We start from the raw sequence: 90,751 nt of genomic DNA, 5'->3' as shown, positions 1-90,751 counted from the left end.
GCTTTTTCTGCTGCTGTTTCAACATCAGATTTCGCTTTGTCCTTCTCTTCTTTCGTCAAGTCGGTACGCTTATCAATCTCAGCTTTCTTAGTCTCAGCCGCTTTGTCGATAGTCCCTTTAGAAGCATCTGTGACTTTGTATTTGGCTGGGACATTTTCTGTACTACCATCTTCATATGTCACTGTAAGTTCAATATCATGGAAACCATCTGTTGTAGGATAACTTGTTCCATCTTTCAGATTAACAGTCTGTTTGTGTTCAGCATTTACAGCGTCTAACAAATCATTATCTGTAACATTTTGTTTGTATGGTTTGACTAGTGTATTTGTGGTCACACTGTGTTCTGGTACTGTGTATTGGGTGCTTGAAGCGTCACTTAGGTACTTGTCGCTTCCTGCTGTGGCACTTGCTTGGATAGCTTGACTTCTGTCGATGTCTTTGTATCCTAGTACCACTTTGCCATCCTGTAGTAAACCTGCTTCTCCTTCTGTTACACTCCAGTTTTGGCCTTCTTTTGATAGTTTGACCGTCTGTTGTGCTCCAACTTTGTCCGTATACGTGATGGTTACTTTGTCCGCATTTGTTGGCGGTGTTAAGACTGCATCTCCATTTTGCTTGTGGCTTGCCACCACTTGGTCTGGTGTAGCTGTCTTAGAGTTAACCGTTACATCTACTTCTTCTGTTGATCCATCCGCATAAGTTACTACTGCTTTGACTGTCGCGCTTGTTCCTGCATCTACTGGTGTTAAGTTTCCTTTGGCTACTGCATTTTGTTTCTTAGTAGCTGTTATTGCCGCATTGATTTGCTCTGCTGTTGGCGTTGCTCCTGCCCCCACTGTGATTTCTGCTACAGTTGGTTTTTGATGCTCTGGTACAGTTGTAGTGAAGTCGCGTTGTGTACTTTCTCCTATTCCTGTTCCTGCCTTGGCCGTCGCTGTAATCGTACGGTTGCCTGAAATCTTATCGCTTGGTACAGTTACTTTGCTTGCGCTATTGTCTTGTGGATTTGTAATCGTGATACCTGAGTCTTGTGGCGCTGTCCAGTTGCCGTCTGCTCCTTTTGTAAGCGTTACTGTCTTAATTTCTGTATCGCTTACTGGATAGTTGATGGTTGCGCTGTCCGCATTTTGTGGAATGGTAAGTTCTACGTCTCCGTTGTCGCGTACATGTTCACTAAACTCATTTGGTTGCGGTGCTTTTGCAGTCGCTTCTTTTTCTTCACTTAGTTTCGTTGCGCTTTCGGCATCTCCTGTAACTTTTGTTCCGTCTTTGACTTTGTCTGCTGGTACGGTTACGGTTACTTGACCTGTCGCATCGTCTTTGTGAAGTTCTAGTCCTGAGTCTTGTGGTAGTGCCCAGTTGCCGTCTGCTTGTTTTGTAATCTCTACCGTCTTAGGTGATGTTTCTCCTTCTGGCGTGTAGGTTACTGTTGCTTTGTCGGCTTCTTGTGGAACTGTTACGTCTACTGATCCATCATCTTTTGTTGTCGCATTTACGCCGTTTAAGCGGTCTTTAGCTACAAGACTTCCCTCTTCACTAAACTCTGAGTTGTCTTTCTTCTGTTTAGCGTATACGGTTGTTCCTACTTTGGCTGTTCCACTTGTCATGTGCACTGTCGCTGTTCCATCTACGTTGTTTGTGATTTGAACGGTTGATTGTGCATTGGCGTCATCTTTATCCCATTGTCCGTTGGCTCCTTTTGTGAAGCTTACTGTGCGTTCTTGATCTGCTGCGTCTGTAAAGCGAATTTCTGCTTTTGTTGCGTCCTCTTTACCTACTACTGCTGTAATCTCTAAACTTGTTCGGTCTTGGGCTAAAGCTGGTTGCGATGGTTTTTGTGATAGAACTGTAATCTCTACTGTAGTTTCTACACTCTGACCTTGAAGGTCTGCTGGTACGTCTGTACCTGTTCCAAACCTTGTCACTACTGTGTAAGTTGATTTTCCTACTGTAGCTGATGTCGGTGCATTGCCATCTTTCCATGTGTAGGTTGTTCCATTTGGTAACGCACTTGTGTTTGCTACTGGTACGACATAGTCACTTGCCTGTGGATTGAAGGTGTCTCCTACCGTTACAGTCGTTTTCGCATCTGCTTTTGCTTCTAAGCTGTATACACTTGGAGTGATGTATTGATCTGTTATGTCTGTCAATGCTACTCCATTTTGTGGATACGTTACTTTGATACGTGGTAAGCTTTGTCCTACTTTGACTTCTGCTGGATCATTTTCCCAACTTAGTGTGCCATTGCCTTCTGCTGTTACGTAGTGTGATAGATTGTCATTTGTGATGTTGGCATCTTTTGCTTTCAAGACTGCTTTTGCACTTGGTTGGGCTAGAGTTGTCACCGTTACTTGTACTTCTTGGTTTTCTGTCTGACCTTTTAGTTTAACTAGTAAGGTTTCTACTCGTGTTCCTGCAACGCCTTTTTCTAATGCTGTTTTGTCTTTCCACTGAGCCGTTGCTCCCGTAAAGTCTACTCCTGCATTGCCTTGACGTAAGAGTTTGCCCAAGGTTTGCGCATCTAAAGTGTCTGTGCCTGCTATGTTGCCTGAGCCTGCTAGTGTTTGGATGCTTCCTTTTGCACTTAGCTCGTTTAACTTAGCTGTCACATCATCTGATTTGTCAGATTCTACTTTCTCTGCTTGGTTATCTGGCATGTAGATTGTTTTGACGTAGACTTTTCCTTTTGGTAAGTCTTTTGTCGGTGTAATGGTTGTAGTCGTTGCTGTCGCATAGTCTGTGCCTTTTGGTACGTCTGTATGTCCTAGCTCGTTTCCTTGCTCATCATACAAGACTACTCGTGTGCCGCTTGTGACATTGCCTACTTCTACTACTGATCTTGTGCCTGATTTCCATTCCAAGTCGGTTGTAATGCTTGGTTTGGCTGGTTTTTTGATGAAGGTGATTTCTTGTGTCTCTTCTGCTAGAGCTTCTGATTTCTCATTGCCTCCATCTGCGTTTGGATAGTAAACCTTAACCTTGTTGGTCTTCTTACCAATCCAGTCGCCATTTACTCCGCCCCATGTATCTGAACCGTATTCTTGGTTGGCTGTGCCATCTGTCTTCCATGCGTATTCTATACCTTGTGGCGCTGTTGGACTTGTTGTCACATAGTTCTTCGCGTTTGTGTCGAAGTTTTCTCCTACTGTTAGAGTGTACTCTGTAGCCTTAGCTACCGAGTGGTAGGTTGGAAGGGATACTTCCAATTCTCTCACAACTGTATCCGTCGCAGAGCCATTTCCTGGGTAGACAACTTCTATCTTAGCCTTACGGTCTGCAGACACGCTAGATACATCTGGGGTACCATCTTTCCAACGAACTGTTACGTTATTTGGCTTACTGTCTGTACCTTCAAATGAAACATAGTTAGAAGCTTCTGTGCCGTTTGACAAGCTACCCAACTTGTTCGTGTAGCTTGATTTCTTCAAGCTAGCAGTTGGATATACATGGACAGGTACTTCTACTTCTGTACTTCCTTGTCCTGGTATTGTCACTACCGCTGTGTAGTTTCTTGTTCCAACCGCGTTGTAGTCTGGTGCTTGGTTATCTTTCCATTCTACTGTTGCGTTGTCTGGTAGATTTGTTCTAAGCGCTTCGTCTGTATTGTCGTTGTAACGAATACGTCCTTTAGCTTCGCCTGTGTAAGCCTCACCCTTAATCGCATGGATGCTATTTACGGCTAGTCCTTCTCTAACTGTTAGGCTTTCTCCTAAGTCTGATTCTGTTCGCTCGTCTTGTGATGTTGGTTTGTAGATCACTTTCGCTGCGATTTTTTGATCTTTTGTTAGAGTTGTGACTGTTACGTCTACTCCATTTTCTTTGGCGTCTCCCGTTGTTCCTGTGATGTCTTTGCGTCCTAATTCTCTTGGATTTGTTGGATTGCTTACATCATACAAGACTACGGTTGTTCCTGGAGTGACTCCGTTTACAGTTACACTAGTTGCTCCTGCTTTTCCTATACTTGTTTGAACACTTGGTGCGTCTGGTTTGATTGTGTACGGAATTTCTACATCTTCTGTACTTTGATCATCATAGGTTACCGTCGCTGCAATCTTGTTCTTACCGATACTTTCTGGTAAGGCTCCTTTTTTCACTACACTTGCTTTGTTGTCTACAGTAACCGCATCTTTGATGGCTGTTGCTGATAGAGCTTCGCTTTGTGCTCTTGTGATTGGAGTGATTGTCACACTGTGTTCTGGTACTGTGTATTGGGTGCTTGAAGCGTCACTTAGGTACTTGTCGCTTCCTGCTGTGGCACTTGCTTGGATAGCTTGACTTCTGTCGATGTCTTTGTATCCTAGTACCACTTTGCCATCCTGTAGTAAACCTGCTTCTCCTTCTGTTACACTCCAGTTTTGGCCTTCTTTTGATAGTTTGACCGTCTGTTGTGCTCCAACTTTGTCCGTATACGTGATGGTTACTTTGTCCGCATTTGTTGGCGGTGTTAAGACTGCATCTCCATTTTGCTTGTGGCTTGCCACCACTTGGTCTGGTGTAGCTGCTTTTACAGTTACTTCTACTTCAATTTCTTGAGCAACCGCATCTGCTTTATTTGCTTCAAATACTTTGGCAATATAGGTTCTAGTTCCGACTTCTGTGATATTTGGTGTTTCCTTCCAACTTGCAGAAAAGTCGCTTGGAAAATCTTTTGGAACATTTCTTTCTGTGTACTTAATTCCTAATCTAGGATCATTCTTCAGATTAGTAAGTTCTTGATCTCCTGCTTTACCTACTATTGCTTTTCCTGCAAAGTTACGGTCTTTTGCAACATATACTTTCTTAGCGTCACTAACTGCATCAAATACTGTTTGTGTTACAGATAATGGTACAGTTGAAGAACCTGGTAGAGTTGATTGTTCTGTTTGACGGAGGTAACGTCCTGGTGGAAGAGTATAAGTCCATTTACCATTACGAGGTGTAACATCTGCATGTCCTTGTTCACCTCGTCCATCTTGGAAGTTAATCGTAACTTTTGTCGCATTCTGAAGCGCTGTACCAGAAATTGTTCTATCCGCATCCGATACCTTATCATCGTGTGTAAGAGTAATTGTCGGAGCTTCTGGTTTGGCTACAACCGCATGCGAAATATCAATAGTAGATCCATCTGGGAAGCCAAGCACAGCTACCTTGGTCTTATCATCTGTATTACCAGCTGTATAGGTTGTTGTAGCTGGAAGTACCGTACGATTTAGCTCTTGGATCTTATCTTTAAAGCTTGTTTTAGCTGCTGTTGTAAAATTACCATTCGTGATTGCTGTATCATTATAGGTTACTTTTTCAGCATCTGTTGGGTACTTAACAGTGTCACGATAATAGTCCGCATGACTTTTAATCACAACATTTTTTTCTAGTGTAGTAGACTCTTCTCCTGCTGCATCTATTGTTGATAAGACAAGAGTATAGGTACCTGGAGCGATTCGACCATTTGCTTGAGCACCGACAGAAGTTCCCTCGATATTGCGAGCAGTATCTCGACCAGTGAATACACGAACACGTAATTTCCCTCGTGAAGAAGCTCCGTATCCTACTGTCTTGCCTGCATCATCCTCAACGTCATGACCCGCAAAGTAATCTTTCAACTCATCGACCGTTGGCGATGGAATGGTTTGACCTTCCTGAACCTCTTTTCCAGACTGCCATTCTACTGTTGGAAGTGTATTGGTTACCGAGCTTCCAACCCATCCGCTAGCAGGTCTACCCCAAATATTATCACCTATCGGTACATGAACACGTGTCTCTATCTTGTTATCACCTTTTTGAAGCCTAAAGCTAGGTGTACTTGCTGGATCGGTGTTTTTCAACCTAAGTGTTAGATTTATGCGACTCGGATCCTGATTCGCACTACCTTGAACAATCTCTATAGCATCACGATCTCTAGCATCCACAATTCTCCAGTTTCCTGTAGCATCTCGAGTAATTCCGATATCACTTCCTCTACCTGCCACTTTTACTGCTACTGTGTACGCATCGTGTGGAATGCTCAAATCAATATCACGACCAGCCGCTACCGCTCCTACCACATTGGCATTTCCTAGATAAACATCTATCTCTTTTTCAGCAGAAGAAATATTGTCTACCGTTTGCGAAACTTTAACACGAGTTGCATTAACCCCTAGAGTATCTGTTCTATTGTTATTAAAACCATTAGGTGTATAAGATAACACTTCTCTATCTGCTAGAGTATAACTCCATGCACCGTTTTCATCCGCTTGCGCAGTACGGTGTGTTCCATCTTGCAAGGTGATTGTTACAGTTGCCCTTGGAGTTGCTGTCCCTGAAATGCTACGCGCTGTAGATTCCAAAGCTTCATCAACAAGATTTTCTCGACTCTTAGTTACTGTTGGAGTATTTGGTCTTGATTTAACCGTTATATCTACATCTTCTGTTGACCCATCTTGGTAAGTCAAGGTAGTTGCAACAACTTTAGTCGTTCCTGCAGCAATAGCAGTTTGTGTCTCTTTTGCTACAACGGATTGTTTGGTTGCGACTGTTACACCTGTAGCTAATTGCTCATTTGTAGGCGTCGCACCTGCAGCGATAACAACGTTTTGGGTTGTTGGAGCTGTGTGTTTTGGGATAGAATGATTCCCATTATTTGCTTGTGACTTGACATCACCTTGTCCTCTAGTAGAGGCTGTTGTGATATTTGTATCCCTATTTACCTTCGTATAGTCAAGCGTAACCTTACCATTTGCTAGGCTGATACCATCTGGTAAGTTTGTTGAAGGACTCCAAGTATTTCCTTGTTTAGCCAGTGTTACTGTGATATTGGTGTTTTGTCTATTCTTATAAGTTAGGGTCACATTGTCTGCATCTGTCGGTAAGGTAACTTCTACATCACCATTTTGACGTGTAGCACTAGTCGTTGCGCTCGGTTGTTCAAACTTGGCTTTACTTTCTACTGTAGTAGTTGTTCTATCGTTATTTGATGCGATGACCGAAACTGTTGAACCATCCACCACATTAGCTTTCGGAATAATAATCTTACGATCAAGTGAATAGGTATCTATTCCATTATGTGACGTCCAGGTTGTTCCCGTTTTAGTATATTCCAATGTCTTAGGTGCTGTTTGACCCTGTGGTGTATAGGTCAAAGTCATACGAGTTGCAGTTTCTGGAATACGAATCTCCACAGAACCATCAGCTTGAGCTGTATTTGTCAAGCCATTTAAGCGTCCCAAAGCCCTGGTAGTTCCCGGGGCACTAATAGCCGATTTATCTGTCTTCTGTACAACTGTTACAGTTGATCCTGCTCTGGCTGTATCTGGTTGGATTTGGATTTCTCCTCTTCCGTTTGTACCATTTATAATGGACACTGTAGTGTCGGCGTTGGCATTATCCTTATCCCAGTAACCTCCATTTTTCGTAAAGCCTACTGTTCTGGTATCACCATTAGCATTGACATAGGTCAAAGTCGCTTTCGTAGCGCCATCTTGTCCCACTTCTGATTTAACAACCAAGTCTTCTGGACTTTGAGACACTGTAGGTGCCTGTGGTGCTTGGGTCGTGCTTGTCACACTAGCACTAAAGTCAGAAGCTACGTTTTGGTCAGGATTAGTTGGTTGGTAAATGGTTTTAACGCGAAGATTTGTCGTGTATGGCAACACTCCGTTTACTGTTATGTTAGCCGTCTTCGTCGATGTATCCGTTTCATTTCCAGTTTTTGGTACATCTACAGAACCAATTTTCGTATCGCCGTTGTAGAGCTCAACAGTTGTTCCTGGTGTCACATTGTTAATCGTTACGGTTTGATTGTTCTTTTCTGCTTTTCCGCTAACCGATGCTTCATCTATAGACGGAGTCTTAGGTTTCACAATAAAGGTAACAGCTAGTTCTTGTACTCGATCGTCGTTATAGTCCTGCACTCCATCTGCATTTGGGAAATAAACATGAATCTTATCCACTACTTTTCCTAAAGTCGTAGCAGCGCCATTTCTAGATGCATTATGGTAATTACTTGCTGATTCCCAGAAAGCTTTAACTACCCTATTGCCTGGGACTGGATAATCATGGGTAAAATTGTCATAAGTACTAGAATTATTAAACGTGGTCCCTACCGTCGTTTCTTTTGTAAAGATTGTCTGAGTTGCGCTATAAGTCGGTAGACTCACTTGCAAGTTCCGTTTAATCGGATTTGCAGCGTCATCTGTAGCATAAGAAACTTCAATATTGCCTTTTAGATTTGGATTTGCTTGACTGACATCTGGCACTCGGCCTCCTTGCCATGCAACTGTCACTCCCGGAGTTACTCCAGTTACATAGTTTGCTGCATTGTCTCCATTTGCTAATTTCCCCTTGGCATTGGTATGTGTTGATGCCTTGAGAGTCACCTTGTCATAAACTTTAACTGGAACTGTCAAGGTCGTATCTGCCTGGTTAGGAACACGGACGGTTACTTGATAATTTTGTTCGCCGGCTGTCGTTGTCGCAACTGAACGAACCCATGTTACGGTTGTTCCTTGCGGTAGAGCCGTTTTTGTGCCATTTTTATCCCAATAAACATAATCTGAAGCTGTAAAGTTCGCCGCATCATCTTTGACAGTATAGAGCTTCTTGGTAGCCAGTTTATAGGTTGCAGCTTGAGCGCTACTTTCAGGAGAGGTTAAGGCTATATCTTTAGCTCTTCCTTCTGTGTAGGAATAAGTGTTATTTGTTACTTTTGTGCTTGCCTTGATGGTTCCAGCTGGCAATTCTCCTCTAACCGTAACTTCTGCTAGGCTTCCAACACGTCTCACAGTGGTATTTGGAATCGTTGTGCCATTAGCCGTTAGCTTGACTTCTACCGTGCCGTCTTCTGGGACGTTGGACACTGTGATTGTTTGGTTTGTCAATCCTGCTTTGTCGTGCAAATCACTTGTAATAGTCGGAGCGCTTGGTGTCACACTGGTAACAAGCCCTAGGTTTTGGGTCTGACCATTATCGTAAGTGACTTTAATCTCTTTATTGAGACTTCCAGCCTTGGCAGTTGATGGAGCTGTCGCAGTTGTTCGACTTGTAGGAACAAACTCTTCACGTTGGATATGCGTTTTTTGACCCGTTTCTGCTCGTGTATAGCTTGAAGCCTCAGAGTCGTTTCCTGTTGTCAACTTGCCATCTTGATTAGCAGTGAAGACATTCTTTACTAGGACTGTATTCACTGTTGTATAGTTTGTAGTGACTTCTCTAGTAATAGGCTGACCGTTTCTATCCACCCCTGGATAGGTCACAACCGCTGTTGCTGTATGCGTTTGACCTGAAGCTGCATTTTTATTTGGCTCTGAGTCAACTTTCCACGCGATGGTCTTACCATCGGTATTGTTATAGAAGTCTGATGCTACTGCCGCAGTCGTGGTGTTTGGCTTGACAAAGTCTTTCCCTTTGACCGTATACATGCTGTTCTTAGGGGTTACAGGTGCGACTACATCATAGGTCACCTGCAGTGTTACAGTACCTCGTCCAGGATAAGATGCTAAAACATCCACAGTTTTTCCAGTACCTACTGTTAAATCAGGATTTTTCGGTGCAGTAGTATTAAAAGTCTGAGGATACTCTTTCCATAGGAAAGTTCTATCTGCCCCGATAGCAGAGCCATCTCCATAGGTGAAGTAGGTCTTAGGATCTCCCCATGTAGGTGTTTCCCCTTGGATAAAGGTTAAGCGTCCTGGTTTTTGGACATAGTCCGTTCGAGGAGCGGTTGCCTTGATCGTGCTCTCACTCAGACTAGAGTTGAGATTTTCAAATACCTGATCAGTTCCGCTTTTTACCAAGGCTGTTACCAGTCTCAAATTATCTGTTCCGATAGTTTCCTGTCTATAGTCACCCTCTTTAAAGATCGCTTTCCCGTTAGCTTGAATATTGGTAGCGGCTACTACCGTATAATTTTGAGCTTCCCGAACATAAGAGTTAGGGTTGTTTTGACCTCCTTTTACCAAGTAAGCTTTCCACTCGTAACCTGGCAAAGTTGCTGGGTTGGTTAAGAATCCTGTTGCCGTCACTTGTGGTTTGCTATTGGATTTTTCACGTAAGTCATCACTCGTCGTCTCAAAACTTCCTGCTGTCGGCGGAATAAAGAGATGGGTTTTATAGGTAGAGATTGAGTTGTCTTCTGCAGTTGCAGTTACAGTCAACTCATAAACTCCACGTTTATTGCCATCAAAACCATTTGGTTTCTCTATTCTAATAGTCGCTTCTTGGCTATTTAGTCCCTCCGTACGCCATTCGTTTGCGGCTACGATATTTTCTGCACCTGTAACAACTAATTTCTTAATATTCTTAGAACTTCTAGCAATAAACTTAACACTGTTGTTTGTAACAATGTCATTAGCTGGATACGGGATAACCTTCTCATCTTTTAGGTTGGGTTTCTGTGTACCCGGTATGTTTTCTGTGCTGATCCCCATTTCAAATTTAAGAGTATCTCTCTCATTTGATGGGTCTGATTCTACAGTATCATGTTTTTCGCCATTATTGCGTTCATCTAACCAGTGTCCATCCACAACTGTCTTAACAAGATAGGTCCCCAAGGCTGGTAGGGTTACATTTGTAAAGGTTGCAACTCCTGATGCATTTGCAGTCGCACTCGTCACCTCTTCCAAGTTGCCATTAGATAGTTTTCGATAGAGAACCATTTTAGAGTTGCCTGCTCCACCACTAGCCTTGATTGTGACAGGGTTGACCGTCCCTAGCTTGCTCAAGTCTGTATCTAAGGTTGGAGTCTTCGGCTTGGTCACAAAGTAGAAAACGTCAGAGTCACTAGAACCATCGGTAAAGGTTCTGACATACTTATAGGCATGAACACCCGGAGTCAAAATAGCATCTCGGGTCAAGTCTTCCTTACTTATTTCCGTATTTTCACCAACTCTGTACAAGTGCCACGTTTGACCTTGTCTAGTAGCTTCAGCTTTCCCTTCTCGCTCTTTTTCTAACTTAACACCATTTTCATTGAAATAATCTCCATATGAAGTAATGTCAAAATTTTTGTACCCGTCAATGGTCTGTCCGGCACGACTTTCTGCAGAGATTACCCCGTCAATTTGTGGGTTATAGGGTTCGTTAGACTCATCATATCTATTTTTATAGATGATACCATTCTTAGTCACTTGATAAGCATTGTATTCTGGTAAAAACTTGGAGTTGACTGTATTTTGATTAACAGGGTAATAGTGATTCCCTGTCAAGTCAAATTTAAACTTATCCGTAGAATCTACTTCGCCTGGTGTGCGAGCATACCATTGTTGGACTAATAGTCTACGTGGGTTACCTCCACTGTTTACATCCACCCCCTTGAGACCAGACAGATAGCTTAAGTTGGTTATCTTATCGCTACCTTCCGTTCTAAAGGTAATTCTATAAGCAGCACTTGGGTCTGCAGAGTAAACGCCATTTTCTATAACTCCTAGTTGACCATAATAGACCGTCTGCGTATCTTTCTCAATTTGGTCAAACTTCTTGTCTCCAAGTTTTACTTCATCTGAGGATTCATGGTTCCTCTGAAAAAAAACACCTTGTTTAGCCAAACCAGAAAGGGTTGATACTTCATAGTCATAAACAGAACCCTTGAATTTAGTTGGCGCTGGAGCAGTTGTTCGTTCCGTGGTTCCTTTCCTTACATCCGTCAGACCTGCAGCTTTTAAGCTGGCAGTTATCTCATCATCATTTCCGTTTCCAGAAGATGAAAACGAATGCCTCTCAGTAGCCGTTTCCCTAGTAATGGTAAAGCTATTTCTAACCAAAGTTTGCCCTTTAGGAAGGGTAAAGAAGAAACTCATATTTTGGAGATTTTGATGATTAGGATTAACTGTGATTTCCCAGTCAATTCCTTTTTTAACACCTCTAGCTGGGGTCGCCTTTACTTTGGTGACTTTTTCATTCAAATACTTCAAGATATCTACCACAGGGTCATCTTTACCTGCAGAAGTTTGTCTCTTAACATTATAGTAAACATAAGTGTACTTATCGTAAGGAGATGTTGAGTCATCACCTTTATCAAAGTAACTCGTATACTTATCAATAAAGTAACTTCCTGGCCCTACACGACCCTCCCCTGCACGTTCCTCAATTGAACGAGCCGCACGTGCATTACGTGTTCGTACAGTACCTGCTGGCATAGAGCGGAAACCTGACCATCCTGTAGCGTTGGTACGCGGTTGAATGGTTACATTGTTTTCACTTGGAGTTGCAGACTCTGCTGGATTTGCGGTTCCTGTTACCTTTCCTGCATTAGCCTCTTTTTCAGAGAGGACTCCTTCGATCAGTTCACGTGATTTTTTCAGGTCTGCTAAGGCCGCATCAAAATCTGATTGACTGATGGTGTCGCCTTTAGAGAAGGCTTCATTGAACTTATCAGCAGCTGCCTTGGCTGCTTGGATTTTATCTGCCGATGCTCCGTTATCTCGGAGTTGCTCAGTGATGAACTCTAATTCATCTTTTAATCCATAAACGCCATTCTTACCTTCTGTGTTGGTGTAGGTTGGGAGTTCTCGTGAAGTAGCTTGAGAGCCAGCTCCCGAACCTGTTGAGTCCCCTCCAGCAGATGGATTGGCTTGGTTTTCATCTGATGTAGGCTCGCTCAAAGCTCTTCTACGACCTTTTCCTCCACTTGTTTGCGCAGTCGTAGCTCCCTCTGGAGTAGCAAGTCCAGTAGATGTGAGACCTGTAGATGTTAGACCCGCATTTTCCAAGATTGTTGGAGTTTCTAGGCTAGGTGTCAAGGCTTGATTAACACGGCTCGTAAGCTCTGCCATCAGTCTTGCTTGCTCATCAACCTGCGCTTGCGTCGCTTTTGGATCTTCCAAAACTGCCTTAGCTGCTGCTAGGCGCGCTTCCACTTCAGCATGGAGTTCCTGCATTGAGCTAAGCGTTAGTTTTTCCAACAAAGCTTGCAGATTCCCTTGAGTCGATTTGGCTGCTGTCGTATCAGCGACGGTCGGCTGCTCTTTTACTTCTCCTGCTTGAGAAGGTTCTTGGTTAGCTGAATTTGTCTCGGACTGAGCAGAGTTAGACTCAGCTCCTGCTTGCCCTTGATTGGTTCCCTCAGCTGGAGCTTCTTGCGTTTTCACCTCATCAGCTGCTTTGAGTTCAGCTGGCTGGTCAGTTAGAACCTTGTTCGAGTCTCCCTCATCCGAGCTTCCTAAATCACCATCTGCATTGCCATCAGAACCTGCCGTAACGACATCACTTGCCGTGGCTGGAGTAATTGTCTCTCTCGCCGCCACAGCCCCATTCGCAAAAAACATCAAGGCTGCAACAGCAACGCTGGCAGCACCAAAGTGATATTTTCGAATGGAGTAACGGAAAATCTTTTCCCCGTTATCATCACGATATGATTTTTTCATGATTGAATTACCTCTCATTTTTCCTTTCTGGAGGTACTAAAAAATACCCCCCTTAAATATTTTAGGTATTTAAGAAAGGATATGTTTCTTTTTATTCCGACACTTGTCAAAAGACAAATTTCGAGACAGTATTATTATATCCTATTTTTACAAATTTGAAAAGCAAAATGCGAACTTTTTTAGCCATATTATCACTTATTTTTATAGGTGGTTTTTGAGATTCTATTTCAGAAAAAAACTGATTAAGAAGTCTTCAAGAAAACAGCAAAATACCCTCTATCAGTGCTCTCCCTCCTGGTATCGTAACTCTTATAGCAGATTGAAATAAGATGTGAACAAATTGAGTAGGAAAGTTAAAGTAATCTCTAACAATGTTTTGGCAGTAGTTGTTTGGCGTGTGTACTATTCTAGTTTCAATCTACTATACTAAAAACGGCTTGAAAGGTTTATCACATGAAAAAGGACAGCAAAAAAGCCAACTGAACAAAATCAAGTGACTCAAGCCTAAAAATTATATCAAAAATAAGAACTAGATAAAGCGATTGTAACAAACACATTCATTTCTAGCAATGTTTTAGTAATAGTGGTATGGTGTGGCGTGTGTACGGTTCTAGTCTCAATCTATTGTGTTTTAAAAAAACGAAGCAAAAAAGCTTCCCTGACCCGGCGAATCAGGTCTTCCATGAGTTTGACTTGCTCATCAACCTGTGCTTGCATCGCTTTTGGATTCTCTAAGACCGCCTTAGCCTTTGCGAGATCTTCTTCGACTTCAGCGCGGAGAGCCTTCATGGAGTCTAGGGTCAGATTTGCCAACAAAGCTTCTAGGGTGCTTTGTGTCGATTTGGCTGCACTTGTGTCAGCTACTGGCGCTGATACTTCCTGATCTTTTTCCTTCGCCACTTGAGGAGCTTCTGCGTTCTCATCTATCTTAGTCTCAGCCTGAGGACTTTTAACTTCAGCTTCTGATTCTTCTTGACTTCCTTCTTCAGTTTTAGCTTCTGGAGCGCTAGATTCTCCTGCTGATTTGAGCTCAACTGGCTGTTCAACTACTGCCGTTTTCTCAGGACTCTCCTCATCTGAGTCCTGTGGATCCCCATCTGAATTTCCAGAAGGTCCAGCAACTACATCACTAGCTGTTACTGGAGACACTGCAGGGGCCTGCGCTTGCACCCCATTCGCAAAGAACATCAGAGCCGCCACCGCAACACTAGCAGCTCCAAAATGATATTTCCTTATTGAGTAACGGTAAATTTTTTCACCATTGTCACTATGTTTTTTTCCAAACATGAGCATAGCATCCTTTCATTGTATCACAGGCCAACTTTCCTCAAAAGAGTACACAAAAACCCGTAACACATAATATGTCAACTTTATAGTAATACTTTTACGGAAAGAAATCAAGTATAAACCTAGATGAAGATAAGATTAAAAAAGTAGCAAAAAAGCCGATATAACAGCATTTTCTCGTAATTATATATATATACAAACCCTTATCTATCAACCTTATTATGGATAATATTTTAAATTTAATATAAATAAAAAACAGACCTTATCTATAGAAAGATAAAATCCGCCATTTTTTCTATATAAAATCAGCAGAACCATTCTGCTGAAAATCGTGAAATATGATGTAAGTTTCCTAGCACTCTGATAAGATTTTAAGAGAAAAGCTAGATACATCCCCTAACTTACAAAAGCGCCTCAAACTCAGCGACGGTCATGCCAAACTGTTGACTGGCAACTTCAGAAGGCAAAAGACCTTGGCGAACGAGATTTAGTAGCATAGACAAACTTCCTTCAACTTTCCCACGTTCAAATCCTTGTTCGATACCTTCCGCCCTAGCTGTTTCCAAGGCATAGTCCTGTGCCAACAAGGCTTGTTCTTCTCGCATACGTAGTTGACTAAACATCTTCCTGTCCTCCTCGGACCAGCTCTTGTAGTCCAGCAGTTGGTCTGCCTGGCTGATAGCTCGCTCGAATTCTTGGGTAAAGGGTTTATTCCCGAAAAATTCCAACCACGGCTTGCGAACCTCGTCTTTGCTGGTTTCTCTGTATTTATTAGATCTTATTTATGATGATCTTTCAATAGTGACTCAAATTCAGCGACAGTCATACCCAACTGCTTACTGGCAATCTCGGAAGTTAGAATACCTTGACGGACTAGATTTAGTAGCATGGACAAACTTCCTTCAACTTTCCCACGTTCAAGTCCTTGTTCTAAACCTTTTTCGATGCCTTGTTCAATCCCCTCTGCACGACCACGCTCCAAGCCCTTTTCTTCAGCTTGTTCCAAGGCATAGTCCTGGGCCAATAAGGCTTGTTCTTCACGCATACGTAGTTGACTAAACATCTTCCTGTCCTCCTCGGACCAGCTCTTATAGTCCAGTAGTTGATCTGCCTGGCTGATGGCTCGCTCGGGTTGCTGGGTAAAGGGCTTATTACCAAAAAACTCCAACCACGGCTTGCGAACGCTATCCTTGCTGGTTTCTCTGTATTTTTTAGTTCTTATTTATGATGCTCTTTCAATAGTGCCTCAAACTCAGCCACGGTCATGCCTGATTGCTCACTCGCAACCTCAGGTGTTAGAAGACCTTGACGAACCATATCCAGAAAGGCAAAAAGTTTTCCTTCTTCCCTTCCTTCAACTTTCCCGCGCTCCAATCCCTGTTCAACTCCCTCAGCTCGTCCACGTTCTAAACCCTCTGCACGACCACGTTCCAACCCTTTTTCCTCAGCTTGTTCCAAGGCATAGTCATGCGCTAACAAGGCTTGTTCTTCGCGTCTGCGTTGTTCACTAAACATTCTCCTGTCCTCCTCGGACCAGCTCTTGTAGTCCAGCAGTTGGTCTGCCTGGCTGATGGCTCGCTCGGGGTGCTGGGTAAAGGGTTTATTCCCGAAAAACTCCAACCACGGCTTGCGAATGCTATCTTTGCTGGTTTCTCTGTATTTTTTTAGTTCTTATTTATGATGGTCTTTTAATAATTCTTCAAACTCAGAGACAGTCATTCCCAACTGCTGGCTGGCAATCTCAGGTGTCAGAAGACCTTGACGAACCAGATTTAGTAGCATAGACAAACTTCCTTCAACTTTCCCACGTTCAAGTCCTTGTTCTAAACCTTTTTCGATACCTTGTTCAATCCCCTCAGCTCGACCACGCTCTAAACCCTCTGCCCGACCACGTTCAAGACCACGTTCTAAGCCCTTTTCCTCCGCTTGTTCCAAGGCATAGTCCTGCGCTAACAAGGCTTGTTCTTCACGCATACGTAGTTGGCTAAACATTTTCCTGTCCTCCTCGGACCAGCTTTTGTAGTCCAGCAGTTGGTCTGCTTGGCTGATGGCTCGCTCGGGTGCTTGGGTAAAGGGTTTGTTACCGAAAAACTCCAACCACGGTTTGCGAATGCTATCTTTGCTGGTTTCTCTGTATTTTTTTAATTCCAAGAACGCCATCTTAACCAGATGGTTTTCTTGACCGTTATTGGTGATGGTTAAAACCTCACCTGTAGTGTCCTCTCGCATGCTAAAGCTATGAAAAGCCAGGTCATCTGAGAAATAATTGCTATCTACAATTGCGATAGCGTATACTGGTGCGATGTGTTTATAGCTCTGGTGAGTATCACCTTCACGTTGGCGAATTTTTTCTAGGTTTTGATTGACCTGACTGCAAAGGTAAGCCCACAGGCGATTGATGAAAAAATTCTGATGATGTACCTGAATTTCAATGATTACTTGGGTTCCATTATCCAACTCCGCCAAGACGTCTATACTGGTATAAAAATCCTGCGCTGAGTAAGGCAGGGAGGGCAAGACATGAATATTACTTCCCTCCAAAATCGTCACATTTTTTGCTGGCAAGTCCAGCATATCGCGAATAAATTGACAAGTGATTTCTGGATTACTAAAGATTTTCTTAGCAACCAAATCGTTGGTTGGGCTGATGCCCGGATGTCTTAGAATCATCCTTTTCCTCCTTCTATTATAGCACATTTTTTAATCTAGGTTTGCTAGATTCACTGCTACTATCTATTTATTCGGAAAAGAAAGGAGAAAGTTAAAAATTTTTAGACTTCACAGGTTGAAATTTACATAAAAAAGCAGCTGATTCTTTTTTTGATTCTACCATATTTCTAGCGATTACTCCTATAAATAGGATACATCCCAGTTTCTAGTAGAAAAGGACTCTGAAAAGCAAACAAAACCCAGTATTAGGAAGAGTTAAATCTTATCTGAAAATGACTAGCTCTCAAGCTATAGTTTTGTGTCTAGATATAAGTATCACTAGGAAAAACCCCATAAGTAAACACACCAAAATTGGATGTTCCTACTATGCGAAAAACTCTTCAAACTACGTCAACTTTGCCTTACCTACAGCTTCAAAAGGACGTTTTGAGTCATCTGCTGGTAGATTTATTCATTGATTTTCAATCTTCTAATACTAAACAAAAATCAAACAACTATAGTGAAATAACATAAAATTTACATAAATAGATTAGGGGAATCAAAGCAACTTCTAGGCATGTTTTAGCAGTCACAGTGTACTTTCCCAGCCTCAATCCACTATAACTCTGCACATAAAAATGGAGAAGATGGCAATCCTCTTCTCCAAATATTAACTTCTTTACAAACCAACTATAGTTGACAAAGAACCTAAAATCAATTGATAACACAGAGTTAGGTCGGTCAACTCCTTCAACTGTAGCCCTGTCAATTCTTCCCACTTATCAATCTTGTATTGGAGAGAATTGCGGTGCAGATAGAGTTTCTGGGCTGTTTTAGTGAGAACAGCACTATTTTCCCAAAGAGAGAGGATGATTTCCTGAATCTGATCTTGATCCAAAATCATCTGATGTAGACATTCCTTGATTACTCTCAAGTCCACGAGTCTTTCTCCCATACTCCAAAGATAGAGCTGAGAAAAAGTATGAACACCTTGATGACCCTGACGCCACCAAGTCTTAAATAAATCCCGCTCCGCTTTAATCAAGTCTGATAGGGCTTGATGCCCCGTCTGAGACCAAACCTGTCCTAACATGATAGATAGACGCAGTCCAAAGTCATACTCAACCGCTTCAATAGTATCAGATAAGATTGAACGTACAGAGGTGTACTTATCTTGTTGAAGCACGAAAACATAATCCTGAGTTCCGACCTGAATCACCGTCTGACAGTTGGGAAAAAGAGTCCGCATCATATCTAGCCAAGAAGCTAGATTTTCCTGTTGGAAATAGGAAAGATGACAATAAACCAACTGAATCTTTTTGAAAGCTTGCGGTGCCTGCCCCTTCCCCTCAATCAGATAGGAATACCAAGGATTGAGCGAACGAGCTTGCTCCTGCTGGGTCAAAAGGGAAATCAACTGCTTTTCACGCTCACTGAGCCCAGTTTCCTCCAGCAAAATCCACTGCTGAGAAGTTAAAGGAAGAGTTAAGTAACCCTCTTTCTCTACTGGCTGGTCTGAAATCTGAGCTTCAGGAAACCAGTCTTGTAGTTCTTTTGCCATCATGTCCTAACCCTCCACTTTTTGGATGCACCACGAAATCAAGCTCTCAAGACGTTCCAGATTTTCAGTCATATGGAGATAGCCCATCACAGCTTCAAAACCTGTGGACATACGGTAAGTCACCACATCAGCATTTTTAGCCTTAGTGTGACTATTGGTATTACGACCACGTTTATAGATTTCTTCTTCTTTTTCCGTCAGGACTTGCTCCTCTAACATAAGGGAAATCAGGCGCGCCTGAGCTTTGGCTGAGACATACTTGGTCGCTTCTTGGTGGAGTTTATTGGGTTTGGTCATGCCTTTGAGGATGAGGTGACGACGAATATACATAGAATACACCGCGTCCCCCTCAAAAGCTAACGCAATCCCGTTAATGAGATTGACATCAATCACGTGTCCACCTCACTCCATCCTTGGTGTCAAGGAGCTTAATTCCTTGAGCAGCCAAGTGGTCACGGATCTGGTCCGCTGTCGCAAAGTCACGATTGGCACGCGCTTCTTGGCGTTTTTGAATCAAGGATTCGATCTCAGCGTCCAAAACTTCCTCAACAAAGACAATTCCAAAAACTTCCAACATATCCGCAAGAGCTTGCTTGACACTTGCATCATAGTTGCCGGAATTGATCCACTTGGCCATTTCAAAGACGACTGTGATGCCATTGGCAGAGTTGAAATCCTCATCCATTGCTGCTACAAACTTATCTTTAAAGGCCTGTAACTCTTGAGCATCTACAGTTCCAGTAAACGGTTTCTCGTAAGTATTTTTAAGATACTTGAGATTGGTCTCAGCATCACGCACTGCTTTTTCCGTAAAGTTGATAGGCTTGCGGTAATGCTGAGTCGCAAAGAAGAAACGAAGCACTTGCCCATTAAGAGTTTTAAGGGCATCGTGTACGGTGATAAAGTTGCCCAAAGATTTAGACATCTTGACATTATCGATATTGACAAAGCCATTGTGCATCCAGTAGTTAGCAAAAGTCTTGCCTGTTTTAGCTTCAGATTGGGCAATTTCATTGGTGTGGTGAGGAAACTCTAGGTCAGCTCCACCACCGTGAATATCAATAGTATCGCCCAAAATCTCTGTTGACATAACCGAACACTCGATATGCCAGCCCGGACGACCAGGTCCCCAAGGACTGTCCCAAGAAATCTCGCCTGGTTTGGCAGATTTCCATAGGGCAAAGTCTACAGGATTTTCCTTGCGAGCCGTTTCTTCATCGGTACGACCTGAAGCACCCAGCTCCAAGTCTTCCAAGGTTTTATTGGCCAACTTAGCATAGTTGTGAGATTTTTCCACACGGAAATAGACATCTCCTTGACTCTCGTAGGCAAAGCCTTTTCCAATCAAATCTTCCACAAAGCGGATGATGTCAGCCATAAACTCCACCACACGCGGATGGCGGGTCGCAGGTTTGACGCCCAAGGCTGTCACATCCTCACGAAAGGCAGCGATGTACTTGTCCGCAACTTCCTGAGACGTGATGCCCTCTTCCTTGGCACGGTTGATAATCTTATCATCCACATCCGTAAAATTGGAAATATAGGCAACCTCATAACCACGGTACTCAAAGTAACGTCGAATGGTATCAAAAGCTACCGTCGAACGGGCATTCCCCACGTGGATATAGTTGTACACCGTTGGCCCACAAACATACATCTTGACCTTACCGTCCTCAATCGGGACAAATTCTCGCAAATCACGAGACATGGTGTCATAGATTTTAATCATAAATCATAATCAGGAAAGCTGAAATCCAAGAACAGTTCATTAGAACACTGACAGTTTAATTGAATTTCAGTCCGAATATCTCTACACTTCGGAATCCCTTGCTCCTTTCTCATTCAGATAAACCACCTGAGTCTGTTTGACAAAGCCAATTTTTTCATACAAACGTTTGGCACCTACGTTGCTATCCTCTACTGCAATTTGGAACTCCTTATCATTTTGCTCAATTAGTTGGTTGACAAGGAATTTTGCTAAGTAGCTTCCATAGCCTTTCCCACGTTCAGGTTCAGATATTGCTAAACCGTAGAAGTAATTCGTATTAGTTGATAAATCTACCGTGCAAGTTCCAATAACCTGACCGTCTTTTAACAAAAGATATAGGCGACTTTCTGGATCCTTCAAAGCTTCAGCGACATATCTATCCACAATCTCTCTAGACTCATGTTCCTCTGAGAAAGCCTGAAATTTTAACTGACTAATTTGATCCTGATAAGAACGATCTGCTAACAAAACTTCAAGATTGGAAAGCTTTTCTAACGGATAAGATCTTCTATCCTTACCTAACCAGGTTTCTGTCTCTTCATCCTCGACTAATCCCCAGTTGCTAACAAAATCAAGATGGCGCTCTAGAAAAACACGCTCTGTCTGAAAAGTGACTGAATGAATCGGAAAAGAAGCCGTCTCTCTCTCAAAACTAGTAAACAATGCACGCGCAATTCCCTGACGGCGATGATCTGGATGAACCAGTATCGTCACTTCTACATCTTGATCATCTGCATAGACAGTTAATAAACCAACAAGTTCGCTTTTTTCATAATAAAGGAAAAAGGCGGGCATGTTTGGGTCAAAATTAAGCATGTTAGAAAGATAGGGATCACGATAGGTACCGTCATAGTTTTGGCAACAGTTAATTAGTTTTTTCGCCTCAGATAACTCCTCTTGGCTTAACTTGTTTCTTGCTTGAATCATATAGCTATCCTCTACAACCCAGACGATCTGTGACTGGCATCTTTAGCCTGCTCGAGCTTATTGACGTAGTACTCTCGTTTTTCTTCGACTTCGTGAATGACCGGCTCATCCTTCTTACCATGAACACGGACAATCTTAGCCGGAATACCGACAACCGTCACATCACTAGGTACGTCTGCCACAACAACTGCTGCTGCACCGACCTTGGCGTTTTCACCGATTTCAACGGGTCCAATGACTTGGGCATGAGCGGATATAAGCGCTCCTTTGCGAACGGTAGGATGGCGTTTGCCAACATCCTTACCAGTCCCACCAAGAGTCACTCCATGATAAAGAAGAACGCCTTTTTCAACAATCGCTGTTTCCCCAATCACCAGACCAGAACCGTGGTCGATAAAGACACCTGAATCGATCTGGGCACCTGGATGAATCTCAATCTGAGTCCAAAAGCGCCAGAACTGACTGTGCATACGAGCCAGGAGTTTAAAGCCATGCTTCCAGAGAAAATGCGAAAGACGGTGGGCAGCCAAAGCCTTGACACCTGGATAAGTCAGCAAAACCTCCAAAGTGGTGCGGGCCGCTGGATCATTTTCTTTTACGATATCAATGGTTTCGCGCCACCATCCCATACATTTCTCCTTTTCTTATTCTGAATCTTTTGGTGTTTCTGTAAATTCTTTCTTAGGTTTGTGGTCCTTGTGATGACGTGGGCGGTGAGGTCTCTCAGACTTTTCACCTTTTTCATCACGTTCAGGTTTTGGAGGACGAGGAAGAAGGGCTTTCATAGAAGCATCCACACGTCCTTTTTCATCAATCTTGATAACCTTAACATCAACTTCATCCCCGATTGCTACCAAGTCTTCGACATTATTGGTACGAGTCCAAGCCATTTCAGAAATGTGAACGAGGGCATCTGTCTTATCAAAGAGGTTAACAAAGGCACCAAATTTCTCGATACGAACGACTTTAGCACGGTAAACTTCATCCACTTTGGCTTCACGAACCAAACCAGCAATAATTTCTTTAGCACGATTGATGGCATCTTGGTCGCTAGAGTAGATAGATACATTTCCTTCTTCGTCGATATCAATCTTAACGCCTGTTTCAGCGATAATCTTGTCGATGGTTTCTCCACCCTTACCGATGACAATCTTGATCTTGTCCACATCGATCTTGATAGTATCAATTTTCGGAGCAGTTGGAGCCAATTCTGGACGAACTTCTGGAATGGTTGCTTCAATCACATCAAGGATTTCAAAACGCGCTTTCTTGGCTTGGGCAAGAGCTTCAGTCAAGATTTCTGCAGTAATCCCTTGAATCTTGATATCCATTTGAAGGGCTGTAATCCCGTCACGAGTACCTGCAACCTTAAAGTCCATATCTCCAAAGTGGTCTTCCAAACCTTGGATATCGGTCAATACTGTATAGTTGTTTCCATCTGAGATGAGACCCATGGCAATACCAGCTACTGGCGCCTTGATTGGCACACCACCAGCCATAAGGGCAAGCGTTCCCGCACAGATAGAAGCTTGAGAAGAAGAACCATTTGATTCCAAGACTTCTGCTACTAGACGGATAGCGTATGGGAATTCTTCCAAGCTTGGCAAAACTTGAGCAAGAGCACGCTCACCAAGAGCCCCGTGACCGATTTCACGACGACCTGGCGCACCGTAACGACCTGTTTCCCCTACAGAGTATTGTGGGAAGTTATAGTGGTGCATAAAGCGTTTCTTGTACTCTGGATCCAAACCATCAATGATTTGAGTTTCACCCATTGGGGCCAAGGTCAAAACTGAAAGAGCCTGAGTTTGTCCACGAGTGAAGAGACCAGAACCGTGTACACGAGGAAGGAAGTCAACAACCGCATCCAAAGGACGGATTTCATCAACCTTACGACCATCAGGACGTACCTTATCTTCTGTGATCAAACGGCGCACTTCAGCGTGTTCCATTTGTTCCAAGATTTCAGTCACATCACGCATGATACGGTCAAATTCTTCATGGTCTGCATATTTTTCTTCGTAAACAGCAGTTACTTGGTCCTTAACTGCTTGAGTCGCAGCTTCACGAGCCAATTTTTCTTCTACTTGGACAGCTTTTTGGAGGTCACTGTTGTAGGCTGCGATGATTTCAGCCTGCAATTCAGCATCTACATGAAGCAATTCCACTTCTGCTTTTTCCTTACCGACAGCAGCAACGATTTCTTCTTGGAAGGCAATCAATTCTTTGACTGCTTCGTGCCCTTTCAGAAGAGCTTCCAACATAATTTCTTCTGACAATTCTTTGGCACCAGACTCTACCATGTTGATGGCGTGCTTGGTACCAGCTACTGTCAATTCAAGGAGAGATTGCTCTGCTTGTTCTTGGCTTGGGTTAATGATGATTTGACCATCCACATAGCCCACTTGGACACCAGCGATTGGACCGTCAAATGGAATATCTGAGATAGAAAGAGCCAAGGATGAACCAAACATAGCTGCCATTGGTGCAGAAGCATTTTCGTCATAAGAAAGCACAGTGTTGATGACTTGCACTTCGTTACGGAAACCTTCCGCAAACATGGGACGGATTGGACGGTCAATCAAACGTGCTGTTAAAGTCGCATCCGTTGAAGGACGTCCTTCACGTTTCATAAAGCCACCAGGAAACTTCCCAGCTGCATACATTTTTTCTTCGTAGTTGACTTGAAGTGGGAAGAAATCTCCAGTTGCCATTTTCTTAGACATAACGGCTGCAGTCAAGACAGTTGACTCACCGTAACGTACAACAACAGAGCCATTTGCCTGCTTAGCAACCTGACCAGTCTCTACAATTAACTCACGACCTGCAAAAGTCGTTTGAAACACTTGTTTTGTCATTTTAATCCCCTTTGGATTGATGAAATTATACGCCTTGCCTACAAAGATCAAGATACCAAGGACGTGAAGAATCCCGTATGAAAATAGGAGATTGACGCAGTGTACCATGTACACCAGGAAATCTATCTTTTTCACTAGGGATTTAGCCCGTGTTCAATTACTCAAGATACTAAGCCGTTAAGCAACTCAAAGGAAAATAGGAAATCGAACGACGGAGCGAATGCTCCTAGGTAGATTTATCTTTTTCCACAGAGTTGTAGGCGTGTTCAGTTACACAAGATATTTTGGACGGTTCGGCTTGCCGAACATTTCTGTAGAAAAATAGGAAGGTGACGCCGCACTCGATGAGTGCTAGGAAGCTTATCTTTTTTCCTAAGAAATGAGGCCAAAATTCAATTAAGTATCTTTTTGATATTTCCCTGAAATAGTGCGGACGGGAGATAAAATTATCCAATGGATGATTTTAGAAATCCAATGGAATTTCAATGGTAATTTTTAATTACTTCGCCTTTTCATTTCTATGCTCAGGCTAAAATAGTTTCCCGAACTATTTTACTCTCAAAAATCCCGTCTTAAATAATAACCTTGTTATCATCTAGGATACCACTATAGCGTGAAATATCTTTTAATACTCACTCCGTTCGTATTTTTTGAGACACACATTATCAGATTTTGCTTAAAAAATAATCAACTTTAAACAAACTTCTACAACCTATATACCCTCATCTTTGTATCAAGTACGTACAGAGTCTATTTTATCATATTTTTCTTAAAAAGTGCGGTCTTTACCATGAAAAAGGAACCATTCCCCTCACTTGAGAAGAATGGTTTGCTTTTTATTATCCTAGAGACTGATGATTAAACAAGGCATGGGTCGCTTGGTGGATGTATTTTGCTGTATCCGCATTGTTCATGGTGTAGAGATGCACACCAGCCACATCCTGAGTTACCAAGTCCACGATTTGGTCCACTGCATAGGCAAGTCCTGCTGCTCTGAGCGACTCAGGGTCATGCTCATACTTGTCTAAGATGGCTTTAAATTTGCGTGGAAGGTGGATATTCTCACAAGTCTTCAAGAGGCGGAGAGCCTGATTTCGATTCAGAATTGGCATAATCCCTGCATGAATAGGAACATCAATCCCAGCCAAGATGCACTTGTCTTGGAAATCATAGAAGCGCTCATTGTCAAAGAAAAGCTGAGTTACAAGGCTCGAACAGCCTGCATCCACTTTCTTCTTAAGATTTTGAATATCTGAAATCTGATTTGATGAATCTGGATGGCCTTCTGGATAACAAGCACCAACAATATCAAAGTGAGGGGCTTGTTCCTTGATGAACTCGATCAAGTCAGTTGCGTAGCGGAAATCCTTTTGTGGTTCCACATCAGGAATAATATCCCCACGAAGAGCCAAGATTTTCTGCACCCCAACCTTGTCCAAGTCTGCAATAGTTTCAGCAACTTTATCCTTGGTCAAATAGATGGCTGGCAAGTGAGCAATAGTAGGAATCACCAAGTCATTTTGGATAAAGTCAGCCAAACGAACCGTCGTTTCCTTGATATTAAATTTATTATTGCTGGCAGTTACACTGATAAAGTGAGGAGCCAACTCCTGCATATCTTGAAGAGCAGAAATAATGTTATCATTACCCACGGCTGGGTTTGGAGGGAACACTTCAAATGAGAGTGACGGTGTTTGGCGTGACATAGTCATTATCCTTTTCTAGTTGATTTTTTCGTTAGCTGGACTCTTAGAATCCAAATGAAACAGGCAGATTGACCAAACAGTGCTTCTAGAGAAATCCTTATCTTACAATTTCTCACGCGCAGCTTTAGCTGCTTCAACAAGGCGGATCAAGCTTTCTTTTGTTTCTGGAATACCACGTGTTTTCAAACCACAGTCAGGGTTGATCCAAACTTTCTTGCTTGGCACTTTAGCAAGGATGGCTTCGATTGTATGGTCGATTTCGCCTTCATTTGGCACACGAGGTGAGTGGATATCGTAAACCCCAGGTCCCACTTCTGTTTGGAAGTTTTTCGCTTTGAGTTCGTCCAAGATTTCAAGGTTTGAACGGCTTGCCTCAAATGAGATAACGTCCGCATCCATGTTGTCGATAGCTGGGATGATATCTGTAAATTCTGAGTAACACATGTGAGTGTGGATTTGAGTATCTGGCGCTACTGTTGAGTGTACCAAGCGGAAGGCAGGAATTGCCCAGTCAAGGTAGTCTTCGTACCAGTCGCTACGACGGAGTGGCAATTTTTCACGAAGAGCAGCCTCGTCGATTTGGATGATTTTCACACCAGCAGCTTCAAGGTCAAGCACTTCATCCTTGATAGCAAGGGCGATTTGAAGAGTAGAATCCTTGATAGAGATGTCTTCACGTGGGAATGACCAGTTGAGGATGGTAACAGGTCCAGTCAACATACCTTTAACAGGTTTGTTTGTACGGCTTTGTGCATAGCTAGACCATTTAACAGTGATAGGGTTAAGACGAGTGACATCACCCCAGATGATTGGTGGTTTAACCCCGCGCATACCGTATGATTGTACCCAACCATTTTTAGAGAAGAGGTAACCTGACAAGTTTTGACCGAAGTACTCAACCATGTCATTACGCTCAAATTCACCGTGAACAAGGACATCAAAGTCGATATCTTCTTGCCATTTGATCCATTCATCGATCGTTTCAGCAAGGAAAGCGTCGTACTCTTCTTGAGACAATTCACCTTTACGGTAAGCCAAACGTTTAGCACGAACTTCTTTTGTTTGAGGGAATGAACCGATAGTTGTTGTTGGAAGAGCTGGAAGTTTGAAAGCTTCTTCTTGGATAGCTTCACGTTCTGCAAAGGCTGGCAAACGAGTGTAGTCTGCGTCTGTCAAGCCAGCGATACGCGCACGAAGCTCCGCATTTTCACCCACACGCTCAGTCGCAAAGAGTTCTTTGTTGGCTGCAAGAGCTTCTTCACCTTGACCATTGCGGATAGCATCCAAGTCACGAATCTCATCCAATTTTTCAACTGCAAAGGCAAAGTGGTTCAAGATAGCTGGTTCAAATTCCTCATTAGCTGTTGTAAATGGCACATGAAGCAGTGAGCATGAGCTTGTCAAGACAATGTTTTTAGCTGGAATTTGCTCAAGAATAGCCAAGCTCTTTTCGTAGTTGTTACGCCAGATGTTCTTACCATTGACAATACCTGCATAAAGAGTCTTGTCAGCTGGGAAACCACCTTTAACAAGTTCAAGAGTTTTCTTACCTTCAACGAAGTCCAAACCGATAGCATCAACTGGCAAGTTTACAAGATCAGCGTAAACGTCACGAACGTCTCCGAAGTAAGTTTGAAGCAAGACTTCAAGACCTTTTTTGTCAGCCAAAAGCTTGTTGTAGAGGTTCAAGAAGAGGGCTTTTTCTTCAGATGTCAAATCTTTGACAAGAGCAGCTTCATCCAATTGGATACGAGTCGCACCAAGTTCTGCCAATTTAGCAAAAACTTCTTGGTAAGCAGCCACTAAGCTGTCTACGAAGTCTTCTGCTTTCACGCCTTCTTCAAAGTCTGACAATTGAAGGAAAGTGAATGGACCTACAAGAACTGGACGAGTGTTCAATCCAAGTTCTTTAGCTTCTTGGAACTCATCAAAGATTTTGTGACCTGCAAGTTTGACTTGAGTGTCTTTTTCAAATTTAGGAACGATGTAGTGGTAGTTGGTGTTGAACCATTTCTTCATTGGAAGGGCGCGAACGTCTCCTTTTTCTCCTTGGTAACCACGACCCAAAGCGAAGTAGCGCTCAAGGTCAGACAAGTCCAAGTTTTGAACGGATGCAGGTACCACGTTGAAAAGGAAAGCTGCATCTAGGAAGTTGTCATAGTGAGAAAAGTCATTTGATGGAATTTCAGTGATGCCTTTTTCTTTGACAATGTTCCAGTGTTTCGCACGCAAGTCTTTTGCTGCTGCTAAAAGTTCTTCTTCTGAGATTTCTTTTCTAAAGTATTTTTCAGTTGTAAATTTTAATTCGCGGAATTCGCCCAAACGAGGGAAACCGATGATTGTAGTTGACATGATGTGTCCTCCAAAATTTGTTGTTGAAACTATCTTAACAGAAAAGAAATCATCTGTATAATTGTAAAAAATTAGGCTTTGGTATAGTTTAAAACTATATCACTTTTTTAGACAAAAGAAAAAGACCTGGGACAAATGTCTCAAATCCTTTATGTAGCTTGTTTTATAGCTCTATTTCAGTTAGACTGGCCAAACGCGTTATTAGTAATTCTTATAAGTGACTATGGCTTGTTATTAGAAAAGACTATAATACTCTTCGAAAATCAAATTCAAACCGCGTCAACGTCGCCTTGCCGTACTCAAGTACAGCCTGCGGCTAGTTTCCTAGTTTGCTCTTTGATTTTCATTGAGTATGAGTCTACTATAATCAACTCTTTTCCTGTTCGAGAGGGACGACTGCTAGTGTCTTTCCTAAACTGGCTAAAACTTTCAATACCGTATCCAACTGGGGGCTAGTCTTACCTGTTTCCATCCTAGCTATGACAGGCTAGCTCACTCCACTAAGTTCTTCTAGCTTTTTCTGACTGATACCTTGCTCGTGTCTAGCTTCTATCAACTCACTCATAATAGCCACTCGCATATCACTTTCAAGAATTTCCTCCTTGCTAAAGAGTTGAGGTCGGACATCCTTCCAATTACTCCCAATAGCGCTATTCTTCATCACTTAACCCTCTTTCTTTTAGATCTATGTATTTTTTGAAAAAATGAGCGGAATATGATTTGATAGATTGACCAGCGGGTTTAAAATTGGTGCTAGCTTGTTTCTTAACAGATTTTTCTTTTCTAGGATAAAGCAGATCCTGTTTGCTTAACCCCAATTTTCCATGATGAATCCAATAGTAAATGGTTGAAATTTCCACGTTAACCCCTTTAGCCATCCCCATCATTTCAGTCGAAAATTTTTGGTTATGATAGTGGAGAATCTTTTCCTTTAGTTCCTTGGTCAAGCTTGATTTCTTGACCGAGCGCTTGCGATTGTGTTCATAAGACTGTTGAACATAGTCAGCAGAATAAACCTCTTTGAAGTGCCCTTCTCCAAGTAGAGAGGCAATTTCTCTATTTGATTTCCCTTCTTTTTTCCATCGTTCGATTAAGCAACGACTATCGATTGTCAAATGTTTACCTTTTGTAGTATAATTGTCTTGCATTTCTGTGCCTTTTAATCATTTCAATCTTAAATTGGACTTTTTTTACTTGGGTTGTACTTAATCTATGAGGAAGACAAGAAAAAGAATATCAATCAAGTAAAGTCACATTAGCTCCGAACAACCATTGCAAATCGAGGTACTCATACAATGATTAAAATATTTCTCTCTGGCTTTTCTGTCATTCTCTTCGCTATCCCTATCATAGCTTATTCTTTTTTCCCATCTTCTAATCTTAACATTTGGCTATCTACCCAACCTATCTTGGCACAGGTTTATGCCTTCCCCTTAGCTACTGCAACTATGGCTTCTATTTTAAGTTTCGTATTTTTTTCCCTATCTTTTTACAAGAAAAATAAACAAATACGGTTTTACTCTGGCATCTTGCTCTTACTATCGTTCATATTACTATTATTCGGAACAGATAAAACTCTTTCTTCCGCATCCAATAAAACTAAAACCTTAAAGTTAGTAACTTGGAACGTCGCTAATCAAATAGAATCACAACATATTGAGCGAATTTTTAGCCATTTTGATGCCGATATGGCTATATTCCCTGAACTAGCTACCAATATCAGAGGTGAGCAAGAAAACCAGAGAATCAAACTATTGTTTCATCAAGTTGGACTTTCTATGGCCAACTATGATATTTTCACTTCTCCACCTACTGACAGTGGAATAGCTCCTGTGACTGTGATTGTCAAGAAAAGTTACGATTTCTATGCAAAAGCTGAAACTTTTCATACAACACGATTCGGGACAATTGTATTACATTCGAGAAAACAAAATATACCAGATATCATTGCTTTGCATACTGCTCCTCCTCTGCCAGGTTTAATGGAAATCTGGAAGCAAGACTTAAACATCATTCATAATCAACTGGCTTCAAAATATCCAAAGGCTATTATTGCAGGTGACTTTAATGCAACTATGCGTCATGGAGCACTTGCAAAAATAAGCTCTCATAGGGACGCATTAAATGCACTTCCACCTTTTGAAAGAGGAACTTGGAATAGCCAAAGTCCAAAACTTTTTAATGCAACAATAGATCATATTTTATTGCCTAAAAACCACTACTATGTTAAAGATTTAGACATTGTAAGTTTTCAAAACTCTGATCATAGATGTATTTTTACAGAAATCACATTTTAATTATTTTATACTCTTCGACAATCTCTTCAAACCACGTCAGCGTCGACTTACAGTACTCAAGTACAGTTTACGGTAGCTTCCTAGTTTGCTTTTTGATTTTCATTGAGTATTATATAAAATCACCCCTCTAGTGTTCATAAACTAGAGGGGGAATTTGTATCCTACTATCGTTTAACGCACTTCTGCATTCACTTTTTCTTCAAGTGATGCTTGGATTTTTTCCATGTAGCGTGCGACTTCTTCGTCCGTCAAGCTATCTTCCGGATTTTGGAAGGTCAAGCTATAAGCCATTGACTTCATACCAAGTCCCAATTTTTCTCCTGAGAAGACGTCAAAGAGTTTGATATCTGTCAAACGTTTCACGCCGGCAGCTTGGATAGCATCCACAACTTCTTGGTGAGTCACTTCTGCCTTAAGGAGAAGGGCAACGTCACGGCTAACTGCTGGGAATTTGGTGATTTCCACAAATGGAGCAGCTGGTTGAAGAGCAGCTTCGATGGCTGAAAGGTTGAGCTCAGCCACATACGTTTCTGGAATATCGTAAGCCTTAGCAGTGACTGGATGCACTTGGCCAAGGAAACCAAGAACTTGGTCACCGAGTGAAATGACTGCTGTACGACCTGGGTGAAGGCTAGCAATCTCAGCTGTAGCTGTATAGGTAACTTCTAATCCCAAGCGAGAAAAGAGGGCTTCTAGGATTCCCTTAGCATAGAAGAAATCAACTGGAACTGCTGCTGTTTGGAAATCTTTTTCAGCAACCAAGCCTGTCAAGGCAAAGGCAAAGCTGTTGATCTCATTTGGAAGTTCTTCTTTTGGATTGCCTGTTTGTTCAAAGACTTTTCCAATCTCGTAAAGAGCCAAGTTTTTGTTCTTACGAGCCACGTTGTAGGCAACTGTATCAAGGATACCAGAAATCATATTTTGACGGAGGACAGAACGGTCCACTGTCATTGGCCACATAAGTTCTGTAAGGTTACTTGGTTGAGCTGTAAACTCTACTGCTTTTTCAGGAGTTGTCAGAGCATAGGTAATGATTTCTGTCAGTCCTGCTCCTTCAGCGATGGTACGAACTTGACGACGGAGTTTCTGTGTCACAGTCAATTCACCAGCTGTACCGTCATCTTTTGGAAGGCTAGTTGGCAAGCGGTCATAACCATAGATACGAGCGATTTCTTCAAAGAGGTCTGCCTCGATAGTGATATCCCAACGACGACGTGGGACTCTGACTGTAAAGCTATCTGCATTTCCAGAAAGGCCAAATCCAAGACGACGGAAGACATCTTCTACATCCGCGTAAGAAAGTTCTGTACCAAGGACACGGTTAACATCAGCAAGCGTTGAAGAAACTTCCACATCAGAGGTATCAAGTTCACCTGCTGAAACGATGCCTTTACGCACCGTCGCACCTGCAAGTTCGGCAATCATGCTAGCTGCCGCATCAAGGGCTTCATTGACTGTTGCCACATTGATACCTTTTTCAAAGCGAGAAGAGGACTCAGAACGAAGGTTGAGGCGACCGCTAGTCTTACGAATTGATTTACCATTGAAGACTGCAGCTTCAAGGACAACACGACTAGATTTTTCAGAGATTTCTGTTGCTTGACCTCCCATGACACCTGCAAGGGCTACTGGCTTGTCTGCGACAGTGATAACTAAGTCATTCACGTCCAAGTCACGTTCTTCACCATCTAAAGTCACCAATTTTTCACCAGCACGCGCTTCACGTACACGGATGTCATTGCCTTCAAAGGTGTCCAAGTCAAAAGCATGCATAGGTTGACCAAAGTAGAGCAGGATATAGTTTGTCACGTCCACTACGTTATTGATTGGACGGATACCTTCATTCATAAGAAGATTTTGCAACCATTGTGGACTTGATGCAATAGTCACATTGTCCAAGATACGAGCTGCATAATAAGGCGCCTTGTCTGTCTCAATACCTACAGAAAGAGTATCTGCTGCAGCTTGGTCAGTTTCTGAAAGAGTAAATTCTTTAAAGTTGACTGCCTTATCATAGATAGCTGCTACTTCGTGAGCCACCCCACGCATAGAAAGGGCATCTGCACGGTTGGGTGTGATAGAAAGTTCGATGATTTCATCATCCAAGTCTAGGTATGAGAAGACTTCCTCACCTGGAACGGCATTTTCTGGCAAGATTTGGATGCCATCTGCGAATTCCTTAGGTACAACTGAGTCAGAAATTCCTAATTCACCAAGTGAACAGATCATCCCAAGTGACTCAAAACCGCGGATTTTCCCTTTTTTGATCTTGTAATTGTCAGCAATGCGAGCTCCCGGAAGTGCCACCATGACCTTGATGCCTGCACGCACATTTGGGGCACCACAGACGATTTGACGGGCTTCTTCTTCGCCAACGTTAACCTGACAAACATGGAGGTGAGTTTCTGGCACATCTTCGCAAGACAAGACCTCACCGACGACAATTTTTGAGAGATCGGCAGCAGGTGATTCCACACCTTCGACCTCGATCCCTGTAGTTGACATTTTTTCAGCCAACTCTTGTGATGGAACATCAATATCCACCAATTCTTTTAACCATTTATAAGATACAAGCATAATTTAGTTCTCCAGAATGACCGTTGCCACTCTGGTTCTTTTCCTTTCCTATCATTTCAATAGAAGAATCCTCTTCTTACCTTAATTTCTTTCTCAGTAACCAATCCGTATCTACTTTTTGACCAACCATAAAATGATGTTGACCAAATTTTTCAAAACCATATCGATTATAAAAGGCTTGAGCTTTTGTATTATGCTCCCAAACACCTAGCCAAGCCCAAGAAAAACTATTTTTTGTAGCAAGTTCAAGAGCGAATTCAAACAGTTACTTACCGAATCCAAATCCTTGGAATTTTTGTAGCACATAGAGACGTTGAATTTCAAAAGCGTCCTCTAATTCTCTCTCAGTCTGAGCACTTCCCCAGTTGACTTTGAGAAAACCAGCTATCTCCTCTTCATGCATAATGAAATAGGTTTCGGATTCTGGATTTTCCAACTCAGTTGACAAAACTCTCAGACTATAAGCCTCTTCAAAGTATTCCTGTAACTGCTCTTCTGTATTATCATGAGCAAATGTTTCACGAAAGGTTTGTTTGGCAATTTTAGCCAATACCCCAACATCTGCTATTTCTACTTTTCTAATCATTATTTAAACTGTTCTGAGAAGCGGACATCCCCTTGGTAGAATCCACGGATATCGTTGATTCCGTAACGGAGCATAGCTACACGCTCTTGTCCAAGACCAAAAGCAAATCCGGAGTAAACAGTCGCATCGATACCACTCATTTCAAGGACACGTGGGTGAACCATACCGGCCCCCATAATCTCGATCCAACCTGTTTTCTTACATACGTTACAGCCTTCTCCACCACACTTGAAGCAAGAAACATCCACCTCAACAGATGGCTCTGTGAATGGGAAGTAAGATGGACGCAGACGGATCTGACGCTCTTCACCGAACATTTTTTGCACAATCAATTGAAGGGTTCCTTGAAGGTCTGCCATAGAAATGTTCTTCCCAACAACCAAGCCTTCAATTTGGTGGAACTGGTGACTGTGGGTCGCATCATCCGTATCACGACGGAAGACACGCCCTGGCGAGATCATTTTCAAAGGCCCTTTAGAGAAATCATGAGCATCCATGGCACGCGCTTGCACAGGAGATGTATGAGTACGGAGCAAGATCTCTTCTGTGATATAGAAAGTGTCCTGCATATCACGAGCTGGGTGGTCTTTGGGAAGGTTCATACGTTCAAAGTTATAGTAGTCTTGCTCCACTTCAAAACCATCCACGACTTGGTAACCCATCCCAATGAAAATATCTTCGATTTCCTCACTGGTTTGTGTCAAAACGTGACGGTGACCAGTCGCAACTGGACGACCTGGAAGGGTCACATCGATACTCTCGCTTGCTAATTGAGCTGCGACTTTCTTTTCTTCCAAGAGCTTAGCTGTTTCTTCAAAGGCAGCTGTCAAGACATCACGAGCTTCATTGACGTGTTTCCCAATGATTGGACGCATCTCAGCAGAAACATCTTTCATCCCTTTGAGGATTTCAGTGAGCGAACCCTTTTTACCAAGGACAGAGACACGCAAATCTTGCATCTCTTTTTCATTTCCAGCAGTAATCTGCTTCAAGCTAGCCAGCGTTTCTTCGCGAAGCGCTTTTAATTGTTCTTCAATAGTTGACATATTTCCTCCATCAGTCTCTCGTAGATAAAAAGAAAACCACATGCCAAAAACTCCACTCGGAGCGTTGACACGCGGTACCATCCGTTTTCATCTGACAAGTCAGACCTTCATTTCTAAATCCATGCGCAAGTGAATTCACCCAGCTTTCATATAGAGAGCTTGCAGTCACGGCTCTCCTCCCTGATATACTTCCCTTGGGCTACTAGTCTTTCAGATTCCTATTCAATTACTACTTAGTTTATCAGATTTTTACCATTCTTGCAAGACCTATCTTACTTCTGCTTGTTAGCTTATTCTTATCTAACTTTATAGCGGATTGAAATAAGATGAGAACAAATCGATTGGGAAAGTAAAATTAATTTCTATAAATGTTTTAGCAATTGTTTCGTACTATTTTAGATTCAGTCTACTATATATAACCAATCTATCCTAAGTTAACTATTTATAATCGGCTCTCTGTAACAAAATTAAATTAATTAATCCCCCTATAAAATAAAGAGGTTTAGAATTTGATGTCTTTCAAACCTCTTTATTTCATATTTAATGAGATGCTGCCTTAACCGTGATAATATCTAATAATCAATAAACAAACTATTTGAATAAGGATTCTCCATTTGATTCAATCACTCCTTTATACCAAGTAAAGGACATTTTCTTATATCGATTGAATGTGCCATTTCCATCATCATTTCGATCAACATAAATGAGACCGTACCTCTTAGAAAGCTGTGCAGTGGACATAGAAACGCAGTCAATACATCCCCAAGACGTATAGCCCATAATTTCCACACCATCTTGTAGAGCTTCAGCTACTTGCAATAAATGTTCTTTCATATACTGAATTCTATAATCATCTTGGACGGTTAAGTTATTAAATTCATCTTTTATTAGTTGATCTTTAGCACCTAATCCGTTTTCCACTATAAATAATGGAATTTGATAACGGTCATAATATCTATTTAAAATTATACGTAGTCCAATTGGATCAATTTGCCATCCCCACTCAGAAGACTCTAAATAAGGATTTACTAAGCCACCAATAATATTCCCTTCTCCTGAATTATACTGTGTTGGAAGAGCAGATTGAGTCACACTCATGTAATAGCTAAAGGATAAAAAATCTACAGTATAATTTTTTAATAACTCTGCATCTTCAGCTGCAAACTCTATGTTAATGTCATGTTCCTTAAAATATCTTTTTGCATAATTCGGATAATAACCTCTAACATGCACATCTGAAAATAGATAATTTAGATTCTCATACTCATGAGTCGCCCATACATCTTTTGGATTTGGAGTCATTGGATAAGCTGGCATAGCTAATACCATACACCCCACCTTAAACTCTGAATTAATCTCACGAGCAATTTTTGTAACCAAACTCGAGGCGACTAATTCATGATGTATAGCTTGATATAATTCTTGTTTCGAAAGATTCTCCTTAGGTATATCTATTCCTCCACTAGTAAACGGTAATTCCAAAACAGAGTTTACTTCGTTAAATGTAAGCCAATATTTAACTTTATCTTTATACCTTTCTAAAACTGTTCGAGCAAATTTTTCATAAAAATGAATCATTCTCCTATCAATCCATCCATGATATTTTCTTGCTAAATATAATGGAGTCTCATAGTGTGAAAGAGTTACAAGTGGTTCTATCCCGTGAGCATGTAGTTCATCAAATAATTCATCATAATATTTCAAACCAGCTTCGTTAGGTTCTTCCTCATCTCCTTTTGGAAAAATTCTACTCCATGCAATAGAAGTACGAAAAACATTAAAGCCCATTTCAGAAAACAAGGATATATCTTCCTTATATTTATGATAAAAATCAATACCTAACAATTTTAAGTTATCTTCTGTAGAATTTTCTGTTGCTTCTCCTAATCCACCCTTGGGTAACACATCCTGAACTGATAATCCCTTACCATCTTCATTATATGCTCCCTCTACTTGATTAGCTGCAACAGCTCCACCCCAAAGAAAATCATCTGGAAAAATGGTCATAACTTTCCTCCATTATAATATTACCAGTAATTCCTTAGAATGCTCGATTGTCTGATTATTAGGTAACACTAATACATCTAGAAAATCGTTGGTATTCGTTACAATTACTGGTGTAACTGTTTCGTAGCCTTTACTCTTGATTAAATTTAAGTCCATTTCAAAAATCAACTGATTTTTGAAAACTCTGTCTCCTTCTTCTACATGACTAATAAAACCTTGACCTTTTAGCTCAACAGTATCTAATCCGATATGAATTAGTAACTCAACACCCTCATCACTCTTCAATCCAATTGCGTGCTTAGTCGGAAAAATATTTGTAATTTTCCCATCAAATGGTGCATAAACCTTACCTTCACTTGGGATAATCGCTACTCCGTCTCCAATTAGTTTATCTGCAAATGTTTTATCCTGGACATCGCTTAACGGAATGATTTCTCCTGATATAGGAGAAAATATCATTTTTTTATTTGAAACTCCAGCTTCAACTTCTAAATTACTAGAACTCTCTTCTTCATCGATTCCAAATATATAAGCTAATACAAAGGTAATAACAACCGAAATGACCGCCACAATTAAAGCATTTACAATATTTGATGGTGCATCAGAATAAATAAATTGAGGCAACGCTATCAAAGATGGGACAGCAAATAGATACGCTTTAACACTAGTAAGACCTGCAAATAATCCCGCTAATCCACCACCAATCATAGCTGCATAAAGCGGTTTTTTATATTTTAAAGTCACACCATATAATGCAGGTTCGGTAATTCCTGCAAGTAAGGCTGAGAAACCTGCTGCAAAAGCAATTTGTTTTGTATTATTATTTTTACTCTTTAATGCAACAGCCATCGAAGCAGCCCCTTGAGCTAAGTTTGACCCTAACATTGCTGGAAGAATTAATACGTCTGGAGTAGCAATAGATGCCGCCAAAAAAATAGGTGCAAAAGCCCAATGCATTCCAGTCATAACAATAAATGGCATAATAGCACCAAGAATAGCTAATGTAAGCCATCCAGCTACACCGTACATGTGCCCAACTAGATTTGATAATCCTTCACCAACAATTACTCCAATAGGTCCGACTACAACTAAGGCAATAAAGCTTGATACTAATAATACTAGCGTAGGTTGCAAAAAACTCTTAGTAACAGCTGGTGTTAATTTAGCAATCATTTTTTCAATATATTTCATCAACCAAACCATAATAAGAATTGGAATGACTGATGAACCATAACTAGCTGGTGTCACAGGTGCACCAAATAAACTAAGAGGATTCCCTGATTGCACCATTTGAACAAAATTTGGATGGAGAAGTACACCTGCTACAGACATAGCTAACGTAGATGTTACTTTTAATTTTTGTGATGCAGAATAAGCTAATAACAGCGGTAAGAAATAATATGGAGCATCCCCAAAAAATGTCAAAAAAGCAATAGTCTGAGAATCTGATTGCAATATACCAAGCATTGGTAAAATGATTACCAAGACTTTCAACATACCTCCCCCTAACATTGCTGGAATGATTGGAGTCATGGAACCAGCGATATATTCAATGATTCTTTCTAAAATATTCCCTTTATGCCCTTGATCAACTGAATCTGTTTCAAAATTGCCAAGTTTAATGAATTCTTTATAATAATTGGCTACATCATTACCAAGTATAATTTGATATTGCCCATTCTTTTTCATAATACCTATTACACCTGGTATCTTCTTCACATCATCATCATTGACTAAATTTTCATCTTTTAATTCTAATCTTAAACGTGTTACACAATGGGTAACTCTATTGACATTTTTTTCGCCTCCAATTACATCGAGGATTTTTTGTACCGTATCTTTATAACTCATGGTATTCTCCTATTCTATTAATCTAAATTTTTTGTTAAGCGACGAATATGAGCCATCAAATAAACTAATTCACTAGAAGTCAGCAAATAATTGTACTCAGTTTGTATAAACATTGCCACCTGTTTACCACATTCATATTCCCTAGGATATTTATTTTTCATTAATGCTAACAAGTCTTCATCATCATCGTCACAATAAGTTGTATTTTCAACCAAACGATGGGCAAATAATTTTATATGAGTTATGAATCTATAATAATCAATAGAATCTTGGTTAAACTCAGTACAATAGAAATCTTGAATGATTTTCTCAATTCCCATAATTATTTCAGTGATTTTATACGACTCTTGAAAATTATTTTCTAAATTAGCATTAACAAAATGTAGCGCTATGAATGCAGCTTCGTCAATTGGAAGTTCAATACCTAACTCTTTTTTTATTATTTGTAAAGCCCTTTTCCCAAGCTCAAATTCTTCTTTATAATATTTCGAGATTTCCCAACGTAGGGGATTCGAAATAATAACTCCTTCTTTATAACGTTCTATACTCGAAGAAATATGATCCGTTAGATTTATATAGATAATCTCATCAAAATTATTACCCAATGTTATTTTACCTAGATTAATTATTTTTTCGGTGATGTACACCAACTCCAAAGGAACGTTAATAAACATCTCTGTAAAACGGGTCATATTATCTCTATTTTTGAGAAAAAAACTTTTCTCAATATCAATTGGATTTACTTTATCTCCAATTTTTCTTCCAAAAGCTATTCCCCTTCCAAAAAGAAGAATATCGATATCTTTTTTACTTTGCGCAATTACAGCATTGTGGTTTAGTATTCGTTTTATGATCATAAAATTTCCCTTTTAAAATAAAAGGAACCTACTTAAAAACATCAAGAAACTTCTTCCGATGTGATTAAATAGGTTCCTGCTCACTTGTATTAGTGATAACATCCTTTTATTTCAATTTTTAATGGTGACATGAAGCTTAAATAATTAATAACTCTGTAACCATTTTCATTTTAAGATATTTCAATCTATTTGTCAAGTACTTGTAGAAATTTTTTTATTTTGTGTGATTCGAATGTGATAATGGCAACAGTCTCACTAAAGAAATGAAAATCATACATAAAAATTTTCTCTATCGTAAACCTGCCACTAGTTCAGAAGCTATACTAGCTGATTCCAAACGTAATATGGTCTTTTCATCTACCTTCCCTAATAATGGCATTGCACCATACCAAACAATGGTCTTGTTTACCAAAAGAATAGGCGTGACTATTTTTGATTGAGTAAAAGATACTTTAATTTTCTGGCTCTTAAACTGGTCTAGCCATGCTTTATTTGCAACCGTCTCTGGTATACATATCTCAATTTGACTAATCCTAAATTCTTTTATAAAATTCATCAGTTTTGTCTGGTTCACATAAGGTAAAATAAGCATACACTCCTGTCTTTCCCCCGCTAATACTCAATGAAAATCAAAGAGCAAACTAGGAAGCTAGCCGCAAGCTGTACTTGAGTACGGTAAGGCGACGCTGACGTGGTTTGAATTTGATTTTCGAAGAGTATAAGTCCTCTCTCAGCACATTCTCATATCTACTATCAACATAAACGAATTGTTTCTCCTCACCCTCGATGACACGATAATCCATCTTTCGATAAGCTACTTGTCGTTTCTGAAACATCTTTTCTAAATAAGGAACATGAATATCCACATAATCGAAAATCCGCACCAAAGACTTATCCTTGTAGTTTCTATGAATCCGACCTGCATACTGAATCAAATTATTTTTCCAAGAAAAGGGCGCTGCCAAGATAAGCGTGTCTAGCTGAGGCAAGTCAAAACCTTCGCCAATGTATTTTCCAGTAGACAACAAAACAAACCCTTTATCTAGCTGTTCTAATGTCTTCAATAAACTTGTTCTCTCTTGGACTTTGGTTTTTCCGCTAATAATGTAACAGTCATCAACCTCTTTCTCTTTCAATAACTTTTCAAAGACATCTATCTGTTGAATTCGATTGACTAGAACCAAGATATTCCGCCCTTCTGCCACTTGGTCTAGAATATCCTTGAGAATCATCTGATTCCTCACTGAGTCTGTCGCAATCCAATCACTAAGCTGTATAAAATTACTTGCTTTGGTCTTTTCAATCTCCAAATGACCAAAAGAAGTGAATCTTAATTGCAATTGCCGTTTAAAATCCGTTTCCCTCTTATCAGCAGTATGGAGTATCTCACCAATTCTCTGAAAAACAATAGGTTCATGACCATTCTTACGTTCAGGCGTAGCCGTCAAACCGTAAAGATACTTCCCTCTAAACTGTGCCACAACTTTTTCAAACATCAAAGCAGACACGTGATGACACTCATCCACAATCATCATCTCATACTTATCCAAAAGACTTTGACTATTTTCCAACTTAAATAGAGATTGGATCATAACGACATCAACCAGTCCACTCAGCCATTTCTTAGTCCCACCGTACTGCCCAACATAGCCTATTACCCTTTCACGACCTGATGCCGTATAACGGGTAGCTTCTTCCTCTTCGAAAGTCAAAAAATGGTTTAAACGATCCAGCCACTGGTCTAAGAGTTGCCTATTATGAACTAGGATAATTGTTTTGGCCTTCCTTTTAGAGATGAGAGCAGCACCTAAAACGGTCTTCCCAAAACCAGTCTCCGCATGGAGTAAACCATTTTCTTTAGAAGTCATATCTGACAGGGCTAACTCTTGCTCCAAAGTGAGTTCTCCCTTAAATTCCACGCTAATAGACCTTTGTACCTTTCTCCTATCTTCCACAGATACCTGCTCATACTCAATGAAAATCAAAGAGCAAACTAGGAAGCTAGCCGTAGGCAGTACTTGAGTACGGCAAGGCGAAGCTGACGTGGTTTGAATTTGATTTTCGAAGAGTATTAAATTTATCTTACAATGGATATAGTAAACCTCTTGGCAGCCATAAATAATGATCGGATTCTCCAAATAAATACATTCGCTCAGGAATTTGATAGGTTGGCTGTCGCATAGCCTGCTTTAAATAAAATTCGGGATTAGAAAATGAAGCCATATTTTTCAAGAAAAAAGTGTCTTGGGTGTTACAGACGATTTTTCAAGTTGGATCATATTGGATAAGACGACCTTCAACTCCTTATCCAATTCTTGCTTGCCTAACTCCTCTTGGATTAACAGTGCCACTTTAGCAGTTGAAACCCTCTGAATCTCTTGTAGATACCTCCATTGGTCTTCATAAGGCTGAAACTGTTCATCCACAAAGACCGTTCGCCCTTGATGATAAGCTTCTCCTTGAAAAGGAAGGGCAATCAAATTACCAAATCCACCTTTAGGAAGAACATCCTGATTTGGAAACATGCGATCAAAAGAATCAAAGGACAGTTGCATACTTTCCTGCATTGCCAGTTCTAACAGTTTCTTTCCAAACAAGCGAGCCTCTCGACTCGGAATCGCTTCCTCAAAGAAGAACCAAATATGGAGTCCGTGACCCGAACGAGAAATCTCTAAATGGGCTTCCATCTGGCGTTCCCTGGCTATTCTTCGAATAGTTAAACCAGCTTCTTTCCAATCTCCTTCATCAAAATCCAGTACCAAAAAATAACAGCTATCATCTAAGTGCATAGGAAAGATACCGATAGCTGTCTCCCCACGAAAATGAGATTTCAAAACGGAGTCCGTCAATGTCTGGAAACTCCGTTTTTCAGGTGATAACTGCTTCCAACCATAATTATAGGAAGGAAAATACTGAATTTTCCCTTGTTCATTGATAAAACTCTTAGCATAAACATCATAACGGTCAGCAAACACGGAGGTAAACAATTGTAATTTTTCTTGCGTCGTCAAGTGACTACTTTGAAGTTGGAACATCTCCTCGAACTGAGAGCGTTCCATCACAAACTGACTCTTGTCTTTAAGACGTTTACACAAGAAAAACTCACTATCCCCATTAAAAGAAGAAAAGACATCAAGTACTTCTACCACAATTCCATCCAAAGACACAAAAACAGCCATAAGAGTCACCTCCTTGATTCCTATAGGCTGATTATAACAAGAATAGCTGAAATTGTACACGAAAATAAAATCCCTTACTTGTTACAATAGTTTTGAAAACTTTTATTTCTTTGCTACCCAGCCGATAGCATCACTTGGGGGATTCTCGATATCAATCCAGATAAATTCAATACCGATTTCCCCATTTTTAAACTTGGTTAAACGAATACCGTTGATTTCCAGTTCATTGAGTCGTTGACCTGTCAAGGTTTCTATCTTCTTCAACTAGTAAAATTAAGGGGGAACTAATACAAATCTTCTAAGCTTCTGTATTCAATAATTTCATTTTTGATAATATTCTTTTTAAACTCAAAATGTTTTAAAGGATTATCAACTAATACTAACTTTGGAATATCATCTAGGTTTGTGACCAAGGATAAAATAAAATCCGATTGAAACTCTTTGGCTTTTTCGAATTCTTTCGCAGTCAAACGCACACGCCCCTTAGATTTTCGGATACCTTTTACTTCGGCAAGGTAAGAATGCTCTTGAACATCTACTTGGAAATCATATCCATCACCATAAAGACGGGCATCGGTTAACTGTCCACCTTGGAATTTTTCTTCTTTATCAAAATGAAGGATAAAATAATTCTCTGCCTCCATTCCCGTTTCCTGTAGACGTTTGAATTTGGTTCGAATGATTGGTTTTTCAATGGTAGTAATGCCTGTTCGCTTTCCTTCACTGGCAAGTAGCATTTTAACGATTTCAGCATAACTATGAACATCTTCATTTCCAAACATCATATCAATTAAATCTTTACGAAAACGGTAAACTTCAGCTTTCTGCCACCAACCTTTTCGATTATTTTCAAAATAAGGATCAAATAAATCCATTCTATTTTTTACAACTCCAGTTGTTTCAGCAACTCCCAGAGAAACCACGTAGCGATAAAACTCCGACTTGCTAGAACATTGAAATTCTTTTATAAAAAGCTTGTCAAACTTAGCAAGACCGTAGCCAATTAAATTTAACAATTCATAATGAGGGTGTTTGGACATCACTTTCTCCATCAATAGATATTGATTTCATTATACCAAAAAACACGGCTCATCACCGTGTTTCTGTGTTTATTTAGCTTTATTCCACCAATTTCTTCATCTCATCAATACGTGCGACGGTCGCGGCGTATTTAGCTTGGTAGTCAGCTTGTTTGTCGCGTTCTTTCTGGACGACTTCTGGTTTGGCATTAGCTACGAAGCGTTCGTTAGAGAGCTTCTTGCCTACCATGTCCAGTTCTTTTTGCCATTTAGCCAGTTCCTTGTCGAGACGAGCCAGTTCTTCTTCGACATTGAGGAGGTCTGCTAGTGGCAGGTAGATTTCTGCTCCTGTGATGACACTTGACATAGCAAGTTCAGGTGCAGGGATGGTTGATGCAATTTCCAAGTGTTCTGGATTTGTGAATCGTTTGATGTAGTTGACATTGCTGTTAAAGAAGGCTTCCAAGTCACTATCGCTTGTCTTAACAAGGATGGTGATTGGCTTGCTTGGAGCTACATTTACTTCTGCACGCGCATTACGAACAGCACGGATCAAGTCCTTGAGGCTTTCTACACCTGTGTGAGCCGCAAGGTCTTCAAAGGCTGGGTTGACAGTTGGGTATTCTGCTGTAACGATAGAGCCTTCTGAGATTTGTCCAAAGATCTCCTCTGTCACAAATGGCATGATTGGGTGAAGGAGGCGAAGGATCTTGTCCAAAGTGTAAAGGAGAACAGAGCGTGTGATGACTTTCTCTTCTTCATTATCACTATAAAGGACTTCCTTGGTCAACTCAACATACCAGTCCGCAAACTCATCCCAGATAAAGTTGTAGAGGATGTGTCCAGCCACACCAAACTCAAACTTATCAAAGTTTTCAGTGACTTTGCCGATCGTTTCATTGAGGTTGTGGAGAATCCAGCGATCTGTGACATTTCCAGCTTCCTTGTTGGCAACTTTTTCCACATTGGCAGTTGCTTGCTCAAGGGTCAAGCCTTCATTGTTCATGAGGATATAGCGAGAGATGTTCCAGATTTTGTTAATGAAGTTCCATGAAGCATCCATTTTCTCGTAAGAGAAGCGCACGTCTTGACCTGGTGCAGAGCCGTTTGAAAGGAACCAACGAAGGGCATCGGCACCGTATTTCTCGATGACATCCATCGGGTCAATCCCGTTACCGAGAGATTTAGACATCTTACGTCCTTGCTCGTCACGGATAAGACCGTGGATAAGAACGTTTTGGAATGGCTGACGGTCAGTGAATTCCAAGGATTGGAAGATCATGCGAGACACCCAGAAGAAGATGATGTCGTAACCTGTTACCAAGGTTGAAGTTGGGAAGTAGCGTTTGAAGTCTTCTGAGTCGACATCAGGCCAGCCCATGGTTGAGAATGGCCAGAGAGCAGAACTGAACCAAGTATCCAAGACGTCTTCGTCTTGAGTCCATCCGTCACCTTCTGGAGCTTCTTCACCGACGTACATTTCACCCTCAGCATTGTACCAAGCAGGGATTTGGTGCCCCCACCAGAGCTGACGAGAGATAACCCAGTCGTGGACATTTTCCATCCATTGAAGGAAGGTATCGTTGAAACGAGGTGGGTAGAATTCAACTTTGTCCTCTGTGTCTTGGTTGGCAATAGCATTTTTCGCCAATTGATCCATCTTGACGAACCACTGCGTAGACAAGCGTGGTTCAACCACAACACCTGTACGCTCTGAGTGTCCAACACTGTGGACACGTTTTTCGATTTTAACGAGGGCACCGATTTCTTCCAGCTTGGCAACGACTGCCTTACGAGCTTCAAAACGGTCCATGCCTGCAAATTCAAAGGCCAAGTCATTCATAGTTCCGTCATCGTTCATGACGTTAACTTGTGGCAAGTTGTGTCGTTGACCAACCAAGAAGTCGTTTGGATCATGGGCAGGTGTGATTTTCACGACACCAGTACCAAACTCAGGATCAGCATGCTCATCCCCAACGATTGGAATCAATTTATTAGCGATTGGAAGGATGACGTTTTTTCCAATCAAGTCCTTGTAGCGTGGGTCTTCTGGATTGACCGCAACGGCAACGTCCCCAAACATGGTCTCAGGACGAGTTGTTGCCACTTCAAGGGCGCGTGAACCATCTTCCAGCATGTAGTTCATGTGATAGAAGGCACCTTCGACATCCTTGTGGATAACTTCAATATCAGAAAGGGCTGTGCGTGCAGCTGGGTCCCAGTTGATGATGAATTCACCACGATAGATCCAACCTTTCTTGTAAAGGTCCACAAAGACCTTGCGAACAGCTTTTGACAAACCTTCGTCAAGAGTGAAACGCTCGCGTGAATAGTCTACAGAGAGCCCCATCTTGCCCCATTGTTCCTTGATAGTAGTAGCATATTCGTCTTTCCATTCCCAAACCTTCGTCAAGAAAGATTCACGACCGAGGTCATAACGCGTAATACCCTCACCACGCAAGCGCTCCTCAACCTTAGCCTGAGTCGCAATACCAGCGTGGTCCATACCTGGAAGCCAAAGTGTATCAAAACCTTGCATGCGTTTTTGACGGATGATAATATCCTGCAAAGTCGTATCCCAAGCGTGACCAAGGTGAAGTTTACCAGTTACGTTTGGTGGTGGAATAACGATAGAATAAGGCTTAGCCTTTTGATCGCCTGAAGGCTTGAAAACATCAGCATCAAGCCATTTTTGGTAACGACCAGCCTCAACCTCGGCTGGATTGTATTTAGGTGAAAGTTCTTTAGACATGTGTTTGTCCTTTCTAGCTAATATCTTTAAATAAAATTAGTATGTAGAAGATAGGCTTTGATTCAACTCATCTTGTTTTTCTCATTATCTTCTATAAGCAAATAAACGGTGAAAATTTTACATTAACTTTCTCTCATTATCTTCATAATATGTTTATCAAAGTCTGATATAATTTTTTGAGTTCGGTTAAATTTTTCATACTCCTGAATGGCTTTTGAGTCTGCTTGTTTCTTGGAAATACTTCCTTTTCCTTCTAAAATTTCGTACTCATTAAAAGATAGAAAACGATTAATACTATCTGCCAATCCTCGCATTGTAAACGTATTACGGCGCTCAATCAAACCCTCGATATAATCAAAATAGGCTGTAACAGTTCGCTCTAGTTGTCGAATTTCTTTTTCTTGCAGATAGTTTTTAGCAACCGTTACATCTGATTTGAGTACTCGTCCATCAGGTGCATTCTTCCAAGTAGTTAATCCCATTTTTTCTTTACTTGCATCGGCTTGCTGATAGATAATTTCTGCAGCCGTACTTCCAGTAATTGCATAATGAAATTTATTTTGCACCATAGCATAGAAATTTTTAGTAATATCTGAGTTTCGATCATAATCTATGGCACATTCAGCAAAGATATCCGTAATTTGTTGATAGATTCGGCGCTCGCTAGAACGAATAGAGCGAATTCGTTCTAAAAGTTCACGGAAATAATCTTGTCCGAAAACTGTCTGTCCTTGTTTCAAACGTTCATCATCTAAAACAAAACCTTTGATGATAAATTCTTTCAAGGTCTTAGTTGCCCAAATTCTAAATTGAGTAGCCTTACTGGAATTTACTCGATAACCAACTGAAATGATAGCATCCAGATTGTAATATTCAAGTTCACGCCGGACAGTTCTATTGCCCTCTTGTTGAACCTGTGCAAATTTTGCACAAGTTGACACCTTATCCAACTCATCACTATCATAAATGTTTTTTAAGTGCTTTGTAATGACACTTCGTTCAACTCCAAAGAGCTCTGCAAGACCTTTTTGAGTCAACCAAAGATTTTCATCTTGTAAAAGGATATCTAGCTGAACGTCGCCATTTGGTGTAGTATACAGGATGAAATTAGAAATTTCATTCAAGACAATTTCACCTCCCCCCTTCCATAAACAATTACTTCTCTTTCTTAAACTTTATGCCGTTTTCTTTCAGCTTTTTAACGGTTACGGGACCAATTCCCTTCAAAGCGAGAACTTCTTTTTCAGTCCATTTTTTGAAATCTGAATACCTACGAATCCCATTTTCAACAAAGATGTGAACAAGATCCATCCGAATCCCCTTCATTTTTTCCTCATTCATAAAGGAATGACAATCGGATACCTCGGATAAATTTTTTATCATACTAGAATGATTCGAAAATACTGGTTTACGGCGGAATTTTTGGGCTTCGTTTGTTAAAAATTTCGTTAAAATAATATTTTCTAGTAAATAATCAAACAGAGGATACAAACTAGCTTGTAACGATTCAACTGAATTTGGATAATAGCATTCTTGGTCTTCTATATCTATAACTTTGAATTGCCAATCTTCCTCTATAAAGAATTCAACAGCTTCATCATTGATTTCCACTAATTTTGCAAATAACTGACTGGCTTCCTCAATTTTTCCTTGAGAAAAAGCAGAGATGATGGCATGAATAAGAATGGTATCGTCCCGTTTCCCTTTATTCAATTCTTCACGATAGAAGCGCTCAACCTTTAGTTCCTGACCAGTGATATGATACAAGGAAAGCATACAGAAGACAAAATTAGGAGGAAAACGTTCTGGTCGCTTACTCAAATATAGGTCAATCAATTTCATAGCCTTAGAATTGAAGTTCTCCATCATATAATACTCAATCAGAAACATCAGAGCAGACAGGATAGGGCGTGCTTCAAAATAATTCCAACTATTGTAGCCATTCATTTTCCATTTTTCTAAAACTAGAATTTCAAAATCCAATACTTTTTTAAAGGTTGACAAATCAAAGTCTTCAACCTCTGATAAGAATAGGTGAAAGTCAGCAGCAAAATAATCTGGATTTATTTTTAAAACTTGCTTTAACAATTTATTTCGCTTCTGTGTATTTGGAGTATGCATAGCTTCTCTAAATAAAGCATGATCCTGATTCCAATCAAAAGTCCTATTTTTCAGTTGGTAATTGATTAGCTGAACATCTGGATACTCTCCGTGTTCATCAGCATATTGCATCACTGCTGTATGCAGTTCATCGAAATTTTGAATAGTCCGACGTTCTACAAAAGTTGGATTTTTGGCCATGATTTCTGTCCAAGCAGCCTCTTCTTCAGAAATAACTTTGATATCCAACTTTTGCTGGCGTTTTAATTCTTTTTTTCTATTTTTCTTTTTAGCCATCTATTTTCTCCTCTAACTCATTCTTCAATATATCAAACTCTACCTCTGCTGTATTGGATATTCTTACGACCTCGGATACAGGCTTGAACGGGAATCTAAGCTTCTTTGTGATTCATTTGCTTTGAAGGTTGTACCCCAAGCCTGACCAAGGTAGAGTTTTTCCAGTTACATTTGGTGGTCGGAATCACGAATGAAAAAGGTTGAGACTTTTGAACTTCTTGAGTCTTGAGAACATCTTCATGAAGTTGTTTTGTTAACGACCAACCTAAACATAGGATGGAGTGTATTTAGGTGAAAGTTATTTAGACATTATTTTTTCTCCTTTTATGAATATTTCTTTTATATCTACGATTTATTAATATACTATGCATATTGTCACGATACACGTAATATCCATTATAGGTGTTTAAATAGAAATATTGTAATAACCAAATTATAATCTTCCCAATAACTAATGATAATATGAAACAAACGAAAATAATTATAGTTGAGGCAAATAATTCAGACATCCAATCAGCTTCGGGAGTTATAAATTCGACCAATTTCTTCTTAATCTTTAAACCCCAAATAATTTCGGTTAACTTTGGAATAATACTCAACATTAATAGAGTAAGAAAACCATATAGTTGAGTTCGATAGAGGTGTCTATCCATTTTCTCAGTTCTTATTGGTTTTTTCTTATGTTTTTTTGTATCGAATTGAGAATTTATTTCTCCAATTAGACTAGGAATTAAAATTGGCAAAAACCATGTTAAAGCATTTATTAATTCATTTTCAACTTGATTAAATACTGCTAACAGTAATATACAGATTGAACCAATTAACCATGATGCTATTACTTCTTTGGTATCTTTTGCACCATGTCTAATTAGATTATAAATCATCCACCAGCATATTAAATAAAGTGCAATAAGTGAACTGAACATAAGAATGTCAGTTATTAAATCAGAATGAAAATCAATAACATTAGAAATAAAGTAATAAATATAGATATAATACCATAAAAACGAAATAATAAGCATCGTGGCATATACATTCCACAGTGTCTTTCCCTTTACGATATCTATTTTATTAACTTTTTGAAATATCTTGATTGATCCTACAGTTTTTATAACAGATAATACAAATGGTAATATTAAAAGTATTACAATGATAATCCAGTTATTTATGTGATTTTTACTTATGCCATAATTAATAAAAAAATATTGAGATAAGTTGATTAAAGTTGATTCAACTAGATTTAGGTTATAAAGAATGTAAGTCAAGATTCCGCAAAATATTCCATCCCATGCGTTCATAAAAGCTAAAGATTTAGTACTTTTAGTAAGAAAAACTCTAAACTTATTAAATCGATTTTTATAGTTAAACACATATATTAGTATCAAGGCAAATTGTAAAATTATAACTAATTTAAAATCGGTAAGACAGAATATAATTAGAGATATTATTGGAAAATACGTTAGCGCATACATAAGTATTTTCCAAGTTTGAGCAAAAAGATTCTTCAATCTATTGTCAGTATTAAAATAATACATTAATTTCAATCTTTGCCTCCTAAATCTAATCTAAAGGTTGGTAAATCAAAATCTTCAACCTCTGATAAGAATGGGTGAAAATCAGCAGCAAAATAATCTGGATTGATCTTTAAAACTTGTTTTAACAGTTCATTTCGCTTCTGTGTATTTGGAGTATGCATAGCTTCTCTAAATAAAGCATGGTCCTGATTCTAATCAAAAATCCTATTTTTCAGTTGGTAATTGATTAGCTGAACATCTGGATACTCTCCATGTTCATCAGCATATTGCATCACTGTTGTATGTAGTTCATCGAAATTTTGAATGGTCCGACGTTCTACAAAAGTTGGTTTTTTAGCCAGTAGTTCTGTCCAGACAACCTCTTCTTCAGAAACGACTTTGATATCCAACTTTTGCTGGCGATTTAATTCTTTTTTCTATTTTTCTTTTTAGCCATCTATTTTCTCCTCTAACTCATTCTTCAATAAATCAAACTCTACCTCTGCTGTATTGGATATTCTTACGACCTCGGATACAGGCTTAAATGGGAAATCCCAGTTTCTTTGTGATTCGTTTACTTTGAAGGGTGTACTCCAAGCGCGATTAAGGTAGAGTTTTAAAGTTACATTTGGTGGTAGGAATCACGAACGAAAAAGATTGAGACTTTTGAACTTCTTGAGTCTTGAGAACGTCTTCATGAAGTTGTTTAGATATGTGTGTGTCCTTTCTCTATTTTGTTCATTTTATTTTGAATTTGCTTAGCAGCTTCTTCTGCAGACAAATTCGTATTATTTATTTTAAAGTAGTGGTGTAGCTCATTCGGTTGATGTTGGGAATTTAATTGAAGTGTTTCAGTGGTTTCTAAAATTTCTCTTTCAGATACCTCAATATGTCGTTTTAAGGGTTTGTGCTTTAATCGATTCTCCGTTCGATTTCGATGTAAGCGCTCCTCAAGACTTGTTTCCAACTCCACAAACAGAATCTCTTGATGATAGTCATTCAACAAATCCTGAATTTGCTTTAAATACATCAGCTGGTACTGATTTGAAAAATCAATTACGTCAGTTAAAATTACTGATCGCTGATTTCTTGCACTTGCTCCAAGGAAAGAAAAGGTGATTCCACGAACAAATTCCCACATTTCCTCTGTAAAGTCCTGATAGATTTCTAGTGCAAAATCGATGGCTTGATGGTTATAAAAGAGGGTAGCATCTGTCAGTCGAGATAATTCTTGACCAATGGTCATTTTTCCTGATGCTGGAGCACCAATGATGAAAAGATGCATCAAATTACCTCCCACTCACTCCTCAGCAAGCCATATCTCAAATCATCACAGCGATTGCCTTGGGCATCTTTGCGGTCTCGGATGCGAGCTTCCAGAGTAAAGCCAAGTTTCTCTGCGACTCGTTGACTTTGGGTATTGTAACCAAAGCAAGAAAGTTCAATCTTGTGAAGACCTAGTTCTCTAAAAGCTATGTCAATCAAGGCACGCGCTGCTTCTGGCACATAACCTCGTCCCCAATAGTCTGGGGGCAAGGTGTAGCCAATCTCCAGTACATCGTCTTCGTGCCGATGGTTGAAATCAACAGAGCCGATGACTTTATCGGTTCCTTTGACGACAATTCCGTAGCCAGCTGGGAGATTTTCCTTTTGATTGCGCTCGGGAAGGATATGCTCCAGATAATAGATTTCATCTTCCAAGGTCTTGACGGGCGGAAAGCCCGCTGGGTAAGCGACCTCCGGCAAACTAGCGTAGGTATGGATACCCTCAGCATCTGCCACTGTACGAACTCGTAGGACGAGTCGTTCGGTTTCTAAGCGTTCTGGTAATTCAGCTCTTGTCATCCTTCTTCCTCGCTTTCTACAAAAAAATCGTCCCTGCCATCTACATGACAGGGACGAATGTATTTATCCGCGGTACCACCCAATTTCGGGCAGTTGCCCGCAACTCTCGTCTTTAAAACAAAAAGACACTTTTATTTCAATTTTTCATCCATTAGCAACCAGTTTTGACACATTTGTGGACTTCTCAGCTCCGCCACTTTCTGTAAAATGTGGGATTCAAAACACCTCTAATGGCTCTATTGTAGCAAGATTTTAACGGAAATGCAAGGAACAAGAAAAATTACTTGAACTTGATACCATTTTCTTTCAATTTCTTGATGGTAGCTGGGCCGATTCCTTTCAAGGCAAGAAGTTCTTTTTCAGTCCAATTTTTGAAATCTGAAGCAGATTTGATGCCTTCATCATAGAAAGTTTTGGCACGATCAAGTGGAAGTCCACCCAAGTTTGCTGCAAAATCTTCTACAGAATTGGCTACTTTTTGAGCTTGCTCTTTGGTAGCTTCTACTGCTTGTTCAACTTTTTTAGAAACAGCCTTACCAGCTTGGCTTGCTGACTGTTCTGCACGTTTCACGACTTTTTTTGTCTCTTCTACAACCTTAGTCACAGTACTTGAAAAGGCACCTGCACGACGGAGGCTATTTCGTAATTGTTTTTTACGATTGAGTTTCTTTGACATGATAAAATCCTTTCAATAAAAAACCCCTGCTCTGACAAGGATTTAATATAAATATTCTATCAAGATTTTAGTAAAAAATCAAGAACCTTTCTCGTTTAATAATTCCGCTCACCAAATAAGCCTTCTGGCAAATCATGAAATCCCTTGCCTGCTTTGAAGTTTTCAAACTTACCAAGCAAGAACTGATAAGCATCCAAGCGGCTCTCATAACGAATCATGGCATCTTTGGCACGCTCGTCCTGGTCTTCTTCGTAAACTTTTTGACTTTCCTTGTGCGCCATGTCGTTAATCATGATTTGGGTATTGACCCAAGCTTCAAATTCCTTCATAAATTCTTGTTCGTAACTCATTTTTTCTCCTTATTCTAATCCACGGAAATAGTCCGTATCAATCTCACGGTAGGGCTGAATATCCTGAACATACTCCAACACACCTTGGAATTCTCCCTCTTCATCGTGCACTGCTGCGTAGGTGATGTGGACAAACTTACCTCGCGACTCAGACTTGAACCACATTTCATACTTATCCTTGGTCCCCTCACGAAGTCCCTTCATGATAGTCTTGACCTTGTCCAAGTACTTAGGCGGATGGCAGAGTTCGACATTGCGCCCAACTTGAGACGGTGTCCGTTTGAAAATCATCTCATCAGCTGGCGTATTGTCATTGTAATACTGGAAAATATCGTCTTTATTGACAAAGGTAATCTCCATGGGGAGGTGATTGAGGATGAGATTTGCCTGCTCGACCGATAGATAGCCATTCCCAAAAGCCTGTTGACTATGACGATCCAGCACTGCTTCCTTTTCCTTAGGTGTAAAGGTGATAGTAAACTGACCCTCTGGCGTATCGATAACTTGGTGAACTTGGCCTTCTGTCGTATCTAGTTGTACGGGCTCCTCTGCACTCTTTTCCTCGACAAAACTCTGGCGTTCTGGCACCCATTTCTCAGATGGACGGATGATGGCATAACCATAGGCATCGCTCTCCTCCGCAATCTGAAGCCAGTCATCCTGAGTAAAGGACTCAAGGAGAATCATAAGGAGGATGGACTCTTCCTTGAAAATCATACTTTCAAACTCTGTCGCAAAGGCTTCAAAAGATTCTTTTACGCTGCTAATTGACACTTCTGGTAGTGACTTGGCTGTCGCTAAAGCTGTTTGAAAGAGTTCCCTGATCTGATCATCCACTCCCCACATAACTTTTGGGGGTGAATCGTGTCCATAGCGCTCCATGATAGGAAAGAAGAGTTCTTCTTTACGTTGGTAATGGATGTCAAATTGCCCCACAAGTCCCATCTGACGCACCAAACCCTTACGCATCTCCGCAAGCATTTCTTCATCTTCCATAGACTCATAGGTATCTAACAGTCTCCGAATGCGAATCAAGGCAGCACGGAGGGCCAGATTTTCTTCCTTAAAGATCCGAACTGGGTGGCCAGGATGCTCGGTATCCTCTACTTCGACACCCTTAACAGCATTTTTAAAAAGATTGGCATGGACATCACAGAGTTCCATGACATCTTCAAATGTGACACCTGAGTCTGAGTTCATCAGTTCGTGCTCCATGAGGGAAATCTCAATGGCTGAAACACCTGTAAAGGTCGCATCAAAACGCTCCTGAACCGACTCAGGAGAGGCACCATTGTGCAATTCTAACAAAATATCCCGTAGGACATGAATCCGTTCATCTGCCATTAGTCTAACCCAATCACTTCGTAGCCGTTTGCTTCCAGCGTACGGACAATCTTGTCCATAGGAGTTCCTTCAAGCTTAGAACCCTGTTTGAGTGATACTTTACGACCGATAGTATTACGCATCAAGGGATTAGCAAGAGGTTTGAAACCCAGCTCTACTAGGATTTCCAAGACTTCTGGATGCTTATCCACCACTTCTGCAACGGGAATTGACACATCGATGATATTGTCCATGACGACCTCCACTGAATGTTCTAAAATGATTTTACTGCTTTTATTATACCACAAGGAAAGAGATTAAAAAACTAGCAGTGGAGTTCCTGCTAGTTCTCTGCGACTTGAATTACGGACTAAATAAGTTTAAAGAGCCAATCCAATAGTTTAAATAATAGCTTGTAAAACAGCAATTGGACTGCAAAAGAGATGATCATCCAAAAGAATTTCACAATTCCAATAATCTGTTTAATAAAAAGAATGGCAAGAAGTCCCCAGAAAAATTTCATTCTCTCTCCTCTGGCTTGATGAGCCACCGAGCCGTATCCATTAACTTGTCTGCAATAAAAAGTTTCCCTAGACCGACAACGGCGTGGTCATCTTTCTTTATCGTCTTCATTACTTTTACACCTTGCACGGTCAAAAAGTAATTCCCATAAGTTTTAGCTAGAATTTTTATGAGTCCCATATTACTCTCCTTCGATGATTTCAGCCTCTTTTCGGATTGTTTCAACATCTTCTTGATATTGAACTTCACTATAGTTGACTAGCTTGGATAATTCTTTCTGCAAGCTTTCACCCATCGGTTTCATAGTTGCAAAGGTTAAACCACCTGAAATGATACCTCCCAAGATAGGAATAAATTTCCCCATTCCTTTGGCCAGCCCTCCCTTGGTCAGATTCACACCAAATATTTTTAAGACTTTTTTCAAAATAGGGTACCAAAGCGTCTTTGTTAAGGCTTTATTAGGCACTGTTTTCATTACCTGTTTGGCAATTGTTATACCACCAGCACGTAGCAAGGCAGCGGTTCCATTTACCCCCAACATGACGCCTAGATAAAGCAAGAGGGTATTTTGAGCATCTTCACTCAACTCCTCGCGTGAAGCCCAAAGATCCTCATATCCATAAATATAACCTAGTTCTTGAGCTAATTTTAAAGAAAAAGCATAAAATTGAGCTACATCCGCTGGTATAGTGATTGCCATGGCAAGTCCACCTGGTAATCCTGCCAAAACAGAGGTTCCACTCGCCAATAAAACATTATCCCTAATGCAGACATTAGCCACTCTATCTAAGGTTTCTTGAGATAAGAGAGACGTTGGACCTTGTTCTAATAAGGTAGGAATGTCCTGTGGATCCAATTCTTTGGAAAACTTATCCACTAAAAATTTCGAACGATCAACCTTAACAACAGGTAGTTTCACCACTTGTTGCAATACTTGCATAGCCAACTCTTGTTCAGCCATATACAAACTCCTTATTTCTTTTTTACACTTTATCATATCATATTTCCTAAAAAAAAAAAAAAGCATTTTCTGATTAGCTAACATTTAAAAATACAGACCCCCTTTTTAAAAGAATATTTTTCCATTTCAAATTCCACCTACTTTCTCCACCAAAAAAGAGGGTTGCCCCTCTTCTTAGTTCTTATCCAGATTGCGTAGCATCTCGTCAATTTTGTTTCCATACTCGATGGACTCGTCTTTGACGAAGGTCAAATCTGGGATTTTGTACAATTTCAAATTGCGACCAAGTTCACGTTTGATAGTACCAGTTGCTTTTTCAAGCCCGATTTTGGCTTTTTGGTTATCTGAAGCAAGGTTACTCAAAATGGTGTAGTAAACCTTGGCAACAGACAAGTCACCCAGCATCTGGACATCTGTGATGGTCACACCTTGGACACGCGGATCACGGACTTTCTTTTGCAAAATCTCATTGACTTCACGCTTGATTTCCATGCCCACACGATCCGTACGGAAATGATTTGCCATGATATTCCTTTCTCTACTTTGAACCAAAAGCTAGGCCAGCAGACCTAGCTATTTCTATTAGATAGAGGAACTAGAGCCATTTGAATCTAGGAAACAAGCCTTAGATAGAACTGAAGTTCATCAAGGCGCTGTTGACGACGAGTCAAATGAGCTATCGTTTCTCTATTATCTCTTGATTTCTTCCATGACATACGCCTCAATCACATCATCCATCTTGATATCATTGTAGCCGTCAATCATCAATCCACCTTCACGACCGTTTGTAACTTCTTTGACGTCGTCTTTGTAGTGTTTCAAGCTTGCGAGTTCGCCATCATAGATAACGACACCATCACGGATAACACGGACTTTAGAGTCACGGGTAACCTTACCGTTGATAACCATGAATCCACCGATAGTTCCCACTTTAGACACCTTGAAGGTTTCACGGATAACTGCTTCACCGATAACTTTTTCTTCGAATTCTGGATCAAGCATCCCTTTCATAGCTTCTTCCATCTCTTCGATAACCTTGTAGATAATGCTGTGGAGACGGATTTCCACATCGTCAGCTTCAGCCTGTTGACGAGCTTGTGGTGTCGGGCGTACGTTGAAACCAACGATAAAGGCATTTGAAGCTTCGGCAAGGGTCACATCTGATTCGTTGATAGCACCGACCGCAGAGTGAACGATGGTAACTTTGACACCTTCCACGTCGATCTTTTGAAGTGAGGCAGAAAGGGCTTCAACAGAACCTTGTACGTCGGCCTTGATGATAACGTTAACTGACTTGAGTTCACCAGCTTTAAGGGTATCAAAGAGGTTTTCAAGGCTGACACGTTGGGTAGCTTGACGTTGTTTCATGAGGGCACGTTTGGCACGCTCTTCACCTGCTGCACGCGCAGATTTTTCATCTTCGTAAACTGCAAAGTGGTCACCTGCCATTGGCGCTTCGTTCAAACCTGTGATTGAAACTGGTGTTGATGGACCTGCTACCTTAACACGACGACCAAGGTCGTTGGTCATAGCACGGACACGACCGAAGGTATTTCCGACAACGATAGGGTCTTGGACATTCAAGGTACCTTGTTGAACAAGAAGGGTTGCGACCGCACCTTTTCCTTTATCCAGGCGAGCTTCGATAACTGTACCGATCGCACGAACTGTTGGGTCTGCCTTGAGTTCTTGGATTTCAGCCACAAGAAGGACTGTTTCCAACAATTCTTCGATGTTTTGGTTGAATTTAGCTGAGATTTCAACAAATTCAGAATCTCCGCCCCAAGCAGTTGACATAACTCCATGCTCTGCCAATTCACCAATAACACGTTCTGGGTTGGCACCTGGTTTATCAATCTTGTTGATAGCTACGATAATTGGAACGTTGGCTGCTTTTGAGTGGTTGATGGCTTCGATAGTCTGTGGCATAACCCCGTCATCTGCCGCTACAACCAAGATGGTAATATCGGTAACAGATGCACCACGCGCACGCATTGATGTAAAGGCCGCGTGTCCAGGTGTATCAAGGAAGGTAATCTTCTTGCCATTTTCCACAATTTGGTAGGCACCGATATGTTGAGTGATACCACCTGCTTCACCTGTCGCAACACGAGAGTTACGAAGGGTATCTAGGAGAGTTGTTTTACCGTGGTCAACGTGTCCCATGATAGTTACAACTGGTGGACGCTCAACCAATTCATCTTCATTGAGATAACCATCCTCGACAAAGAAACGTTCGATATCGGCATTATCCACTTCAACCTTTTGTTTGGCTTCGATACCGTAATCCACCATGAGGAGTTCAATTGTTTCCCCATCCAAGGATTGGTTCTGTGTGGCCATGACACCCATCATGAAAAGTTTCTTAACGATTTCAGCTGGTTCACGTTTGATACGTTTTGCGATTTCCGCAACGGTCATACCATCTGTATACTCAAATTCTGTTGGCAATTCATGGAATTTACGCTCTGTAACAGGTTTTGGAGTCTGATTACGGTTGTTCTTGTTATTGCCTTTTTTGTTCTTTTTGTTGTTATTCCAGTTACTATTCTTTTGATTTCTCACTTGATTTTGACTACTTCGATTCTTTTGTTGTTTTCTAGGACCATCTTCTTCGTGATCATAATCGTCACGATTTTTGTCTGGTCGAGCTTGTTTTTTACGACGTGTATCCACTGCAGGTTCTTTTTTCTCAGGGACGACTTCAACCACTGCTTGAACTTGCTGTGCTTGCTGCGCTTGTTCAGCTAACTTAGCCGCTTCTTCAAAGATTTCCTCTGGTTCCTTGCGTTTGTTAGCTTGAGCCAAGGCTTCTTTAGCAGCCTGATACTGCTTGAAGCGTTCCTCACTTGAACGTGCATATTCTGCATTTTGCTCTGCTTTGAGGGCTGCTGCACGGGCTTTAAAGTCAACACGTGGAGCCGCTTGATTTGGACGTTTGTCCTCTTGTTGACGGCGATCGTTTCCACGATTTTGCTGACCTTGCTGTTTCTTCGCTTGGTCATTAAAGCGACGATTGTCGCGGTTGCCTTGACCTTGTTTCCCACCATTACGACCGTCGTTTTTCTGACGGTTTCCGTTTTGTTGTTGGTCACGGTTATTGCCCTTATTTTGCTTGCGTCGTTCTGCCTGCTCTTTGGCACGGGCTTCACGCTCAGCCTTGAAATTACGGCTTTGCGGTTTAGCCGCTACTTTTTCTGCTTTAGGAGCGACTGGCTCAGCTGGTTTTACCTCTTCCTTGGCTACAGCTGGTTTTACTGGTTCAGACTTTTCGGCTTTCTTTTCTGCACTTGCTTCTGGGGCTGCAGGTTTTGCCTCTTCCTTAGCTACAGCTGGTTTAGCTGGTTCAGACTTTTCGGCTTTCTTTTCTGCACTTGCTTTTGGTGTTGCAGGTTTTGCTTCTACTTTCGGAGCAGCTGCAGGCTTAAAGCTGGCAGCAATTTTTGCAGCGACAGCTTCTTCCACACTTGATGAGTGGCTTTTCACATCCAAGCCCAACTCTTTTGCACGCGCTACAACTTCTTTACTTTCTTTTCCAAGTTCTTTTGCGATTTCGTACAATCTTTTCTTAGACAAATCATGTCCTCCTCTTCTATTCCATAAGAGACCTCATTTTCTTTGTAAATCCAGCATCTGTTACAGCCAAAACCTTTCTCGATTTCCCGACTGCTATGCTTAATTCCAGTGTTGAAAACACGGTTACAATTTCTACTTGATAATAATGACTTTTATCTTGAATCTTCTTGGTTAGATTGGGTCCAGCATCATGAGCTAGAAAGACCATCTTGGCCTTGCCGTCTTGAATGGCCTTGACCACCAATTCTTCACCCGATATAATCCGCCCTGCTCGCTGAGCAAGTCCCAAGAGATTGCTTATCTTTTGCTTATTCAAGTCCTAACTCTCTTCTTTTCACTTTGTGATCCACATAAGCGATCAACTCGTCATAAAAGCTTTCTTCCACTTCCATGTTAAAGCTGCGGTTAAAGACCTTCTTCTTTTTAGCCTCTAAGGCTTCTGCATTGTCTAGCTTGATATAAGCGCCGCGGCCATTGGCCTTGCCTGTCGGATCGATAAAGACTTGCCCTTCCTTGTTCTTGACAATGCGGAGCAAATCACGCTTATCAATCACTTCATTGGACACAACAGACTTGCGCAAAGGGATTTTTCTTGTTTTCATCTTTCCCTCCTCTAGCAGCTTTTATTCTTCTACAGTATCGTTTTCTGCTTCCAACTCTACCGAATCAGCTTCTTCCATGGCTTCAAATTCGCTAGCAGACTTGATGTCGATACGGTAACCAGTCAAGTGAGCTGCCAAGCGAACGTTTTGTCCACGACGACCAATGGCAAGAGAAAGCTTGTTATCTGGCACAACCACCAAGGAACGTTTGCTGTCGTTTTCGTCAAAGATAACTTGGTCAACTTCAGCAGGAGCGATGGCATTGTAGATAAATTCAGCTGGATCTGCTACCCACTCAATAACGTCGATGTTTTCTTCGATTGGCACCATACGGTCGCTCTTGGCATCGTAGCGAGCTGGGTGGAATTTGCTAGTGATTTTCTTGATATTAGCACCACCACGTCCAACGATTGTACCGATAGCGTCCACGTTTGGATTATGGCTACGAACTGCAACCTTGGTACGGTCACCTGCTTCACGAGCCACGCTCATGATTTCAACAGTTCCATCATAAACTTCTGGAATTTCTTGCTCCATCAAGCGTTTGATCATTTCTGGATGGCTACGGCTAACAAAGACGTTGACGCCACGAGGATTGTCTTCAACCTTATAAACATATACTTCGATACGATCGTGGGAAGCAAAAACTTCCCCAGGGATTTGGTCTTGTTTTGACAATTGGGCTTCGATGCTACCAAGATTGACATAGATGAAGCGGTTGTCAAAGCGCTCTACTGTACCAGACATGATTTCTTGCTCATGTTCTTTGTAAGTATTGTAAGTGATGGCACGTGTTTGCTTGCGCATTTTTTCCATGATGGTTTGTTTGGCAGATTGGGCTGCTACTCGACCAAACTCAGCAGGTGCTTCTTCAAACTTGATTTTGTCACCAAGTTCATAGGCTGAATTGATAGCAAGAGCATCTTTCAAGCTGATTTCCAAACGGCTATCAAATACTTCATCAACCACTTCACGGACAGTATAAACTGTAAAGTCACCTGTTTTTTCGTTGAAGTCAATAGCTACGCTGTCTGATTGACCATAGCGTCTGCGATAAGCGGAACGAAGCGACTCTACTACTGCGTCGATGATGTCTTCTTTTTTGATTCCCTTGTCTTCTTCCAAAATGCGGAAGGCCTCTAGCATTTCTTTACTCATGTTTTCTTCACTTTTGAATCCTCAAAAGCTATCCTTTCTTTTTCTATAATTTAACTGCTAAACGTGCTTTTGATACTAAACTGTATGGAATTTGGACAGTTTTCTTACGTGTCTTGTCCATATATTCCATAGTCAACTCATCCTCTTCAAAGGCCAACAAGGTTCCTTCAAAGACCTTTTGCTTATCGATGGCTTGGTAGAGCCCGACATGGATGTATTTCCCAACCGCTCCAGCGACGGCATCTTTGTTTTTCAAAGGACGTTCCAAGCCTGGACTGGTGATTTCTAGGAAATATTGTTCTGGGAAGGGATCTGGCTTGATGGTGTCTAGGACAGGACTGATCATTTCTGTCAAGTCTGCCGTGTCGTTCAAGGTAATTCCTTCAGGTTTATCTACAAAAATACTGAGAATCATGTCACTGCCAATCTTTCCATACTCGATATCCACGAGTTCGAAAGGTGCTTGGATGACAGGTTCTACAACTTCTCTGACTAATTCTACGATTGTTGCGATTGCGTCCACCTCCTCATAAGTAAGAGGCGAAGATATTTCCCCGCCTCTCTTTCTCATATTCTTACCCTTAGTATATCACATTTGCTAACTTATGTAAAGCAAAAGCACTTATACAGCCTGATTTCAGGCTATTTCTTAAAATTCTGCCTCAACTCGGTAGATAACTTGCCCCTTGTTGGAGAATTTTTGCTCGTATTCTGTCATGACATTGCCTTCAAAATCACTGGCATGTAAATCAAGCCAAACACCATTGAGCTTCATGCCATACTGAGAAAAGCTCACTAGGCTGTACTCAAACAAGCCACGGTTATCCGTCTTGAAATGAATTTCACCATTTTCAGGTAAGATACGCTTGAAGGTATCCAAGAAGGTCTTATAGGTCAAACGACGCTTTTCATGGCGTTTTTTCGGCCAAGGATCTGAAAAGTTCAGATACAAACGATCAATCTCACCGTCTTCAAAGTAGTCAGTCAAGTCAGAACCATCTACCCACAAGAGCTTGATGTTAGGCACTCCAACTTCAAGCACCTTGTCCAAAGCGTAGCTCAAAACAGACTTTTGAATATCAATCCCGATATAGTTGATGTCAGGGTTCTGCTTGGCCATTCCTGAAACAAAGGCACCCTTTCCACTTCCAACTTCCACATGAATGGGATTGTCATTGCCAAACAGGTCCCGCCATTTTCCCTTGGATTCCAAGGGATTGAGAACCACATACTGGGGATTTGCCTCTAGTAATTCTGTCGCCCCTTTACGATTTCTAACTCTCATCTTCTCTTTCCATACTTGTCTCGGAAGTGACGCAAGCCATGAATCTCCCGATTAACATTTTCTAAATCTTGGTTCATATAATACTTGGAAATCTGGCTCAAATAAGACAATTGACCATACCAATACAATTTACTTAATACCGTCTGATTGTACTTGTAACCGTAGTAGGTCAACCATTCCTTCCACTGATGTTCTGGAATATAATGGCAGAGCATATGAGCCACATCAAACATGCGGTCGGTCAAGCGAACCGAATCCCAATCCACCAAATAAATCAAGCCACTGTCTGTCTCAATCCAATTACTATGTCGTACATCTCCATGGACAATGGTCGCATAGTCCTCTCTAAATCCTGGAATAGTCTGACGTAAATCAGCCATCACTTCACTGATAAAATGATTTTTACGCAAAGCATCTGGAGCCGTTTCCTGCCAAGACTGCAGTAAATCTACAGGTGTTTCCATGGCATAGCCCAAACGACTCAACTGTGTCATTAAAGGACGTGAGCGATGCAGACGGGTTAAAATATTGACAATTTGCTTACGATTCATATCATAGGGGGTCAATATCTTGCCTGTCAACCATTCTTGAGCACACATATCACGCCCATCTGCCAAACGGCGACTCCATAATAATTGTGGAGCAATTTGTTCTCTAGCTAGACCAGGTAGGATTGGAGAGGTGTTCATTTTTACAAAGATACGCTTCCCATCAGGATAGCTACCCATATAAGCCTTGCCACTTTTCCCAGGTATGGGAGTCAGTGTTAGCTCATTATCACCCAAATCCATTTCTTTCCTCCGTATAAAGTTTCCTTACTATTCTACTAGTTTTTGCCCTATTCGTCAACCGCTCCACACCCGATTCTCAAAGAAAAGCATCTCAATTGGCTCGGGCTATCATTATAGCTTGAAAAAGGCAAGCACCGTCTTCTGCTTACCTTTTCATAATTTTTATAAATAATATAAGAGTGGCCAACTGTTGTAAAACATGTGGACTAGAGTAGAAACCCATAAGTTTTGGCTCTTTTTATAAGCAAAGCCCAGCAACAAGCCCCCAAGTAGATAAAAAATAAACGAAGGGACATTAGAAGGTCCATGCATGAAAGAAAAGAGAGAGGAAGTTAGCACAAGACCTAACCAAGAATTGTCAAAAACCGCACCTTGAAGAAGTCCTCTGAAAATGAGTTCCTCCTGGATTGGTCCAAAAACTGAGGTAGTCAAAATCAAAGACAGGGAAATTCCTCTGCTGACTTCCGCCAAGTGTTGAACTCCTGCGCCAGAAGAAATAGCGAAGAAATGAATATAAACCAGCGTCTCAAGCACACTTAGAAGAAAGATTGCAGTGAAAAGCAAAAGTTGTTTCTTGCTTAACATCCCAAAAGAAATCATTTCAAACTTTCTAGCATAAACAACACTCAGCGAGGTTACTAGAAGACTTACAATAATCAATTCAGATTCATTTTGAAAAAAATCCCCATGGTTAATCGTATAAGGAACTGTAATGACGATTAGTAGTACTAAAAATCCAAAGCACAAGGCATGAAATTTATCAAAAAACTCCATAAAGCTATCCTCCTCACCAAACAGACTTCCTACGCGTCATCCTTTAGCTCTAACCTTTCCAAAACAAACCATTTGAGTAACCAAAATCCGACCACATAACCAGCCCCTAAGAAGATAGCCATTAAAGATAGCATGGGATTCAGAAAATAAAAGATCACAACAGATACAAAGGTTAGCACAAAAACATTAAAGGCAATGGTGTCAGAAGCCAAGACTAGAATATAGGGCGTCAACCAGTCTAAGGTTTTGGAATCTAGGAAAAATAAGTGTTTATACATGATAACCTCCTCTATAGCTGAAAAGCAAGCCTTTTATTTTTTACCCCAAGACCCTATGTAGAAAAGTGAGCAAAAATGGTAAGTTTGCAATGATATTATTAACAATATGAATCGAATAAGAAGGATAGATACTCTTCGTATAACGCGTTAGCCAGGCAAATAGACAGCCCACTGCCGTATAGACAAGAATATCTGCGAAACTTGGCAAGCTAGAAAAGTGGGGCAAGGCAAATAAGAATGACGGAAAGAGAAGATCCAGCCCCCATCTCGAATTCTTAAAGAAGGCATGTTGAAGCAATCCCCTACATACCAATTCTTCCATCAGAGGTCCTAGTACGATTAAGGTTAGGTAAACACCAAACTCCGCAAAATTGGTCTCACTATAGGCAATAAACAAATTCCAACCTTCGTTCGTCCCCTGAACGTGTTTAGCTGTCAGATAGTTAAAACAGATAAGCACAACAGCGGCTAACACCGTCAGGACGGAATAGCTCAACCACTTTTTTCTAGGGATACGAAAGAGATAAGCATGGCCCGACCTAACCAAAATCCAAATCATCAAGCAGATAAAGAGAAGGCTGATGATGTTTCGAATCCAGATAATATTTCCTACCCAAGACGAGAACTCCCAATAATTGCTCCAAAATTGGGTCGTCCAAGACAGTCCGAAAAACAGAAACAAATAAGAAAGAATTGCACTCGTTTTAAAAAGAATAGAGTGTTTTTTCATAGAACTCCTCCCTACTATGACCTACCCTTGCCAGGCTCTACTACTGCAAGATTAAGAAGACAGTTTGTTCTTTTTAAGGCTAACCTGACTACTAGATAATAGATATATTAAGGCATTAAAGACAATGAAAATATGTCCATAGAATAAAATCAACCTCGCATCCAAACCAAGATAAAGTTTGACCATCAAAAAGATGAGCAAAAGAATTTGAAACCATAAGGTTTTTCCAAAAATAAATTTAAAGCGATTTCGAATATCTACTTCCTTGATTTTTACCGTCAACCCTTTATTAGCAAGAAGGAAAACGCCTGCTTCAAATAATCCACTGTAGAGAACAATCCACCCAATCGATTCATTAGAGATTTGTAAAAATGTCCCTAAAAGAATATTCAAAATACTACTCAAGAAAATAACAAGAAATAATCTGTATTTCATATTAAATACCTCCATTCATTTATTTCACTAACAATTTAATAGAGCCTTCTACTCAAATATCCAGCCAGAAAAGGATAGAAAGCTACTTTTTATAATACTTCAAGCCCCAAATGAGTAGAAGCATGATAAGCAAGCAGAGAATAGCGCCAATATAGGCAATTAGTTGTTGGTAAGATTCTCCTGCTGTGATACCTCTATACAAACAAATGATAGACATAAAACCTGTCAAACCGATATACATAAGTTGATTGGTTCTAGGACTAACCAAATCATCATCTTCAAACTCTCTTATCCTCATCTCCCTAGTGAGGTAAACAGTAACCAAAATAGAGGCCAAGTTAATAACCACTAAAAGAAATTGGAAAACCAATGAAAAATTTAAAAACTGACGAGATAGAAATAGATAAGTAGAGACAAGCAAGGGCAACTGACCTAGGAACAATCTCGTAAGGAAGATGTTCCGTTTTTTAGCAAGAAAAGCTTTCATTTCTTTGCTCCTTTCTTTTTAGTTAAAGCAAAATAGATCACAACCGCAATCATATAGGCTATGGTATAAAATAGATGATACCAAATACTCTCCCTAAGCGGATAAAGAAGGGTAGACATGATCAGATATAGAACGAAAATAATCAGTATTTTTTTCTTCATAAAATTTCCTCCTAAATGTATGCTTTATCTTAGTTTAGCTACAACCTTTACACTGCTAGTATAGCACTCATTTTATCCTTGGATCACTCAAATCATAAATGGTCATCAAAACATCTTGAATTGTAAAAAATTTAAAAGCAAGCATGAAAAACATACTTGCCCTGGGGAACTTGACAATATGAAAATACAAAATAGAAAACTACTCACCCTCACTTCCGTATGTTCTCATATATTCTCATAATCGCAACAAGGATAGCAGCTGTCCCACTTGCCAAAGCGATAAGGGTAATGATAATGTTGAGGATTTCAGGCGTACTCCCTATTCTGTTGATAAGACGAAGTAGGGATATAACTGTCAACTGAATCAGGAGTATTGATTCTACTCTTACCAATGAAGTCAGTTGGTTTTCAACTGCATATAAAAAGACTGGTAACATAACACAGGCTATAGCAATCACAAACAGATTGCTCCCTGTTTCTTCTCCCTTGTTCACCACGGAAATCATGAGAAGATTCGACGCTATAATCAACGTAGAACAGATGACAAAATAGGATTTCTTATTCATTTAATATACCTCGCATACTATAGTATTTTAATTGATGACTTTGGGCAGTACTTCTTTCCCCAAATCTTCTAATCATCAACTGACATCGAGTGAATCGTTAAAACCTGACGAAAGATTTGATTTTGGCAGGTGGTATTTAGACTGGTATTGGGATGGCTTTCGACAATCTTCATGACGGTATAGAGACCAACTCCTCTCTCCTCCCCTTTAGAACTGGCTCCAAAGGAGAAAATCTCAGAAATATCTATGCCCTCTTCTTTAATGGAATTTTCAATGATAAAGGTCTCCTGTGCTCCATTTTTTAAAAAGGCGATTGAAACATGAGGTTGACTAGCCTCTGCACTGGCTTCAATAGCGTTGTCACAAAGGATAGACACAATGGTTAGAAAATCAAGTAGGCTCATCCCCTCAACCTGAATCTCCTCAGGAACTTCGACATTAAATACAATCTTCTTATCTCTAGCTTTTAGAAATTTCCCTGCTAGAAGACTTTTGAGGGCTTTATCACGAATATTCACCAATCGTCCAAGGTCATATTTATTGTCCTGCAATTTTTCACTAGAATCCTTTAAGACCGAGTCGTAGACCTCTTTTATCTGCTCCATATCCTCCTCTTCAATGCCCAGACGTAAACTGGTCAAGAGGTTGGTGTAGTCATGGCGAAAACTCCGGACTTCCTTGTAAAGTTCCTCTATATGCCGACTATAGCGTTCCATATCTCTGTAGCGCAAGGCCTTCTCTTGGTCCAGTCTCTCATGAAGTTTGTCCTTCAAATAGGTATCCAGTTTCTTGATAATCCCCATAAAAAAGAGCAAGTAAAACACTAGAATCAGATGGCGAACAGTCGTTGATTGAATACCTTGTTCATATTCAAAGAAAGACAGACTTTGCATCACTAGATAGTAAGCCCCCATTATCCAGTTAATCGTGGTCAGGGACTTTTGAAAACCTTTATCGAGAATCTCCTTTCTCAAGTTAGTGAAATCATAGTCCAACCATTTCAAAAAGACTAAAACTATGAAGCAAACGAATATCGTCATCAATAAAAAGATAGGATTGCTACCTTTATCTACAATTTCTTGTCCCCAAAATGGAAGCACAAAATAGGAGACCCCTCTATAAAAGAGATTCACCAATATCATTGGAAAGAGACCATAAAAGAAGAGGAGTTTTTTAGGAAGCCCTCTTAACAGTAAGAAAGACAAACCTATACCGTACAAGGGTTCCATAAAATAAGATAGATAATCATTTCCTACTATATAGCTAATCATTACAAAAACAACTGCCAAAAGTAGCTTAAAAAGAAAGGCCTTAAAAATTCTCTCAAAATTGAGACCAATTCCATCTACCTTAAAGAAAATAACAATTTTTAGCCCATTAGTAATAAGCGTATACAATAATATCCAAGCAATATTCATAAACTCTCCTAGCTCAATGCAAGTTATTGATAGCTTCAGATACTTCCCTGACCTTATAACGCGCGATTAGACAGCTTCCACCATTGGGAAAGAAAAGGAGTTTTTCTTTCTTATCCAAACGAACCACATTGGCTGGATTGATGAGAAAAGAGCGATGGCACTGCAAGAGACGAGGCTCCTGCTTGAAAACCTCCTCTAAACTCGCTGTAAATTCCAGCCTATCCGTCTTGGTATAGAGAATAACACGATGGGCTCTGGGCGACGTTTCGAGATAGTAAACCTCTTTAAAAGGGTACTGGAATTGGGCAAATTTTGATTTAAAGTAAAAGCAATCTTCCGCCAGACTTTTACTGTCTTGACTATTGGCATAGAGGAGAGCTGTCTCGATCCGAGATTCAAACTCCTCTGCCGAAAGGGCCTTATCAATATAGTCCAGAGCAGACACTTGGTAGCGAAAGGACAGGGGCATAAACTCCGAGTGAGTCGTCACAAAGACAATCAGGGCATAGGGGTCTCGATCCCGAATCTTTCTAGCCACTTCCAGCCCCTTCATCTCCTCATTTCGAATCTCAATATCCAAAAAGAATAGCTGATGGGCTCCCTTCTCATGCACCTCTGCCAGCAGTTGCTCTGGCTTACCAAAGACCGCAAAAGAGCTGGGAGTGATATGATTTTCCTTTAAGAGTTTCTCAATCGTCGTTTCAATTCTAGTCTGTTGGGAAAAATCATCTTCTAAAACAAATATTCTCATCTTCTTACTCTCCATATTTCAATTTCTTTCTAAAAAGAGAATAGCAAAAATACTATGATACAAGCCCACCAAATCCTAAACAGGCCTTCAACGCTCCTGAAGGGTAGCTTGTTCCTCAAATAAGCATGATAATCTTACAACTATTTTATCATAAAATCTTAACAGTACCATTCAGGAAATTTCAAGAGCAATTAAAGATTTTATGGTGAAAAAGGAGATAAAAGTGATAGACTGACAGTATCAAAACACAGTTGCTAGAATCAAGACTGGCACCAAGATTAAAGGAGGAATTCTCATGACAGATACAGACCCTATCAAAAGAGCTCAGACTTTGATTACTGACTTAAACAAAGCCTACCAAGCATGCAAACAGGCAACCGCTGACGACGTCCGCTTTCAGGAGCAATTAAACTCTATTCTTGGCTTTCTAGCCAAGGCTGAAACAGTGGATAATCGAGTCTTGATTGAACTGGAAAAATTTTACCAGACTTCCAGTCTTCTCATGGGACTCAGCGCTCTTGATCCAGATGCTCCTACTCGCGCCGCTTGGAGGGCCTATGACCGCTTCCACTTTGACCAAGTCAAGACCAAGTTGAGTCTCTACGGACCAACCATTATCTTGTAGAAAAAAAGAAGTTGAGACAAACTGAACTCAACTTCTTTTTTAGTGTCATATAGGCAAGATTAATCCTGCATCTGACGTTTTACTTGATAAGGTAAGTACAAGACTAGTAAAACCAAACCAGCTCCCAGTAAGGCTAGAAGGGCTAGTTTTTCTTGGAAGGTAATCAACCCAACAACTAATTCCACTACTAAGACCAAACTGGTCAATCCTCTGACCACTGCCTGCAAGCCTTTTTCCTTTTGCCCCTTGTCCAGTGGAAAGAGTTGGGTCAAATACTGGTAGTCAAAGGCATGATAGAGGGCCAGCAACTGGAAGAGCAAGAGGTAGTTAAAGAGAACCACCACTGCTGTCGCAATCCAAGCTTGCTCGATAAAGACCTGTGCCAGTATGGAAAGTAGGAGCAGACGGAGACTGAGCGCAAAGAGGTCTCCATTTCGCAAATAAGAACGCAGATAGAGATTTTGCCAAATCTTTCCAGGCACCTTCTGAACAGCCTTTAGGATAAAGTCCAGATAGGCACGACGCTTGACGCTGTTTGAAATTCCCTTGACCTGCGTAAAGAGGGCAAAGAAACGAAGCAAGACTTGTTTGCGCTTGCTTTCTTGAGAAATAACATAGTCCCAGTCCAGTCCAGTTTCAGTGAAAAAATTGCTGGCCTTTTGACTAAAGAGGAAATATTTTCCTACTCCCAATAAAAGCACATAGACCAGAAAAACAGGCAAGCCATAGCCCATGGCTAAAAATAAGGGCGCAAATAACAGCAAGAAAAGGGTCTGGACAAAGAGCCAAAAGACTAGGGAAATGCCAGTTTGACGCTTGAGATGGAGCTTGATTTCCTCTTCTCCGACCAAGAGAAAGAGCTTGTCTGGAGCCTCCATATAGGTAGCAATTCCACCCCAAAGCAAAAGTAAAACAGACGTAATTCCCACAAATAAAAGGATGGCCCAATGATTTTCAGGAAAATGTTGTAAGAGTTGACTGTACTGGTAGGCTAAAAAACCCAGCAAGACAAGCAGGAACAAGACAAAGTGGTCATTGAGAACATAGCGCAAATAACCAAGACACTCCTTACGAAAAGCCTGCTTTCTCTTTAAAAACAAGTCTTTCATAGCTCCTCCTCTTTGGTCAGAGCCAAGTAAATATCATTCAAACTAGCCTCAGGCATGTCAAAGGCTTCGCGCAGTTGCAGGAGATTTCCCTTAGCACGCACTTCTCCTTTGTGAAGAATGACAAAAGCATCACACATCTTCTCAGCCGAATCCAGCACGTGGGTACTCATGAGAATAGACTTACCCTTTTGCTTTTCCACTTCCAAAAGCTGAATCAAGTCTGCAATAGCTAGCGGATCAAGACCAAGGAAAGGCTCATCCACGATGAAGAGACTCGGATCCACCACAAAAGCACAGATAATCATGACCTTCTGCTTCATCCCTTTGGAGAAATGCACTGGAAACCAGTCTAATTTTTGATCCAGACGGAACATTTTCAACAAAGGTTCTACTCTATCAAAAGCAACTTTTTGCTCAATACCATAGGCCATAGCCACTGTTTCGATATGCTCTCTAAGAGTCAATTCCTCATACAGACTAGGCGTTTCTGGGATATAGCCAATCTGCTTGCGATAGTTAGTCGCATCTTTTTGCAAAGTCAAACCGTTGATATTGATAGATCCGCTATAAGGTGTCAACAGGCCGATAATTTCATTGATGGTCGTCGATTTTCCAGCACCATTGAGACCAATCAAACCGACCAACTGCCCACTTTCAACTGCAAAGGACACATCTTTCAAGACAGGGACATGAACATAGCCACCTGTCAGGTTTTTAATTTCTAACATATTTTCTCCAAATCTGATATAATGTAGCTATATTATATCAAAATTCAATACAGTAGAGGTAGATTTTATGTCAGATTGCATTTTTTGTAAAATCATCGCAGGGGAAATTCCTGCTTCAAAAGTATACGAAGACGAGCAGGTTCTTGCCTTTCTTGATATCTCTCAAGTGACACCTGGACACACCTTGGTCGTACCAAAAGAACACTATCGCAATCTTTTGGAAATGGATGCTACTAGCGCCAGCCAACTCTTTGCCCAAGTACCAAAAGTAGCTCAAAAAGTCATGAAAGCCACTAAGGCCACTGGTATGAATATCATTGCCAACTGTGAAGAAATCGCAGGGCAAACCGTCTTCCATACCCATGTGCACCTCGTGCCTCGCTACAGCGCTGACGATGACCTCAAGATTGATTTTATCGCCCACGAACCAGACTTTGACAAACTTGCTCAAGTAGCTGAAACTATCAAAAACGCCTAAGGAGTTGCCATGAAATTATCCAACCTACTGCTATTTGCAGGAGCTGCAGCCGGAAGTTATCTGGTCACAAAAAATCGCCAAATCATCACAGGTGAAGTCTTAAATACCACTGACCGCGTTCAAGCCATCAAAGATGATATGGATATTATCCAAAACAGCCTGCAAATCATCGACCAGCAAAAAGAACTCATCAAAGAATACCAAGAAGACCTGACTTACAAATTTAAAGTCTTGGAAAAGGATATCCAGACTAGACTAGCTGTTATCAAAGAAACACAGGAAACTGAAGATAAGTAAAAGAGCCACTCGGCTCTTTTTTAAAACGTAAACAAGTTATATCCCATCAACTATACATCATAATTTAGGCAACTCATTTACCATTTCACAACTAAATCGAATACTTTCCCAGGCTTTCCGCCGTAATGAAAACACCTGAAACAACTTGGTTTCAGGTGTTCGGAAACTTTGATACCTAGGCTCAAAGTTTAGGTATGGAACTTCGAAGAAGGTCGCTACCGTCCGTCATTACTTAAGGAAAGTTTTAAAAAATCTATAAACAAAAAAGAGCCACTCGGCTCTTTTTGCTTTATTCTCCTTCAAAGGCATCTTTTATATGATCAAAGAAGCCCTTTTTCTTTGGATTGACTTTCAAGTCACCAGCAGCTGCAAATTCTTTCAAGGCTGCTTTTTGACGGTCGTTCAAGCCTGTCGGAGTCACGACATTAACGGTAACGTATTGGTCACCAACTGCACCACCACGAAGGCTTGGAGCTCCCTTGCCACGTAAGCGGAATTTCTTACCAGTCTGAGTTCCCTCTGGGATAACCAATTCAACATCACCGTGAACAGTTGGAATATCAACTGTATCACCAAGAGCTGCTTGGACAAAGTTAAGGTTCAGATTATAGAAGATAGTGGTTCCTTCACGTTCAAATTTATCGCTGGCTTCCACAGAAACCACTACATACAAGTCCCCATAAGGTCCACCGTTAAATCCTGCTTCACCTTGACCTGCTAGGCGAATTTGTTGACCTGTTTCCACACCAGCAGGAATTTTCACATGTACGCTATGCGCTTGTTTTTCATGCCCTGTTCCATGACAGGTTATACATGGATCTTTGATTTCTTTTCCGCGACCATGACAGACATCACAGGTTACTTGGCGACGCATCATACCAAGCGGAGTCTGTGTATCGACGTTAATGACACCAGCACCATGACAGCGTCCACAAGTGACTGGACTTGTTCCTGGCTTAGCACCTGAGCCATTACATGTACTACAGCTTGCTTCACGATTGTACTTAACCTCTTTTTCAGCTCCAAAAATAGCTTCTTCAAAAGTCAAATTCACACGATACTGGAGGTCATCCCCCTGACGAGGAGCATTTGGATTGCGTGAAGCACCGCCTCCGCCGAAGAAACTTGAGAAGATATCTTCAAAACCACCGAAGCCTCCTGCCCCATTGAAACCGCCAGCTCCACCACCAAAGCCTCCAAAGCCACCGTTGGCTCCAGCAGCACCATATTGGTCATAGGCTGCACGTTTTTGATCGTCACTCAAAGTCTCATAGGCTTCTTGAACTTCCTTGTACTTTTCCTCAGCACCAGGCTCCTTGTTGATATCTGGGTGGTATTTTTTGGAAAGCTTACGATAAGCCTTTTTGATTTCGTCTGCCGAAGCGTTTTTTGACACCCCCAGACGATCATAAAATTCAGTATTGTTCATAATTCAAGATACAAAGGGCGTCAAACGGACACAGCCAAAATAGGGGTTTTGACGACGGACGCTTGCGTCCTAGAAAAAACTATCTTTTTGGCACAGTCCGTAGCCCGTGTTCAATTCCCTGAACACCTTTGTTCCTTTCTATTGATATTTTGAATCAAACCTCGATTTAGGTCAGGTTCAATTCCTTTCTGTTATATTGAGTAAGAAATTTGGGAACCCGTGTTCAATTCCCTGAACACCTTTGTTCCTTTCTATAATTTTCATATAAATCTTTAAAGGCAGTTTTCTATACTCTGCTTCACTTGATCAAACTCTTCATCTGATAGAGTAAATATCAAATCCTCTTCAGCATACTCGTTCTGTTCTTTAAAATAGTTGTCCGTATTCTCTGCCAACCCTAAACCGAAAATCACTTTTCTTGCAAACTCTTGATGTGCAAAACCGATAGCCGTAATGATTTGTTTATCTTGGACAAGAACTTTCGGTTGGAAATTCTCACGTGGAAGAAATTCAAAATAGTCAAAGAAGTTTTGCCAAATTCCACCTGTAAATTTCGTGTCGTTCAACAAGCCTGCTTTCGCCAATAAAAGGGGCGCTGAAGAAATGGCTGCAATTAGGATATCTTGCTCATTAAGACTTCTCAAAAACGAGATCAATCTCTCATCTTGTAGAGCAGGACCTATATTTACCATTCCTGGCAAAATCACACAAGAATAATCTTCTATACGGATCTGATCCAATGTTTTCGTCGGTTGACAGGACAAACCATCCTCAGAGACCACCATCGAATTCTCAGAAGCTACATAATCAATCATGATATCAAAAGACAGAGCTAAAGTACTCGTTAAAGCGCTTATCTCATAAAGAGAAAAATTAGGATAAATGACACAAAGTACTTTTTTCATACGTAACATCCTCTATCTTATCGAAAAACAGAGGCTGGGTTGCAACCTCTGGATTTCTTCCTATCATTACGACGTTCGAGTTTTAAAAATCAAACTAGTAATGCTAAATCGAGCACTCCCTAACCTCTTGGTGAAAAAGACAAATCTTCCTAGAAACTAAAGTTTCTGCGTCAGATTTCCTATTTTCACTGTGAGGTTTTAACGGGATTTGCATCTTATTTTTCCGTAAACTCTCCGTCTACGACGTCATCGCCTGCGTTTCCTGTTGCTTGTGCGCCTTCTGCTCCTGCTTGAGCTTGTTGGGCTGCTGCGGCTTGTTCGTAGAGTTTAACAGCAAGTCCTTGAGCTTTTTCGTTCAATGCTTCAAGTTTTGCTTTCATGTCGTCCAAGTTGTTGTCTTCTTGAGCTTTCTTAAGGTCATCAAGGGCAGCTTGGGCAGCGTCACGTTCTGCGTCGAAACCTTTTCCTTCAGTTTCCTTGATAGTCTTTTCAGTTGCGAAGATTGCTTGGTCTACTTCGTTACGAAGGTCCACTTCTTCTTTACGTTTCTTATCTGCTTCAGCATTAGCTTCTGCATCTTTCATCATGCGGTCAATTTCTTCGTCAGTCAAGCCTGAGTTTGATTGGATGACAATTGTTTGTTCTTTTTGAGTTCCAAGGTCTTTAGCCTTAACAGAAACGATACCGTTCTTGTCAATGTCAAATGTTACTTCGATTTGAGGAATTCCACGAGGTGCAGCTGGGATATCTGTCAATTGGAAGCGTCCAAGAGTCTTGTTATCTGCTGCCATTGGGCGTTCACCTTGAAGAACGTGGATATCAACGGCTGGTTGGTTGTCTGCTGCAGTTGAGAAGACTTGTGATTTAGATGTTGGAATTGTTGTGTTACGGTCGATGAGTTTTGTGAAGACACCACCCATTGTTTCGATACCAAGTGACAATGGTGTTACGTCAAGAAGGACAACGTCTTTGACATCACCAGTAATCACACCACCTTGGATAGCCGCACCCATAGCAACTACTTCATCAGGGTTTACTGATTTGTTTGGTTCTTTACCAGTTTCAGCCTTAACAGCTTCAACAACGGCAGGGATACGAGTTGAACCACCAACAAGGATAACTTCGTCGATTTCTGACAAGCTCAAACCTGCATCTGAAAGGGCTTGACGAACTGGAACTTTTGTACGTTCTACAAGGTCACGAGTCAAATCGTCAAATTTCGCACGAGTCAAAGTCATTTCCAAGTGAAGAGGTCCAGCCTCACCTGCAGTGATAAATGGCAAGCTGATTTGAGTTGAAGTTACACCAGAAAGGTCTTTCTTCGCTTTTTCAGCTGCATCTTTCAAACGTTGCATTGCCATCTTGTCAGTAGACAAGTCAATACCGTTTTCTTTCTTGAATTCTGCTACCAAGTGGTCAATGATTTTTTGGTCAAAGTCGTCACCACCAAGTTTGTTGTCCCCTGCAGTTGACAATACGTCGAAGACACCGTCACCCAATTCAAGAATAGAGACGTCGAATGTACCACCACCAAGGTCAAATACCAAGATTTTTTCTTCTTTATCAGTCTTGTCCAAACCGTAAGCAAGGGCTGCTGCAGTTGGTTCGTTGACAATACGTTCTACTTCAAGACCAGCGATTTTACCAGCGTCTTTTGTTGCTTGACGTTGAGCATCGTTGAAGTAAGCTGGAACTGTGATAACTGCTTTCGTTACTTTTTCACCAAGGTAGTCTTCAGCGTAGCCTTTCAAGTATTGAAGAATCATAGCTGAGATTTCTTGTGGAGTGTATTCTTTTCCGTTTGCAGAAACTTTTTCAGAAGTTCCCATCTTAGATTTGATAGAGATAACTGTATCTGGGTTTGTGACTGCTTGACGTTTCGCAGCGTCACCAACGATGATTTCGCCGTTTTTGAATGAGACTACAGATGGAGTTGTACGGTTTCCTTCTGGGTTTGCGATGATTTTGCTTTCAGTTCCTTCAAGAACTGCAACTGCTGAGTTTGTTGTACCTAAGTCAATACCGATAATTTTAGACATGTGTTTTTCTCCTTAAATTTTAATTCGAATTTTGATTTTTTGATATTTCCCTTAAGTGGTGGGGACGTGAGCAACTCCCTTCGGGATTTCATCACTTATTTTTGAGCCTATTGTCTCAAAAATCCCCTGTTTCAGTAGCTTTTGCTACTGAAACTTTCACCACGGTGGGAAATATCTTCCTTGCAAGCCTCCGGCTTGCCTCTTATCTTTCTTTCATAGTTTAGTGTCGTTTCGGACAAGTTTTCTATTATGTAAATTGCGACACGAGGAGTCGAAATCGATTTTATTTCGACGACGAGTTAGTAAGGAGGCTAGGCAAACGCCATAGCGATTGCCGTTTTCTGACAAGTTGCTTCAGCTACCGTCAGAATTGCCTAATCGAACACGCCCTAAGCTCTGAGTAAAAAAGATAGATTTTCTTGTGTTCATCGAACACTTCGTCAATCTCCTATTTTTACTGTGAGCTTTTTACGGGCTTTGTATCTTAGTTATACACCACTACCATGGCTGGGCGTAGGATGCGGTCATGGAGTTTGTAGCCTTTTTGGAAGACTTGGGCGATGGTATCTGCTGGGTGTTCATCGTCTGCTGGAAGAGTTTGGATGGCCATATGGTAGTTATGGTCAAATTCACCGTCAGCTGCGATTTCTTCGATTCCTTCTTCTTTCAAAGCATGAATCAAACTTTCTTGCACCATTTCCAAGCCCTTCTTCACATCATCTGTCAAACCTTCAACTGCGAGTGCACGCTCAAGGTTGTCCAAAGAAGGGAGAATCGCTTTTGCCAAATCCTGGCTACGATAACGTTGCAAGTTTTGACGCTCTTCATTGGCACGGCGTTGAATGTTTTGCATTTCTGCATGAGCGCGAAGGTATTTGTTTTCAAATTCATCTGCACGTTCATTTGCCAAGTCCAATTCAGACTTCTCAGGAGTTGTTTCTTCTACCGTTTCCACAACTTCCTCTTCTTGAACTTCTTCTACTTCTTCATTTTTTATATCTTGGGCCATTTTCGCCTCCTTTAATGATTTCAATCTTAATGTACTTCGTAATGATTACTGCTGAGGTAGCGGTAAAAATCTGTCAACTTCATGGTCAAAACACGATTGACCACATTGACTTGGTTGATTAGCTGTTGGTAATCCAGATTAACCGGACCGATAATGGCTAGAATTCCAACTCCGCGATAAGGAATGAGGAACTTGCTACTAATCACCGCTAGGTCAGCTAGACAGGACTCTTGACTGTCCGCAACTCGGACATTTTGCATCTGATCCTCATGCATCCCCTCACGAATCTCCAGAGCCACCTTTTGCGGTTGATCAAAGAACTGATAAGCTGCCAGATTAGCAAAATTCAAGAGATTTACCTTGCCCGCCACTACAATGTTTTCGTTGAACATTTCCTTAAAAATGTGTTCAAAGAGATCGATAACATTGTCCGTTGTTGTAAAGTAACGCTGGATAATCTGCGGAATCTCCGTCCGAATCTTGTAGTGAATATCTAAAACGGTGTGGCCGAGGAAACGTTCCTGAATGATGCTCTTCAGCTTCAGCAAGTCCTCCTGCAAAAAGTTCCTTGGAATCAGAAACTGACTGGTAACCGTTCGCGACTCGTCTAGGGTGAATACTGCCAAGGCTGTATGTTGCCCCAAAACAACGATATCAAAGGCTGTCAACCGTTGCTTGCTGGGCTCAACATCCAGTGCTACTACCGTACAGCCACTCAAGTCTGTCAGTAGATTAGCAGCCTCTTGCAGAATATCCTCCAATTTGAAGAATTCCTGATCAAAGGCTTTGACAATCTCGTAAACCTCATTTTCAGCCAGTCGGTCAAAATCCAGTGAGTGTTTCACATAGTACTGAAAACCAGCAACACTTGGCATGCGACCGCTTGAAGTATGAGCCTTCTCAAGCAAACCTTGCTTTTCTAAAGCCGCCATGTCATTACGAATGGTTGCACTGCTAGAGTTAATAGACTCTTGCAAGGCTTTGGATCCGACAGGTTCGTGCGTTTTGGTAAAGATGTCAATAATCAGATTTAAAATATCCTGCTGACGCTCTGTAACCACCTCATCACTCCTCTCTGTCTGATCGATTAGCACTCAACATACTCAAGTGCTAACTCATGATTCTATTATACACCCTTAAAAGAGAATGTCAAGATAAAAACTCAAAAAATTAGCACTCTTTTGCCAAGAGTGCTAAAAATCGGTCTGAAGACCGAGAAACTCACCTTCCATCTACTTGATATTTCCTTTTTAGTCTGAAATAACCATAGATTAGATAAGAAATCATAAAGGCATATAGAACAAAAATGACAGAGAAAGGTTGCGACAGTTCTTCTCGAAACAAACTCATACAAACAACAAGACCGCCTAAGAAAGTAGCTGTACAGGAACGAAGTCTAGATCGCATAACTTCCCATCTAAGACCCTTGCTCATATCCTCCGGAAGTAAATCAAAAGATGATTTACGAAGAACCGAACAAGAACCTGCTTCTATCAATTCCCAACCGCTATTTCTAAAATCTTGCAGTTCATGCTTATATTTTTTAAGAAATCTAGAATCATAGATACAGTAGATGACATCGTCTGGTTGACATTGGTCAAAATAGAACAAACCAAAACGACTCGTTCTATACCTCCAACCTTTCAAATGCATCTCATGTAAATATTCTTCTTCCTTGTCCAAATCAACAATGGTGAAAAACCGAAATTGTACTTTGCTATTCATTACCTTACCTCCAAATCAGAAAACATACATGGTTTTATTTGTCAGATAATTCTTTCCATTTTTGAAACAAGCTCCAAAAAATATAAGAAATCTGAATCGCAAAAACTATCAATAAAACCCAATCTATTATGAAAATCAAAAACACTACCCAACTGAAAGAACTACCTCCACTGACAAACTTTGAGAAAACCGGTAGTAGAGCTAAAAAGAGAAGCAAAATAGGAAGCATCCGCCTCGTTAAAATCCGTTTGACCATAGCTAACTTCCCAGCAGCGTCATTATAGATTTCAAATTCTGCATTCGATTCAATTTCAGAATGAAGCTTTCTAAAGTAGGAAAACCCATTAAAGTCTGTAATATGCTCCCAGCCACAGTCTTTAAATAATTGTAAATAGGAGGCTCTATCTGATTTTTTCATGGGATAAAAGTCCAACTGATAAGATACTTGCTCAGGCTGACATTTTTCAAAGGTATACTTAACTGCAAACAATAAGATAGAATAACTTACTTTTCTAAGTTTCCAGCCCTTAGCATGCATTTTTCTAAGATATAAAGCCTCCCTCTCATAATCCGCAATTGTAAAAATTCGATAAACAACTTTCTTTTCCATCATCTTTCCTCCCGACTATTTCTGTAGAGTCGTTCAATACGTTTCAATTCAATCTCTAAGACTTTGCGTCCCAAGTCTGTAATCTGATAGATTTTACGCTTTTCCTCTTCGCGGACAAAGGAAATCAAACCATCCTTTTCCATTTTTGACAAGGTTCCATACATAGTCCCAGGACTAATCGAAACTTGAGAATCTGTCATCTCCTTGACCTTTTGCGTAATACTATAACCATGACCTTCCTTTTGCAGACAGAACAAGATATAAAAACCCGTTTCCGTCATCGGAAGATAAACTCGACGAATCTTATCCGTTAATTCCATTTGCATTCACCTCCTATTAAATTCGATATATCGCACTTCGTTATATAAAATATATCACACCTCGATATAAAATACAAGAAAAAAAGACCGCCCTCAGGCAATCTTTCTTCTATATTAGTATTAGTAAAGGTCTAAATAATTATCAATTTCCCATTGTGAAACGAAGGTTGCATAACTTGCCCATTCGATTCGCTTGGCTTCAAGGAAACTAGTATAGATATGTTCTCCCAGAGCTGCTCTGACAACTTCATCTTCAGTCAGAGCTTTCAAAGCGTTGTGAAGAGTTGATGGAAGGTCTGTAATACCAGCTTCCTTACGCTCTTCTGCTGTCATGATGTAGATATTTTCTTCGATAGGAGCTGGCGCTTCGATTTTATTTTCAATACCATGCAAACCAACTTCCAAAAGAACCGCCATAGCGATGTATGGGTTTGCCATCGGATCCACTGAACGCAACTCAAGACGAGTTCCCATACCACGTGAAGCAGGCACGCGCACAAGTGGCGAACGGTTACGACCAGCCCAAGCAATGTAAACAGGCGCTTCATAACCCGGAACCAAACGTTTGTATGAGTTAACCGTTGGGTTCATGATGGCAGTATAGTTGTAGGCATGTTTGATCAAACCGCCAAGGAAATGGTAGGCTGTTTCTGACAACTGCATTCCTTTTGGATCATTTGGATCAAAGAAGGCATTGTTTCCTTCTGTATCAAACAAGGACATATTACAGTGCATACCTGATCCAGCAATACCAAATTTTGGTTTGGCCATAAAGGTTGCATAAAGACCATGTTTGCGAGCAATGGTTTTAACAACAAGTTTAAAGATTTGAATCTTATCACAAGCACGGAGAACTTCATCGTACTTGAAATCAATCTCATGCTGTCCAACCGCAACCTCATGGTGACTTGCTTCTACTTCAAATCCCATTTTGGTCAAGACATTGACAATCTCACGACGTGTATTGTCCGCAAGGTCAGTAGGCGCCAAATCAAAGTAGCCACCCTTGTCATTCACTTCAAGTGTTGGGTCTCCATTTTCATCCAACTTAAATAGGAAGAATTCTGGCTCTGGACCAAGGTTGAAGGACTTGAATCCTACTTCCTCCATGTGACGAAGAGCACGCTTCAAATTGCCACGAGGGTCTCCTGCAAATGGTTCACCTTCTGTTGTATAGACATCACAGATCAAACCTGCAACACTTCCATTTTCATCTCCCCAGGGGAAGACTGTCCATGTATCCAAGTCTGGGTACAAGTACATATCCGACTCATTGATACGTACAAAACCTTCGATAGAAGATCCATCAAACATAGCCTTGTTTGACAAGACTTTATCTAACTGTTCATCTGTAGCAGGAATTTCGACGTTTTTCATGGTTCCCAAAATATCTGAGAACATGAGACGGATAAAGGTAACATTTTTTTCCTTGACTTCACGACGAATATCTGCAGCTGTGATTGGCATGAGTTTTCTCCTTAATGTATGACTACTTGCGGTTGCCTAACCGCGACCAAAAGGTGACTGTACTGAAGCAAAGCGACCCTGTTGGAGGAGTTCATTGTGAAGTGCACGGCGCACCTCAGTCTGACTAACCGCTTTCTTGGATTTCGCTTCACGTTCAGCATATTTTTTCTTAATGGCAGCGATATTATAACCTTCAGAGATATAATCTTTGATTTCAAGCAGACGATCCATGTCATTCAAGGAATACATGCGACGGTTCCCTTCGTTTCGATCAGGCTTAATCAACTCTTGATCTTCATAATAACGAATCTGGCGCGCCGATAGATCGGTCAACTTCATAACACTGCCGATAGGAAAAACAGCCATATTTCGGCGAAATTCTTTTTCCTTCATTTACAATTTCCTTCTTTCTGTCTATTATAGTCTAAAAAAAGACAAACGTCAATTGATAATGTTATAAAATGTAACATTATTTTTCTTTCTTCTCTAAAAAGAGTCGAATGCGGTCGATATCGTAATTTACGAGAATTGCGACAAAAACTCCCATAAAAGTTTCCGATACACGCGCAAATACGTACAAAATTGTTTCTCCACTCGGAATTGATAGGGTAATGATTAACATGGCTGCTACACCGCCAATAACACCTGCTTTGTTATTCATGGCTACATTTGTCATAATGGTTAACATGGTGCAGATTGGAACAACTACCAAGGTCACCCAAAAGGCTTCGTGGAAAAAACTATTTATTAGGAAGAAAACCAAGGCATAGAGGCCACCAATACTATTTCCTAGAATACGCGAAGTCCCAAAATGAACACTCTTATCAAAACTCTCCCTCAGGCTAAAAACAGCTGTCAAAGCACCAATTTGAAGACCTTTCCAGCCAAAAAAGCCAAAAATCAAGAGAACTAGGAAAACAGCAATACCTGTTTTAAAAGTTCGCATACCAAGTTTAAACTGGGATTTATCGAATTTATATTTTTTAAAATAACTCATAATCTCAACTTTCTATTTCCATTTTATCATAATTTGGGTGATTTTATGAGGAATAGTTGAGAGGAAGCGTTTTTATTTTGAGCAAAAGAAAAGAGGAACTTTCATCCCTCTCTTCTTTGATTCATTTAGTTAATCTTATTTTTCTGTCAAGGCTGCAAGTCCTGGAAGAACTTTATACTCAATGAAAATCAAAGAACAAACTAGGAAACTAGCCGCAGGCTGTACTTGAGTACGGCAAGGCGACGTTGACGTGGTTTGAAGAGATTTTCGAAGAGTATTACCTTCAAGAAGCTCCATTGATGCCCCACCACCGCGTCACAAATACCTACACTAACACAAAAAGGTGACATAGCCACCTTTTTGTTAACGTTTCAGTTTTCTTCCTTTTTCTACAAAATCAGGATTTTGTAGAGACTAACGGGCTGAAATTATTTTTCTGTAAGTGCAGCCAAACCTGGCAATACTTTACCTTCAAGAAGTTCCATTGATGCTCCACCACCAGTAGAGATCCATGAGAACTTGTCTGCACGTCCAAGGTTGATTGCTGCGGCAGCTGAATCACCACCACCGATGATTGATTTAACGCCTGGTTGTTTCACGATAGCGTCCATCACACCGATTGTACCAGCTTGGAAGTCTGGGTTTTCAAATACACCCATAGGTCCGTTCCATACAACTGTTTTGGCACCAGTCAAAGCTTCGTCAAATTTAGCGATAGATTTTGGACCGATGTCAAGACCAAGGAAGCCTTCAGAAACTGCTTCACCTTCAGTGTCACGCACTTCAGTGTAACCAGCAAATGCGTTAGCTTCTTTAGAGTCAACTGGTAAGATCAATTTTCCGTTTGCTTTTTCAAGAAGAGCTTTCGCAACATCCAATTTGTCTTCTTCTACAAGTGAGTTACCGATTTCGATACCTTGTGCTTTGTAGAATGTGTAAGTCATACCACCACCGATAAGGACTTTATCAGCTTTTTCAAGCAAGTTTTCGATAACACCGATCTTGTCTGAAACTTTTGAACCACCAAGGATAGCTACGAATGGACGTTCTGGAGTTTCAACTGCTTCTTGGATGTAGGCAATTTCGTTTTCAAGAAGGAAACCAGCAACTGCTTTTTCAACATTTGCTGAGATACCAACGTTAGATGCGTGTGCACGGTGAGCTGTACCGAATGCATCGTTTACGAAGATACCATCTCCAAGTGATGCCCAGTATTTACCAAGTTCAGGATCGTTTTTAGATTCTTTTTTGCCGTCAACATCTTCGTAACGAGTGTTTTCAACCAAGAGAACTTGTCCATCTTCAAGAGCGTTGATTGCTGCTTCCAATTCAGCACCACGAGTGACACCTGGGAAAACAACATCTTGACCCAATTTAGCAGCCAAGTCAGCAGCTACAGGAGCAAGTGATTTACCAGCTTTATCAGCTTCTTCTTTCACACGTCCAAGGTGAGAGAAAAGAATTGCACGTCCACCTTGTTTGATGATGTACTTAATAGTTGGAAGAGCTGCTGTGATACGGTTGTCGTTAGTGATTACGCCATCTTTCAATGGTACGTTGAAGTCAACACGAACGAGGACTTTTTTACCTTTCAAGTCAACGTCTTTAACAGTAAGTTTTGCCATGTTACAAAAACCCCTTTATTTATTTTATTCGAAACTATTATATCACACTTTGGAAATATAAGGAAAGATTTCACAAGATTTTTCGATATTTAATCTTTGTGGCATGCTAGAGTATATTATTTTTGCTTTTTCTAACGAATTTTCTTTCTAAAATCTTAGCTTAACACTTGTTAGATTTACTTTTATCCTTTAAAATAGAATAGGAGAAATTCCGTTATTATTTTTCGGAGGAAAAAGAAATGTCCATTAATTGGCAGGAAATTTTATTTCACTTTTTAGGTGGTCTGGGGCTATTCTTATATAGTATCAAGACCATGGGAGACGGTTTACAACAAGCTGCTGGAGATCGCCTTCGTTTTTACATTGACAAATATACTAGTAATCCTTTCTTTGGAGTTCTGGTTGGTATTGGGATGACTGCTCTAATTCAGTCTAGTTCTGGTGTAACAGTTATCACAGTCGGCCTGGTCAGTGCCGGTCTCCTAACCTTACGTCAGGCTATCGGGATTGTCATGGGAGCTAATATTGGGACAACAGTCACATCCTTTCTTATTGGATTTAAACTAGGTGACTATGCCCTGCCTATGCTCTTTATCGGTGCTGTCTGCCTCTTCTTTACAAAAAATCGGACAGTCAATAATATCGGACGCATCCTCTTTGGTGTCGGTGGTATCTTTTTTGCCCTCAATCTTATGAGCGGTGCAATGGCTCCACTCAAAGATTTACAGGTCTTTAAAGACTATATGATTGAGCTAAGTAAGAATCCTGTTTTGGGTGTCTTTGTCGGTACCGGCTTGACCTTACTGATTCAAGCTTCCTCGGCTACCATCGGGATTTTACAAAACCTCTATGCCAGCAATCTCATTGACCTGCAAGGAGCTTTGCCAGTTCTATTTGGTGACAATATCGGGACAACCATTACAGCCATCATTGCCTCTTTAGGTGCTAATATTGCAGCTAAACGGGTAGCAGGAGCTCATGTTGCCTTCAACGTTATCGGAACAGTCGTCTGCGTTATTTTTCTAGTTCCTTTTACAGCCCTGATTCATTGGTTTGAATCTACGCTAAATCTAGCACCGGAAATGACCATTGCCTTCGCCCACGGAACCTTTAATATTACCAACACCATTGTCCAATTTCCATTTATCGGAGCTCTGGCTTACTTTGTAACCAAGATTATTCCTGGAGAGGACGAGGTTGTCAAATACGAACCCTTATATCTTGATGAACATTTCATCAAACAAGCCCCATCTATCGCTCTCGGAAATGCTAAGAAAGAGCTCTTGCACTTAGGAAACTACGCTGCTAAAGCCTTTGACCTTTCCTATAAGTACATCATTGACTTGGATGAAAAAGTTGCTGAAAAAGGGCATAAAACCGAAGAAGCCATTAACACCATCGATGAGCAATTAACACGTTATCTCATTGCCCTTTCAAGCGAAGCTCTCAGTCAAAAAGAAAGCGAAGTGCTCACCAATATCCTTGATTCCTCCCGTGATTTGGAACGGATTGGAGACCACGCGGAGGCTCTACTCAATCTGACTGACTATCTTCAACGGAAAAATGTTGAATTTTCTGATGCCGCCTTGAAAGAATTAGAGGAAGTTTACCGTCAAACTAGTGACTTTATCAAAGATGCTCTGGATAGTGTGGAAAACAATGATATTGAAAAAGCACGCAGTCTTGTAGAACGTCATGAAGCAATCAATAACATAGAGCGTGTTCTCAGAAAAACCCACATCAAACGCCTCAACAAGGGCGAATGTTCAACACAAGCTGGGGTCAACTTTATCGACATCATCTCACACTACACTCGTGTATCAGACCACGCTATGAACCTTGCTGAGAAGGTTTTTGCAGAACAAATCTAAGAACCAAGAAGCTATCCTGAATGGGATGGCTTTTTGCTTTTTCCTAAGCAAGACTAGGCTGAATAAAACTGAAAGAGTATTCTGCAGATATAGTGGATTAAATTAAAAAAGTATAGTGTATTGAATCTATAACAGTACACCTTGACTGCTAAAATATTTCTATAAATTGATTTGGCTTTCCGAATTAATTTGTTCAGATTTTATTTCATTTCAATATACTGATAAATCCATTCACTAGCACAGGGCAAGAGGGAGTCGCTATTGATTTCAACGGTAGTAGGTACATACAGAGGACTCCTACCTCAGATATACTGCAATATCATCGTATGCAAAAAACCTCTGAGATTCTTCTCAAAGGTTCTGATTTGGCTAATTACTGTTCTCAACCGCTGCAGTAATAAAGGCAGTGTAGAGTTCTTCTGGACGGTTTGGACGGCTTGACAATTCAGGGTGATACTGACAAGCTACAAAGAATTTATTTTCTGGAATTTCCACGATTTCTACCAAACGATTGTCTGGAGAAACACCTGAGAAGACAAAACCTGCTGCCTCAAACTGCTCACGGAAGGCGTTGTTAAACTCATAGCGGTGACGGTGACGGCGTTGCACCACTTCTTGATTGTGATAAGCAGCTGCTGCCTTAGAGCCACGTTTTAGTTTAGACGGATAAAGTCCCAAGCGAAGGGTTCCACCCATATCCTCAACATCAATCTGATCACGCATGATATCAATGATAGGGTATTTTGTTTCTGGTGCAAGCTCTGCAGAATTGGCACCTTCAAGACCTAAAACGTGACGAGCAAATTCAATACAAGTTAACTGCATTCCCAAGCAGACACCTAACATTGGAACATCATTTTCACGCGCATAGCGAATGGCTTGGATTTTCCCTTCCGTACCACGTTGACCAAAACCACCTGGTACGATGATTCCATCCGCATCAGACAAAAGCTCTGCCACATTCTCTGCTGTCACATCATTGGCATTGACCCAATTGATTTTAACTTCTGCATCGTTGGCATAACCAGAGTGTTTCAAGGCTTCGACCACTGAGATGTAGGCATCTTGCAACTCAACATACTTACCGACAAGGGAAATTTTAACTTGTTTCTTGAGATTCATGACCTTATCCACCATGGCTGACCATTCTGTCATATCTGCTACTGGTGCGTCTAATTTCAAATGGTCACAAACAATTTGGTCCATCCCTTGTGCCTGCAAGTTCAGTGGAATTTGGTAAAGGTGTTCAACATCCAACGATTCGATAACGGCTTCTGGTGCCACATCACAGAACTGGGCCAGTTTGTTTTTAATTCCTTGACCAGCTGGCTCTTCTGTACGAATAACCAACATATTTGGTTGGATTCCCAATCCACGCAATTCTTTTACAGAGTGCTGAGTTGGTTTGGTCTTCATTTCACCAGCAGCCTTGAGGTAAGGAAGCAAGGTTGTATGGATGTACATAACATTATCCGCCCCCACATCTGCCTTCATCTGACGAAGGGCCTCTAGGAATGGCAAAGACTCGATATCTCCAACGGTTCCACCGACCTCTGTGATAATGACATCAGAGTCTGTCGTTACAGCTGCACGCTTGATTTTTTCTTTCAAAGTATCTGTGATATGAGGAATGACCTGAACAGTTGCCCCAAGGTATTCTCCACGGCGTTCTTTACGAAGCACTTCACTGTAAATTTTCCCAGTTGTCACGTTGGAATATTTGTTGAGATTGATATCGATGAAACGTTCATAGTGACCCAAGTCCAAATCTGTCTCAGCTCCGTCATCTGTCACAAAAACTTCCCCGTGCTGGTAAGGACTCATGGTTCCCGGATCAATATTGATATAAGGGTCAAATTTTTGAATGGTTACTTTGAGACCACGATTTTTCAAGAGACGGCCCAGACTCGCTGCGACAATCCCTTTCCCAATAGACGACACCACACCACCAGTTACAAAAATATATTTCGTAGACATAGATTCCTCTTTCTAAAATGCTCAAGACCTTGTTTACTACGAGGGGAGATAGAAAACAAGACCCTACTAATAAGAATAACCTGGGACTACTGCACCAGATTCACAACTAATACTCTTCGAAAATCTCTTCAAACCGCGTCAACGTCGCCTTGCCGTAGATATGTGTTCCTGACTTTGTCAGTCTTATCTACAACCTCAAAACAGTGTTTTGAGCAACCTGCGGCTAGTTTCCTAGTTTGCTCTTTGATTTTCATTGAGTATAAAATACAAGAAGATAACTTCTTGAAAAAACAAAAATAGCTCCCTAAGAACTAGGGAGCCCCGACCTCTAAAAGAGGTGCCCGAACAATATGATACCTAAAAATAGGATAATTGTCAATAGCTAACTTTTATTCCTCGCTGGTTTCAGCGTCGTCATCTGAAAAATCGTCGTCTTCTTCGTTGAGATCCACGTCTTCACCTAAGTCATCAGGGGCGATTTCGTTGATTTCTGCATCATAAGCTTCCACTTCATTTTTCTCATCATCTGGATTTTCATCATCATATGAAAGAGCTGGATCTGCTTCGTATGCATCTTCGTCTTCTGGGTCATCTGTATTGTAGTCAATAGCATCTGAATCGCCGTCCATGAAGGCATTGACACGTTTTTTCTTAGCTTTTGGTGCTACTTCATCGTCATCATTTTCCTCAAGAGCGATAATTTCTTCATCGATTTCATCCACACCATACCATGAACGAAGACCCCATTTGTTGTCTCCAAGTGAGATGAAGCTACCGTCAAAGTTCAACTCTGTGTAGAACAAAGGCAAAGCTTCACGGATATCGCTGTTTGATGTTCCAAGGTAGTTTTGAATTTCGTTTACAAGATCGCTAAAATGCATCTCATGATCGCGACCACGAAGTTCCAAGATAGCACGCGCTACCTCAATCATAGATAGTTCACTTTTTTCTTGCCCAGCAAATACTTCTAATTCCAAAGCGTTTCTCCTCATTTATACTACTATCGCCAGAGCGAACAGACTCTGACCTCATTTTATCATTTACTCTTTATTTTACGATAATTTTACGGAATAGTCAAAGGTTAAGGGGGAGAAAGTGACAGGATTAAACTAATTTCAATATAAAACTCATTCCTTTTTCTGTTGCTCCATTTCCCACAAATCCAAGCGACTTGAAACACCTCCTAGAAGCATGATTGTAGGTGTAGATTTCCTTGACTTTCAATTCTTTCCATCCTTTTACTCGAGCCAATTCAATCAAAGTACTTAGAACCTTTTTCCCAAGCCCTCGATGTTGGTAAGCGGGATTCCCAATCACAATGGGGAGATTATCCTGAGATAGTGTAACATCCCCAATTGGAAACCATTCTCCCTTCTCCTTGACTTCAATCCAAAAAAGTTCACCATGCTGATCCAAATGGGAATACATGGCTTCCAAAGTTTCTTGACTATAAGGTCTCTTCACACCATCTACGAGGTAAACTAAGTCCACGTTCTGATACCAAGCAAAAGCTTCCTCACAATGATTGACCTTACAATAAGGAACAAGACGTAGTGAATTATCTATTTGTAAAATCCGTTTCATCTGCTTTCCTTTTCAATAAGAGAGTTGCTGCTTGATTAAAACCCTCACACCAGTTATACCATTTTGCTTCATACTCATCTTGAGCTAAGATATGATTTTTTAAATCCAGAACAGAGTAAATCTTTCTTTCCTCACAAGCTTGCGCATAGAGATGATATAGTTCATCACCACCATCTCTATCCCACTCAGCAGAAATCGTATCCCGACCTGCCAATAAAGCCTGATAAGCCCTGTGATGCCCATCTGTAATCAACAAGCAATTTCCAAATGCAAGAATACTGATTGGATCGACTTGGATTGTTTCTGCCGACTGATAAAGTGTCTGGATGCCTGCTAGTTTCTTTTCTGATAAGTATAGTTGAGTCGGATGGAGAGCTTTTATGTTGACTTTCATTTCTTTCTCCTCAAGAGAATTTGATATTCACTTCTGCTTACCTTTAAATCGCCATTGGAAGCGGAGCTTGTCATAAAAGGGAAATTCGATAAACAAGACTCCCAAACCCACACAGAAACTGGCAAGAACATCTGATGGATAGTGAACTCCCAGATAGACCCTTGATACCAGCACACTGACTAGATAGAGAGCAAGGACGATTTGTACGATTTTTCTCCAGACTGGATTTTTCATCCGTTGACTGAGAATGACAATCAGAGAGCCGACCATCAAGGTTACAGCCAGAGAATGACCACTTGGGAAGGAAAATCCCTTCTCCTCAACCAAGTGTAAAATAGCTGGTCGTGGGCGCTGATAAATATTTTTAAAG

General features: G+C 40.8%; 74 protein-coding genes and 9 pseudogenes (1 of these 83 running past the window's edge). 5 read left to right on the top strand and 78 right to left on the bottom strand.

The window, feature by feature from the left end; genetic code table 11:
• From OVN23_RS02280 to OVN23_RS02205, 16 genes and pseudogenes are all read right to left on the bottom strand, one after another.
• Window positions 1-13,313: Rib/alpha-like domain-containing protein (locus OVN23_RS02280; protein WP_267240332.1), on the bottom strand; the 13,313-nt coding region annotated here is incomplete at its 3' end.
• Window positions 13,314-13,934: 621 nt separating this feature from the next.
• Complete coding sequence (locus OVN23_RS02275) at window positions 13,935-14,600, bottom strand: YSIRK-type signal peptide-containing protein (RefSeq protein WP_267240331.1); 666 nt, start codon at window positions 14,598-14,600, stop codon at window positions 13,935-13,937.
• A 401-nt stretch (window positions 14,601-15,001) separates the two neighbouring features.
• A pseudogene (locus tag OVN23_RS02270) lies at window positions 15,002-15,370 on the bottom strand (hypothetical protein); the annotation flags it as partial.
• Window positions 15,371-15,378: 8 nt separating this feature from the next.
• Window positions 15,379-15,822, bottom strand: a pseudogene (locus tag OVN23_RS02265) (hypothetical protein); the annotation flags it as partial.
• Window positions 15,819-16,271, bottom strand: a pseudogene (locus OVN23_RS02260) (hypothetical protein); the annotation flags it as partial. The pseudogenes OVN23_RS02260 and OVN23_RS02265, both read right to left, overlap by 4 nt.
• Entirely contained in the window at window positions 16,272-17,270 is a 999-nt protein-coding gene (locus OVN23_RS02255; RefSeq protein WP_267240330.1) for an Rpn family recombination-promoting nuclease/putative transposase, read from the bottom strand. It abuts the pseudogene before it with no gap.
• A 658-nt stretch (window positions 17,271-17,928) separates the two neighbouring features.
• Window positions 17,929-18,813: a PucR family transcriptional regulator gene (locus tag OVN23_RS02250; RefSeq protein WP_267240329.1), complete on the bottom strand. Its 885-nt coding sequence runs from the start codon at window positions 18,811-18,813 to the stop codon at window positions 17,929-17,931.
• Window positions 18,814-18,816: 3 nt separating this feature from the next.
• Complete coding sequence (locus OVN23_RS02245) at window positions 18,817-19,203, bottom strand: Mini-ribonuclease 3 (RefSeq protein WP_000567927.1); 387 nt, start codon at window positions 19,201-19,203, stop codon at window positions 18,817-18,819.
• Window positions 19,196-20,539: a cysteine--tRNA ligase gene (cysS, locus tag OVN23_RS02240; protein ID WP_267240328.1), complete on the bottom strand. Its 1,344-nt coding sequence runs from the start codon at window positions 20,537-20,539 to the stop codon at window positions 19,196-19,198. Before cysS ends, OVN23_RS02245 begins: the two co-directional genes overlap by 8 nt.
• An 81-nt stretch (window positions 20,540-20,620) precedes the next feature.
• Window positions 20,621-21,505 carry a GNAT family N-acetyltransferase gene (locus tag OVN23_RS02235; protein ID WP_267240327.1) on the bottom strand — a complete coding sequence of 295 codons (885 nt, stop codon included), beginning with the start codon at window positions 21,503-21,505 and terminating at the stop codon, window positions 20,621-20,623.
• Between the two features lie 11 nt (window positions 21,506-21,516).
• Window positions 21,517-22,134 (bottom strand): serine O-acetyltransferase, encoded by a 618-nt coding sequence (gene cysE, locus OVN23_RS02230; RefSeq protein WP_061424257.1) that lies wholly within the window; start codon window positions 22,132-22,134, stop codon window positions 21,517-21,519.
• A gap of 15 nt (window positions 22,135-22,149) precedes the next feature.
• Window positions 22,150-24,363, bottom strand: a complete 2,214-nt coding sequence (gene pnp / locus OVN23_RS02225; protein ID WP_267240326.1) for a polyribonucleotide nucleotidyltransferase — start codon at window positions 24,361-24,363, stop codon at window positions 22,150-22,152.
• An 839-nt stretch (window positions 24,364-25,202) separates the two neighbouring features.
• The gene (gene metF, locus OVN23_RS02220; RefSeq protein ID WP_262081797.1) at window positions 25,203-26,069 is read right to left on the bottom strand and encodes a methylenetetrahydrofolate reductase [NAD(P)H]; all 867 of its coding nucleotides are present in this window, start codon (window positions 26,067-26,069) and stop codon (window positions 25,203-25,205) included.
• Between the two features lie 102 nt (window positions 26,070-26,171).
• Window positions 26,172-28,421, bottom strand: a complete 2,250-nt coding sequence (gene metE / locus OVN23_RS02215; RefSeq protein ID WP_267240325.1) for a 5-methyltetrahydropteroyltriglutamate--homocysteine S-methyltransferase — start codon at window positions 28,419-28,421, stop codon at window positions 26,172-26,174.
• A 367-nt stretch (window positions 28,422-28,788) separates the two neighbouring features.
• A pseudogene (locus OVN23_RS02210) lies at window positions 28,789-29,082 on the bottom strand (helix-turn-helix domain-containing protein).
• Window positions 29,083-29,140: 58 nt separating this feature from the next.
• Window positions 29,141-29,569: pseudogene (locus OVN23_RS02205) on the bottom strand (helix-turn-helix domain-containing protein); the annotation flags it as partial.
• Window positions 29,570-29,716: 147 nt separating this feature from the next.
• Between OVN23_RS02205 and OVN23_RS02200 the strand changes: the two are divergent.
• Window positions 29,717-30,718 (top strand): endonuclease/exonuclease/phosphatase family protein, encoded by a 1,002-nt coding sequence (locus OVN23_RS02200; RefSeq protein WP_173282615.1) that lies wholly within the window; start codon window positions 29,717-29,719, stop codon window positions 30,716-30,718.
• Window positions 30,719-30,889: 171 nt separating this feature from the next.
• Here OVN23_RS02200 and pheT read toward each other — a convergent pair whose 3' ends face one another.
• The 41 genes and pseudogenes from pheT to OVN23_RS01995 form a co-directional block, all read right to left on the bottom strand.
• On the bottom strand, window positions 30,890-33,295 hold the full coding sequence (pheT, locus tag OVN23_RS02195) for a phenylalanine--tRNA ligase subunit beta (RefSeq protein WP_267240323.1): 2,406 nt from the start codon (window positions 33,293-33,295) through the stop codon (window positions 30,890-30,892).
• Between the two features lie 76 nt (window positions 33,296-33,371).
• A pseudogene (locus tag OVN23_RS02190) lies at window positions 33,372-33,881 on the bottom strand (GNAT family N-acetyltransferase).
• The gene (gene pheS, locus OVN23_RS02185; protein WP_001818763.1) at window positions 33,881-34,927 is read right to left on the bottom strand and encodes a phenylalanine--tRNA ligase subunit alpha; all 1,047 of its coding nucleotides are present in this window, start codon (window positions 34,925-34,927) and stop codon (window positions 33,881-33,883) included. The pseudogene OVN23_RS02190 and the gene pheS overlap by 1 nt, the downstream one beginning before the upstream one ends.
• 591 nt (window positions 34,928-35,518) lie before the next feature.
• On the bottom strand, window positions 35,519-36,934 hold the full coding sequence (locus tag OVN23_RS02180) for a glycoside hydrolase family 1 protein (RefSeq protein WP_204185180.1): 1,416 nt from the start codon (window positions 36,932-36,934) through the stop codon (window positions 35,519-35,521).
• 12 nt (window positions 36,935-36,946) lie between these two features.
• Complete coding sequence (locus OVN23_RS02175) at window positions 36,947-38,785, bottom strand: beta-glucoside-specific PTS transporter subunit IIABC (RefSeq protein WP_267240319.1); 1,839 nt, start codon at window positions 38,783-38,785, stop codon at window positions 36,947-36,949.
• A 17-nt stretch (window positions 38,786-38,802) separates the two neighbouring features.
• On the bottom strand, window positions 38,803-39,642 hold the full coding sequence (gene licT / locus OVN23_RS02170; protein ID WP_050242269.1) for a BglG family transcription antiterminator LicT: 840 nt from the start codon (window positions 39,640-39,642) through the stop codon (window positions 38,803-38,805).
• A gap of 289 nt (window positions 39,643-39,931) precedes the next feature.
• Window positions 39,932-40,234 carry a hypothetical protein gene (locus OVN23_RS02165; protein ID WP_267240318.1) on the bottom strand — a complete coding sequence of 101 codons (303 nt, stop codon included), beginning with the start codon at window positions 40,232-40,234 and terminating at the stop codon, window positions 39,932-39,934.
• A 49-nt stretch (window positions 40,235-40,283) separates the two neighbouring features.
• Window positions 40,284-41,618: pseudogene (locus OVN23_RS02160) on the bottom strand (DEAD/DEAH box helicase); the annotation flags it as partial.
• Between the two features lie 105 nt (window positions 41,619-41,723).
• Window positions 41,724-42,821: pseudogene (locus OVN23_RS02155) on the bottom strand (TOTE conflict system archaeo-eukaryotic primase domain-containing protein); the annotation flags it as partial.
• 102 nt (window positions 42,822-42,923) lie between these two features.
• Window positions 42,924-43,085: pseudogene (locus tag OVN23_RS02150) on the bottom strand (hypothetical protein); the annotation flags it as partial.
• Between the two features lie 20 nt (window positions 43,086-43,105).
• Window positions 43,106-43,861, bottom strand: coding sequence for a DUF3883 domain-containing protein (locus tag OVN23_RS02145; protein WP_173253114.1), 756 nt, complete (start codon window positions 43,859-43,861; stop codon window positions 43,106-43,108).
• A gap of 79 nt (window positions 43,862-43,940) precedes the next feature.
• Window positions 43,941-46,592, bottom strand: coding sequence for a valine--tRNA ligase (locus tag OVN23_RS02140; protein ID WP_267240317.1), 2,652 nt, complete (start codon window positions 46,590-46,592; stop codon window positions 43,941-43,943).
• Window positions 46,593-46,714: 122 nt separating this feature from the next.
• On the bottom strand, window positions 46,715-47,716 hold the full coding sequence (locus OVN23_RS02135) for a virulence RhuM family protein (protein WP_173253101.1): 1,002 nt from the start codon (window positions 47,714-47,716) through the stop codon (window positions 46,715-46,717).
• Window positions 47,717-47,747: 31 nt separating this feature from the next.
• Window positions 47,748-48,989: a hypothetical protein gene (locus OVN23_RS02130; protein WP_173219820.1), complete on the bottom strand. Its 1,242-nt coding sequence runs from the start codon at window positions 48,987-48,989 to the stop codon at window positions 47,748-47,750.
• A 302-nt stretch (window positions 48,990-49,291) separates the two neighbouring features.
• Window positions 49,292-50,524, bottom strand: coding sequence for a beta-carotene 15,15'-monooxygenase (locus tag OVN23_RS02125; protein WP_112445099.1), 1,233 nt, complete (start codon window positions 50,522-50,524; stop codon window positions 49,292-49,294).
• 5 nt (window positions 50,525-50,529) lie between these two features.
• Window positions 50,530-50,685 carry a hypothetical protein gene (locus OVN23_RS02120; RefSeq protein WP_004237269.1) on the bottom strand — a complete coding sequence of 52 codons (156 nt, stop codon included), beginning with the start codon at window positions 50,683-50,685 and terminating at the stop codon, window positions 50,530-50,532.
• A gap of 30 nt (window positions 50,686-50,715) precedes the next feature.
• On the bottom strand, window positions 50,716-50,913 hold the full coding sequence (locus OVN23_RS02115; RefSeq protein ID WP_007284866.1) for a hypothetical protein: 198 nt from the start codon (window positions 50,911-50,913) through the stop codon (window positions 50,716-50,718).
• Window positions 50,914-51,209: 296 nt separating this feature from the next.
• Complete coding sequence (locus tag OVN23_RS02110; protein ID WP_173219817.1) at window positions 51,210-51,788, bottom strand: AAA family ATPase; 579 nt, start codon at window positions 51,786-51,788, stop codon at window positions 51,210-51,212.
• Window positions 51,788-52,348 carry a GNAT family N-acetyltransferase gene (locus OVN23_RS02105; RefSeq protein WP_173219814.1) on the bottom strand — a complete coding sequence of 187 codons (561 nt, stop codon included), beginning with the start codon at window positions 52,346-52,348 and terminating at the stop codon, window positions 51,788-51,790. Before OVN23_RS02105 ends, OVN23_RS02110 begins: the two co-directional genes overlap by 1 nt.
• Window positions 52,349-52,628: 280 nt before the next feature.
• Window positions 52,629-53,024 carry a helix-hairpin-helix domain-containing protein gene (locus OVN23_RS02100; protein ID WP_000038635.1) on the bottom strand — a complete coding sequence of 132 codons (396 nt, stop codon included), beginning with the start codon at window positions 53,022-53,024 and terminating at the stop codon, window positions 52,629-52,631.
• 95 nt (window positions 53,025-53,119) lie between these two features.
• On the bottom strand, window positions 53,120-53,374 hold the full coding sequence (locus OVN23_RS02095; RefSeq protein ID WP_000119707.1) for a DUF1912 family protein: 255 nt from the start codon (window positions 53,372-53,374) through the stop codon (window positions 53,120-53,122).
• 9 nt (window positions 53,375-53,383) lie between these two features.
• Window positions 53,384-54,718: a DUF438 domain-containing protein gene (locus tag OVN23_RS02090; RefSeq protein ID WP_173219811.1), complete on the bottom strand. Its 1,335-nt coding sequence runs from the start codon at window positions 54,716-54,718 to the stop codon at window positions 53,384-53,386.
• Window positions 54,718-54,951 (bottom strand): DUF1858 domain-containing protein, encoded by a 234-nt coding sequence (locus OVN23_RS02085; RefSeq protein WP_000368734.1) that lies wholly within the window; start codon window positions 54,949-54,951, stop codon window positions 54,718-54,720. Before OVN23_RS02085 ends, OVN23_RS02090 begins: the two co-directional genes overlap by 1 nt.
• 265 nt (window positions 54,952-55,216) lie before the next feature.
• Window positions 55,217-55,399, bottom strand: a complete 183-nt coding sequence (locus tag OVN23_RS02080) for a hypothetical protein (protein WP_049524272.1) — start codon at window positions 55,397-55,399, stop codon at window positions 55,217-55,219.
• Window position 55,400: 1 nt separating this feature from the next.
• On the bottom strand, window positions 55,401-56,180 hold the full coding sequence (locus OVN23_RS02075; protein ID WP_164226407.1) for a hypothetical protein: 780 nt from the start codon (window positions 56,178-56,180) through the stop codon (window positions 55,401-55,403).
• 174 nt (window positions 56,181-56,354) lie between these two features.
• Window positions 56,355-56,705, bottom strand: coding sequence for a 30S ribosome-binding factor RbfA (rbfA, locus tag OVN23_RS02070; protein WP_173219809.1), 351 nt, complete (start codon window positions 56,703-56,705; stop codon window positions 56,355-56,357).
• Window positions 56,706-56,870: 165 nt separating this feature from the next.
• Complete coding sequence (gene infB, locus OVN23_RS02065) at window positions 56,871-59,756, bottom strand: translation initiation factor IF-2 (RefSeq protein ID WP_173219806.1); 2,886 nt, start codon at window positions 59,754-59,756, stop codon at window positions 56,871-56,873.
• 16 nt (window positions 59,757-59,772) lie between these two features.
• Entirely contained in the window at window positions 59,773-60,072 is a 300-nt protein-coding gene (locus tag OVN23_RS02060) for a YlxQ-related RNA-binding protein (protein WP_001041392.1), read from the bottom strand.
• Window positions 60,065-60,358 carry an RNase P modulator RnpM gene (rnpM, locus tag OVN23_RS02055; protein WP_000857560.1) on the bottom strand — a complete coding sequence of 98 codons (294 nt, stop codon included), beginning with the start codon at window positions 60,356-60,358 and terminating at the stop codon, window positions 60,065-60,067. Before rnpM ends, OVN23_RS02060 begins: the two co-directional genes overlap by 8 nt.
• 21 nt (window positions 60,359-60,379) lie before the next feature.
• Entirely contained in the window at window positions 60,380-61,516 is a 1,137-nt protein-coding gene (gene nusA, locus OVN23_RS02050) for a transcription termination factor NusA (RefSeq protein WP_173219802.1), read from the bottom strand.
• Between the two features lie 43 nt (window positions 61,517-61,559).
• Entirely contained in the window at window positions 61,560-62,039 is a 480-nt protein-coding gene (rimP, locus tag OVN23_RS02045) for a ribosome maturation factor RimP (RefSeq protein WP_173219799.1), read from the bottom strand.
• Between the two features lie 126 nt (window positions 62,040-62,165).
• A complete protein-coding gene (gene trmB, locus OVN23_RS02040) occupies window positions 62,166-62,801 on the bottom strand; it encodes a tRNA (guanosine(46)-N7)-methyltransferase TrmB (RefSeq protein WP_112445000.1) in 636 nt (211 codons plus the stop codon).
• A complete protein-coding gene (gene ccrZ / locus OVN23_RS02035; RefSeq protein ID WP_000363006.1) occupies window positions 62,798-63,592 on the bottom strand; it encodes a cell cycle regulator CcrZ in 795 nt (264 codons plus the stop codon). The genes trmB and ccrZ overlap by 4 nt, the downstream gene beginning before the upstream one ends.
• A gap of 162 nt (window positions 63,593-63,754) precedes the next feature.
• Window positions 63,755-64,366: a CPBP family intramembrane glutamic endopeptidase gene (locus OVN23_RS02030; RefSeq protein ID WP_261053441.1), complete on the bottom strand. Its 612-nt coding sequence runs from the start codon at window positions 64,364-64,366 to the stop codon at window positions 63,755-63,757.
• A gap of 29 nt (window positions 64,367-64,395) precedes the next feature.
• Window positions 64,396-64,644: an immunity protein BlpZ gene (gene blpZ, locus OVN23_RS02025; protein ID WP_101776850.1), complete on the bottom strand. Its 249-nt coding sequence runs from the start codon at window positions 64,642-64,644 to the stop codon at window positions 64,396-64,398.
• Between the two features lie 40 nt (window positions 64,645-64,684).
• A complete protein-coding gene (locus OVN23_RS02020; protein ID WP_101776849.1) occupies window positions 64,685-65,374 on the bottom strand; it encodes a CPBP family intramembrane glutamic endopeptidase in 690 nt (229 codons plus the stop codon).
• A gap of 51 nt (window positions 65,375-65,425) precedes the next feature.
• Window positions 65,426-65,809, bottom strand: a complete 384-nt coding sequence (locus tag OVN23_RS02015) for an immunity protein (RefSeq protein WP_267240308.1) — start codon at window positions 65,807-65,809, stop codon at window positions 65,426-65,428.
• An 82-nt stretch (window positions 65,810-65,891) separates the two neighbouring features.
• The gene (locus OVN23_RS02010) at window positions 65,892-66,296 is read right to left on the bottom strand and encodes a hypothetical protein (protein WP_000642960.1); all 405 of its coding nucleotides are present in this window, start codon (window positions 66,294-66,296) and stop codon (window positions 65,892-65,894) included.
• Window positions 66,297-66,666: 370 nt separating this feature from the next.
• The gene (locus OVN23_RS02005; RefSeq protein WP_173277959.1) at window positions 66,667-67,023 is read right to left on the bottom strand and encodes a hypothetical protein; all 357 of its coding nucleotides are present in this window, start codon (window positions 67,021-67,023) and stop codon (window positions 66,667-66,669) included.
• Window positions 67,024-67,091: 68 nt separating this feature from the next.
• Entirely contained in the window at window positions 67,092-68,441 is a 1,350-nt protein-coding gene (locus OVN23_RS02000; RefSeq protein ID WP_267240307.1) for a GHKL domain-containing protein, read from the bottom strand.
• A 13-nt stretch (window positions 68,442-68,454) separates the two neighbouring features.
• Window positions 68,455-69,192 (bottom strand): response regulator transcription factor, encoded by a 738-nt coding sequence (locus OVN23_RS01995; RefSeq protein WP_267240306.1) that lies wholly within the window; start codon window positions 69,190-69,192, stop codon window positions 68,455-68,457.
• A gap of 295 nt (window positions 69,193-69,487) precedes the next feature.
• Between OVN23_RS01995 and OVN23_RS01990 the strand changes: the two genes are divergently transcribed.
• Window positions 69,488-69,817: a hypothetical protein gene (locus tag OVN23_RS01990; protein ID WP_004261043.1), complete on the top strand. Its 330-nt coding sequence runs from the start codon at window positions 69,488-69,490 to the stop codon at window positions 69,815-69,817.
• Between the two features lie 59 nt (window positions 69,818-69,876).
• Here OVN23_RS01990 and OVN23_RS01985 read toward each other — a convergent pair whose 3' ends face one another.
• Together OVN23_RS01985 and OVN23_RS01980 are read right to left on the bottom strand one after the other, a co-directional pair.
• The gene (locus OVN23_RS01985; RefSeq protein WP_267240305.1) at window positions 69,877-70,926 is read right to left on the bottom strand and encodes an ABC transporter permease; all 1,050 of its coding nucleotides are present in this window, start codon (window positions 70,924-70,926) and stop codon (window positions 69,877-69,879) included.
• Window positions 70,923-71,654 carry an ABC transporter ATP-binding protein gene (locus OVN23_RS01980; protein ID WP_267240304.1) on the bottom strand — a complete coding sequence of 244 codons (732 nt, stop codon included), beginning with the start codon at window positions 71,652-71,654 and terminating at the stop codon, window positions 70,923-70,925. The genes OVN23_RS01985 and OVN23_RS01980 overlap by 4 nt, the downstream gene beginning before the upstream one ends.
• Window positions 71,655-71,721: 67 nt before the next feature.
• Between OVN23_RS01980 and OVN23_RS01975 the strand changes: the two genes are divergently transcribed.
• Both OVN23_RS01975 and OVN23_RS01970 read left to right on the top strand, forming a co-directional pair.
• Window positions 71,722-72,132: an HIT family protein gene (locus OVN23_RS01975; RefSeq protein ID WP_261140710.1), complete on the top strand. Its 411-nt coding sequence runs from the start codon at window positions 71,722-71,724 to the stop codon at window positions 72,130-72,132.
• 9 nt (window positions 72,133-72,141) lie between these two features.
• Window positions 72,142-72,429 carry a hypothetical protein gene (locus OVN23_RS01970; RefSeq protein ID WP_267240303.1) on the top strand — a complete coding sequence of 96 codons (288 nt, stop codon included), beginning with the start codon at window positions 72,142-72,144 and terminating at the stop codon, window positions 72,427-72,429.
• Window positions 72,430-72,718: 289 nt separating this feature from the next.
• Here the strand turns inward: OVN23_RS01970 and dnaJ are convergent, their stop codons facing one another.
• From dnaJ to OVN23_RS01905, 13 genes are all read right to left on the bottom strand, one after another.
• A complete protein-coding gene (dnaJ, locus tag OVN23_RS01965; protein ID WP_267240302.1) occupies window positions 72,719-73,858 on the bottom strand; it encodes a molecular chaperone DnaJ in 1,140 nt (379 codons plus the stop codon).
• Window positions 73,859-74,130: 272 nt separating this feature from the next.
• Window positions 74,131-74,763, bottom strand: coding sequence for a DJ-1/PfpI family protein (locus OVN23_RS01960; RefSeq protein WP_267240301.1), 633 nt, complete (start codon window positions 74,761-74,763; stop codon window positions 74,131-74,133).
• Between the two features lie 215 nt (window positions 74,764-74,978).
• Complete coding sequence (dnaK, locus tag OVN23_RS01955) at window positions 74,979-76,802, bottom strand: molecular chaperone DnaK (protein WP_000034661.1); 1,824 nt, start codon at window positions 76,800-76,802, stop codon at window positions 74,979-74,981.
• Window positions 76,803-77,286: 484 nt separating this feature from the next.
• Complete coding sequence (gene grpE, locus OVN23_RS01950) at window positions 77,287-77,811, bottom strand: nucleotide exchange factor GrpE (protein ID WP_000046038.1); 525 nt, start codon at window positions 77,809-77,811, stop codon at window positions 77,287-77,289.
• A 26-nt stretch (window positions 77,812-77,837) separates the two neighbouring features.
• Window positions 77,838-78,872 (bottom strand): heat-inducible transcriptional repressor HrcA, encoded by a 1,035-nt coding sequence (gene hrcA / locus OVN23_RS01945; RefSeq protein ID WP_173219761.1) that lies wholly within the window; start codon window positions 78,870-78,872, stop codon window positions 77,838-77,840.
• 160 nt (window positions 78,873-79,032) lie between these two features.
• Window positions 79,033-79,536, bottom strand: a complete 504-nt coding sequence (locus OVN23_RS01940) for a DUF2812 domain-containing protein (RefSeq protein ID WP_112444458.1) — start codon at window positions 79,534-79,536, stop codon at window positions 79,033-79,035.
• 34 nt (window positions 79,537-79,570) lie between these two features.
• Window positions 79,571-80,146, bottom strand: coding sequence for a DUF2812 domain-containing protein (locus OVN23_RS10300; protein ID WP_173219846.1), 576 nt, complete (start codon window positions 80,144-80,146; stop codon window positions 79,571-79,573).
• The gene (locus tag OVN23_RS01930; protein WP_173253096.1) at window positions 80,146-80,466 is read right to left on the bottom strand and encodes a PadR family transcriptional regulator; all 321 of its coding nucleotides are present in this window, start codon (window positions 80,464-80,466) and stop codon (window positions 80,146-80,148) included. The genes OVN23_RS10300 and OVN23_RS01930 overlap by 1 nt, the downstream gene beginning before the upstream one ends.
• A 120-nt stretch (window positions 80,467-80,586) precedes the next feature.
• The gene (gene glnA / locus OVN23_RS01925; RefSeq protein WP_173253095.1) at window positions 80,587-81,933 is read right to left on the bottom strand and encodes a type I glutamate--ammonia ligase; all 1,347 of its coding nucleotides are present in this window, start codon (window positions 81,931-81,933) and stop codon (window positions 80,587-80,589) included.
• Window positions 81,934-81,969: 36 nt separating this feature from the next.
• Entirely contained in the window at window positions 81,970-82,326 is a 357-nt protein-coding gene (glnR, locus tag OVN23_RS01920) for a transcriptional repressor GlnR (protein ID WP_000659547.1), read from the bottom strand.
• 76 nt (window positions 82,327-82,402) lie between these two features.
• The gene (locus tag OVN23_RS01915) at window positions 82,403-82,930 is read right to left on the bottom strand and encodes an FUSC family protein (RefSeq protein WP_000119914.1); all 528 of its coding nucleotides are present in this window, start codon (window positions 82,928-82,930) and stop codon (window positions 82,403-82,405) included.
• A 135-nt stretch (window positions 82,931-83,065) separates the two neighbouring features.
• Window positions 83,066-83,227 carry a hypothetical protein gene (locus OVN23_RS01910; RefSeq protein ID WP_173229513.1) on the bottom strand — a complete coding sequence of 54 codons (162 nt, stop codon included), beginning with the start codon at window positions 83,225-83,227 and terminating at the stop codon, window positions 83,066-83,068.
• A gap of 131 nt (window positions 83,228-83,358) precedes the next feature.
• Window positions 83,359-84,555 carry a phosphoglycerate kinase gene (locus OVN23_RS01905; protein WP_173253094.1) on the bottom strand — a complete coding sequence of 399 codons (1,197 nt, stop codon included), beginning with the start codon at window positions 84,553-84,555 and terminating at the stop codon, window positions 83,359-83,361.
• 239 nt (window positions 84,556-84,794) lie between these two features.
• Between OVN23_RS01905 and OVN23_RS01900 the strand changes: the two genes are divergently transcribed.
• Window positions 84,795-86,426 (top strand): Na/Pi cotransporter family protein, encoded by a 1,632-nt coding sequence (locus OVN23_RS01900; RefSeq protein WP_138703645.1) that lies wholly within the window; start codon window positions 84,795-84,797, stop codon window positions 86,424-86,426.
• Between the two features lie 369 nt (window positions 86,427-86,795).
• Here OVN23_RS01900 and OVN23_RS01895 read toward each other — a convergent pair whose 3' ends face one another.
• The 6 genes from OVN23_RS01895 to OVN23_RS01870 form a co-directional block, all read right to left on the bottom strand.
• The gene (locus OVN23_RS01895) at window positions 86,796-88,403 is read right to left on the bottom strand and encodes a CTP synthase (protein WP_173253093.1); all 1,608 of its coding nucleotides are present in this window, start codon (window positions 88,401-88,403) and stop codon (window positions 86,796-86,798) included.
• Window positions 88,404-88,531: 128 nt separating this feature from the next.
• Complete coding sequence (locus OVN23_RS01890; RefSeq protein ID WP_000693061.1) at window positions 88,532-88,657, bottom strand: hypothetical protein; 126 nt, start codon at window positions 88,655-88,657, stop codon at window positions 88,532-88,534.
• A gap of 135 nt (window positions 88,658-88,792) precedes the next feature.
• On the bottom strand, window positions 88,793-89,380 hold the full coding sequence (gene rpoE, locus OVN23_RS01885) for a DNA-directed RNA polymerase subunit delta (RefSeq protein ID WP_173253092.1): 588 nt from the start codon (window positions 89,378-89,380) through the stop codon (window positions 88,793-88,795).
• A gap of 127 nt (window positions 89,381-89,507) precedes the next feature.
• Window positions 89,508-89,987 carry a GNAT family N-acetyltransferase gene (locus OVN23_RS01880; protein ID WP_173253091.1) on the bottom strand — a complete coding sequence of 160 codons (480 nt, stop codon included), beginning with the start codon at window positions 89,985-89,987 and terminating at the stop codon, window positions 89,508-89,510.
• A complete protein-coding gene (locus OVN23_RS01875; protein ID WP_173253090.1) occupies window positions 89,962-90,381 on the bottom strand; it encodes a chromosome partitioning protein ParB in 420 nt (139 codons plus the stop codon). The genes OVN23_RS01880 and OVN23_RS01875 overlap by 26 nt, the downstream gene beginning before the upstream one ends.
• 27 nt (window positions 90,382-90,408) lie before the next feature.
• On the bottom strand, window positions 90,409-90,751 hold the 3' portion of the coding sequence (locus OVN23_RS01870) for a phosphatase PAP2 family protein (RefSeq protein ID WP_173276056.1). The gene runs 308 nt beyond the window's last position; only the last 343 of its 651 coding nucleotides appear in the window; the start codon falls outside the window, past its right edge — the gene reads right to left on this strand; the stop codon is at window positions 90,409-90,411.

Source organism: Streptococcus sp. Marseille-Q6488 (genome assembly GCF_946902925.1).
Taxonomy (GTDB): domain Bacteria; phylum Bacillota; class Bacilli; order Lactobacillales; family Streptococcaceae; genus Streptococcus.
The sequence above is the reverse complement of the archived record's forward strand: the minus strand, read 5'-3'. Positions and strand labels throughout refer to the sequence as shown.

Excerpts from the sequence above, each read along its gene's own strand:
- OVN23_RS02275 (WP_267240331.1), bottom strand. The coding sequence starts at position 14,600 with ATGTTTGGAAAAAAACATAGTGACAATGGTGAAAAAATTTACCGTTAC.
- OVN23_RS02255 (WP_267240330.1), bottom strand. The coding sequence starts at position 17,270 with ATGATTCTAAGACATCCGGGCATCAGCCCAACCAACGATTTGGTTGCT.
- OVN23_RS02250 (WP_267240329.1), bottom strand. The coding sequence starts at position 18,813 with ATGATGGCAAAAGAACTACAAGACTGGTTTCCTGAAGCTCAGATTTCA.
- cysS (WP_267240328.1), bottom strand. The coding sequence starts at position 20,539 with ATGATTAAAATCTATGACACCATGTCTCGTGATTTGCGAGAATTTGTC.
- OVN23_RS02235 (WP_267240327.1), bottom strand. The coding sequence starts at position 21,505 with ATGATTCAAGCAAGAAACAAGTTAAGCCAAGAGGAGTTATCTGAGGCG.
- cysE (WP_061424257.1), bottom strand. The coding sequence starts at position 22,134 with ATGGGATGGTGGCGCGAAACCATTGATATCGTAAAAGAAAATGATCCA.
- pnp (WP_267240326.1), bottom strand. The coding sequence starts at position 24,363 with ATGACAAAACAAGTGTTTCAAACGACTTTTGCAGGTCGTGAGTTAATT.
- metF (WP_262081797.1), bottom strand. The coding sequence starts at position 26,069 with ATGTCACGCCAAACACCGTCACTCTCATTTGAAGTGTTCCCTCCAAAC.
- metE (WP_267240325.1), bottom strand. The coding sequence starts at position 28,421 with ATGTCAACTACAATCATCGGTTTCCCTCGTTTGGGCGAATTCCGCGAA.
- OVN23_RS02200 (WP_173282615.1), top strand. The coding sequence starts at position 29,717 with ATGATTAAAATATTTCTCTCTGGCTTTTCTGTCATTCTCTTCGCTATC.
- pheT (WP_267240323.1), bottom strand. The coding sequence starts at position 33,295 with ATGCTTGTATCTTATAAATGGTTAAAAGAATTGGTGGATATTGATGTT.
- pheS (WP_001818763.1), bottom strand. The coding sequence starts at position 34,927 with ATGTCAACTATTGAAGAACAATTAAAAGCGCTTCGCGAAGAAACGCTG.
- OVN23_RS02180 (WP_204185180.1), bottom strand. The coding sequence starts at position 36,934 with ATGACCATTTTTCCAGATGATTTTCTTTGGGGTGGAGCTGTTGCAGCT.
- OVN23_RS02175 (WP_267240319.1), bottom strand. The coding sequence starts at position 38,785 with ATGAGTTATAAAGATACGGTACAAAAAATCCTCGATGTAATTGGAGGC.
- licT (WP_050242269.1), bottom strand. The coding sequence starts at position 39,642 with ATGATCATAAAACGAATACTAAACCACAATGCTGTAATTGCGCAAAGT.
- OVN23_RS02165 (WP_267240318.1), bottom strand. The coding sequence starts at position 40,234 with ATGCTTATTTTACCTTATGTGAACCAGACAAAACTGATGAATTTTATA.
- OVN23_RS02145 (WP_173253114.1), bottom strand. The coding sequence starts at position 43,861 with ATGTCCAAACACCCTCATTATGAATTGTTAAATTTAATTGGCTACGGT.
- OVN23_RS02140 (WP_267240317.1), bottom strand. The coding sequence starts at position 46,592 with ATGTCTAAAGAACTTTCACCTAAATACAATCCAGCCGAGGTTGAGGCT.
- OVN23_RS02130 (WP_173219820.1), bottom strand. The coding sequence starts at position 48,989 with ATGGCTAAAAAGAAAAATAGAAAAAAAGAATTAAAACGCCAGCAAAAG.
- OVN23_RS02125 (WP_112445099.1), bottom strand. The coding sequence starts at position 50,524 with ATGTATTATTTTAATACTGACAATAGATTGAAGAATCTTTTTGCTCAA.
- OVN23_RS02120 (WP_004237269.1), bottom strand. The coding sequence starts at position 50,685 with ATGCATACTCCAAATACACAGAAGCGAAATGAACTGTTAAAACAAGTT.
- OVN23_RS02110 (WP_173219817.1), bottom strand. The coding sequence starts at position 51,788 with ATGCATCTTTTCATCATTGGTGCTCCAGCATCAGGAAAAATGACCATT.
- OVN23_RS02105 (WP_173219814.1), bottom strand. The coding sequence starts at position 52,348 with ATGACAAGAGCTGAATTACCAGAACGCTTAGAAACCGAACGACTCGTC.
- OVN23_RS02100 (WP_000038635.1), bottom strand. The coding sequence starts at position 53,024 with ATGTCAAAGAAACTCAATCGTAAAAAACAATTACGAAATAGCCTCCGT.
- OVN23_RS02095 (WP_000119707.1), bottom strand. The coding sequence starts at position 53,374 with ATGAGTTACGAACAAGAATTTATGAAGGAATTTGAAGCTTGGGTCAAT.
- OVN23_RS02090 (WP_173219811.1), bottom strand. The coding sequence starts at position 54,718 with ATGGCAGATGAACGGATTCATGTCCTACGGGATATTTTGTTAGAATTG.
- OVN23_RS02085 (WP_000368734.1), bottom strand. The coding sequence starts at position 54,951 with ATGGACAATATCATCGATGTGTCAATTCCCGTTGCAGAAGTGGTGGAT.
- OVN23_RS02080 (WP_049524272.1), bottom strand. The coding sequence starts at position 55,399 with ATGGGACTCATAAAAATTCTAGCTAAAACTTATGGGAATTACTTTTTG.
- OVN23_RS02075 (WP_164226407.1), bottom strand. The coding sequence starts at position 56,180 with ATGGCTGAACAAGAGTTGGCTATGCAAGTATTGCAACAAGTGGTGAAA.
- rbfA (WP_173219809.1), bottom strand. The coding sequence starts at position 56,705 with ATGGCAAATCATTTCCGTACGGATCGTGTGGGCATGGAAATCAAGCGT.
- rnpM (WP_000857560.1), bottom strand. The coding sequence starts at position 60,358 with ATGAAAACAAGAAAAATCCCTTTGCGCAAGTCTGTTGTGTCCAATGAA.
- nusA (WP_173219802.1), bottom strand. The coding sequence starts at position 61,516 with ATGAGTAAAGAAATGCTAGAGGCCTTCCGCATTTTGGAAGAAGACAAG.
- trmB (WP_112445000.1), bottom strand. The coding sequence starts at position 62,801 with ATGAGAGTTAGAAATCGTAAAGGGGCGACAGAATTACTAGAGGCAAAT.
- ccrZ (WP_000363006.1), bottom strand. The coding sequence starts at position 63,592 with ATGGATTTGGGTGATAATGAGCTAACACTGACTCCCATACCTGGGAAA.
- OVN23_RS02030 (WP_261053441.1), bottom strand. The coding sequence starts at position 64,366 with ATGGAGTTTTTTGATAAATTTCATGCCTTGTGCTTTGGATTTTTAGTA.
- blpZ (WP_101776850.1), bottom strand. The coding sequence starts at position 64,644 with ATGTATAAACACTTATTTTTCCTAGATTCCAAAACCTTAGACTGGTTG.
- OVN23_RS02020 (WP_101776849.1), bottom strand. The coding sequence starts at position 65,374 with ATGAAAAAACACTCTATTCTTTTTAAAACGAGTGCAATTCTTTCTTAT.
- OVN23_RS02015 (WP_267240308.1), bottom strand. The coding sequence starts at position 65,809 with ATGAAATACAGATTATTTCTTGTTATTTTCTTGAGTAGTATTTTGAAT.
- OVN23_RS02010 (WP_000642960.1), bottom strand. The coding sequence starts at position 66,296 with ATGAAAGCTTTTCTTGCTAAAAAACGGAACATCTTCCTTACGAGATTG.
- OVN23_RS02005 (WP_173277959.1), bottom strand. The coding sequence starts at position 67,023 with ATGAATAAGAAATCCTATTTTGTCATCTGTTCTACGTTGATTATAGCG.
- OVN23_RS02000 (WP_267240307.1), bottom strand. The coding sequence starts at position 68,441 with ATGAATATTGCTTGGATATTATTGTATACGCTTATTACTAATGGGCTA.
- OVN23_RS01995 (WP_267240306.1), bottom strand. The coding sequence starts at position 69,192 with ATGAGAATATTTGTTTTAGAAGATGATTTTTCCCAACAGACTAGAATT.
- OVN23_RS01990 (WP_004261043.1), top strand. The coding sequence starts at position 69,488 with ATGACAGATACAGACCCTATCAAAAGAGCTCAGACTTTGATTACTGAC.
- OVN23_RS01985 (WP_267240305.1), bottom strand. The coding sequence starts at position 70,926 with ATGAAAGACTTGTTTTTAAAGAGAAAGCAGGCTTTTCGTAAGGAGTGT.
- OVN23_RS01980 (WP_267240304.1), bottom strand. The coding sequence starts at position 71,654 with ATGTTAGAAATTAAAAACCTGACAGGTGGCTATGTTCATGTCCCTGTC.
- OVN23_RS01975 (WP_261140710.1), top strand. The coding sequence starts at position 71,722 with ATGTCAGATTGCATTTTTTGTAAAATCATCGCAGGGGAAATTCCTGCT.
- OVN23_RS01970 (WP_267240303.1), top strand. The coding sequence starts at position 72,142 with ATGAAATTATCCAACCTACTGCTATTTGCAGGAGCTGCAGCCGGAAGT.
- dnaJ (WP_267240302.1), bottom strand. The coding sequence starts at position 73,858 with ATGAACAATACTGAATTTTATGATCGTCTGGGGGTGTCAAAAAACGCT.
- OVN23_RS01960 (WP_267240301.1), bottom strand. The coding sequence starts at position 74,763 with ATGAAAAAAGTACTTTGTGTCATTTATCCTAATTTTTCTCTTTATGAG.
- dnaK (WP_000034661.1), bottom strand. The coding sequence starts at position 76,802 with ATGTCTAAAATTATCGGTATTGACTTAGGTACAACAAACTCAGCAGTT.
- grpE (WP_000046038.1), bottom strand. The coding sequence starts at position 77,811 with ATGGCCCAAGATATAAAAAATGAAGAAGTAGAAGAAGTTCAAGAAGAG.
- OVN23_RS01940 (WP_112444458.1), bottom strand. The coding sequence starts at position 79,536 with ATGAATAGCAAAGTACAATTTCGGTTTTTCACCATTGTTGATTTGGAC.
- OVN23_RS10300 (WP_173219846.1), bottom strand. The coding sequence starts at position 80,146 with ATGGAAAAGAAAGTTGTTTATCGAATTTTTACAATTGCGGATTATGAG.
- OVN23_RS01930 (WP_173253096.1), bottom strand. The coding sequence starts at position 80,466 with ATGGAATTAACGGATAAGATTCGTCGAGTTTATCTTCCGATGACGGAA.
- glnA (WP_173253095.1), bottom strand. The coding sequence starts at position 81,933 with ATGCCAATCACAGCTGCAGATATTCGTCGTGAAGTCAAGGAAAAAAAT.
- glnR (WP_000659547.1), bottom strand. The coding sequence starts at position 82,326 with ATGAAGGAAAAAGAATTTCGCCGAAATATGGCTGTTTTTCCTATCGGC.
- OVN23_RS01915 (WP_000119914.1), bottom strand. The coding sequence starts at position 82,930 with ATGAGTTATTTTAAAAAATATAAATTCGATAAATCCCAGTTTAAACTT.
- OVN23_RS01910 (WP_173229513.1), bottom strand. The coding sequence starts at position 83,227 with ATGGAGCTTCTTGAAGGTAATACTCTTCGAAAATCTCTTCAAACCACG.
- OVN23_RS01905 (WP_173253094.1), bottom strand. The coding sequence starts at position 84,555 with ATGGCAAAACTTACTGTTAAAGACGTTGACTTGAAAGGTAAAAAAGTC.
- OVN23_RS01900 (WP_138703645.1), top strand. The coding sequence starts at position 84,795 with ATGTCCATTAATTGGCAGGAAATTTTATTTCACTTTTTAGGTGGTCTG.
- OVN23_RS01895 (WP_173253093.1), bottom strand. The coding sequence starts at position 88,403 with ATGTCTACGAAATATATTTTTGTAACTGGTGGTGTGGTGTCGTCTATT.
- OVN23_RS01890 (WP_000693061.1), bottom strand. The coding sequence starts at position 88,657 with ATGAAAATCAAAGAGCAAACTAGGAAACTAGCCGCAGGTTGCTCAAAA.
- OVN23_RS01880 (WP_173253091.1), bottom strand. The coding sequence starts at position 89,987 with ATGAAACGGATTTTACAAATAGATAATTCACTACGTCTTGTTCCTTAT.
- OVN23_RS01875 (WP_173253090.1), bottom strand. The coding sequence starts at position 90,381 with ATGAAAGTCAACATAAAAGCTCTCCATCCGACTCAACTATACTTATCA.